The following is a 101,560-nucleotide window of genomic DNA, read 5'->3' on the forward strand; positions in this document are numbered from 1 at the left end:
ATTAGGTATTTTATCACCTGATATTGAACCTCGAGTTACATCTAATATAGAAGAAATTATTGAATTAATAACTATTCTTATTAAACGTGGTAATGCTTATATTGCAAAAAATGGAGATGTAATGTTTGATGTTTTAAGTGCTAAAAGTTATGGAGCACTATCACGTCAAAATCTTAATCAGTTACAAATAAATGAACGTGTTGCTATAAAATGGAAACGTCATCCTATGGATTTTGTATTATGGAAAATGTCTAAATTAAATGAACCGGTATGGAATTCACCTTGGGGTAATGGTCGTCCTGGGTGGCATATTGAGTGTTCAGCAATGAATTATAAACAATTTGGTAGTCATTTTGATATTCATGGCGGTGGTTCAGATCTAATTTTTCCTCATCATGAAAATGAAATAATACAATCTACTTGTGCATATGATAGTCCATATGTAAATTATTGGATGCATTCTGGTATGGTAATGGTTGAAAACCAAAAAATGTCAAAATCATCTAGCAATTTTTTTACTATACGTGATTTATTAAAACGCTATGATGAAGAAACTATACGATATTTTTTAATATCTGCTCATTATCGTAGTCCACTTATATATAACGAAAAGTCTCTTAGAGAGTCACGTACAGCTCTTAACCGTCTATATACAACGTTACGTTATAGCGACATTCATGCAACTGAAGTAACAAGTATTGGTATTACTGAAGAATTTGAAAAACGTTTTTACGCTGCTATGGATGATGATTTTAACACCCCAAAAGCTTGTTCAGTATTATTTGACATAGCAAAAAAAATAAATACTTTAAAAGTTAAAAACAAAATTATTGCTAATGCGCTAGTTGCTAATTTACGAAAATTAGCAAATATATTAGGTATTTTACAACAGGATCCTGAAATTTTTTTTAAAAAAAGTAGAGAAATAAATAATCATGATGATGAATCAAAAATTGAGGAATTAATGCAAATGCGTGACAATGCACGAAAGAATAAGAATTGGACACAAGCAGATATGATTCGTAATAAATTAAATAAATTAGGTATTCTAGTAGAAGATAAAGCAAATGGTACTATATGGCGACGTCAATAAATTGAACATTAAACTATTTTAAATTAATTTATATTAAAACAATTTTTAGTATTTATTTTCAAATATGATGTATTTCATATGCTAACAATGTATTTTGAATTAACGTAGCTACTGTCATTGGACCTACTCCACCTGGTACAGGAGTAATATAGGACGCTAATTCCAATGCTGTATTAAAATCAACATCACCAACTATTTTACCATTTTTTAAACGATTAATGCCAACGTCAATTACAATTGCACCTAATTTAATCCAATCTCCTGGTATAAAATTAGGTTGACCAACGGCAACTATTAGTAAATCAGCATTTTTTACATGATATTTTAAATTTTTAGTGAAACGATGAGTAACTGTAGTAGTACAACCAGCTAATAATAATTCCATACTCATAGGCCTGCCAACTATATTAGAAGCACCTACTACTACAGCATTTAGACCATAAGTATTAATTTTATATCGATTAAGTAATGTAATGATACCTTTTGGTGTACAAGGACGCATTTTAGGTATACGTTGACATAACAGACCAATATTGTAAGGATGAAAACCATCAATATCTTTATGAGGAAGAATACTACAAAGTATTCTAGATTTATTAAAATTACTTGGTAAAGGTAATTGCACTAAAATACCATCAATTAAGAGATCATTATTTAAATAATCAATTAATTTTAGCAATTCAATTTCATCGATATTAACGGGCAAATGATAAATTTTAAAAATAAATTGTACTTCCTCACAAGCTTGTTGTTTACTATTTACATAAATTCGTGAAGATGGATTATCACCGACTAAAATCACTGCTAGACCAGGAGCGCGCTTACCAGCCTTAAGTTTTTTTTGTACTTTTTGTGTAACTTCTAAGCGTACTTGTTGTGCAATTCTTTTGCCATCAATAATTTTTGCAATCATCAAGTATAAGATCCATTTATAAGAAAATACATTAGTGATGAAATCTATTGTGTCATAAATAGTATAACTATAAGAAAAATTTGTATTTTTAATACAAATCGCCTCATGTAAAGTTTCTAAGTTTTTTTAAAAAAAAAGTTGTTAAAGATCATTAATTTTATGTATTATAGCAATTTATACATGAGTATAAATTTAATTAAATTTATGTTAAGTTTATTAAACATCAATATTTAATTCTAGGCAATTTTTAGTATCTATTAGCAATTTTCAAAATATTTTAAAACTATTAGAAAATTCCAAATGCTCAATATCCTAGATCAATAGATAGTTTTTAGAACTATGGAGTATATAATATAAGCTATAGTGCATGTATATTAAATACTAACTGAAATTATGATAATTTAAATATTTAGTTATTTAACAATATCAATCCTTTTGATATTGTTAATTGGAATATAGTAAGGGTTTTATCAAAACGCGCTCTTAGCTCAGTTGGATAGAGCAACGGCCTTCTAAGCCGTAGGTCATAGGTTCGACTCCTATAGGGCGCATGTTATCATTTTTAATTTAAAATTATTATATATATTTTAAGTATATTGACTAATTATCTAATATTTTAATTGTTAAAATTATTAGATAACATTAAATAATTCATATTTTATAATATTAAATTTTTGAACATGCTTATCAACATTATATAATGTTTGTTTTAGATAAATTATGTAAATTTATTTTATTGCTATTAAAGTATGAATTTTATTAAAATCATAACTTTATAAGTATAATAATTATATAGTATTACTTTACAGATTTAATTTATCCTTAACAATAATAATATTGTGCTCTGTATCAGTAAAAATATATACGTTATCAGCTCTAATATTGTATGATTACCATGGTATATAAAATAAAAGTTAAATGTTTATAAATACAATATAATTTAAACTTGAATCAATTTATAATAAAATTCAAATTTTATACTATTAAAATTAATTATTATAATTATTTGGTTTATTCTGAGCATCATATTTAAAATTATTATCAAAGATTATTCGATAATAAGACGTAATGTCAATGCTGATTGGGAAAAGTAAAGACAATTAATTATTGCTATTACTTTATAGTATGACATTTAAGGAATAGTATCTTATTATATAAGATACTATATTAAATTATGGTAAAATATAAACTTAGGATTTTTTATTGATGAGATATTGAGAAACTTTACTTAAGGATAGGTGAGTTACAAACTTAAATAGTTTCGTTGAATTATGTTTAAATAATACTTTTAAAATTACATATATTCTAATTAATTATAATAAACGTAATGTTTAATTTAATTGTTTAAAACTTAAATGTATATTTTTAATTATCGCGATATGTATAAAGTGTATGTGAGATGATGGAAAAACTTAATATTTATCACGTCTTCATTAATTCTTACTGGACAAATGTCACAGCACTTGCTGTACTAGACATTGACACAGTTTAGTGTTTATTTTCTATGTAAAGGTAATAATAGATGTCCAAAATTAAAGGTAACGTTAAGTGGTTTAATGAATCTAAAGGATTCGGTTTTATTACTCCAGAAGATGGTAGCAAAGATGTTTTTGTACATTTTTCTGCTATACAAAGTAATGGCTTTAAAACTCTTGTTGAAGGTCAGCGTGTAGAGTTTGAAATAACTGATGGAGCAAAAGGACCATCTGCTGCTAACGTTACTACTTTGTAAGTTAACAGTTAATATTATAAAACCCGCTAATATAGCGGGTTTTATCTAGATAATGCAATAATGCTATCTATTATAGATAAGTAAACTTCTTAAACATTAATTTTTCTTATCAAACTAATTGATATTAATTATCATGTAATAGTTAATTGATAACTATAGTTCATTTAACTTCAAAACCCATAAATTGCATATCAGCGTAATATGAAGAACGAACAAGAGGACCACATGCAACATGTGAAAATCCTATTGATAATGCTTTGTTTTTCATTGAATTAAATTCACTTGGCGTTACATAGCGCTCTACAGGAAGATGATTAGAACTAGGTTGTAAATATTGTCCTAATGTTAACATACTTACACCACTTTTATGCAGATCATACATAACTTCAATTACCTCATCATTAGTTTCGCCTAAACCCATCATTAATCCTGATTTAGTCGGGACTAATGGATGAAGCTTTTTAAAACTTTGTAGTAATTCTAATGATAATGAATAATTTGCACCTGGACGAACCTTGTGATAGATACGAGGAACATTTTCTATATTATGATTAAATACATCGGGAGGTGTAAAATTAAAAATTTTTAAAGCTTGATTCATACATCCACGAAAATCAGGCACTAAAATTTCAATTTTAATTGATAAATTTTTTTTATGTATAGCATTTATGCAGTTAGCAAATTGTTGTGCTCCTCCATCATGTAGATCATCTCGAGTGACTGAAGTAATTACTACATAGTTTAGCTCCATATCTTCAATCGTTTGTGCTAATCTGGATGGTTCATTTATATCTGGAATGTATGGCCTTCCATTATCTATATCACAAAATGGACAACGTCGTGTACAAATTGATCCTAGTATCATAAAAGTAGCTATACCCCGATTAAAACAATGTACAAGATTAGGACACGCAGCTGCTTGACAAACTGTATTTAAATTATTTTTATGAACTTTAGCTTTAATTTTATTAATCTGACTAAAGTCTATAGGTATTTTATGTTTTAACCATTCTGGTTTATGTAAATATTTTTTTTGTTGTATTATCATGGTTTTAACTAACAGTAATATAATTTAAATATCATCTTCTTGATAAAGATTTAATTAAATAGAATTATGCATGTACAATGTAATCTTCATCTATAACATCTAATTTGTATTAGAATACAAATATGTCATAAATTTTTATTTAACCATCGAATCTCTGTAAAACCACTAAGTTGAGCAAAATGCTGTACTAAATATGGCTGAACATCAGCTGTTGTAATGTTTTGTTTAAATTGACTAATTTGTATCATCCGCATGCCTACATAACCACATGGATTGATATGTGAAAAAGGAGTTAATTCCATACATACATTAAGTGCTAAACCATGAAATGAGCATCCCTTACTGATGCGTAATCCTAACGAGCAAATTTTCCCTGTACCTACATACACACCAGGTGCACCAATATTCCTATGTGCAATAATATTATAATCAGCTAATGTTGCAATTACCGTCTCTTCCAATAACCAAATTAACTTTTGTATATGTATTTTACGACGCTTGACGTCAAGTAATATATACATTATTTGCTGTCCAGGTCCATGATAGGTAATTTGACCACCACGGTCACTTTTTACTATTGGAATGTGTGCTGGTACCAATGGCCATTTTTGTTTATTGATTTTTCCTAATGTAAAAATCGGATAATGTTCTACTAACCAGATTTCATCAAGGGTGGTGCTGTTACGCTGTTCGGTAAATTGATGCATAGCATCTGAAACAAATAACCAATTTTGTTGTCCTAATTGACGAATAATAAGAGTATTATAGTACAAGGTAAATATCACTCATTATAAAATTTTTATTATTAATTTTTGCAATTAACATAATTTAAATATTAAACGAGAATATATTATATAAATTTTAATAGCAATTTTAAATTTATTTACAATTACTAATAATTACTATGTTAATCATCAATTAATAATTTCTTTAATAAATATATAAGATTATGATATATTTATTATTTACATGATTAGTAGTAACTTATTTATTAAAATAACTTTATTGTAATAGTGATTAGTTGTTTAATTAATTTATTTACATATTATAACAATCATTGTATTGCATAACTGTAAATACAATGTTATTCCATAATTAAGTAAAATATATTCATCTATATCTATTTAAACCATTTAAATACTTTTAATTTGATTGAATCAATTATTCGATTTATAATTCCACCTTTTTGAACTTCATTTAGCACTAATAATGATCGTTGTTGAACAGTATAATTATCAAGTTGAAATTTTATAGTACCCACTATTTGATTTTTTTGAAGAGGTGCATATAAGTCAGAATTATTCAATACGTAATTTATCTTTAAATCATTCATACGTCCTCGAGGAATAGTAACATAAACGTCTTTATTTACGCCTAATTGAACATATGAGTTGTTACTAAACCAAACTGATTTAGAAACAACTTCCTTTTCAGCTTTTAAGGGAAGCACTGTTTCAAAAAAACGAAATCCCCACGTTAATAGTTTTTTACTTTCTTTTTCACGTTTTTTATAAGTATGAGCTCCTAATACTGCACATATCAAACGCATCTGATTTTTAGTTGCTGAAACAACAAGATTATAACCTGCTGTATCCGTATGACCAGTTTTAATTCCGTCAACGTTAAAATTTTTATCCCATAATAAGCCATTACGATTTATCTGACGTATATTATTAAAAGTAAATTCTTTTTCACGATAAACGGCATACTCTTCTGGTACATCACGAATTAATGCTTGACCAATTAGTGCCATATCTCTTGCTGAACTATATTGATCATCTGCATCTAATCCGTGTACTGTTTGGAAATGAGTATTTTTTAAACCTAACAAATGCACATATCTATTCATCATATCAACAAATACATTTTGACTACCAGCAATATAATCAGCCATGGCCACACAAGCATCATTACCAGACTGTAATACAATACCTCGCCTTAATTGATACACTGTCACTTGATCACCTGGTTTCAAAAACATTAATGATGAACCTTTAAATATTGGATTACCAGTTGCCCAAGCATCTTTATCCACAGTAACCATATCATTTTGATGAATCTTACCTTCTTTAAGCGCACTCCCAACAATATAGCTAGTCATCATTTTTGTTAAACTAGCTGGGCTGCGACGTATATCTGCATTTTTTTCTGCTAAGACCTTACCTGAATGATAATCTATTAATATGTAGGCAGCAGCATCAATATCTGGTTTACTAGGAATAAGATCATCAAGATTATTATTAGCTGCAATAGCAAAATGACTAAAAGTGAATACAATTGTTATCTCTAATAGTATGGATAATATAAAATGATATGATTTTAATTTACGCATATTAAAAACTACAAGTTCCATAGTGGTTAAGATTAAAAATTAAAATACAACAAATGTTGTATTTAACATAATTTTATTTATAAAAATTTTTTATTTTTCAATTTGAATTAATGGATGTTAAGTAAATCTTTGGTTTATCGTCTAATAAATTAATTTTCATATAGAAATTATTTTCTATATCTTTATAAGAATATTATATATATAATATTATGATTTAATGGGTGTAAATTGACATAATCATACCAAATCCAGCCATAAGCACAATTAATGCCGAACCACCGTAACTTATTAAGGGTAAAGGTACTCCAACCACAGGTAATATACCACTTACCATTCCAATATTGACGAAAATATAAACAAATAGCACTAAGGTTAAATTAGCAACCATAACGCGACCAAATTTATTAGGTATTTTTACTGCAATAATTAAACCGCGTATTATTAACAATAAATAAAGTATTAGTATTGAAATTACTCCCACAAGACCAAGTTCTTCTGCTAAAACTGAAAAAATAAAATCAGTACGGCGTTCCGGCAAAAATTCTAATTGCGATTGTGTTCCATGTAACCATCCTTTACCAAAAATTCCACCAGAACCGATAGCTATCTTAGATTGAATAATATGGTATCCTGCCCCTAAAGGATCCATTGTAGAATTAAAAAGCATCATTACACGATTACGCTGATAATTGCTCATTATAAAAAACCACATCATTGGAATAAAAGCAATAAACATTAATCCAAGAGCACCAATTAATTTCCAACTTATTCCTGAAAGAAATAATATGAATAATCCTGAAGTAATAATTAAAATTGCAGTTCCTAAATCCGGTTGAATAGCGACTAATAGTACTGGTACAAAGATCATCACAAAAGCAATAGTAATATTCTTAAACCTAGGAGGATAAACATCACGATTTATAAAAGTTGCTACCATAAGTGGAACGATAATTTTAGCAATTTCTGATGGTTGAAAATGAATTATACCAAATTCAAACCATCGACGTGCACCTTTACTGATATGACCATAAATATCAACTATTATCAAAGATATTATACATAAAATATATAAACAAGGAGCCAAATTTTCATATATGTATGGTGGAATTTGTGATATTACCATCATAATAGCTAGGCCTACAAAAATTTGAGTAATTTTATGTTCCATAATGTCTAAATCTTGACCACTTGCACTCCAAATAATAATTATACTATAAGCTAATAAGCTAAATATTATTAACATAAATAATGGATCTATATGGATACGAGCCCAAATAGATTTTTTTTGTAATCTAATATTCATAACCATCTCAATTCACTGTTTATCATTAGTAGATGCAATTGTCATTTTTTCTTTATCTTCGATATATGCTTATCACCTAATATGACATAATCAAGAATTTGACGTACAGTATTACCTACTATGTGACTATTATTAGCATTTTCTAAAATCATCGTAACGACAACTCGTGGTTTATCATAAGGTGCAAAAGCAGTCATTAATTTATTATCACGAAGTCGCAGAGCAATTTTACGCGCATTATATATTTCATTTTTTTTCAAACTAAAAATTTGTGCAGTACCAGATTTAGCAGCAATTTTATAGGGAGCATTAGAGAAATTTTTATATGCAGTGCCATTAGGTTTATTTGCTACTCGGTACATGGCATTTTTTACTATTTCCCAGTATTCTGAATTCATATTATCAATAGGTAATTTTGATAATACTCGATAAGGTATTATTTGTTTTCCTCCTTTTCTAATAGAACTAAGAATATAAGGTCTTTTTACTATACCATTATTAATTAAAATCATCATAGCATTATTCATTTGTAGGGGAGTTGCAGACCAATAACCTTGACCAATGCCCACAGCAACAGTGTCTCCATGATACCATGATTCTCCAATAGTATTCCTCTTCCATTTACGCGTTGGCATATTACCACTATTTTCTTCTGGTAAATCAATACCAGTTTTATAACCATATCCAAACTTATTCATCCATTCGGAAAGACGATCAATACCCATATGATACGCAATCTGATAAAAGAAAGTATCAGCTGACTCCGTTAAAGATTTAGTAACGTTTAAATATCCATGTCCTGACTTTTTCCAATCATGATAATATCTAGAAGAACCAGGAAGACGCCACCAACCTGGATCAAATAAGCTAGTATTTTTCTTAATGATGCCAGAGCTTAAAGCAGAAATAGCAATATAAGGTTTTACCGTAGAAGCAGGTGGATAAACAGCTTGAATTGCACGATTATAAAGTGGATTTTCTTTGTTATTTATTAATTCTTTATAAGCTTTATTGGATATACCCTTAACAAATAAGTTAGGATTATAATTAGGTGTAGATACTAATGCTAAAAGTTCTCCAGTACGAGGATCATTTACTACAACCGCAGCACGAGAATGAATATTATTATTAAGCAAGGTTGTAATATACTCTTGTAACTTGATATCAATAGTTAAATAGAGATTACTTCCAGCTACAGGAGATTGTTTTTGCCATTCTCTAATAATATGTCCTCGATTGTTTACTTCGATTTGTTTGTAACCAATTTTACCATGTAAAATATTTTCATAGTAACTTTCAATACCTAATTTTCCAATAGAATCATTAATTCTATAATTAGACCATTTACCTATTTGATTAAGATGACGTATATCTTGGGAATTAATTTTTGCAACATAGCCAATTACATGAGTTAATATGTTTCCATAAGGATAATATCGATATTGATAACCATTAATAGCTATATTGGGGAAACGATGTTGATTGACAGCAAAGCGGGCAATTTGTATATCATTTAATGAAGTTTTTATTGGAATTGGAGTAAAAATATGTGCATGTTTGATTTTTTCTTTAAACTTATTAATGTCTTCATCTGTTAAATCTAGTATTGAACGTAAATCTTGTAAAGAATTTTTTAAAGAATCAAGTTTTTCTAGTCTAATTTCAGCTTGATAATTAATTAAATTAAGCGCTATTGGCGTATTATTTCTATCAAAAATAATACCTCTCTTAGGAGATATTGGCATCAATTTAATATAGTTTTTATTAGATAGTGAACTATAACTTTCAAAGCATATAATTTGTAGATAATATAGATTAAATATTAATATTCCACAGAGTAATAAAACCAAGATAAAAGCTATTAAAATTCTATGAGTAAATAGTTTCTGATCTTCACTATAAATATGAAAAATATTTTTATGAAATTTCATTATATATTAATTAGTTATATTTATCAATTATTGATTCACTTCCAAATGAAACATTATCCATTAATAATCTTCAAAGTTAATTATTAGGTAACTTATTAGTTGCTCTATTAAAAATTTAATCATTAGTGATTAAATACTCAAATCTTCACTGGATATTTTAAATGATTTTATTTTAAAAACATTAAATTAATAATTTCACTGGAAATAAATTACATATTTTATGTATTAATTTACTTAACCTTAAGTATAATAAATAGCATTCTTAATCAGAATATAATCCAACTTGTTCAATATAATTAATTACTTTATCTGGAAGTAAACCTCTACAAGGCAATCCAAGATTATAACGTTGGCGAATTTGCATAGAAGAAATATTGAATAGGGGAGGAATATTACATAACCAAATAAAACCGTTAGGTTTATGATATAACTGATTTATATTACTTGTACAATGGTTATCTAACCATCCTTGCATTTTAGATGTATTCATTTGTAATGAATAATTAGGACGAGGACATACTAGCAAATGACAAAAAGATAGTATATCATCCCAGTGATGCCATGTCTGTATGGTTAACAACGAATCTTGTCCAATAATAAATGCTATAGGTTGCTTAGTACCACGTTCTGTACGTAATGTTTTTAATACTTTTATTGTCCAAGACAGATTTGGATATTCAAATTCACGTTTGTCAATTCTAAATAGTTGATTTTTAGTAATAGCAATTTGTAACATTTTAATTCGTTGCTGCGCATTTGCTATTGGTTGTGAACGATGTGGTGGTATATTATTAGGCAATAAGGTAATTTGATTTATTTTAAGTTGCCGTGCTAATAACATGGCTGAATAGAGATGTCCATAATGAATTGGATCAAAAGTTCCGCCAAAAATTACATATAATTTATTCATGGGTAAAACTCATAGGAAAGTTTTGATTACATAAAAGTAAAGAAATATTTTTTAGTTGTATCCATAGGTCTTGATTAATTTCATGCTTGAATATTAATACTAATTGTGCAAGTAAAATAATAGCATGTTCTAAACAACATTTATCTAAACGTTTTAGAGCATTAATAAATAAAAAACGACGATTTGGCCAAATACGTTTTTTGTTCATTAATTCGCATAAAGAATTTTTATTCTGATTTTGTTGTAAATATATTAATGATAATAAATCATGCTGTAAAAGTCGTATCAAAATAATAATTTCCATATTTTTTTTTTCTAAATTATCCAAAATATGTAACGCTCGTATGCTTTCACCAATAAGAAGAGCGTCTGTCCAATGCAAAGCTGTAAAACGTGTAGAATTATTTACCACTAATGTTGTACGAGATAATGTAATTATATCGTCTGGCCATAACAACGATAAGTGTTTTAATACTAGGACTAATTCTGATAAATTTCCTTCATAACAATAACAAAGTAATTGTATTGAAGCATCATCAATAGCAAGTTTCATTATTTTTGCACGATTAGCTACCCAATCTTGTATCTGATTTTGATGAGGAGTATGACATGGTACTAATACCGCTTGTTTATTTAATTGTTTAAACCAAGATGTATTTTCTGCTTTTATTAGAATTTTCATGCATATTATCAATACAATATCACTATGTAAGAAATAAGATAATTTTAATAATTGTGCTGCTATGGTAGTATTTACACCGTCTTCTGGAATTTGTAACGTTAGAGTTTGACGTTTAGTAAATAAATTTAAAGAATAACAGTTAGTAAATAATTCATCCCAATTTGTTTTTGTATCTATTATGATACTAATATGTTCCTTAAAACCATAGGTTATTGACGTTGTTTGAATAGCTTCTATACTTTCTTGCATTAACAAAGGTTCATTACCAATTAAAAAATAACAATTAGCACATCTTCCTTGAGAAAGGATGTTTTTTTGTAGATGTTCTGGATAAATTGTAATCATCTTAAATTAGTTATTAATAATATTTTATCGACTATTTGCTCAGAAATTCTTTGACGTAATGATTGAATAATCAAATTTTTTTCTGTATCATAAGCTAATATACTGTTAGAATTATTAAAAATAAAATTATGTAAAGTAATTTTAATGGGATAACTTTTATTCTCTATACCAGAAAATAAAAGTTGTGCATTAACTGTAATTGTGATTGCATATTCAGCATTAATACCACTAATAAACGTAGAAACGGCGTGAAATTCCTGAATTTCTTTACCTAGTAAAAATATTGGAAATGTTCTTCTTGCTAATTTGCTATCTGCAATTATATTTATACCACGAACTCGCAATTGTTGACGTATATTAAACATCAATGGTGAATATAAATCATAATTATTAATTATTAATGTTTTTATCGTACCAGATAATCTTCCATTATTATTTTTACATAGATGAAAACCGCAACCTGCGATAACAGTTGTAATAATTATAATAAATAATTTATTAATTATTTTTTGCACATATAATTCCAGATTATCATCTATACATAAAAGTATATGTATTAAAAGTATTAATTAAAATAATCTATTTAACTAAATAGAACTAACCACTAAATTGATCAATTTACCTGGTACATAAATTACTTTAAGAATAGTAGCACCTTTTAAATATTTTGAAACTTTAATATCTTGTAAAGCCATAGATTGAATTTGCTGTTGTGTAACATTATATGGAGCAACAATTTTACTACGTATTTTACCATTTACCTGAATCATAATTAAACATGAATCTTCAATTATTGCAAATTTATCGACAACAGGCCAACTAGCATCATCAATGCTACCTTTACCTCCTAACTGCTGCCATAAAATATAGCTAATATGAGGAGTAAATGGGTATAGTAGACGAATTACTATCATTAACGCCTCTTGCAATAATGCTCGGTCTTGTTTAGCATCTTGCGATATACGACACAACCTATTTATTAATTGCATAATTGCAGCAATAGCTGTGTTAAAAGTTTGTCGTTGTTCAATATCGTACGTTACTTTAATAAGAGTTTTATACACAAAATAACGTAATATTTTTTGATTTTTATTTAATATATTTATATTTAATGCTTCAGTTTGACCTTTAGATACATGTTCATAAACTAGTCTCCATACACGTTTTAAAAAGCGATTAGCACCTTGAATACCTAATTCTTTCCATTCTAAAGTCATTGTTGGAGGAGCTGCAAACATCATAAATAAACGTACAGTATCTGCTCCGTAGCGCTCTACCATCAATTGCGGATCAATGCCATTATTTCTTGATTTTGACATTTTAGTCATACCGGCATATATTAGCTTGTTACCTAATTTATCAGTAGCACTTATAATATGGTCTTTTTCATTACGTTTAACATTAACATCAGTTGATGAAACCCAATGACGTTCACCATTAATACCTATATAATAATACGTATCTGCTAAAACTATACCTTGACATAATAAACGTTTTGCTGGCTCATTCGAATTAACCAATCCTGCATCGCGTAATAATTTATGATAAAAACGAAAATACATTAAATGCATAATAGCATGCTCTATTCCGCCAACATATTGATCAACAGGAAGCCAATAATTAGCGATCGAAGGGTCAAGCATACCTTTGTTATAATTCACACATGTATAACGAGCATAGTACCAAGAAGATTCCATAAAAGTATCAAAAGTATCAGTTTCACGTAATGCAGACTCGCCATTTATAGTAATATTCGCCCAATTAGAATCAATTTGAAAAAAATTATTTTTTTTATTAAAAAAATAATTTTTCGGTAATATTACGGGTAATTGATCTTCTGGTGTTGGTATGATGCTACCATCATTCAAGGAGATCATTGGAATCGGTGTTCCCCAGTACCTTTGACGTGATATACTCCAATCTCGTAAACGATAATGTATCTTACGTACTCCTATACCTTTAGAAATTAAAATATCACCAATTTTATTGCAAGCTGTTTTAGAATCTAATCCATCATAACTACCTGAATTAAATAATATACCTCTTTTAGTCATTGCACCATTGCTAATGTTAGGTTCAATACCATCAAGAGTAAGAATAACAGGTCTAATATTTAGATTATATTTAATTGCAAATTCCCAATCACGTTGATCATGAGCTGGTACACCCATTACTGCTCCTGTTGCATATTCTATCATCACAAAATTAGTTATCCATATAGGAATGTTTTCTTTAGTCAATGGATGGATAGCATACAAGTCGGTTGCAATACCTTTTTTTTCTTTTGTTGCTATATTAGCTTCTGTTAAACTAGTGCTAGCTAATTGAGTAATTAATGATTTTAATACTAAATTTTTAGATGCAATATATATAGATAACGGATGATCCACTGCTATAGCTAAATAAGTTACACCCATTAAAGTATCTAGACGGGTGGTATAAACAATGATTTTTTCTTTATTTTTTAATATGTCAAATATTATTTCCATTCCTTCAGAACGTCCAATCCAATGACGTTGCATAGTTTTAACTTCTTCAGGCCAATCCTTAAGTTTATCAAGATCATTAAGCAACTCTTCTGCATAAAGAGTAATTTTTATAAACCACTGTGGTATTTTTTTCATTTGTATCTTAGTATCGCATCGCCAACAGCAACCATCAATTACCTGCTCATTAGCTAATACAGTGTGGTCCTTTGGACACCAGTTAACAGCAGATATTTTTTTATATACTAAACCTTTTTCATATAATTTAATGAAGAACCATTGTTCCCAACGATAATAATTAGATTTACAAGTAGTTATTTCTCTACTCCAATCATATGCAAAACCTAATGACTTTAATTGTTTTTTCATGTAATTAATATTGCTAAATGTCCAAGAAGCTGGTGTTATATTATTTTTAATTGCTGCATTTTCTGCAGGCAAACCAAATGCATCCCAACCAATTGGTTGCAATACGTTTTTACCGAGCATACGCTGGTATCTAGCAATGACATCACCAATGGTATAATTACGTACATGTCCCATATGTAACCTTCCAGAAGGATAAGGTAACATTGAAAGACAATAAAATTTTTCTTTATTTAAATTTTTAGTTGCTTTAAAAACTTTTTGTTTTTCCCAATGTTGCTGTACGTAAGGTTCTATCTTTTCCGGCAAATATTGTTCTTGCATGAATACTAAAGTCCTTATTAAATGAATATTTATGCCATATTCATATTTTGTTTGTCTTAACAATAAAATTCTTGTTAAAAACTATATATTTAAAATATATACCTTTATATACTTTAAAATGAAGATACATTAATTTATAACTTTAAAAGTTATATAAATTATTATCTTATACAAAAAAATAAGATATTTGTTATGCTTTGTTAATTTAAGTCAAATATAATATTTGGTGTAACTATATAAACATATTATATATAATATGTTTAGTGCATAAATAAAAAAATAAATATTACATGTTATAAAAATCAATATTGATCAAATATCATTTATATTTTATATCAAAAAAGATTATTTACTCCTTATGAAGCGAATTACTTCTTGATAGAATAAGACTCATTAATGTTAAAATCCACACTGGCCATATACCAAGTTTAGTATATGGAGTTTCTCCTGTAGTTATAGTTACTTTAGTATTCAATACTTGTCGTGTAAATGGTTTTAGTATTTTTTCGATATTTCCATCAGCATTTACTATCGCAGTAATTCCATTATTAGTTGACGATAATAATGGCCGTCCTAATTCTAAAGCTCGCATACGAGCCATTTGAAAATGTTGCCAAAGACCTATAGAATGACCGAACCAAGCATCATTAGAAACAGTCAATATAAAATTTGTATCAGAATGATAATTAGCACGTATTTGTTCACCAAATATAATTTCATAGCAAATAGCACTAATTAATTTATAATTACCTACTTTTAACTGTGGTTGTACATAAGCTCCTCGACTAAAAGAAGACATTGGTAAATTAAAAAAAGGTGATAGAGGACGTAATAGTTTTTCTAAAGGGACAAATTCACCAAATGGTACTAAATGATTTTTTTGATAACGATTAATACCCTGATAGTTATAAGGAATTTTATCTCCAAGTACAATTAAAGAATTATAATCATGTTGTTGGTTATTTTTTCCTAAACGTGAGTCAACTATTCCAGTAATTAGCGAACTATTATATTTACGTAATAGTTTATCTAAGTTACATAAAAAAAATTGTTGATTACTTTCTAAATCTGTAAGTGCTGCCTCAGGCCAAACAATTATGTTGACTTTTCCTATCCATGGTTGACTGTATGAAGTATAAATATGTAAGGTTTTATATAATTGTTGTGGATTCCATTTTATATATTGAGGAATATTGCCTTGTACTATCGTGACAGTAATATATTTTTTTTCTAATAAGTGATACCATTGAAACATATTAAGCGGATAAGGTGATAGCAAAATAATAGCTAATACTAGACTTTTAAAGTTATTAAAGTACACACAATGTACTAATAAACCTGCAATAATCATAAGTAAAAAAGTAATAATTTCAACTCCAGCTAATGGAGCTAAATTTTTTAGAGGTCCATTGATTTGAGTATATCCAAATTGTAACCAAGGAAAACCAGTAAATAACCAGCCACGTAAAAACTCGGTTATTTGCCATACAGCAGGTGCTGCAAAAATTAAACGTCCTATTGAAATATTTGGCCAGAATATATTAAGTAATACGGAAAAAATCATTGGATAGAGCGACAGATAAACGATTAATAATATCATAATACAGAGATTTATAATTTTTGGCATTCCACCAAAATCAGCTATACTTATATAAATCCAATGAATACCACTAATAAATAAACCAAATCCCCAAAAAAAACCAATAGCAATAGCTTGAACTAAGCTCTTTCGTAGTAATAATAACTGTAGAGCAAACAAAGAAATAAGAGCGAATGGCCAAATGTCATAAGGAGAAAAGGAAAGGGTACCTACTGCGCCAAATATTAAAGCAAAAAACAAATAAACATATTGAGATAAATAATAATTAAACTTCGCTAATACCATAAAACCATTTATTCCTCAACTTTTATAGTTGTAATTTTTAAAAATTTTTAAATTTTACTTAATGAACAAAATACTAAATTAATAACTATTAACATAATCATGTTGAGAAAATTTTTATAAGCAATATTTTTTAAAATAACTATTTAGATTTATATCTAATATTGTTTAATTAACTTAATAAGTAAATATCTTTATATCCGGCAAAGTTAAATAATTTGTATTAAAAAAATCTTGATTAGCTTAAATGACAATATGGATCTTTAAAACCAAGATTAAGCATGATTTTTGTTTCCAGAGATTCCATTTTTTTTGCTGTATTCATTGTTGAATGTTCATAACCTAATAAATGTAAAGTACCATGTATAACTATATGCGCCCAATGTGATAAAATATCTTTTTTTTGTTTTATAGCCTCTGATTCTATTAATTGGCTGCAAATGACTAAATCACCTAACAATAATAACTTGATTGCTGTCGGAACCTCAAAGCAAAAAGAAAGAACATTAGTTGGTTTATTATAACCACGATAATATAAATTTAATTGTTGGCTTTCTTTTTTATCGACTATGCGAATAGTTATTTCACCCATTGAACTTAATGGTAGAATTGTTGCTTCTAGCCAATATTGAAAATCATGTTTTTTAGGTAAATATCTTGTATTGGTGCATGCTAATTGCAAATCTAGAATAACCTTATTCATGCACATTCCTTAAAGAAATATCAAACAATTTTAAAATTATTAAAAATAAATATATATAAATTTTATTTTTTAATAATAGTCTTGTTAATTTTTATATTTTATAAAACTTGACATAACAATATATAAAAACTTTTAACAAATATTTATATATTGATTTAATTTTTATTAATTAATAATATTCCACGCAATGAATGAGTATAAACATTGGAGATTTTTACTGTAACAAATTTACCAATCATATCTTTAGTACCTTCAAAATGAACTACACGATTATTTTCGGTACGGCCACTTAGTTCCATTAAGTTTCGTTGTGATATTTTTTCTACCAAAATACGTTGAGTTGTACCCAGCATACGGCGACTCCATTGTATGGATTGTTGATAAATAAGATTTTGTAGAATATATAAGCGTTGTTTTTTCTCATATTCAGAAGATTTATCAGATAAATTAATCGCTGGTGTACCAGGACGCGGTGAGTAAATAAAGCTGAAGCTCATATCAAAATTTATATTTTTTACCAATTTTAAAGTTTGTTCAAAATCTTGTTGAGTTTCACTAGGAAAGCCAATTATAAAATCAGAACTAATTTGAATATTAGGGCGTACTATCTTTAGTTTATTTATAATTGTTGTATAATCGAGTATAGTATAACCTCTTTTCATCAATGCAAGAATACGATCAGAACCACTTTGTACAGGTAAATGTAAAAAACTTACCAATTTTGGTGTATCACGGTAAACATCAATAATATCATCAGTAAAATCAATAGGATGACTACTAATAAAACGAATACGTTCAATTTGAACAATGGATGCAACTAAACGCAATAATTCAGCGAAAGTACAAATATTACCATTACCATCGACACCATGATAAGCATTAACGTTTTGTCCTAATAAATTTACTTCGCGTACTCCTTGATAAGTAAGTTCTATTATTTCAGTAATAATACTATCGCAAGAACGACTTACTTCTTCACCTCTAGTATAAGGAACTATACAGAAAGCACAGTATTTATCACAACCCTCCATTATGGATACAGATGCTATTGGACTATTTGAATAAGGTGTTGGAAAATGATCAAACTTTTCAAGTTCTAGAAAACTAATATCAATTATAGGTTTTCCATCATTGTAAATCGTTTCTAGCATTGATGGTAAACGATGTATTGTTTGTGGTCCAAATATTATATCCACGTAATTTGCTCGTTGGAAAATATATTCTCCTTCTTGCGATGCAACACAACCACCAACACAAATGATTAAATTAGAATTAGATTCTTTTAATTTTTTCCAACGACCTAACTGATGAAAAAGTTTTTCTTGTGCTTTTTCACGTATAGAACAAGTATTAAGAATTAAAATATCTGCTTTATTAGGCTCATTTATTGTAATATAATTACCTGTGTGATTCAATACATCAGATATCTTTGACGAATCGTATTCATTCATCTGACATCCCCATGTTTTGATATACAGTTTTTTTCTCAAAATATTAACCATTGATTCAACATATATCAGTTTAAGATAGATAGCCTAGGACTATAATATAATTGTAATTATAACATTCAATATGTTATATTCTTTAATCATAATAATAAATAAAAACACTATACCTAATTATTAACTTGTAGATTTATTAGATACTAAAAATTTAATTTTTATATTTTTACTTAATTTAAACGTAAAAAATAGGTAACTAATATATTTAGTTTTATCATTAAAGCAGTTAAAGGATGAATTTTAGGAACTATATTTAAAAAAATAAATTGTTAGTATTTTGCTAATAAATTTTAATAAAATTTATTATTCAATAATTTTAAATAAATAATTACAGTTTTATTCCATTTATTGTGAATGAAAGGTAACGAAAATTAACAATCAATAAATTGAAAATTTATTTTAAATAAATAAGTTATATGTATTATATAGACAACATTTGACTTTATATAAAATAAAATTAATGAAAAACATATACATCTAATTAACTGGGGTGCAGGGATTCGAACCCCGGATACCGGAATCAGAATCCGGCGCCTTACCTCTTGGCAACACCCCATCCAATAATTAAAAACTAATAACTATATTTAAATTTATATTTAATCTGGGGTACCTGGATTCGAACCAGGGAATGCCGGTATCAAAAACCGGTGCCTTACCTCTTGGCTATACCCCATTTTATCCATTTAACAATATACTGGTGCGGGAGGCGAGATTTGAACTCGCAAACTTAAAAGTGCCAGAACCTAAATCTGGTGCGTCTACCATTTTCGCCACTCCCGCAAAAATTATAGCTACGACAGGATTTGAACCTGTGACCTCATCATTATGAGTGATACGCTCTAACCAACTGAGCTACGTAGCCTCATCTTACATCACTATTTTATAATGTATATTGTTGCTTATATGAATTATATAGTCAACAAATTTTATTTATTGAAATTTATCTATTATAGTTAATTTAATCATTAACTTAATAGAATATTTACTATTATTAAATTTATATTTTAATAAAAACTATATTTTTCATTATTTAGTATAAGTATAATTATGGACATTAACAGTACGTCCTGATGGATCATCCATATTTTTAAATGTATTATCCCAATTGATTACTTTATCAGAAGAACAAGCAATGGATTGACCACCTGGAATACATTTAACTGCATTCGGTATGGGAAATAATTCTTCAAAAATTTCACGATATAAATATGCTTCTTTTGAATGCGGAGTATTGTATGGAAAACGAAAACTACTATTAGTTAACTTTTGATCACTAATTAGTTTAGAAGCTATATCTTTTAAACCATTAATCCACTCGTATCCAACTCCATCTGAAAATTGTTCCTTTTGACGCCATGTTATATTATTTGGTAAATAAGAAGAAAAAGATTTACGTAAAAGATATTTTTCTATCTTGCCATTATTTCCACACATTTTATCTTTTGGATTAATGCGCATGGCTACATCTAAAAATTTTTTATCAAGGAAAGGTACACGTGCTTCTATTCCCCAAGCGGACATTGCTTTATTAACACGAGCACAATCATACATGTGTAACGATAATAGTTTACGGACATTTTCTTCATGAAATTCTCTAGCATTTGGTGCTTTATGAAAATAAAGATATCCACCAAATATTTCATCAGCACCTTCACCAGATAAAACCATTTTAATACCCGTTGTTTTTATTTTATGTGATATTAAGTACATGGGAATTGATGCACGGATTGTAGTGACATCATAGGTCTCTACGTGATAAATTACATCACGTATTATATTAATTCCTTCCTGTATAGTAAAATGTACCTCATGATGTAAAGTTTCTAGATGTTGGGCAACTAATTTAGCTGCTTTTAAATCTGGCGATTCTCTTAAACCTATTGCGAAAGAATGTAAGTAAGGATGGAATGTACTATGTTTATTTTTGTCTTTATTAATTCTTTGTATAAAAAATCTTTTAGTTATTGCTGCAATTATAGAAGAATCAAGACCGCCAGATAGCAAAACACCATAAGGAACATCAGACATAAGATGATTTTTTACTGATTCTTCTAAAGCAATCTTTAGTATACTGTAATCAGTAGAGTTGTCTTTTATCGCAGAATAATGCATCCAATCGCGTTGCCAGTAATTGTAAATTTTACCATACTTACTAAATAAGTAACTACCTGGAGGAAATTCTTTCACTGTATTGCAGACAGTTACTAATGCTTTCATCTCAGAAGCTACGTAAAGATTCCCGTGTATATCATTACCCATATAAAGAGGAATAATACCAATATGATCACGAGCGATCAAATATTGATGTTGTACATTATCCCATAAAATAAAAGCAAACATACCTTCTAAATCATCAAGGAAATTTATACCATTTTGTTGATAAAGTGCAAGTATGATTTCACAATCAGAAGCTGTTTGAAACATATAATTAATCTGCAATTTTTCACGTAATTTATGATGATTATAAATCTCACCATTTACGGCTAATACATTAGTGTGGTCAACATTATATAGTGGTTGAGCCCCGTTATCGATATCAATAATTGATAAGCGCTCATGTACTAAAATTATATAATTATCTGCATATATTCCAGACCAATCTGGACCTCGATGACGCATCATACGTGAACATTCTATTGCTTTACTACGTAGCTCAATAGGATTGGTTTTTAATTCTAGCACACCAAAAATTGAACACATACTAACTCCTAAAGTTACTTTATACTTATTAACTTACTGTAATGTTATATATCATAATATATAATACATAAAAGCTTATATTAACAATGAAGTAAGTGTCAAGATAGTAATATTATTTATTGATTTAATTGTATTGAACATAAATTTTCTTTATGTATTTCTTAATTAATATCTATTAAATCAATTATTTTATTTATTTAAAGTAATTTGCAAAGTGATAAAGTTTTTATATAATGTAAAAATAAACGAACATAATGTATTTTATGTTCAATTATGTATTATTAAATTATGTGTAATATATATAATTTAATTTTAATATATAATTATTTATTTTTTAAATTTATTAAAGTTTACTAAAACATATAATTAATCATATAATAAATTATTATATGATTAATTTAAGTCTATATAGTTATCATTATTTATATATATAAAATAGAATTAAATTATTTATTTTTTAGTAATTATGAATAAATATATAATAATTAATATTTTTAATTATTATATTGATAATTGAGATATAATATACTTTATTTTAAAGTATTTAAATATCATATTAAATAATGAATTTTGTTAAATTTAATAGACATTGTTTTGCTTTATAAAAACTAAATAAATTAAAATTTATATTTTATATAATTTAATAAATTAATCAGATTAAAACCTATCAATGCTTAATATATATAATCTTTTCAAGATGATTAAATTAATTTAAAATGAATAATATTAAAGAAATTTCATTTATTAAATAAAATTATTTATCATCATTAATTAAGACATGCTTGATATTATTTTAAGGATATTAAATGAACAAAATGGAATATTATACAAATAATTTTATCTATCAAATTATTGATAAAGATTTAATGAATGGTAGGATAAAAAATATACGTACTCGTTTTCCTCCAGAACCTAATGGTTATCTACATATTGGTCATGCAAAATCAATTTGCTTGAATTTTGGTATTGCAGCGAAATATCAAGGACAGTGTAATCTTCGTTTTGATGATACTGATCCTGTTAAGGAAAATAATGAATTTATTGATTCTATTAAATATGATGTACAATGGTTAGGTTTTAAATGGAGCGGTAACATTCGTTATTCCTCAGACTATTTTGAAAAGCTTTTTAATTATGCTGTTGAATTAATTTATAATAAATTAGCATATGTAGATGAACTATCAACAGAAAAAATTCGTGAATACCGTGGTACTCTTACTGAATTAGGTAAAAATAGTCCATATCGTGAACGCAGTGTAAAAGAGAATTTAATTCTTTTTCAAAAAATGCGTGATGGTGGTTTTGAACAAGGTAAAGCTTGTTTAAGGGCTAAAATTGATATGTCATCAAATTTTATAATAATGCGGGATCCAGTATTATATAGAATTAAATATATAGAGCATCATCAAACTGGTAATAAGTGGTGTATATATCCAATGTATGATTTTACCCATTGTATATCAGATGCGATTGAAAAAATTACACATTCATTATGTACACTAGAATTTCAAAATAATAGACCTTTATATGATTGGATTTTAAATAATATTTCTATTTCAGATAATCCTCGTCAATACGAGTTTTCTCGTTTAAATTTAGAATATTTTGTAATGTCTAAACGTAAATTAACAAAATTAGTAAATGAAAAAATTGTTGAAGGTTGGGATGATCCTCGGATGCTAACTATATCTGGTCTACGTCGGAGAGGTTACACTGCAACTTCTATTCGAGATTTCTGTTCTCGAATTGGTGTAACTAAACAAGATAATATTATTGAAATGTCTTTACTTGAGTCTTGTATTCGTGATGATCTTAATAAAAATGCACCACGAGCAATGGCTATATTAGATCCACTAACAGTAATTATTGAAAATTTACCAGAAAATTATGAAGAAATTTTAAAAGTTAAAAATCATCCAAATAAACCAGAGATGGGAATGCGTGAATTACCATTCAATCAAAAAATTTGGATTGATCGTAATGATTTTCGTGAACAAAGTGATAATCAATATAAACGTCTAGTATTAAAGCAAGAAGTTCGTCTACGTAATGCTTATATAATTCGTGCTGAACGTGTACTAAAAAATAACTTGGGCAAAATTATTTGTGTTTATTGCAGTTGTGATATGAATACATTGGGTAAAAATCCAAGTGATGGCCGTAAAGTTAGGGGTGTAATTCATTGGGTTTCAGCTTTCTACGCACTTTCTGCTGAATTTCGTTTATACGATCGTTTATTTAATGTACCTGATCCAAATAAGGCTAAAGACTTTCTTAGCACTATTAATTCAAATTCTTTATTAATAAAACAAGGTGTGGTAGAACAACAATTATCTCAAGCTAAAATAATGTCTACATATCAATTTGAGCGCATAGGTTATTTTTGTGTTGATCATATAGACTTAAAAAAAGCTAAAATAGTTCTAAATCGTACAGTAACTTTACGTGATAATTGGCAAAAATAATAAATAAATAATTTTATAATTAAATATTTTAATAAAAAAGACACTTATAAAATATCATGTTAAATTTAATTAATGCATGTTATTAAATAAAAGTAAAATTAATACTGATTAAATATAAAAATTATATAAATTTATTAATGTTATTCAACATATTTTATTGACATTTAAGTTCCAGTGAAATTTGTTTAATCCATTTGTCTATACGTTCATTAGTTAATTCAGGCTGACGATCTTCATCAATTGTCAAACCAAGGAAATGTTTATCATCTGCTAAACACCTAGATTTTTCAAAATTATATCCTTCTATTGGCCAATTGCCTATGCAATTGGCACCATTTTGTTTAATAACATTATGAATAATCCCCATTGCATCACAAAAATATTCAGCATAATCTTCTTGATCACCACATCCGAATAATGCTACACATTTTTCATTGAAATCTATATCTTTTAAACTTGGTAAAAAATCATCCCAATCACATTGTACTTCACCATAATACCAAGTTGGAACACCTAATAACAAAATATTAAAAGATTCCAAATCTGATTTAGTGCTTTGAGCAATATCATGTATTTTAGCTACTGATTTACCAATTTTTTTTTGAATTATTTTGGAAACCTTTTCAGTATTACCTGTATCACTGCCAAAGAAAATACCTATGTTTTCCATATTATTACTTACTCCCAATTTTCATAAATTCATAATATTATTTTTTTAAATTAATAATATATTATAATGTATAATGTTATATTTTTAACATATATAAAGATAACTAATAATATTTAATTTTGCATATAAAATTAAAATTAAATAATTTAGTACATCATTAATACTTTTAAATAAGTATAAGTCTTACACATAAGATTAATGTAATATATTTAATCTCAATAAACGATTATATATTAAAAATTAATAATTTTCTATAAGGAATTTTTGAAAATTTAATTTTAAAATATTAGAATCTTTATTATATATAAAAAATTTTATGTATAAACTTTATAAATATTTTAATAAAAAATGAATATGCCATAATCAAATATAAATTTGACCAAAATTTCATTAATTGATTAATAATCAATAATATTATCTTTAATAAAAAGATTTTAAAAAGATACAATGTTTATATTATATATATAATGCTTTTATTAGTTTAAAACATATGAGTAATAGTTATTAACTCAAATATTGATGAAATTTATGTGTCTTACTTCCATGACATAAAATATCTAACGTATATATTAATGATAGAATATTTTGTATATCATTTTTACAGTAATAACATAGATATTTTAATGGAGAAATTACAATGCCTAATCATCCTCGAGCAGGACAATTAGCTTTGCAGAACGAATTAATTAATGTTGCACAATTAATATCACAATATTATGTATTTAAACCTGATTTAATAAATCCAAATCATAACGTAAAGTTTGGTACTTCTGGTCATCGAGGTAGTGCTAAAACATATACTTTTAACGAAACACATATTTTAGCTATTACTCAATCCATTGTAGAAGAACGTAAAAAAAATGGGATAACTGGTCCTTGTTACGTCGGCAAAGATACTCATGCTCTTTCTGAACCTGCAATTTTATCAGTATTAGAAGTATTAGCAGCTAATAACGTTGATATAATTGTAGAACAAGATAGCGGTTATACACCTACTCCAGCAATTTCTAACGCTATTATTGAGCACAACAAATATAGTGATAAACAAGCTGATGGCATTATTATTACATCTTCTCATAATCCACCACAAGATGGGGGAATAAAATATAATTTACCTAATGGAGGTCCTGCTAACAAGAATATCACTAAATTTTTGGAAAAACGTGCTAATCAATTAATAAAAAATCAATTAAACGATGTAAAAACTACATCCATAAATCAAGCATGGGCTAGTGGACATATTATTGAAAGAGATCTTATGCAGCCATATATAGATGGATTAATACAAATAGTTGATCTATCTGCTGTTAAAAAAGCTGGTCTGAAAATTGCTGTTGATCCATTAGGAGGTTCTGGTATAGCTTATTGGCAACGTATCGCTGATTATTATCAATTAGATATCACTATAATTAATAATACTATTGATCAGACATTTAGATTTATTAATCTAGACGAAGATGGTATGATTCGCATGGATTGTTCTTCTAAATATACAATGTCTACTTTATTAAAGTACCGTAATAAATTTGATTTATTATTTGGAAATGATCCGGATCATGACCGTCATAGCATTGTAACACAAGCTGGATTAATGAAACCTAATGATTATTTAGTTGTAGCAATTAATTATCTTTTTAGACATCGTCCACAATGGGATAAAAAATTAGCTGTTGGGAAGACATTAGTATCAAGTTCCATGATTGATCGTATAGTTGATAATATAGGTCGTACATTAATAGAGGTACCTGTAGGTTTTAAATGGTTTGTAGATGGTTTATTTAATGGCATCTTTGGTTTTGGAGGTGAAGAAAGTGCAGGTGCTTCATTTCTACGTTTTGATGGTTCTCCATGGTCAACTGATAAAGATGGTATTATCTTATGTTTATTAGCTGCAGAGATTACTGCTGTAACGGGCAAAAATCCTCAAGAACATTATAATGAATTAACACAAAAATTTGGAAAATTTAGTTATTGTAAAATTCAAATTCCAGCGAATACTATACAAAAAACTATTCTTTCTAAACTTTCATCAGAAATGATTAATATTAGTATATTAGCTGGAGAACCAGTACTTTCATGTTTAACTCTTGAACCTAGCAATGGTGTATCAATTAATGGTTTCAAAGTAATTACAGAAAATGGATGGTTTGCTGTTCGACCTTCAGGTACAGAAAATTTTTACAAACTTTACTGTGAAAGTTTTCTGGGTCTTAACCATCGTAATAGAATTCAAAAAGAAGCTATAAAAATTATTAGTAATCTTTTTCAAAGAAATAAAAATAATACATTTTAATAAATCAATAATTTTTTATTTAAACTATATTAGTTATATATAGTATATAAAAATTAAGAAATACTTAACTAATTAAATTAGTTTATATATATATGTAAATATATATATAAAGAATAAAGCAAAAACTTTAATGATTATTATTGTTATTTAAAATGTAATTTTATACATATTAAATTATATGAATAATATTTCCATCCATAACAATATAAATCAATATTTTTTAAGTTTAATTATATTATATTTTATATATTGTATGAATCATGAATACTAATTTTAGTACTATTCATTTATGTAAATGATTAGTTTATTATTGATAGTGTATTATAGAATTAGATTGGAGATCATATGATGCGATGTTAGTAATTCATAAAATATACACATATAAAAATCATATATATAACACAATACATAAAGGTAAAAATCTTAATTATGTATAATTTAGAATTAGAAGATATCATTAATAAAAAGTTAAATATAAGTGTTTTTAATGATTGTGTCCCAAATGGTATGCAAGTAGAGGGACGTACTGAAGTGAAAAACATTTTAACCGGTGTTACTGCTTGTCAAGCATTATTAGACGAAGCAGTAAGACGCAAGGTTGATGCAGTAATTGTACATCATGGTTATTTTTGGAAAAATGAATCTCCTGTTATTAAAGGAATGAAATATAATCGATTAAAGACCTTATTAACTAATAACATTAATTTATATAGTTGGCATTTACCTCTTGATGCTCATCCTGACCTTGGTAACAATGCCCAATTAGCTCATCTTTTAAATATTAAAATTAAAGGAAATCTTTTGCCATTAGTACTTTGGGGTGAGTTAATCAAACCAACTACTGGAGAGGATTTTGTTAAACAAATTACATATCGTCTAAATCGATGTCCGGTATATTCTAGTGATAATGCACCGCATTTAATCAAAAATATTGCTTGGTGTAGTGGTAGTGGTCAAAATTTTATAGATAATGTTGCATCATTTAAAATAGATGCTTTTATTAGTGGTGAGATTTCAGAACAAACCATGCATAGTGCGCGTGAACAGGGATTACATTTTTTTGCAGCCGGACATCATGCTACTGAGCGTGGTGGTATTAAAGCATTAGGAGAATGGTTAGTTAATAACTATGATCTAAATGTCAGTTTTATTGATATAAATAATATTGCTTAAATTCTACTTTTTATGTATTTAAGAAAATTTATAGGTTTAAATTTATTTATTTCAGAAAAATATTATATGTATTTATACTTTATCCATTATGTATACATTATTTCATTGCGAACTTAAGGATAAATACATTTCAATTTGTCAGCTAACTAACCATTAAATGTAAATTATATTAGTTTAGTGTTAGTAAACTACTTTTATATTATAAAGTCTAAGCATTGTACTAATTTATTTATTGATTTATTTTTTAAGGAATGAATTAAATTTACGTTTAGTATAACCAGTATATAATTGTCTCGGACGTGCAATTTTCATCCCATCATCATGCATTTCTTTCCAATGTGCAATCCAACCAACTGTACGTGCCATAGCAAAAATTACTGTAAACATGGAAGATGGTATACCCATAGCTTTTAAAATAATACCGGAATAAAAATCAACATTTGGATATAATTTACGATCAATAAAATATGAATCATTTAGTGCAATATTTTCTAATTCCATTGCTACTTCTAGTAAATTATCTTTCATACCTAATTCATTTAAAACTTCATGACAAGTCTCTCGCATAACCGTAGCTCGCGGATCGTAGTTTTTATAAACACGATGGCCAAAACCCATCAATCTAAACGAATCATTTTTATCTTTAGCTCTACTCAAAAACGCTGGAATATGTTCAATACTACTAATTTCTTCTAGCATACGCAATGTAGCTTCATTTGCACCTCCATGAGCTGGTCCCCAAAGAGAAGCTATTCCAGCTGCAATACAAGCGAATGGATTAGCACCGGATGAACCAGCTGTACGTACAGTGGAAGTTGATGCATTTTGTTCATGATCAGCATGTAGTATTAAAATACGATCCATTGCACGTTCTAAAATCGGATTTAATTGGTATTCTTCGCAAGGAGTAGCAAACATCATGTGTAAAAAATTTCCTGCATAAGAAAGATCGTTACGAGGATATACAAAAGGTTGTCCAATTAAATATTTATAGCACATTGCAGCCATGGTGGGCATTTTTGATAATAATCGAAAAGCAGCCGTTTCTCGATGACTTTCAATATTTACATCTAAAGAATCATGATAAAATGCTGCTAGGGCTCCTGTAACTCCACACATTACTGCCATAGGATGCGAATCACGTCGAAAACCATGAAATAAACGTGTAATTTGCTCATGAATCATGGTATGGCGAGTAACTGTAGTACAAAATTCATTATACTGATCTTGCGTTGGCGCTTCACCATTTAATAAAATATAACATACTTCAAGATAGTTTGAGTGAATTGCTAATTGATCAATAGGGAAACCTCGATGTAACAAAATACCTTCATCTCCATCAATAAAAGTAATTTTTGATTCACATGATGCAGTACAGGTAAATCCAGGATCAAAGGTAAATAAACCATTAGAGCTAAGTTCACGTACATCAACAACGTCTTGACCTAATGTTCCTTTGATAATATTGAGTTCAATAGAACTGTTGTTTTGTAAAATTAATTTCACTTTTTTATTTGTCATTTAAATCTCCATATCAAATTAATAATTTAAAGCTTAAACACAATAAAATAATTTGGTTGTACATTATGCATAATATTATGTTTGATATCATTCATTATATTTATCTAATTACTAGATAAGTTCAATGAACTAACTATGTATTTAACTTACTGAAATAAAATATATAAGATTTTATAAATAAAATATTTCATAAGCTTATTTAAGAAAAATACTTATATCTTTATATTAGTAATATTACATCAGATATAGTTGTAAAAGTATATTTTCATATATTTACATCTCATGTAGAATTGTAGTAAATACTTTATAAGTAATATATTGATCTTTTAAAAAATCGATATATATTCAAAATTTAAAATTTATGAAATTCGTGAATATGATCACTTTAAATTGAAATGTAATGAATAGAAATTTCAGATGAATTGATAAATTATGATAAGAATATGGTAATCTTATATACTATTAAAACTGAAGTATAGATTAACAATAATCAATAGAAATTGATTTTTTCATTAATTATTTTAAAGAGAGTAGCAATTATTTTATTACCAAGAATAATAGTCAAATAATACATAAAGCTTATTTATAAATACACCAATTGAAATGAAAATTAAAAGTACAACAGAAGAGTAGCGTAGGCAAAAAATTGAAAACACACAGACCTGTTAACTTAAATCTTATTAAGTTCCATTTTCCTATAACGGCAATATCATCAATTTTTCATCGTATTTCAGGTATAATTATTTTTATCATGCTAGGCATTGCACTTTGGTTGCTTGATTTATCTTTATCTTCTGCAGAAGGCTTTATGCAAGTGGTGTCTATAATGGATAGTTTTTTTGCCAGGTTTGTTAAATGGATAATGTTAACTCTTTTAACATATCATGTTATAAGTGGTATTCGATATGTTTTAATGGATTTTGGCTATTTGGCAGAAAATTTAGCTGCAGGCATTCGCTCTACCAAGATTGTTTTTTTCATTACTATTGTAATTTCAATCTTAGTTGGGTTTGCTATATGGTAAATAATTTATCTATCTCTGGAGTATTAATATGCTAAGTAGTTCTTCCATGTTGGGACGTAATGGTATTTACGATTGGTTATTAGTTCGTATTTCTGCAATTTTACTTGCATTATATATTTTTTATCTTGTTGGTTTTTTTATATTAAAAGATACATTAACATATGATATTTGGCGTGGATTTTTTTCTTTTTTCTTCACTAAAATATTTACAATATTAGCATTATTTTCAGTATTGATTCATAGTTGGATTGGAATGTGGCAAGTACTAAGTGATTACGTAAAATCACTAACTATTAGATTTATTTTACATATAGTAATTATTGTTGCATTGTTAATTTATACAATTTATGGAGCTGTTGTAATATGGAGTGTCTAAATGAATCTATCTGTTAAAGAATTTGATGCCATAGTAATTGGAGCGGGAGGTGCAGGTATGCGAGCCGCTTTACAAATTTCTCAATCTGGACAGAGTTGTTGTCTGTTAACCAAAGTGTTTCCAACACGTTCCCACACAGTGTCAGCACAAGGTGGTATTACCGTTGCATTAGGTAATGCGCACAATGATAATTGGGAATGGCATATGTATGATACTATTAAAGGCTCTGATTATATTGGAGACCAAAATGCTATTGAATATATGTGCAAAACAGGACCAGAAGCAATTTTTGAACTAGAACATATGGGTCTACCTTTTTCGCGCTTTAACAATAGTCGAATATATCAACGGCCCTTTGGCGGACAGTCTAAAAATTTTGGAGGAGAGCAAGCAGCTAGAACTGCAGCAGCATCTGATCGCACCGGTCATGCTTTACTACATACTTTGTATCAACAGAATATAAAAAATAAAACTACCATTTTTTCAGAATGGTATGCATTAGATCTGGTAAAAAATATAGATAATGCAGTTGTAGGGTGTACTGCTCTTTGTATAGAAACTGGTGAGCTTTGTTATTTTAAAGCTAAAGCTACTATCTTAGCTACAGGTGGAGCTGGACGCATTTATGAATCCACCACAAATGCACATATTAATACCGGCGACGGAATTGGCATGGCATTACGTATTGGTGTCCCGGTACAAGATATGGAAATGTGGCAATTTCACCCAACTGGTATTGCTGGTATAGGCATTCTAATAACAGAAGCATGTCGAGGAGAAGGAGGATATTTATTAAATAAATATGGTGAACGTTTAATGGAACGTTATGCACCTAACGCTAAAGATTTAGCAGGTCGGGATGTAGTAGCACGTTCAATGATGATTGAGATTCGTGAAGGTCGAGGTTTTGACGGGCCGTGTGGACCACATATAAGATTAAAGTTAGATCATCTTGGTCACGAAGTATTAAAATCTCGTCTTCCAGGTATATTAGAATTATCTCGTACCTTTGCTCATGTTGATCCAGTGAAAGAATCTATCCCAGTTATTCCAACTTGCCATTACATGATGGGTGGTATTCCGACTAAAATTACTGGTCAAGTAATATATGTAGACACACAAGGTGAAGATCAAATAATTCCAGGATTATTTGCAGTAGGAGAAATAGCTTGTTTATCAGTACATGGAGCTAATAGATTAGGTGGTAATTCACTGCTTGATTTAGTGGTCTTTGGTCGAGCGGTAGGAAAATACCTTGTAGAATCACTTGAACAACAAGGAAAATTACGCGATGCTAACCAAGATGAGATTAATAGATCTCTAGCACGTTTAAATCGCTGGGAAAATACCATCACCGGTGAAGATCCCCTTGAAATTCGCAAAGAATTACAATCTTGTATGCAAAATAATTTTTCGGTATTTCGTGAAGGTGATACTATGAAAAAAGGACTTGAAGAACTAAAAAACATTCGTAATCGTCTCAAGTTTGCACGTTTAGATGATAGATCATCTAATTTTAATACTCATCGCATCGAATGTTTAGAATTAGATAACTTAATGGAAACAGCTTATGCAACAGCTGTTGCAGCTAATTTTCGCACTGAAAGTAGAGGTGCTCATAATCGTTTCGACTATCCAGAACGTGATGACGAAAACTGGTTATGTCATACTCTTTATCTTCCACAAACAGAAAGCATGACTCGTCGTAAGGTAAATATGCAACCAACCTCATGTGCCAGCTTTATTCCAAAAGTTCGTACTTATTGATTGCGGAGAACATAATGAGATTAAAATGTTCAATTTATCGCTATAATCCAGGAGTCAATAATAAGCCGTATATGCAATCTTATACTTTAGAGATAGAAAAAAATTGCAATATGATGGTATTAGATATTTTGATTCTTTTGAAAGAAAGAGATCCAACATTAGCTTTCCGTCGTTCCTGTCGTGAAGGAGTATGTGGTTCTGATGGTTTAAATATAAATGGGAAAAATGGATTAGCGTGTATTACACCAATGTCCACATTTCTAAATAAGCATAAGCCTAGAATCGTTATTCGTCCGTTACCTGGATTACCCATAGTACGAGATCTTGTTGTTGATATGGATCAATTTTATGCTCAATATAAAAAGATTAAGCCATATTTATTGAATAAAAATGAAAAGTTACAGGTGCGTGAGTATTTACAAAGTCCTATGGATCGTGCTCGTTTAGATGGTTTATATGAATGTATTTTATGTGCATGCTGCTCTACCGCTTGTCCATCATTCTGGTGGAATCCAGACAAGTTTATTGGTCCAGCAGGACTTCTATCTGCCTACAGATTTTTAATCGATAGTCGCGACACTGAAACTGATGCACGATTATCTAATTTAGATGATGCTTTTAGTGTATTTCGTTGTCATAGTATTATGAATTGTATTAGTGTATGTCCAAAAGGATTGAATCCAACGTATGCCATTAGTAAAATTAAGTCAATGTTATTACAACGTATACTATAGTTGAAAAAAATAATTTTTAAAAATTTTAATTTATTAGATTATGAAAATTGCTGTTACTACAGTATAATTTGATGCCATTCCAACTTTCTGATGAAATAAAATATCATTTATTAAAAATGTATATGGATCATATTACTGTTATGATTGCAGCAAATCATAAATAAAAGTAACAAAAATAAAACTTTAAAAAAGCAAAATAATGCTTAAAGGATCACAATGCAGAATAGCGCAATTAAATCCTGGCTGGAATCTTCCTGGCTAGCTGGCGCGAACCAATCTTATATAGAGCAACTTTATGAAGATTTCCTGAACGATCCTAACTCTGTTGACAACATATGGCGTAAGCTATTTCAACAATTATCTATCAGTGATACAGAGCCTGAACAGTTCCATTCTACCGTGCGTGAATATTTTCGAAGTATAGCTAAAAATACAAATCGTTATATTACTAACTTAACTGGTCCAACGACTCATTCAAAACAAATTAAAGTGTTGCAACTAATCGATGCGTTTAGGTTTTACGGTCATCAAAATGCTAATCTAGATCCTCTAGGTCTGTGGAAGCGAGAAATTGTATCAAATCTTAATCTCGCCTACCATGGTTTAACTAGTGATAATCTTAAAGAAATATTTAACGTAGGTTCTTTTAATATGGATAGAGAACCTATGAAATTAATAGATCTTTATACAGACTTGCAGCAAATTTATTGTGGCTCTATCGGTGCGGAATATATGCATATCAATAATGTTGAAGAAAAACACTGGATTCAGCAGCGTCTTGAATCAGGAATAGGGCGTTCTATAAATATTTTTAGTGTAGAAGAAAAAAAAATTTTCTTAAAAGAATTAATAGCAGCTGATGGTTTGGAAAAATATTTAGGTACAAAATTTCCAGGTGCAAAACGTTTTTCTTTAGAAGGTGGAGATTCGTTAATTCCGATGTTACGTGAAATAATTCGTTACGCTGGAAAAAATGATATACATGAAATAGTGTTAGGTATGGCACATCGTGGTCGTTTAAATGTGTTAGTTAATGTGTTAGGCAAAACTCCACAAGATTTATTTGATGAATTTTCAGGCAAATATAAAGAACAACTTGGTACAGGTGATGTTAAGTATCATATGGGGTTTTCATCGGATATTATAACTGATGAGGGTGGTTTGGTACATTTATCATTAGCATTCAACCCATCTCATCTTGAAATAGTTGCTCCAGTAGTTATGGGTTCAGTACGTGCTAGAATAGATCATTTATTTGACTCGAACACTAAAGATATATTACCTATCACTATTCATGGTGATGCTGCTGTAATAGGTCAAGGTGTAATTCAAGAAACTTTAAATATGTCTCAAACTCGTGGTTACGAGATTGGAGGTACTATACGTATAGTCATTAATAATCAAATCGGTTTTACAACATCTAATCTTAAAGATTCACGTTCAACTCCTTACTGCACAGATATTGGTAAAATGATTTGCGCACCTATATTTCATGTTAATGCAGATGATTTAGAAGCAGTAATTTTTGTTACTCGATTAGCATTGGAATACCGAAATAAATTTAAACGTGATATTTTTATTGACTTAGTATGTTATCGTCGTCAAGGACATAATGAAGCTGATGAACCTAGTGCAACTCAACCAATAATGTATCAAAAAATTAAAATGCATCCCATTCCCTATCAAATCTATGCTAAGCAGCTTGAAATTAAAAAGTTAATTACAACAGAGAATGTTATTGAAATGGTCAATATATATCGTAATGCTTTGGATAAAGGGAATTGTGTAGTATCAGAATGTCGTCCAATGAATGTTAATTGGTATAATTGGATACCGCATTTAAATCATCTTTGGGACAAAGATTATCCAGAAAAAATAGATATAAAATATTTACAAAAATTAGCATGTTATATTAGTAGTATACCAGACGAAATAAAAATGCAATTACAAGTTAGTAAAATTTATAAAGATCGTAAAAATATGGCACAAGGTAATAAAGCATTTGATTGGGGAAGTGCAGAAAATCTTGCATATGCTACATTGCTAGATAAAGGTATTTCTATACGTTTATCTGGAGAAGATTCTAGCCGAGGTACTTTTTTCCATCGTCATGCAGTAATTCATAATCAATACGACGGTTCTACTTATGTTCCTTTACAGCACATTCGTAATGGTCAAGGACGATTTGAGATATGGGATTCAGTACTTTCAGAAGAAGCAGTATTAGCATTTGAATATGGTTATTCTACATCAAAACCTTTTGTTCTAACTATTTGGGAAGCACAATTTGGTGATTTTGCTAATGGAGCACAGGTAGTAATAGATCAATTCATCAGTTCAGGTGCACAAAAATGGAGACAAATGTGTGGGCTAGTTATGTTATTACCTCACGGTTATGAAGGACAAGGACCTGAACATTCATCCGCACGTTTAGAACGATATTTGCAACTTTGTGCAGAGCAAAATATGATGGTTTGTATTCCATCTACACCATCTCAAATTTATCATTTATTACGTTTTCAGGCATTAAATAAAAATACACGCTGTCCTTTAATTATAATAACACCAAAATCACTATTACGTCATCCTTTGGCAATTTCTTCATTAGAAGAATTAGCTAGTGGATATTTTCATCCTGTAATTAATGAAATTGATAATTTAGAATCTAATAAGATAAAACGTATCATTTTCTGTTCTGGTAAAATTTACTATGAATTACTGGAGCAACGTCGCAAGAAGAAATTGTTCGAAATTGCTATAATTCGAATTGAACAACTTTATCCATTTCCAGATCAAGTGGTACGCGATATTTTACAAGATTATGCTCATGTAAAAGATTTTATTTGGTGTCAAGAAGAACCTTTAAATCAAGGAGCATGGTATTGCAGTCAACATCACTTTCGTGAAGTGATTCCATTTGGTGCATCACTACGTTATGCCGGTCGTCCACCTTCTGCTTCACCAGCTGTAGGATATATGTCTATACATCAAGAACAGCAGAAGACTTTAGTGAATGATGCGCTGAATTTTGATCAATAAAAGGAAAAAAAATGAATAGCGTAGAAATTCTAGTTCCTGATTTGCCTGAATCTGTATCCGATGCAACAGTTGCAACATGGTATAAAAAAGTTGGTGAATCTGTAAATCGTGATGAAATTTTGGTTGATATTGAAACTGATAAAGTAATATTGGAAGTACCGGCTTCTATTAAAGGTATTTTAGAAAAAATATTAGAACAGGAAGGTGCTACTGTAACTTCTCGTCAAGTTTTGGGATTTTTAAAGGAAGAAAATAGCAATTCTCAAAAAATAACTAAAGTAGAAAGTAATAAATTTAATTTAACATCACCTCAATCACCTAATGTAGCAGTAGAAAATGATAGTGCATCTAAACTAAGTCCTGCTATACGTCGCTTAATTTTGGAAAATAATGTTGATGTAAGCAAAATTAAAGGAACTGGTATAGGTGGACGTATTATTCGCGAAGATATTGATAATTACCTTATAAAAAAAATAGATGATAGCAAAAATACGCTAAAGACAACATCAATACCCGAAGTGGAACAGACAATAATTGTTCGTAATGAACAGCGTGTACCTATGACACGTCTGCGTAAACGTCTAGCAGAACGTTTATTAGATGTAAAAAATAGCACTGCTATGTTAACTACTTTTAATGAAGTAAACATGAAGTCAATTATAGATATTCGTAAACATTACGGTGATATTTTTGAGAAACGTCATGGAGTCAGATTAGGTTTTATGTCTTTTTATATTAAGGCAGTATTAGAAGGATTAAAACGTTTTCCAGAAATAAATGCTTCTATTGATGGTGATGATATAGTATATCACAATTATTTTGATATTAGCATTGCAGTATCTACTCCACGCGGATTAGTAACACCTGTTTTAAATGATGTTGATACATTTAGTATGGCTGATATTGAAAAAAAAGTTAAAGAATTAGCACTAAAGGGTAGGGATGGTAAGTTAACTGTAGAAGAATTAACTGGTGGTAATTTTACCATAACTAATGGTGGAGTATTTGGTTCATTAATGTCCACCCCTATTATTAATCCACCCCAAAGCGCTATTTTAGGTATACATGTTATTAAAGATCGACCGGTAGCTATAGATAAACAGATTGTTATAATGCCAATGATGTATTTAGCGCTTTCTTACGATCATCGTTTAATTGATGGTCGTGAATCAGTAGGATATTTAATGTTGGTAAAGGATATCTTAGAAGATCCAGCTCGTATAATTTTAGACATTTAAATTATTTAAAATGGGTATGTATTAAGATTACAGTCTTTAATTCTAACTGGATAAATATTATGAATTTACATGAATACCAAGCTAAACAGTTATTTATTCAATATAATATGTTAGTCCCCATTGGATATATCTGTACTACTCCTTATGAAGCGCAAATAGCTGCTTCTAAAATAGGAATAGGTCCATGGGTACTAAAATGTCAGGTACACGCTGGTGGAAGAGGTAAAGCCGGTGCAGTAAAAGTTATTCATGATAAAGCTGAAGTTTACAATTTCGCTCAAAATTGGCTAGGTAAACGTTTAAGAACTTATCAAACTGGTATCCATGGTCAACCAGTAACTAAAATTTTAATTGAAGCAGCAACCCATATTGATAAAGAACTATACTTAGGTGTTGTAGTAGATCATGACCTCTGTCGTGTAGTTTGCATGGTATCTACTCAAGGTGGTATTGATATTGAAAAGGTTGCAGAAAATAACCCACATCTTATCCATAAAGTACAACTAGATCCATTAACAGGACCACAACCATATCAAGCAAGAAAGTTAGCATTCGCACTTGGCTTGAATAAACAACAAATGCAGCAATTTACTAGTATTTTCATGGGATTAACTAATATGTTCCTAGAATGCGATTTATCTTTAGCAGAGATTAATCCGTTAGTGATTACAAAACAAGGAAACTTAATGTGTCTTGATGGTAAATTAAGTATAGATAGTAATGCATTATTTAGACAAACAAAAATATGTAAAATGTATGATCCAAGTCAAGAAGATCCACGTGAATCTTACTCTAAACAATGGAAATTAAATTATGTAGCATTAGATGGTAATATTGGTTGCATGGTCAATGGTGCTGGATTAGCTATGGGAACTATGGATATTGTAAAAAAGTATGGCGGAAAACCGGCTAATTTTCTTGATGTTGGTGGTAGTGTAACTCAAGAACGTGTGACCGAAGCTTTTAAAATAATTTTATCCGATAATGCTGTAAAAGTAATTTTTGTTAATATTTTTGGTGGTATTGTACGATGTGATCTAATCGCAGATGGTATTATTAATGCAGTTACTGAAGTTGGTTTTAACATTCCAGTAGTAGTACGTTTAGAAGGGAATAATGCTAAATTAGCTGCTGAAAAATTAATGCTTAGCAAATTAAATATCATTTCAGAAACTAGCTTAGCTAATGCAGCGAAACGTGTTGTTATTGCTGCTGGAGAATAAATAATGTCAATTATAGTCGATAAAAACACAAAAGTTATTTGTCAGGGTTTTACAGGAAATCAAGGTACTTTTCATTCTGCACAAGCGCTACTATATGGTACTAAATTAGTGGGAGGTATTACTCCGGGGAAGGGAGATACTATACATCTAGGACTACCAGTATTTAATACAGTATATGAAGCAGTAGCAACTACCGGTGCTACTGCTACTGTAATTTATGTTCCAGCACCTTTTTGTAAAGATAGTATATTAGAAGCAATAGATGCAAAAATTAAATTAATTATTACTATTACTGAAGGTATCCCCACGCTTGATATGTTAACCATAAAAACGAAGCTAGATGAAACAGGTGTATGTATGATCGGTCCTAATTGTCCGGGTATAATCACGCCCGGTGAATGTAAAATTGGCATTATGCCAGGAGATATACATCAACCAGGTTGTATTGGAATAGTATCACGTTCTGGTACTTTAACGTATGAAGCAGTAAAACAAACTACAGATCTTGGTTATGGTCAGTCTACTTGCGTAGGGATAGGTGGGGATCCTATCTTAGGAACTAATTTTATTGATATATTAAAAATGTTTCAAGAAGACGAACAGACTAAAGCAATTATTTTAATTGGTGAAATTGGTGGAAATGCGGAAGAAGAAGCTGCTAATTTTATTAAAAATCATATAACTAAACCTGTAGTAGGGTATATAGCTGGTGTAACAGCACCAAAAGGTAAACGTATGGGGCATGCCGGTGCTATTATTTCAGGTAGTAGAGGTACGGCAGATAAAAAATTTATTGCACTAGAGCAAGCTGGTGTAAAAACAGTCAATAGTTTAGATGATATTGGAAATATGGTAAAATTAATTTTACCATATAACTAAAATTATTATTACTTATATATCCAATATTTATTGGATATTTTAATTCATATTAAACAATAAAATACAAATTTTATCATAAATATTTTATCTTGGTTTAATCAAATATATTTTATGTGTTAATATATGCAATATAGTATTTGTTATTTTAGATTTTACTAAATTACTTAAATGTATTATGCATTAATTTTAATACTGTTTTTTTATTTAAGAGCCGACAAGACTAAAATAGTATTTTTTATAAAAGAATTTTTATTAAGCAGTTAGTAAAACTATAATATATATAGTATATTTTACTAACTATATAGTTAATAGCTATCTAAATATCATTAGTGATACTTAGTTTATATTCTTATGGAGTTTAAATATTGCTTGATATTAATATCATTGATTTATACATAAAATCTAGTAGTTTGGTTAAACTTGTTATATTTATTTTAATTGGTTTTTCCATTTTATCTTGGGCTATTATTATTCAAAGGGCACGTATTTTAAAGGCTGCTTCTCACGAAATAAAAATATTTGAAAATAAATTTTGGTCTGGCATTGAATTATCACAACTGTATCAGATAAGTTATGAACATCGTCATGAATTAAATGGTTTAGAACAAATTTTCTTTTCTGGACTTAAAGAATTTTCCTGTTTATATCATGGTAATACCAAGTTACCGAAGGTAGCTCTAAGTGGAGCTATACGTGCTATGCGTATTTCTATAAATCGTGAAATAGAAAGTTTAGAAAGTTATATGGATTGTTTAGGAACAATTGGCTCTATTAGCCCTTATATAGGTTTGTTTGGTACAGTTTTAGGAATAATGCATGCATTTATTAATATTTCTAGTATTAAACAAACTGCATTGTCGATTGTAGCTCCTGGTATTGCAGAATCTTTGTTCACTACTGCTATAGGCTTATTTACTGCTATTCCTGCAGTAATGGCTTATAATCGGTTTAATTATCTTATTAGAAAAATAGAGCAAGATTATACTAGTTTTACGGAAGAATTTATAGCATTATTGTATCGTCAATCATTTGTAAGTAAAAAAGATAATGTAGGTAAAAATTAATAATGCCTAGAATTCGTGGATATAATAGTTATCGCAATATACAATCGGGAATCAATATAGTACCATTATTAGATGTATTTCTTATATTATTAATTACTTTAATGATTAGTATTCCAAATACAAACCAAAGCATAGAAGTAAATTTACCAGATGCAGATATTTCACAAAGTGTATTTAATGAAAATAATTCAATAGTCATTATTGAAATTCTAGATATCAAACAATATCGGTTGCTAGTTAATAATATTCATATGAAGTTATCAGCAGAGGAAATGATCTATGAGATCAATAATAGAATTAAGTCTAATCCAAAAACAATTTTTTTAATAGGTGCGACAAAACTTATACCTTATGATGAAGTTATTAATATCCTAAATTTATTGCACAAATGTGGTGTTAAATCTGTTGGTTTAATGACTCATCCGATTTAAATTAATCAATTTTAGGAATTGAACGTGACCACAATAAGCGGTCAAAATAAAAAACTAAAAGAAGAAATAATAATTTCAGCAATGTTACATATAATTTTATTTACTCTACTAATTTACACGTCATTTCATGAATTTAATAAATTAAATTTGAGTAAAAAAAATATTGATGCAATAATGATTGATTCTAGTAAAATAATAGAACAATATAATTTAAATAGATATAATAAAAGTATTAATAAACAACGTGTTAAGATTCAAGATAAGTACATACAAAGCACAAATAATCAAATAAAATATACAGACTATCATAAATTAAAAAAAGGTGTTATACAAAAGGTTGAAACTAACAAAAAACAAATTAATCAAAAAAATCATGTATATAAAATACCTCAAGATGTATCTTTCCCGATTAAAGATAATGTTAAACAACCAGAAATTACTTTAAAATTAAAATCACTAAAGGTGTCGAAAATTAATCCCTATAACAAACAATTATCTACTAATAGTAAAGGTGATGAATCTACCGTTTCTAATTTAATAAAAAATTTGGCTTCAGAAGACAAAATTTTAAAAAATAATTCTAATAATATTATAAATACTCAAAATCAGAATAAAATATTAACTAATAAATTAAATACAGCTTTAACTACTTATTTAGAAAAAATTACTAATGCTATTCAAAATCATTTCTATAATGCGAATACATATCACGGTAAAAGTTGTTATTTACGTATGAGAATAGCATCAAATGGATTATTAATGAATATAAAAGCAGAAAGAGGTGATAAAATATTGTGTCAAGCTGCTATTTTAGCTGCTGAACAGGCACATATTCCAGCACCACCGTCGTTAGAAATATATAAGTTTTTTGAAAATATTATAATGATTTTTACACCAAAATAGATATATTAATTAGATTAATTTATCTATTTTAAAAAGTATATCAATAATTATGAACTTAAAGTGTAGTTAAAAGGAATAAAAGATGATACGTACATTTTATGTAACTTTAAGTTTTATTACATTGTTATGGACTGCAATACTTAATGCAGAAGTACGTATTGAAATTACTCAAGGTTTAAATACTGCACGTCCAATTGGTATATTACCGTTTCAATGGATAGGGAGGAGGGAAGTAATATCAGAAGATTTGGGAAAAATTATTTCAGCTGATTTACGTAATAGTGGTAAATTCATTCCTTTAGATCAGTCTAAATTATCACACTATCCAATGAGTCTGCGAGAAATAAAATCTTTTTTTTATAATACGTTAGGCATTGATACTATAGTAATAGGACAGTTAAAATCTAATGTTGATGGTAGTTATCAAGTGGAGTATCAATTATTAAATATTAATGATATTACAGTTGAAATATTGGAACAAGATTCAGTTAAAGTAAGTAAAATATTATGGCTTCGTTGTGCTGCACATACTGTTAGTGATGAAATTTTTGAGCAATTAACTGGCATCAAAGGAGCGTTTCGTACACGTATTGCTTATGTAGCTAAAAACGATAATAGTCCTTTTCCATATGAATTATGTATTACCGACTATGATGGTTATAATAAATTTGTGATACATCGTTCAACACAACCGTTAATGTCACCAGCTTGGTCACCTGATGGTAACAACATTGCATATGTTACATTTGAAAGTGGTAGGTCTGTATTAATTATACAAACATTAAATAATGCTGTTATTCAAACAATATCATCTTATGCATGTCATAATGGTGCCCCAGCATTTTCACCGGATGGTTCTAAGTTAGTTTTCGCTCTTTCTAAAACTGGTAGTCTTAATTTATATATAATAGATTTAAAATCAAAAAAAATACAACAAATAACTAATGGAAGCTATAATAATACTGAACCTACATGGTTTCCAGATAATCATACATTAGCATACACTTCTGATCAATCTGGAATGCCTCAAATTTATAAAATTGATATCAATATTAAAATACCAGAACGTCTAACTTGGCAAGGAGTATATAATCAGAATGCAAATATATCTTCAGATGGTAAAACGATGGTGATGATTAGCAGTGATAATAATGGTATTCAACATGTTGCTAAACAGGATTTAGAAACAGGAGATATTACAATATTAACCAGCACATTTCTTGATGAAACACCAAATTTTTCACCCAATAATGTAATGATAATTTATCGTTCTATCCAAGGTGACAAATCAGTAATACAATTAATTTCCACTGATGGATATTTTAAAGCTTATTTACCAACAGTGTACAAACAAATTACATTTCCTGTTTGGTCTCCTTATCTTTGATCTTTAATAAATAAAATTTACATTAAATATTTTCTGATAAATATATCAAATAAAAGGCATAAAAATGCAACTTAATAAAATATTAATGGGTCTTATATGGACTATATTATTAGTCAGTATAAATGGTTGTAGTTCTCAAAAAAATAAAAATTACCGAGAAAATAATAGTACCAATCCTGTTCAACAGAATAAAGTTAACAGCAATGAGCAAACTTTTACACAATTACAGCAACATAATATCGTTTATTTTGATTTAAATAAGTATAATTTAAAGTCTGATGCTATTGATTTATTAAATCAACATATAAATTTCATGATAAATAATCCATCTAATAAAATTATTATTGAAGGTCATACAGATGAACGTGGTACTCCAGAATATAACATTGCTTTAGGAGAAAAACGTGCAAATGCAGTAAAAATATATTTAGAGAGTAGAGGTATATCCACTAAGCAACTATCTATTGTATCTTACGGTAAAGAAAAACCTGCAGTTATAGGTCATGATGAAGTATCATATGCTAAAAATCGACGTGCCATAATAAATTATCAAAGAAAATTATAATATGATTAATAAATTAAAGTTTTATATTTTAATTATTTTGTTATTTTGTATATCACCATTTTTTAATATTTTTATAAAATCTTGGAACGTTAATGCTCAAATATTATTTGGTAATTTTGACTTTAAATCAATAAATAATCGTGTTAATATTCTTGAGCAAATATCTAAATCTCAAGCTCAGTTGTTACAAGAACAACAACAAGAAATTGATGATAATAAAAATGATATTAATTTATTACGAGGACAGATTCAACAAAATACTCATCAAATTAATCAATTAGTTCAAAATCAACAACAACTTAATAATTCTATTGATATCTTAAATACTAGAAATAACCGTATACAGCTAATCAACAATGATATTATTAGTTATAATGATGCTATTGAACTTATTTTAAATAAAAAAGAATATGATGATGCCATCAATAAGTTACAAGTCTGGGTAAAACAATATCCTAACTCTGTTTATCAGCCTAATGCCAATTATTGGCTTGGTCAATTATTTTATAACAAAGGTGATAAAAATCAAGCATCTCATTATTTCGCTACTATAATAAAACATTATCCTAAATCTTCTAAAACTTCAGAAGCATTATTAAAAATTGGTATTTTTATGCAAGAAAAGAATGATATAATAAGAGCTAAAGCAATATATCGGCAAATAATTAAACAGTTTCCGAATACTGATTCTTCTAAACAAGCACAAAAATATCTTTCTAAATTATAGTTTAGATTTATTAAATGAAATAGTTAAAATATTAGTTGCGTTATTTATTGAAGTTAGTAAGATATGTTATTTTAAAAGAATATTTTGAGACGGGTCGTTAGCTCAGTTGGTAGAGCAGTTGACTTTTAATCAATTGGTCGCAGGTTCGAATCCTGCACGACCTATTATATTATTGTTTTAATTAATTTATTTCTCTAAGAGAATGAATTATAATTTCAATAGTAGTTATTAGTTAATATTTTCTATAAGAAATTACTTATCAATATAATATAAAACATTTACATATAATCTTGTTAATAAGCAATAAATTTAGTTTATATAAGAAATAACTATTTATAGTTTTCAACTATTTTTTGGTAATTTTATAATGATATGTAATTAACTTAACACCATATGATTTTTTCATGTTTATGTATAAATAAATTTAATTAAATAAAAGTTTTATGAGTATAAAGTTTAATCCTGAAACCATTTATTCATCATTTACTTCTAAAAGAGAAATTCTTAATGAAGATGAAAAATTTTATTTATCTAATAAAATTAAAAAATTATTAAAAATAAGAAATGCAGTAATGGTAGCTCACTATTATACAGATCCAGAAATTCAATCCTTAGTTGAAGAGACAGGGGGTTATGTAGCAGATTCTTTAGAAATGGCACGTTTTTGTACTACACATTCAGCTTCTATTTTATTTGTAATTGGTGTGCGTTTTATGGGGGAAACTGCAAAAATCCTTAATCCAAAGAAAATAGTTTTAATGCCAACATTAGACGCAGAATGTTCGTTAGATTTAAGTTGTCCATTTGATGAATTTAATCGTTTTTGTAATAATCATCCGGATCGAACTGTAGTGGTATATGCTAATACATCTGTAGCTGTTAAAATTCGTGCAGATTGGATAGTTACATCAAGTATTGCTTTACATTTAGTTAATTATCTTGATAGTCTTGGTCAAAAAATCATTTGGGCACCAGATCGCCATCTTGGTAATTATATTGTACAACAAACAGGTGCTGATATTCTTTGCTGGGATGGAACATGTATTGTACATGATGAATTTAAAAGCAAGTCATTAGAACGTATGAAAATGTTTTATCCACATGCAGCGATCTTAGTACATCCAGAGTCTCCAAAGTCCATTGTTGAACTTGCTGATGTTGTTGGCTCAACCAGTCAATTAATATATGCAGCAAAATCTTTACCACACCCACAAATAATTGTTGCTACTGATCGCAGTATCTTTTATAAAATGCAAAAAATAGTTCCACATAAAGAGTTAATAATAGCACCAACTACTGGTGAAGGTGCTACTTGCCGTAGTTGTGCACATTGTCCATGGATGGCCATGAATAATCTAAGAGCAATTGCTGATGGATTAGAACATGGTGGTAATAAACACGAAATACATATTGATACAGCTTTATGTGAAGCTGCTTTATTACCTCTCAATCGAATGCTATCCTTTGCAGCAAAGCTTAAAATACAATCTAAAGTAAATAATTAGTGAATTAATCTTATGAAGATTATATCAATAATTTGCATATTGATAGCATATCTTTTGTATATCATATAAATTTAATAATTTTACATATTGATATTTACATATTTTATATAAATTTGTAAATATTTAATACATTGAAAATATATTTTTCACGAAGTAGCTTTGCTTATAATATTGTAGCTAAAAACTAATAAATTAATGTATTACTTAGTTAAGATAGTAATGTTTAATAGGAACAAAATTTTTATTAAAAAAATAAACTATTGGTATCCCAGTAGGAATATTTAATTCAGATATTTTATCTTCGTTGATATGATCGATATGTTTAATTAAAGCACGTAATGAGTTACCATGTGCAACAATAATTATTTGTTCATTATTTTTAATTCTAGGAAAAATATTTTTTTCCCAAAAAGGAATAACTCGATTCATAGTTAATGCTAAACTTTCAGTAGTTGGAAGTTGTTCATTGCTTATTGACTCATAGCGTTGATCGTAACCCGAATAATGTTGATTATTACTATTTAAAGCTGGAGGGAGATCCATAAAGCCACGTCGCCATTTTTGAACTTGTTTATCTCCATATTTTTCTATAGTTTCGGTTTTGTTTAATCCTTGGAGTGCTCCATAATGCCGCTCATTTAAACGCCAAGTTTTTTCAACTGGTAACCAAGCTAGATCCAATTCATCTAATATATACCATAAAGTATGAATGGCGCGTTTTAGCAATGAAGTATAAGCATAATTAAATATAAATTTATCTTTTAATAATTTTCCAGCTATTTTAGCTTCATTACGACCTTTGTCTGATAAATCTACATCATACCATCCAGTAAAGCGATTTTCCTTATTCCATTCGCTTTCACCATGTCGTATTAGAACGAGTTTAGTTGTATGCATAAAATTCTCTCTTTAATTTTTATTTACTGGTGATAACTTTATTAAATAAAATAAGATTTCTATAGATTTTTATACCGCTATATTTTATTTAATTAATTTACATATAATTAAACTACTATAAATGAATTTATTGATTCCGTGATTAGAGTATTACTAATTATTTAAATTTGTACTAAATATATATTTATATATGTAATACATATGAAATATGATTATAAACGATGTTTTAATAAAATTAAGTGATTTAATTGTGTTATTAGAATAATTTTAATAATTATATTTGCATGCATTATTATTATTATTGAATAAATAAATCTATTATATTAGTAAATAATCAAATACTATAAGATTTAATATTTAAAATTAGTATATGGTGTAATCACATACTTTATTGTAAGTATATGATTCCATAGTTAGGATCTTATATGACACAAATTGTATATATTGCTAGTCCTGAAAGTAAACAAATTTATAGTTGGCAATTACTAGCAAATGGCAGCTTAACATTATTACAAATCATCAATACAGATACTCAAGTACAACCAATGGTAATCAGTCCAAAAAAAGATTTTCTATATGCAGGTGGTCGTCCAAATTTTTGTGTATTATCATATCGTATTATGAAAAATGGTACTTTAATATTAGTTGATGAAACACCTTTACCCGGAAGTCCAACGTATATTTCTGTTGATCAATATAGAAGGTATTTATTTTGTAGTTCTTATAACAACGCCAGTATTAGTGTTAGTCCCATTAATAGCAATGGTATACCACAATTATGTAATCAAATAATCAATGGTATTGATGGATGCCATTCAGCAAATATTGCACTCAATAATCAATTATTATTTGTGCCTGCATTAAAACAAGATTGCATTTATTTATTTAAATTTAAATCTAATGGCTTATTATTTCCTTATAAACAAATACAATTAAAAACTATTAAAGGTTCTGGTCCCCGTCATATGTCATTTCATCCAAATGGTAGATATGCTTATTCTTTAAATGAACTAAACAGTAGTGTTGATGTTTGGTCTATTAATGAATTAAACGGATTAATTAAATGCATACAAAATATTGATATGATGCCTAAAAATTTTTTAAATACAATACGTTGGGCTTCAGACATCCATATTACTCCAAATGGAAAATTTTTATATACTTGTGATCGCACAAGTAGCATATTGACTATGTTTAGTATTAATGAAGATGGTGCGTCATTAACTATGAAAGATTTTCAATTTACTGAAAAACAGCCACGTAGTTTTAATATTGATCACAATGGAGAATATCTATTATTAGCTGGACAAAAATCTCATCGTGTTAAAGTATACAAAATTCAAGAACACGGTGTTTTAATGGAATTAACGAGCTACCACACAGGACAAGGACCTATATGGGTAGTCATACATCAGTTAGATTAAAAATAATCTAGTTGTTATTATAATATTTAATACTGGTAATACTATTTATTATAAATAAATAGCTGTGATTGATGCACTTGTAATCAAATGATAATGCATTTTAAATCCAACCATTGCACCACTGTCATTTTCATCAACATTAAGCTTGTTTATATTTAAAGCATGTACATTAAAGATGTATCTGTGAGACTTGTTTGGGGGTGGTGCTGCTCCGCCATATCCAATTTTACCAAAATCAGTACGTGTTTGAATAGCTCCCTTTGGTAATTTATTTATATCAGTGCCAGCACCTTGTTCGAGCATATTAACTGTAATAGGAATATTTACTACTATCCAATGCCACCATCCTGAACCAGTTGGTGCGTCAGGATCATAGCAAGTTATAATAAAACTTTTTGTATTAGATGGTATTTCATCCCATGATAAATGAGGTGATATATTACCTCCGGTATATCCCATTCCATTAAAAACATGTAATTCAGGCATTTTATCCCCGTCATAAAAATCTTTGCTAAATATACGCATGATATTCACCTTATAATTTAATTTAATAAAATATAAAATATACATTTGTATCTAGAGTAGAAATATGGATTGTAGCTATAACAATGAAAATATTTTCTTCATATTCTAGAATACCATGTATGATAATGGTTAATTACTTTAGTTTAATGAATTAAATTTAATATAGTGGTATTTAATAAATTAATTTATTTGAATCTTAATCAATCCATATATTTTATTAATAAGAATTTAATATAACTTTATTTTCAAGTTTAAATGCTTTTATAGCACCAATTTACAAATATGTTAATATTATTAATATTAAAGTTAATGCAAAATCAATAATCCGTTATATAAATAATTTGTAATCTATATAACTTAAGTTACGTAGTTTCTTTCATTTATTAAAAATAAATTGTCTATTAATATAAATAATATATTGAATACGCAATAAAATAGGTAACACATTCATATATAAAATATAACGTTGTTGAATACGACTAATTATCGTATCCATTGTATGTTTATTTACCAAGAACTCAAATCATAAAATATCATCAGTTAATGTTTTGCTAAAATGTACAATATTAAGCATAATTCAGCATATTAACAATTTAAAATCGCTCAGTGCTAACAAAATTAGCATCAATTATTTCTTCAATTAATAATATTAATGCACTGTAATATTAACGAAGTAAATTTACTTGTTGTAAAGAACATGGATATTAAAAATAATATACTCTTTTAGCTCCTTTTAAAATTAGCATAATTTTTCTAATTCTAAAAATCATTAAAAATACAATAAAATACTTTTGCGAAAAAATAACTAGTTAGATAACTACGCTAAATATTATTTATAGAATTTTTGGATCTCATATCAATATTATTAAATGTCATTAACATGATAATCATGTATTAAAATAAATAATTTAATATACTGATTAGGTATTAAACAATATTATAATATAATATATATTTATAGTTATTTTGCTATATAACCTGAATTTACAAATAATATTCACTATCATGCTGTAGATATAATTCCAATCAATATGGAATTAAGTTATATTTTTATAGTTATATAATGCTATTGAACATTATATATTACATCTAATTAATTTTTTATTTTATTCTTTCATACAATTATGAATGATAATAATCATGAATTACTGCCTACCATGAATACATACTTTAAACTAAATTAATTACATTAGATAAATATGATTGATAATTAGCTATAAAAACTAATAAATAATACAATAACGAATAAAAACTATTGACATATAAAATTTTGCTAAACATGTTATCTTGATAAAATAAATTATTTGTGCTGAACATACCGCTTATAAATAAAATTTAAATTAATTCATATCAATGTTAAATATTAGTCAATATTCTTAATATAATAGTAAATTATAATTAATAGTTGGATATTTATAAAAACATCAAAAACTATTTAAATATTCTTTGTTTAAATTAATAATCAGAACACAAATAATATACATGAAGAGTTTTAATGCTTGTTTAATATAATCAAGTAAATTATAATTAATTAAAGCAAGACCTTAACTATATGGTTATATGTAAATGTTATTCTCAAGTATGATATTATAAAACCGGTATTTAATCTTAGAACATAATAAATTTTAAAATAATATGAATATCTACAAAAAACTAAAATTAATTGTGCAACCAGTTTTTGCATGAGAGTTAAATATAAAAATTACTATGAACACAATATATTACAAGTACAAGATATGATGATATAAAATTAAAAATATATGTATCTTGCATGACGTTAAGTACATTTAATCATATTTAAGTTACGTGCCTTAATCAAGCATGGCAGTATTAGATTTTTATAACTATAATTTTGATATGTTCTTAATTTAACTTAGTGTTATTACTACATATAGTTATTAACTACATTTAATACTTTAATAAACGTTACTTTATTTATTGATAGCACTTGATTAACAGAAAAATATAGTAGAAATTGATCATGTTGATGATAGTATCTCTTTTATACATATTACAGGTTGTAGATATTAACATTCATAACTTGAAAAGCAATTAATCGATTGATTAGATTTTCCTGAATTATTATTTATTTTAGATTTATTAATAATTCAGTAATTGTTCATTTAATATTAGCATTAAAAAAATACAATAATATTATAATTGATAAGATAGTATCTGCATCTTTATTAAAGTATATATTTCACATTCTAGTAAAACTAAGCAAATTTGCTGAGAATAGCACTGAACCTTTAATAAAATTAATAATACTCTATTATAAAACTTTAACATTAATGATAACAAAAAGTATATTTAATATGAAAAGTGATGATAGTAATGCACTCAGACCGTTAAAAAAATAAAAAAGTCTAATGTTTAGTTGTTTATCATGGTTGTGATATCCATTAATGTTATTGAAATATTAGATAAAAACCGATGATAACAATAATATATTTAAAATTATTAGTTATAATATTGAAAAAATTTGATATCAGTAATGCAATATTTTTACCTCATACAATAGATATTAATTATTTATAATAATATTCTCATCATTTTATACATACAATAATCATACCACCAGCCTAGTTTTAGGCTATTTTAGAAAAATTTAAAATAAATATAGCAAGTAAATAATCTTAAAAAACTATTAAATAATAGTATTTAATATTCTTCAGATGAGATTAATTTGCGATGAAAATCATTAAACTATAATAATAATATAATTTAAGTAGTTATTATCAAGTTACTTATTATACTGCTTATTGTATTAATAATATTATCTTATTACTTAGATAATATTGGTTTTAAGGAAACTGTTCAATATTTCCTTCGACTGTACTGTAATCTACCTAGTACAAATTAATTATGTATTAGGTCATTTTTGTTTTCATTTCTAATTATATTAATTATTTATTATAGGTATTTTATGAATGTACTGAAATAACAAGTAACAATTACTTATTATTTTGATTAAGAATTACAAAATTAAAAGGAATATGCTTTATTATAAAGATTAAATTTATAATATGCTGCTATTGCATTGCTAGCATTTTTAAAATATTAATTTTAACCTATTGATATATTATAAATTATTTACAAAATAATATCTATATATAATCATTATAGATTAATAATTTGATAGCATTATTACAATAATTTTTGCTCTTAATGCTGTATTTTAGTAAGGATAACAATGTTATATTTATCTATATATAGATATTATTATATTGTGTTTTATTAATATATCTAGTGCAGTACTTTTCTTTAAAAGATATTGGTAATACTTATTTACATAACAAACGTAAAGTAGACCTATTGGTGGGATTTAAACTACTAACATATCTAAATAACTATTAATCAATAGATGCCATAAAAGAATATAATTCTAATTATCATTTGATGTACTAACTATTAACTAAATAAAAGCAATATAATAGCTATTATGAATAATGGCTTCAGTTGTCAAAATATTTATAACCAAACTAATATTACAAATATTTTCGTTTAAAACTATTAAAAATAGCGAGCTATAAGACCATTGTTATTGGTTATAATATCAATAATTAATCTAATACTATTGTTCATAACAATGATATGTTAATTTTAACTAAATAGTACATTTAAATTAATTAAGTTATAAGAAAATTAACCTAATATTTTATTCTATTTATAGATTGACACATACCTACTGTATATAAAGTAAATCAATTAACTTTAAAAACTAGTTGAATTATATATATGATTATAGCAAATAAAATGAATTTTGTTTTATTGTATTAGTGTTATTTGCTTTTTTATCAAAAAATAAAGTACTACTAATAATTAATTAATTTTATAAAAGTTACCAATAATTGTAGTAGTAAAAGTTAAATTCAATTGTATTAATCCTGATATATTATATATGAATGTTATTCAGATAAACATCTTATACAGTTGAATATATTATGTATTATATTTCTGTAGTAGACAAATAATAATAAATTTATTTAACTAGATCAATTTAAAATATTAATTTTCATTTTTTGCAATACATCTTCTATTTGTCTGACAAAAATAAAATATACAGAATAAAAATAACATCTTACTTATATTAAGTAAAATTTAATATTTATTTGTTTTCATAATTATATATATATTGACTTAATACATTTTAATAATTGTTTTTAATTTAGTACAAAATCTATTTTATAGCATATTTATATATGTTATACAATTATCAAATATAATTTGATATCATATAACATACAAATTATATGATATAAACATACTTAAATTTATTTTTAAGTAAGACTATTAATCAACTAATATATAATTATAATTAATAATTTAATTCTTTTACAATAGATATTGTATTATCTGTTTGATAATAATCTATAAAATAATAGAATTTAAAAATATAATAAAATTTACATTATTATTCTACTCCTACATAGGATGTAGCATCAAAACAATAATGAATTTTTAATAATCTTATTATTAAGATTATTACTTAATCAACTAAGTACTTTTAAAATTTGTTATAATAACATTACTTAAATTAATAAATGTTTTAAATATTAAATTTAATAAATTAATATTCATTAAATATGAAATCAATTTTTATTATATTTAAATAAATTTTATTTATTTTAAAGATAAACATTGTTAAATTACAAATAATATTATTATATACTTAAGTAAAGTTATTAAATATAGCTACTAATTTTTTTAAAAGTTAGTAACTATATGATTAAGTATCAATATGTAACGTTATAATTAATGTTTTCTAGATATATTGATATCGATAATATAAATCGAATGATTATATATCTATAAATGTGTGTAGATTAGGGCGAAAATTTAAAGAATAAAATCGTATATTTAGCAATTAAATATTTTTGATTGACAATCATCTCTCATAAAGGAATTATATGTCTATATTACATAACCGTATTTGTAACAAAGAACTTAAACAAAATGTATTGAAATCAGTAGATATTAAAGAACGTATTACAATTTCTTTTTATAAATATTTTCATATTACAGATCCTAGTTTATTTAGAGATGAACTCTATGTAATTTTAACCAAACTTAAAGTATTTGGTCGAATTTATATAGCGCATGAAGGTATCAATGCACAAATCAGTATATTACCGATTTTATATGAAAAATTTAAACAAATCTTATATTCTTTTCATCCAGAATTAAATAAAATAAGAATGAATATTGCTTTAAATGAAAATGGTATATCTTTTTGGGTATTACGTATGAAAGTACGTAAGCGTATTGTTGCTGATGGTATTAAAGACCATAATTTTAATGCAAGTAATGTAGGTATGTATCTTAATGCTAAAGAAGTTAACAGTATGCTAGATGATCCAGAAGTAATGTTTATTGATATGCGTAACCATTACGAATATGAAGTTGGGCATTTTGAAAATGCTATAAAAATTCCCAGCAATACATTTCGTGATCAATTACCTAAAGTTGTTAGCATGTTAAAAAAGCAAAAAGATAGAAAAATAGTAATGTATTGTACTGGAGGTATACGTTGTGAAAAAGCAAGTGCTTGGATGAAGCATAATGGTTTTAATAATGTTTACCATATTGAAGGTGGTATTATTGAATATACACGTCAAGCAATAAAACAGGGTTTATGTATCCGCTTTAAAGGTAAAAATTTTGTTTTTGATGGACGTATGGGAGAACGAGTTTCTAATGAAATTATCTCTAATTGTCATCAGTGTAATCTACCGTGTGATGATCACACTAATTGTATTAATGATCAATGTCATTCACTATTTATTCAATGTTCTAATTGCGCAAAACAATATCATAAATGCTGCTCTTTAACTTGTATGACAACAATAGGTTTATCTAATAAAAATATCATTTAATTTAAAAACATAGAAAGATGCATGAACATATTAAATAAATTTTGTGGTTATTAAATAGCCGTATTTAATATATTTAATTTATCAATAAATTCTTCAATCTAAATATTAAACATAACTAATATCAATACAGAGATATGCAATTTATATACATATAGGTATAAAATAATTAACGTTATTAAATATTAATCATTAATATTCAAAGAGTATCAAGAATAAGATACTCTTTATTGTAAGGCTCATAATCTTGCATTGTTAATACATTGTATAATTATAACTTTAAATTTTATGATAAATTATTTATAAATTTAAAAATATATATTTATATTACAATAAATAAATTTACATAATTAATGTAATTATATTCGTCAAATATAATTTTTTTTAAGATTTTTAATAATTTTAAGAATTAATTATGTGTCGAAACACCATTCAAGAATTTTACCTGCAAGAAACGGAACTAAGGTATTATTAGCTAGAGTATTTTTTACTTGATACGATCTACGTACTATAGTTAATGTTCCTTGATTTAAAGGTAAACCATAAAAATTTGGACCATTTTCTGAACAAAATTTTTCAAAATGCTGTAATGCATTTAATTCATTAAATACTGTTATATATGCTAAAAGTGAAATAGGTGCACTAAATATGCCAGGCTGACCACAGCTTGTTTCTTTCAAATGCCTTGGATGTGGTGCTGTATCTGTACCCAGAAAAATACGATTATTACCACTAGCTATTAACTTATGTAAAGCTTTTTGATGAATATTGCTTTTTAAAACAGGAGAACAATATAGATGAGGATGTAAACCATTTACTAGCATATCATTACGATTAAACATTAAATGATGAGGAGTAATAGTAGCACCTAAAAATTCATTACCTGAAGTTATATATTCCGCAGCTTCTTTAGTACTAATATGTTCCATAACAATTTTTAGTTCAGAAAATTGCCTTCTTAACGGTTCTAAAACAGTATCAATAAAACGTGCTTCACGATCAAAAATATCAACGTATGAATCAGTTACCTCAGAATGAATCAAAATTGGCATACCTATTTTTTGCATGCGTTCTAGTATATTAAAAATTAGATTAATATTTGTAACTCCATTATTAGAGTTTGTTGTAACATTAGCTGGATAAAGCTTAGCGGCAGTAAAAATATTATTATGGTAACCGGATTCAATTTCATTAGGATTTAGCGTGTCAGTTAAATAGCAAGTCATAAGTGGTGTAAACACATGATTAATTGGTAGTACAGATAAAATTCGATCACGATAAGCTATAGCTGCATTAATATTGGTAATTGGAGAAGATAAATTAGGCATAACCATGGCACGTGAATTTATTGAGCTAGTGTAAGGTAATACTTTTCTAAGTAAGGATCCATCACGGAGATGAACGTGCCAATCATCAGGACAACGAATAATAATGCGCTGAGGTTCTATTGACATTTTAAATAGCTCTAATTAACTTTTTAACATAAAAATTGTTATATGATATATAACATTAATTATTAATTAGGAAAATAATCTTTTTAAATATTTGTTCAATTCACTATTGAACTTAATATTAATTAATACTGATGTTTTAGTCATTGACTATTTTAATTATTTATAAAATTTCAATTATTGAACTAAAATATATTTTTATATTACTATTCAAATAGTTTTTATCTAATTTAAATAAATAACAAAATATATCAGATATATTTATTTTGCCTAAATTTTATTTACTAAAATTAGCTAGATAAACTTAGTAACAAAGAATTAAATTCTACTATAAAAAACTTACATGCAGATTTATATTTATATATAGATAATCTCTAAATTTTTATAAAAATTTATTTTATTTTATTAATATCTTTATAAAATTATTAATTGACTAATTAATAAAAAATTAATAATTTTAGAATTCTACTATTATTTACTTGTTATGTTCAATGATAAGTAACAATGTATTTATATACATCTATTTTTTTAAAAACATTCAATTTTCAAATAATTTACAATTATATAAATTATTGTAATGTAAGTACACATACTATGAAATAGTATTTGAAATACTATAGTAAAATATAGATTATTATACTGTGAAAATTTAGTTAAGAATATTATTATTAATAAAATATATAAAAAACTAAAATTTATATTTTGTTAAAAATCACTTCTGTAAGGTTTGCTAGATATTATGAATTTATTAAAATCGCTATTCGCGATTAGTACTATGACTTTATTATCTAGAATACTAGGTTTTACTCGTGATACAGTCGTAGCATATATCTTTGGTGCTGGAATAATGACAGATGCTTTCTTTATCGCTTTTAAATTACCTAATCTATTACGACGTATATTTGCTGAAGGTGCCTTAACTCAAGCTTTTATACCCATTCTTATTGAATATAAAAATAAGAAAGACAATGAAGCAACTCGTTTATTTATTGCTTACATTTCTGGTTTACTAACTTTAATACTTACTTTAATTACATTATTAGGAATAATTATTGCTCCTTGGATCATTATTATAACAGCTCCAGGTTTTATTAATAATCCAGATAAATTAGCAATAACTAGTAAATTATTACGTATTACTTGTCCTTATATATTACTTATCTCATTATCCTCACTTTCAGGAGCAATTCTTAATACTTGGAATCGCTTTTCAGTACCGGCATTTACTCCAGCATTCTTAAATATTAGCATAATTAATTTTGCATTATTTTTTACTTCATATTTTCATCCACCAATAATAGCACTAGCTTGGGCTGTTATAGTTGGTGGTATTTTACAACTTATCTATCAATTACCATATTTAAAAAGTATTGGAATGTTAGTATTACCACGTATTAATTTATATAATTCTAATGTGCGTAAAGTGATACATAATATGATTCCAGCTATTTTAGGAGTTTCTATTAATCAAGTTTCTTTAATAATAAATACGATTTTTGCTTCGTTTCTTATTTCAGGATCAATTTCTTGGTTATATTATGCAGATCGCTTGATAGAATTACCTTGTGGTGTTTTAGGTGCAGCAATTAGCACTATTTTACTTCCTTCGTTAGCTAAAAGCTTTTCTGATGGTAACTATAAGGAATATTCATATTTAATAGATTGGGGAATACGTCTTTGTTTTTTATTTGTTTTACCCAGTATGGTTGCTCTTGCTATTTTAGCAAAACCACTTACTGTTGTACTTTTTCAATATGGTAACTTTACCTCTTTAGATAGTTCAATGACTGAGAAAGCATTAATTGCTTATTCTATCGGTCTAATAGGATTAATTATGGTAAAAGTACTTGTTCCAGCATTTTATTCACAGCAAAACATTAAAACACCTGTAAAAATTGCTCTAATAACGTTTATATTAACTCAACTCATGAATTTTGTTTTCATTGGTCCATTTAAACATATTGGATTATCATTATCGATTAGTTTAGGAGCTTACTTCAATGCAGGTTTACTTTATTGGCAATTGCGCAAAAAAGGCATTTTAAAACTTCAATCAGGATGGAGTTTTTTTCTAATACAATTATTCATAGCAATAGTTGTGATGATAGCTATACTATTAATTATTTTACATATTATGCCATCATGGGAATTAGGAAATATGGGATCGAGACTATTGCGATTATTTATGGTATGTATTATAGGTGCTATCAGTTATTTTCTCACCTTAAATTTACTTGGTTTGCGTCTCAAAGATTTTTCCAATACAAATAAATATAGTTCATAACTAAATGTAAAGTAATTATCTTCCACTGTGAATTAAAACAGTGGAAGATTTAAAAAAAACTTTTTTAAAAAATATAAAAATAATATTAAATATCTACTAATACACTTTTAGTTTTAGTGACTGGAGCACTAGCTTGATTACTGGCACAGTGAGCTCCTGCAGGTCCTTTGTTTTTAAAATTCAATGTTTTTCTTATCCAAGTATTACTATGATTCAAGATTGATTTTGATTGATCAATCATAATTTCAGCCTTAGTCACTGGTGCAAAAGCATGACAATTTAAATACGTACCAATCTTATGGTTTGTAATGGTATTAAAATTCGACATAGGAAAATATACACTACATTTAGTACTGTTATCTTGATTGAACTTTACATTTTCAATTAATTTATTTCTTGGAAAAAAAATTCGAGTAGATTTCTGAATAATTTTTGTCAAATTATCATTGAATAATATTTGATTATCTTTATAAAAAGTATATTTAAAATTAATTAAAGACATTATTCTTTTTAGATCATATTGATCTAACGTAGAAAATATTACTGATTTTGGAGTAAATTCACTGTTAACTAAATTTGAATTATTATCATCTTTCATATTAGAATAAATTTGTCTAGATGTTTTTAATTGATTTAAATAATTAAATTTATTTTGTAAAATAATTGATGATTTATTTTTTGTAGAAAAAGTTATTTTTTTATTATTTTTTTTCTTTTGATAACATTTATTTAATTGACTTAAATATAATTTATTTTGTATTAGTGTTTCTTTTTGTTTTTTAAAAGATGGCCAAGTAATCCATATTTTTTCTGAAAGTACCTTTATTAATTCTGAATCGGATCTTAATGACATGATAAAATCTTTTAGATATTCTTTCTTTATTTTTTTTCTATGGATACGTAGATATATAGATAATTGTCGTGTTTGACAAGTGTTATAGATAAAATCCAAATTTTTTATCTTATTTTGATCTTCAATTGTTATTAAAGAACTTTTGTTGGATAGTAGTAAGTTAATATCGTTATTATATATTTGATAAATAAATAACCTATAATTTTTAATTATAGCATCGTTATTGTTAATATATACTCGATGTATTAATTCATCTTTTTTACAATATGTAAATATTGTTTTATATTCCATTTTTTTTGAAAAATAATGTTTATTCTTATTATTTTGTATGGTCTTGTTAATTATTTTCTCTTGTTGCTGAATATATGTTCTTTCTTTACGTTGGTAGATATGCTTAGTACATTGTATATATTGTAGGTATTGATGTTCTTTAGAGTGATGATATGTACTTTTTATTAAAACATTTGAATTTATTTGTCGCAATTTAATTTGATAATTGTATAATTTATTATTATTTTTTAATAAAATTAATTTAGATATTTCAAAGTTTTTTTTATTAAAAACGTATTTGTGATAAATATTACAATAATGCATTATATTTTTTTTTAACTTCTTATTTTCAATACATTTTACATCATTTTCAAATTTTATAGGTTTTTTTATATAAGAAACTTCATCAATAAAAAATTTTTTTAAATTATCTAATAATTTAGTTAAAAAATTAGTACTAATATTATTTGAGTTATCTAAATAAATTGATCTAGTATTATTTGGTGTTTGTTGAGCTAATTCTTTTTCGTTAGATATTTTCAATATCCTTGATTTAATATCTGAAGGTGAACATGTAGATGAAATAGATGATTCTGAATAACGACATGCTGCATATTTTTCTTCTAAAGAAGGTTCTATTTCTGTTTTATATAACTTTGGTAAATTATAGCTAAGAACAGTTTTATCTTCTCCTTTACGTACTCTAAATATAGAATAATGAGGTGTTTCCATTTGAATATTCGGCACTATAATAGCACGAACACCACCTTGGCGCTTTTCAATTGCATTAACTGCTTCTCGTTTTTCATTTAATAAATAGGAAGCAACTGACACTGGAACAATAGCGTGTACTTCTTTAGTATTATACTTTAGCGCTTCTTCTTCAATTAGACGTAAAATAGATAATGATAACGATGCATTATCACGGATAGTTCCAGTACCACCACATCGAGTGCATACATGGTATGTAGATTCACTTAAAGAAGGACTTAAACGTTGTCTTGACATTTCGAGTAGACCAAAACGTGAAATATGACTAATTTGAATACGAGCACGATCTTGATGTACAGCTTCACGAAGTCGATGTTCTATCGTACGTTGATTACGTATATATGTCATATCAATAAAATCAATTACAATTAAACCTCCAAGATCACGTAAACGTAATTGCCGAGCAATTTCTTCAGTTGCTTCTAAATTGATATTTAGAGCTGTTTCTTCGAGATCTCCACCACGAGTAGCACGTGCTGAATTAATATCAATTGCTGTAAGTGCTTCAGTACTATCAATAACAATTGAACCTCCAGATGGCAATTTTACTTCACGCTGAAAAGCAGATTCTATCTGCGATTCAATTTGAAAATAACTAAACAAAGGCACTTCCCCAGTATAAATTTTAATTTTTTTAATAAAATCTGGACGACCCAGTGCTGTAATATGTTCAAGAGCCATCTCAAATACCTTTGGATTATCAATAACAATTTCACCAATATCTTGACGTAAGTAATCTCTGAATGCACGGACTATAACGTTACTTTCTTGATAAATCAAAAATGGTGCTGGACGGTTTTCTGCAGCTTTTTTAATTGATTCCCAATGCTTTAAACGCAAGCTTAAATCCCATTGTAAAGACTCAGCTGACTTACCAATACCAGCAGTACGTACAATTAACCCCATACCATCTGGAAGCGTTAACACTGAAAGTATCTCTTTTATTTCATTACGATCTTCTCCTTCAATACGACGAGAAATACCTCCTGCACGTGGGTTATTAGGCATAAGTACTAAATAGCTACCAGCTAATGAAATAAAAGTAGTTAATGCTGCGCCTTTATTACCACGTTCTTCTTTATCAATTTGAACAATGAACTCTTGATTTTCATGTAAAATATCTTTAATACTAAAACGATTTTGTGCCTGATATGTATCAGGAAAATATTCTCTGGAAATTTCTTTTAGAGGAAGAAAACCATGACGTTCAGCACCATAATCAACAAATGCAGCTTCAAGACTTGGTTCAATACGTATAACTTTGCCTTTGTAAATATTAGATTTTTTTTGTTTATATCCAGATCTTTCGATATCCAGATCATATAAACGTTGTCCATCAACCAAGGCAACACGTAACTCTTCCTGCTGAGTTGCGTTAATTAACATTCTTTTCATGGTGACTTACTCGTTATTCTCACATAAGTGCTGATGCTGCGAGTGCCGTTACCCTAGACTATAATTAATCTATAGTGTTATGTCTGAGAAACTTTACAATCGACGGCAGATAAAATGGCATAAATCTTGTTGGTGGCTTATTTGCATATTATAAAATCTAATTTCTGATTTGAAGGTGAAAAGTTTTAAGAATATTTAGAAATCTAAATTTTCCAATCTATCTTCTCGCCGCAATTTGCAAGTTTGCTAATTAGCTAATTTTAATATTCTTTTATATATTTATATTTTTAACGAATTAACTTACTTTACCTACATAATGCTTTAAACTTCTTTATTTGAAAGATAAGTATTATTTTTTTTTGATAAATAATATAAAACATTAACTCTAATGAATTAAATTTATTTATTTTTGATTTATTAGCTATAAAATAATTATTTTTATTTTAAATAAAACCTAATGTAATAAGTAATCTACTAGATGTAGTAGAAATGAAAAAATGTTATTGTTTAACAACATCTTAGAACGAATTAATATGAAAATAATAAATTCTAATATACAATTTATTACTATCGAAAATAATAATAATGGTCAGCGAATTGATAATTTTTTATTATCATATCTAAAAGGTGTACCTAAAAGTATGATTTACCGTATAGTGAGAAAAGGAGCTGTACGAGTAAATAAAAAACGTATAAAACCACGATATAAATTAGAAAATGGAGATGTAATACGTATTCCTCCAATACGGATTGTTGAAAATTTAGTACATAAATATTTACCTAAACCTAATAAATTATCTGCTATAGCTAATCATATTTTATATGAAGATGATTATTTAATAATACTAAATAAGTATTCAGGTATAGCAGTACATGGTGGTAGTGGTGTTAGTTTTGGTGTGATTGAGAGTTTACGAATACTACGTTCAAAGTTGAACTTCCTTGAATTAATTCACCGTTTAGATCGTGATACTTCAGGTATTTTACTAATCGCAAAAAAAAGATCAGCACTACATTCATTAAATGAACAGTTACGTAACCAAACTGTACGTAAAGATTATTTAACGTTAGTAAGAGGTTTGTGGCCATCACATCTTACGTCAGTTCAAACATATTTATCACAAAACATTATAAAAAATTGCAAACAGAAAGTACAAGTTAGTAAGTTAGGTAAATTTTCAAAAACATATTTTAAAATAAAAGAAATTTTTGATTTTGCAACTTTGCTCAAAGTTACTCCAATTACTGGTCGTACACATCAAATTCGTGTACATGCATTACATACTGGACATCCTATTGCTTTTGACAATCGATACGGTGATCGTAATTTTGATCAAAAATTAATGCCAACTGGATTATCTAGATTATTTTTACATGCTGAGAATATTACTTTTGTACATCCAAGTAATGGAAAAACTATTTCAATACATGCCCCTTTAGATGAAGAATTGAAGCAATGTCTTTTACATTTAGCTAAAAAAAACTAATAGAATTTCTATTATAAAATATTTAATATAAAATAAAAATTTTATTTTGAACATATTATTGAAGTTGTTATCAATTAAATCAAAGATTTTCAATCTTTTAACATAAAGTAAAATGTATCATTATAACAATTTATTATTTTTTATAAATATAGATTAAAGTAATTGATTATTAATTTTATGAATTATTATATTTTTATTTTAAATAACAATATAAATTTAAATTAGATAGAAATCATTTATAGTCTTTAGAAGATAATAGTAATCTGCTAAATGCAATATTAAAACTAGATATATCTTTAATTTTACATTATAGAATTATAATATAATTTATTTAGATATATAAATTTTCAAGATTAAATATCTTGTATTGTATTATTGCAAATAATCCAAAATAAATATAATTTATGTTATATATTATTAATCTATTATGTTTAATAACATTAATTGAATAAATAATTAAATATAAATCGCCAGATGACAGTATAGTGAAAAAAATCATTTTTTTAGCTTTTACCTAATAAAAGGAGAGATATAGTCTTATGGCTGTACAAAAAAATAAAGTTACACGTTCTAAAAGAGGCATGCGTCGCTCGCATCATGCCTTGACTAATATAAATTTATCTTTAGATAAATTTTCAGGTGAAATACATTTACGTCATCATATTACTACAGATGGTTATTACCGAGGACATAAGATTTTTGTTAAATAGATTATATAATTAATTAGTAGTTTATTGTATTTTATTATCTTAATAAGTAAGACTAGCATTGTATTGTACATAAAAAGTTTATTGAATAAATAATTTTTTTGAAAACGTGATAATGTTTATTCATTGATATTTTGATTATAAAATAATTATCAATATTAATAGTTAATAATTAAACTATTGAATATAAAGAAAAACTATATCAATAGTAATAATAAAGTTTTTTACAACAAAGAATTGATTCAAATAAAAGTAAAACAACTAATTTAATTAGAGCAGTAAATTATAAAAGCATCATTTATTTATTTCTTAATAATATTTCAATATAAATTTATTGAATTTATATGAAGAAATAATTAAAAATTATACTGTATTGAATTAATATGTAATTATTATACTAATGAATCACTTAAATTAGGCACTAATATCTTAAATCATTATAAAGGTTGCTACGCGTCTGCTGTATTATCCAGGAGTAAAATAGCGTAGATGTTTACGAAAATTATTGCTACAGGTAGCTATTTGCCTGAAACAACTCTCTCAAATACTGACTTAGAAAAAATGGTGGATACTTCTAACGAATGGATTATTACTCGGACAGGAATTAGTGAACGACGGATTGCTGCGCCAGATGAAACAGTAGCTAGCATGGGGTTTATAGCTGCTAAACAAGCATTAGAAATGGCACATATAAATGCTAACAAGATAGATCTTATTATAGTAGCAACTAGTTCTTCCAGTCATGCATTTCCTAGTTCTGCATGCATAATTCAAAAAATGTTAAAAATTAATAATAGTATTGCTTTTGATTTAGCAGCAGCTTGTGCTGGGTTTATTTACGCCCTTAGCGTAGCTGATCAATATATTAAAAATGGTGCAGCAAAATATGTATTAGTAATAGGTTCTGACGTTTTAACACGTACGTTAAAACCCAATGATCGCAATACAATTATTTTGTTTGGCGATGGTGCTGGAGCAGTAGTACTTGCAGCAAGTAAAAAACCTGGTATTTTTTCTACCCATCTGCATGCTGATGGTCGTTATGGTAATCTACTTACATTACCCTATCAAGATAGAATTCATCGAGATAAACCTACATATCTTACTATGATTGGTAATGAAGTTTTTAAAATAGCTATCTCTGAGTTAGTACATATTGTTGATGAAGCTTTACAAGCCAATAATCTTCAACGAGAAATGTTAGATTGGTTAGTTCCGCATCAAGCGAATTTACGTATTATTATTGCTACTGCTAAAAAACTCGGCCTTAATATGAATAAAGTAGTAGTAACGCTCAATCGTCATGGCAACACTTCTGCAGCATCTGTCCCAAGTGCTTTAGATGAAGCAGTTCGTGACGGTCGCATCAAAAAAGGACAGTTAATCTTATTAGAAGCCTTTGGTGGCGGTTTTACTTGGGGGTCTGCATTAATTAGATTTTAATCAATAGGAATGTGAAAGATGGTGCAATTTGCTTTTATTTTTCCAGGACAAGGGTCACAGACGATAGGTATGTTATCTGAACTTGCTGTAGAAGAACCTGAAGTGAAAAATATTTTCTCCGAAGCGTCTAATGTTTTAGGATATGATCTATGGAATCTTACTCAACAAGGTCCACCTGAAATATTGAATAAAACTTTGTATACTCAACCAGCCTTATTAACCGCATCAGTAGCAATATACCGTATTTGGCAAAATAAAAATGGAGGTCTTCCATTACTAATGGCAGGCCATAGTTTAGGTGAGTATTCTGCTTTAGTATGTTCAGGTGTATTAAAGTTTGTTGATGCTATTAAACTAGTGGCGTTACGTGGTAAATTAATGCAAGAAGCAGTGCCTGAAGGCACTGCTTCTATGCAAGCTATTATAGGACTTAATTGTAATACTGTTCAAAAAGCTTGTGAACAGAGTTCGCAAGATCAATTAGTATCTTTGGTGAGCTTTAACTCTCCAGATCAGGTAATTATTGCAGGTCATAATGAAGCAGTAAAACGTGCAATTTTACGATGCAAAATTGCTGGCGCAAAACACATAATACCATTGAAGGTTAGTATTCCTTCGCATTGTCAATTGATGCGCAATGCATCTAATAAATTGATGAAAATTTTAGAATCTATAAAATTTAATAAACCAATAGTCCCTGTAATAAATAATGTAGATGTAAAATGTGAAAATGATGTTGAAAAAATACGTCATGCATTAGTACGACAACTTTATAATCCTGTGCGCTGGAATGAAACAATAGAATTCATCGCTACACAAGGTATTAAGCAATTATTTGAAATTGGGCCAAGTAATATTTTGGCTACTTTAGCTAAACGTATTGTAGATAATATAACTGCAATGGCAGTGAATGATCCTATTTCATTAAATAATGCGCTTATGCATGGAGTAAAAGAAAATCATGAATTTTGCAGGTAAAATAGCATTGATAACTGGTGCAAGTCGAGGAGTTGGTCGAGCAATTTTAGAAACTTTAATCTTACACGATGCCATAGTAATAGGTACAGCTACAAGTAAAAGTAGTGTAGACGCTATTAGTTCTTATTTAGGTAATAAAGGAAAAGGTTTTCTGTTAAATTTAGCAGATGTTGATTCTATCGATAGTATGTTAGAAACAGTGCGTTTCGAATTCGGTGAAGTAGACATTTTAGTTAATAATGCAGGTATTACACGTGATAATTTATTAATACGTATGGATAATGATCAATGGATGGATATTCTTAATGTTAATCTTACATCTGTTTTTCGCTTATCTAAAGCTGTAATAAAATCTATGATAAAAAAACGTAAAGGACGTATTATTAATATAGGTTCTGTAGTAGGTGCTATGGGGAATGTAGGACAAACAAATTATGCTGCAGCAAAAGCGGGTTTAATTGGATTTACTAAATCTTTAGCTCGTGAAGTAGCATCACGCGGTATTACAGTTAATGCAGTAGCACCAGGCTTTATTGATACAGATATGATAGATACACTAAATGAAAATCAACTTTCATATATTTTGGATACAATACCTGTAAAACGTTTAGGTAATCCACAAGAAGTGGCAAATGTTGTTGCGTTCTTAGCTTCTGATGAAGCTTCTTATATTATAGGTGAAACACTACATGTCAATGGTGGAATGTATATGATCTAATAAATCACAAAAATATTTACATATTCTATGATAGAATTTGTAGAATTATAAAAAATCATAGTTTGATAGTCCGTAGTTTGTTGTATGTAAACATATTGTATACTACGAAAATCATCGCATAAGCGATTTTTGATAGGAAATTAAATAGTATGAGCGATATTGAACAACGTATTAAGAAAATTGTAGCTGAGCAACTAGGTGTTAAAGAGGATGAAGTAGTAAGTACTGCATCTTTTGTGGAAGACTTGGGTGCTGATTCTCTTGATACTGTTGAGCTGGTAATGGCTTTGGAAGAAGAGTTTAATACTGAAATTCCAGATGAAGAAGCTGAAAAAATTACTACCGTTCAGGCAGCTGTTGATTATATTTATAATCATCAAAATTAATAATAAATTGCATCAAATTATTAATTTTAATAAGTATTCTTTTTAGGCGGACAAATAAATATCCGCCTAAATTTTAATAGTAAAAATATTTAAATCTTATTATTTAATAATAGATATTCTTTTAGTGTTGACTAATATATTGATAATGAAAGATTATAACAAATCATTTAAATATATTATAAATATAATTTTTTTAGATCTTATATTAAGATGCTGATTAAAAATTTATTTACTAGAAAATTAAAAATAAAATCATGATATTTATCATAATCTTGCTTAATAAAAATTTATGTTAATAATATTATTATGTAAATACTTAAAACATTTAGTAAATATAGTGATAGAACGAATTTAATAGCATTGAAACATTAATCTATATTTTTCTAGTAAAAATTTTTTATATATGAAGTTTTAAGTATTTTATTTATGCATATCATTAACTTTATCAGAAATGAATATATAAAAACATGAGTAAATCATGATTATAATAAAAAATATTTTTTTTATATTTACAGTAATCATATGTATTGTAATTACATTTGTTTATTGGCAAGTTAAACATATTGCTAACACCCCTTTAACTCTACAAGTAAAAACTATTTATACTATTCCAGTTGGAATAAATTGCATTAAACTAATAAAACAGCTAGAAACTAAACATATTATTCCTCATAATATTTGGTTTTATCAATTTTTAAAATTAAAACTTCAATGGTCTAAAATTAAGGCAGGAACTTATTGCCTAAACTCTTCTATGAACATAAATCAATTATTAAATTTATTTATCAATGGTCAAGAAGCACAATTTTCAATACGATTTGTTAATGGTTCTTGCTTAAAAGAATGGTTAAAGGAATTACGCTTTGCTCCTTACATTAAACATACATTAACAAATGATCCATTATCTACTATATCACTAATGTTCAAGATCAATGAAAATCAGTTAGAAGGAGCTTTTTATCCAGATACTTATTTTTATACAGCTAATACTAGCGATATAGTATTATTAAAACATGCACATATACGTATGAAGAAAATAAGTGATACAATCTGGCATAACCGTATGAAAACATTACCTTATACAAAAAAGGAGGATATGATAACTATAGCATCAATTATTGAAAAAGAAACTAGTATAAATAAAGAACGAAGAATTGTATCATCAGTATTTGTTAATCGTTTATATGCTGGAATGAAATTACAAGCTGATTCAACAGTTATTTATGGTATGGGAAATAATTATAATGGTTTTTTAACACATAAAGATTTACAAAAAACTAATAATTATAATACTTATAAGATAAGAGGACTACCTATAGGTCCAATTGCTATGCCTAGTAAAGAATCGTTGGAAGCAGCAGCACATCCTGAAACAACTAATTATTTTTATTTTGTAGCAAATGGAAAAGGTGGACATACTTTTAGTAAAAATTTAACTGATCATAAGAAAGCTATTCATTTATATCAATTAGTAATTAAAAAAAATAAATGAAAAATAAATTTATTGTTATTGAAGGTTTAGAGGGTGCTGGTAAAACTACCGCACATACAGTAGTAGTTTCCGTATTGCAAGAATATAATATTAATAATATTGTACTAACTAGAGAACCAGGTGGTACTCCATTAGCTGAACGTTTAAGAATATTAATTAAACAAAGCGTAGATGGAGAAAAAATTTGTGATAAAGCTGAGTTATTAATGATATATGCTGCGCGTATACAATTAATTGAAAATGTTATTAAGCCAGCTTTAGCACGAGGAGCGTGGGTGATAGGAGATCGTCATGATTTTTCTTCACAAGCTTATCAAGCTGGAGGACGAGGTTTAGATATGCAATTAATAAATACATTAAGACATATTATTTTAGGTGACTTCAGTCCTGATTTAACTCTATACCTTGATATAACTCCTGAAATTAGTTTACATCGAATTTATCAACGTGGTCAATTGGACCGTATTGAACAAGAGTCATTAAACTTTTTTCAGCGAGTACGTGAACATTATCTTAAAGTTTCTGCAGTTGATTCAAAAGTAATAATTATTGATGCGACTCAAAATTTAAAAACTGTTAAATTATCACTTCAAAAAGTTTTGTATAATTGGTTAGAAAATCTAAATTTATGAATTGGTATCCTTGGTTAAATCAAATTTATCGTCAAATTATTGAATGCCACCAAAATAATCGAGCACATCATTCAATATTAATTCAAGCTATTTACGGCATGGGAGATGATCTATTAGTATGGGCTATTAGTCGCTGGTTAATGTGTCTACAACAAAGAGGTATAAAAAGTTGTAATTATTGTCATGGATGTCAGTTAATGACAGCACATAATCATCCTGATTGGTATTGTTTAAAAGCAGAAGAGGGTAAAGTAACTATTGGTATCGATGCTATTCGTGATGTAGTTGAACAATGTTATCATTGTGCACAACAAGGTGGTGCAAAAGTTATATGGGTTCAAAATACATTGCAGCTCACTGAAGAAGCTCATAATGCTTTACTAAAAGTAATAGAGGAACCTCCTAACAATTGTTGGTTTTTTTTAAGTTGTAATGATTATTCAAACTTGCCTTTGACATTACGTAGTAGATGTATTTTATTTCATATTTTTCCACCAGAAGAATCATATAGTTTACAATGGTTACAACAAAAATGTTCTTCTTCAAAAGAAATACTGCATATTGCACTAAAATTGAGTAATGGTGCACCTGCGGCAGCATTTAAATTCATCGAATCTAATCTTTTTGAACAACGCAAAATTCTTTATGAAACATTACTGAATGCTTTAGATAAGAATTTACTACTATTAGTTCCAGTATTAAATAAAAAAAATGTATTTGATCTTTTAGATTGGTTAATATCGCTACTTGTAGATGTTATAAAAGTTCAACAAGGTGCCATCAAATGGATAAATAATAGTGATTATTTAGATATAATAATAAAACTTTCAAAAGAATTTAATAATCTTTCACTTCATAAAAGTATAAATCATTGGATAATTGGTCGAAAACAAATTAGATTAATATCTACATTTGAACGTGAAATTATTCTTACTGAACGTGTATTAGTATGGAAACAATTACTAATTCGCGTTTAATTTAACTAAATTGCAAGAGTTAACATAAATATGTTTATAGTAGATTCACATTGTCATCTAAATAATTTAAATTATCATAAATACCATCTTAATTTAGATGACGTTATCACTAAAGCTTTATCATATAATGTTAAATTTATATTAGCCATTGCTACTAATTTAGCAGATTATCGTAATCTTAAACAATTAGTAGGTGATCGGAAAAATATTGCATTATCTTGCGGAATACATCCACTAAATCAACAAATTCCATATCATATAAACGAATTACGTACCTTAGTTTTAGAAGAATCTGTTGTAGCGTTAGGAGAAACTGGACTAGACTATTTTTATAGTCAAGAAAATAAATTTCAGCAACAAGCTTTATTTAGGCAACATATCCGTATTGCTATTTCTTTAAATAAACCTATTATAGTGCATATGCGTAATGCATGTGATGATACAATAGCCATTTTACGTCAAGAAGCAGCTGAACGATGTAAAGGAGTATTGCATTGTTTTACTGAAAATAAAGAGACTGCGAAGATTCTACTGAATTTAGGTTTTTATATTTCTTTTTCAGGAATAATAACTTTTCGTAATACTGAGAACATAAGAGATGTAGCACGATATGTACCAATTGATCGTATATTATTAGAAACTGATTCGCCTTATTTAGCGCCAGTACCTCATCGTGGGAAAGAAAATCAACCAGCTTTTACGCGTTATATAGCCGAATATGTAGCAATATTAAAAAAGGTAGATATTGAAACATTAGCTGCTATAACTACAGAAAATTTCTGTAAATTGTTTCATATTCCAACAGAATATCTAATAGATTAATTTAATGAATTATTAATTGTATAATATGTAAATATAAGTTAATTAACTTTATAGAAAATTTAATAAGTTAAACTTTATATATAATAAATAACTTATATAAGTTATACTTTATATATTATAATTATACTTTACTATAAAAGAAGATATTTATTATCTCATTATCTTTGATAATTCAACATAAATCTTAATTAGAGTAATTTTAAGATGGGCAATTCAGTTAATATGATACTTCAATCTTAAAATAATATATATATATATATTATTAGTATTAAGGAATATATACTATGTTTAAAGAAACAATTTTTAGTAAGATTATTCGACGTGAAATTCTTGCTGATATAGTATATCAAGATGAATTAATTACCGGATTTCGTGATATTTCACCTAAAGCACCAATACATATTTTAATTGTTCCTAATATTCTTATCCCAACTCTTAATGATGTAACAATTGTACATCAACAAATATTAGGACATATGCTAATAATAGCATCAAAAATTGCATATAAAGAAAAAATATCTAAAAATGGTTATCGTTTGATAATAAATTGTAATGAGCATGGTGCTCAAGAAATTTATCATCTACACATACATTTATTAGGAGGTCAAAGGTTAGGTCCTATGTTAACTACTTTAAAAAATAAATAAAATAAATTTTCGATATTTTAATGAATAAGTTATATGAAACATAATGATATTAATCATTAATATTATTTAAATAGTTAAAACATAAAATAAAATTAATCATAATTAAATATCGTCTAATAAATATTAATTAATAATTAAGGTTTTTATTTAATTAATATTAATTTAAATTTTATTTAAAGGAAATATTTGTGATACGTAGCATATTGCAACATTTTATTATTGTCTTATTAACAATTATGCTTATTGGTTGCATATCTCAATATCAAAAACGTACTCCACAGGTAATACCTATTAAATCAGATAATTCTATAATATATCCACGAACTCTTCCACCATTCGAAGGTCCATTATCAGAAAAAGTGCCAAAAATGCCAGATTTAAGAAATATTAGTTGGCATCAAAATATAAAAAAACTTGTTTTAAATATGATAAGATCTGTAGATGTAACACCGGGAGATAATATATTATTAGTAAATTCTATTAAGAATAGTACTAACGGTATATTACAACTAGATAAAATAACAATGGTAATTCGAAAGAGCTTAGCTAATAATGGCAAATTTACTTTAATCCCTATCTCCAAGATTAATGAAGCTAAATATATGCTTGGTTTATCAATGAAAGATGAGTTAAACTCATTAAATAAAGCTATCGGATTAGCACGTATTGTCAATGCAAAATATATGCTTTATAGTAATGCTTTAGGAAAGTTTAATTCTCCAACATTAAAAATGCAATTAATTTTAGTAAAAACTGGTGAAATTATTTGGTCAGGTGATAATATAACATCTATATAAATATATAGTTTTTATAATATATAATGTTAAACGCAATTGTTTGATATTTTAGAAATAAAATCACGCAACCATTGTATGCGTGACTTATCATCTGTTAGATTAATGGTAAATTTCAATCTTAATGGATTTTGTAATTTCCAACGTTTTGGATCATTCTTAATAAGGTTAATTAACCAATTTAGATTTACTTGATTTTCATGTAAAAATTCAAAAAAGCCACCTTTGCCATTAATTTCTATTTTGCTTATTCCTATAAAATGAGCTATTAAGCGCATTTCACTAATATCAAATAAATTTTTTACTGGTATTGGTAGATCACCAAAACGATTAATTATTTCAATTTTAATGTCATTAAGTTCCAACTGATTTTTAGCACTAGCTATACGTTTGTAGAATGAAAGACGAACATTTACATCAGAAACAAATTCTTTAGGCAATAATGTAGGTATATGTAATTCTATTTCAGTTTTATTGCTTATAAGATCTTTTAATGAAGGTTCTTTTCCTATTTTTAATGCATTAATGGCATTTTTTAACAATTGCATATATAATGCATATCCAATTGTTTCTATCTGTCCACTTTGATCTTCACCAAGTAATTCGCCAGCTCCACGAATTTCGAGATCATGTGTTGCTAAAGCAAAACCAGCACCTAAGTCTTCATAAGAAGCAATTGCTTGTAATCTTCTTTGTGCATCAGTAGTCATTTTTTTAGGATGAGGAGTAAGCAATAAAGCATATGCTTGTTGGTGTGAACGTCCAACACGTCCTCGTAATTGGTGTAATTGTGCTAAACCAAATTGATTAGAGTTCTCAATAATAATTGTATTAACATTTGGTATATCGATACCAGTTTCAATGATTGTAGTACATACTAATACATTAAAACGATGATGTTGAAAATCGCTTATAACTTTTTCTAAATCATGTTCGCGCATCTGGCCATGTCCAATTGCAACACGAGCTTCAGGTACTAATCTTGCAAGTTGATATGCAATTTTTTCTATATGTTTTACATTATTATACAAATAATAAATTTGTCCACCACGAAGTATTTCCTTTAAAATCGCATCACGTATAACTGATTTATCATATCTTCGTACAAAAGTTTTTACCGCTAAACGATTAACAGGTGGAGTAGCAATAATTGATAAATCTCGTATACCACTCATTGCCATATTAAGTGTACGTGGAATTGGAGTTGCAGTAAGAGTTAGAATATCAACATTCGTATAAGTTCCTTTAATAAGTTCTTTATGACGTACTCCAAAACGATGTTCTTCATCCACAATTAATAAACCTAGATCATGCCATTTAAGATTATTCATTAGAAGCTTATGAGTACTAATCAAAATATCAATCTTACCTTCGGTAGCTTGTTTTAAAACTTGATGCTGTTCTTTAATATTAAGAAATCTAGATAGCACTCCAATTCGTATTTGATAATTGGCAAAACGCTTACAAAAATTATCATAATGTTGTTGTGCTAATAAAGTAGTGGGCACTAATACAGCTACTTGTTTATTATTTTTAACTGCAATAAAAGCAGCACGCATTGCAATCTCAGTCTTTCCAAAACCTACATCACCACATATTAAACGATCCATCGTTACTGGTTTATACATATCATTCAATACAGCATCAATAGCGTGTTTTTGATCTGGAGTAGTATTAAACTGGAATTCTGCACAAAATTTAAGATATTGCTCATAATTATTTTTAAATGCAAAACCAGTTTTAGTAGCACGTTGAGAATAAATATCTAATAATTCAGCAACGGCATCACGTATTTTTTTTGCTGCATTTTTACGTGCTCTTAACCAATTATCAGTACCTAATTTATGTAAGGGTATATTTTCACAGCGATCTACAGAATAACGGCTGATTAGATGTATTGATGTTATTGGCACATAAAGTTTATCATCATCAGCATATGAAAGTATTAAGTATTCAGCTTCGATATTGTTTATTGTAAGAGATATTAAGCCAATGTATCTACCTACACCATGTTCTAGATGTACTATAGGTTGACCAGGATATAATGTGGATAAATTATCCAATAGCATAGATGAATTAAAATAGTAAAAGTAATTTTTATTATTAAAATAAATATATTATCCAAATAAATTATTTTCGTAAATCAAAGTAATTGGATTATTAGCATAAATAAATCCATAATTAATATTACTGATTATTAATATTTAATAATAATTTAAAGTTTGATTGAAAGATATAATTAATTAAGAATAATTTTGATATATAATAGCAAATTTTTGAGCTCTATAGGTGTATGTTGTATCTAATTTTTGCGTTTTTATTATAGGTAATAAGGGTTAATATTTAAGTTAAGATTTATATGAGATTTTTTTGATAAAAGTTTATTAGTATAAATATATTTATGTTTAAGATTTAATTTTATTTATTAATATATTTAGATATAAAAATATTATTTTGGTTATTAAATTTTGATGTATCTAGTACATGGTTAAGTTATAAAACATTTATTAAAATTATTCCATAAATGTTCAGTTCTGAACTATGAATAATTATTCATAAAAATAATATTAGATGGTAATTAATTTAAAATTACTGATAATTTATTTTTTAAAAACAATAATTGCTAATATTTAATATCTATAGTTAGCAAAAAATTTAATTATTTATTAATAAGCATGTTTAGTTTATATCTTACAATCAAGATGTTATTCATTCCATTAATAATAAAATAATTTAATTGCTGTCTTATATATAAGAAATTTATGTAATGAAAACAGATTAATTAGATTAATAGTGCTTAATGGATGTTGATGTTACAAATCATACATATATGAATTATTAATTGTTTTATTGCAAGGATAAATTCGATAAAAATTTTTGGTTTGGAATAGATATAGATCTATATATATTCACTATAATTTATAATATCATCTATAGATTTTTATCTATTTCAAAATTTATATAATATATTATACGATACTTTTATATACTGTGTATATAATTAAAAAGAATTAATTCGTAAAACTATGTAGACATACACGATGATCTATTAATGTATTAACTAGTATAATACAATTACTTTTATTCATAAAAAGATAATTGCAGTAATGTATCAATACGACTGAAAACGGTGTTTAGATTTGTGGTACAAAATTCATAATATAATTTTTGCTAATTAATTAACTTTATAAATGAAAAATTATAAGTTGATGTTTAATTTGAAGATTTAAGATAGATTGTATATCTATAGTAATAATTAACATTAGACGTTAATAACATTAAATTTATTATTATCTTTTAAAATATATGTAGAATAACCAATTAGTTGTCCAATTTTGCAATAATCATTGCTTTTAATAGTTAATGGTTAGGATTATTCTTCCAAAATACATCCGAATATTTTATCTTTCATTATAATACTATATATTATTATATATATCTAATAATTATATTAAACTTAAAAATTTATGTTGGGTCATGAGTATATATATTATTTTTAATATGAATACATAAGTCAAAACTATTTAGAATAGTACTAATATTACTAGTGTTTAATATAGTTAATAATTTACTATATCTTTTAATTCTAAATACATATATATAATATGTATTTAGAATTATTGAATGTAGTAATTATTTTAAAAAACTATATTTAATCATCATATATTTATATATGATGATTAAATATAGTTTTTTATTTTTTTTATAATACTCTTCTCTTATAATATCAATGATAATAAATTCGATATATTCAAATTTATTTAATGAATACAAAATTTAATTTATGTTCTTGTTTCAAAAATAAAGTACATAATAATAACACAATACTTATTTTATATTGAAATTAATATATTTTATTTGTTTATACAACAATATATCTTCGTTTATTTTTTATTAACGTTAATCTAAATTGTAAAAACTTAATTTTTATAATTAAATTATTTTAAAAAAAGATCTATGTTTGATGTTTAATTAACTTAACTTAACTTAACTGACAAGATGATGTTTATGTATTTGCCACTCACTATATTTATAGCTTTACGTTATATGCATGGACGTGCTTTAGATTACTTTAATCGTTTTGTTTCTTGGTTTTCTGTAATAGGTATTATGATTGGAGTATCATCTTTAATCACTATATTATCAGCTATGAATGGTTTTGAACATGAGTTAAGAGTTAATAATCTTGATTTAATACCACATGCAATAATCACAAACAAAAAAGAAAATTTTAATCCTAAGCAACTACCTATACAAACACTTAAACTTCAAGGTATAAAACGTATATCAGCATTAACTACTGCAGATGTAGTACTACAGAGTATTCATAATATTACAGTCGGTGTAATGTTAGGAATTAATTTGAAAGAACAAAATTCGCTAACATCTTTTTTAACTAACAATGAACAAAAATTACTTCAACCAGATCAATATAAAATCATTATCAGCGAACAACAAGCGATTCAATTAAAAGTTAAAAGAGGAGATCAATTACGCTTAATTATTCCATCAGTTATTCAAGTAACTCCAATAGGTCCTATAATAAGCCAACGTATTTTTACTGTTATTGATACTTATTTAGAAAATAATGAAATAGATAATTATCAAGTATTAGTCAATCAGCAAGATGCATCAAATATGATGCATTATTCAATGGGAAATATTACTGGTTGGCGTTTATGGTTAGAAGATCCTTTTCAAATAGGTAAAATTAGTAAACAATCATTACCACATGGTTTTATTTGGAAAGATTGGCGTGAAAAAAAAGGTGATTTATTTTTAGCTATGCACATGGAAAAAAACATGATGAGTTTATTGCTAATTTTAATAATTACTGTAGCAGCTTTTAATATTCTAACTTCTCTTAGTTTATTAGTCATGGAAAAACAGTCTGAAATAGCAATTTTACAAATTCAAGGTTTAAGTCCTTATAAGATTATTATTATTTTTATAGTTCAAGGAGTTAGTACTAGTATTATTGGAACATTACTCGGTGTATTATTAGGTATAATATTTACAAGCCAATTAAATAAATTTCCGAAAATTATTGATTTTGTGCTTCATGTAACATCAATACCAATTATTATTAATATTTGGCAAATATTTTATATTACTATATTTTCAATAATTACAGCATTTTTATCAACTTTATATCCAGCATGGCATGCTACTAGCATCCAACCTACTGAGGCTTTACGTTATGAATAAACAACCTTTATTACAATGTAAAAACTTATGTAAATCATATTTAGAAGGAAAAATACAGAATAATGTATTACGTGATATCAATTTTAGTTTACAAACAGGAGAAATGATTTCAATAGTAGGAAGTTCTGGATCTGGAAAAAGTACTTTACTGCACTTATTAGCAGGTTTAGATACACCTACATCTGGCGATGTAATATTTGATGGAAAGTTGCTAAATGAAATGTCAGCATCAATGAAAGCAAATTTACGAAACAGTGAACTTGGTTTCATATATCAATTTCATCATTTGTTAAAAGATTTTAATGCACTGGAAAATGTAGCAATGCCATTATTAATTGGTAAAATACCTAGAAAAAGAGCTAAATTACGTGCCATAGACATGTTAATTACAGTAGGATTAGCAAAACAAATACGATATTATCCATCAGAACTGTCTGGAGGTGAGCGACAACGTGTAGCCATTGCTCGTGCGTTGGTTAATCATCCACGTTTAGTCATGGCTGATGAACCTACTGGAAATCTTGATTCTTATAACGCTAATGCTATTTTTAATTTAATTAAAGAATTTAATATTAAATATGGTACGACTTTTTTAGTCGTTACACATAATTTGCAATTAGCAAAGCAATTAAATTGGCAAATGGAAATGCGTAACGGAAAATTACATATCCATTAAATACTAAAAAGACCGTTCTAATGTATTATATAGTATCTATATTATTGCAATTACGTTTTAATTATATATATAAACGTAGTAATAGCATGGTTTCGTTAATTGCTATAATTTCTACTCTTGGAATTGCACTAGGTGTATCAGTATTGATTGTTGGTCTAAGTGCAATGAATGGATTTAAACGAGAACTCAATAATCGTATTTTAGCAGTAATACCACATGGTGAAATTGAACTAGTTGATAAGAATTTTTATGATTGGAAAAAAATAATTTCCAAAGTTCAATATATGTCTGGAATATTAGATAGCATGCCATACATTAATTTTAATGCAGTTATTAAGAGTGGAACAAAATTTAAGGCATTACAAATAAGGGGAATTGATTCAAAACAGAAATTACACTTTAGAACATTACCTTTTTTAACTAAAGCTAAAGGATGGGAAAAATTTAAAGCAGGTAAACAACAAATTATTCTTGGTGAAGGAATTGCTAAATTCCTTCACATAAAACGTGGTGATTGGATTACTCTTATGATCCCAAATAATAATAATAAAGAAAAATATTTACTTCAAGTAGATACATTGCAATTACAAGTCAGTAGCATATTGCAGCTAAATGGTATGTTAGATTATACGTTAGCATTAATACCAATAGCTGATGCACAAAAATATTTAAAGATTGGAAATAGTGTTAGTGGCATTGAATTAAGAATGTCTAATCCTCTACAAGCACAAAAATTACTTCTTAAAGTTGCTAATTCTATTGATTATAATATTCATATCAATAATTGGATGAATAGCTACGGTTATATATATCATGATATTCAAATGATTCGTGCTATTATGTACTTATCAATGTTATTAGTTATTGGTGTCGCTTGTTTCAATATTATTTCGACTCTAATTATAGCTATAAAAAATAAAAGTATCGATATAGCTATACTTAAAACTTTAGGTGCAAAAAATCAATTAATTTATGTAATATTTATCTATTACGGATTAATTATTGGTTTATTAGGTAGTATTAGTGGTATTGCTCTTGGTGTATTAATAGCCCTAAAATTAACTGTCATTTCACATGGATTAGAATATATTATTGGTCATCAATTACTTATAAGAGATGTATATTTTATTGATTTTTTACCTTCAGAATTACATTGGATAGATGTGTTATTTATTTTAATTACTGTGCTGATATTAAGCTTATTAGCTAGCTGGTATCCTGCATACCGAGCTAGTCGCGTCAATCCAGTTAATGTACTTAATAGATAGTTATTGATATAAATAAATGCATAAACTAACTATATTACTAATATAATTAGTAATTAATTATTATTTTGTATAAGTATAATAATCTTTGCTTTCTAAAAAACTACTTTGAATAATAAGCAAAGCATTAGTAATCTTATTACTGGAGTGTTTTTAGTTTCTGGAATAACGTTTCGTACTGTATGCTAGCATCTCCTACGTCATTTTGCCATTCTCCATTTTTTATTATTTCAGGAGATGGATAAAGTAAAGGATTTTCTGCAACTTTCTTAGGTAATAATTTTTTGGCAGCTAAATTAGGAGTAGGATATCCTGTCATTGCTGCTACTTTAGCTGCAATATCTGGACGCAATAAAAAGTTAATCATTTTCATTGCACCTTCTTTATTCTTTGATTTAACCGGAATAGATAAGTTATCCATCCAAAATATACCACCTTCTTTAGGCCAAATAATTTGTATTGGCATTCCGGCTTGACGTATTACATAGGCTGAACCGTTCCAAATCATTCCAATATTTACTTCACCCTCCATGAAAGGATTACCTGGATTATCTGAATCAAATGCTCGTACATTTGGCATTAATTTTTGAAGTTCTTTATAAGCAGATAAAATCTCTTTAGAATTTCTTGTATTACCTGAATAACCTAATTTACGTAGAGCTATCTGAAATACTTCACGTGCATCATTAAGCAATAATAAACTTTGCTTATACTTTGGTTTCCAAAAATCTGCCCAACTAGTAACTTCTTTTGCATTCAATATATTGGTATTGATACCAATAGAGGTAGCACCCCAGATATAAGGAATTGAATAATCATTATTCGGGTCAAAAGGTTTATTTAGTAGATTAGGATCAAGGTTATGAAAATTACTCAAACGAGATTTATCAATTTTCTGTAACATCCCTTCATTTCGCATTTTAGCTATAAAATAAGTAGAAGGTACTACTAAATCGTAGACGCTATTTCCCCATGTTTTAAGCTTAGCATACATTGCTTCATTAGAATCATAAGTGGAATAAACTACTTTTATACCCGTCTCTTTAGTAAATTGTTCTAATATTTCTGGTGGAACATATTCTGTCCAATTATAGAAGTAAAGAATATTATTGTTAGCTTGTACAATTTGTACACTGAATAGTGATAATATCACTATAATCTCAATTAAGAACTTTTTCATAAATTTCTTCATTTAGTTTTATCACGAAATAAAATTTGACTACCTATCACCAGGATTAATGACATTAATATTAAAATAGTTGATAACGCATTTATCTCCGGTGATACACCCACTTTAACCATAGAGTAAATTTTTAGTGGCAAGATTTCGAAGCTAGGTCCGGTAACAAATGATGAAACTACAACATCGTCCATGGATAGTGTAAAACTAAGCATCCAACCTGTAGCTACAGCTGGCATAATCAAAGGAAAAAGAATTTTTGCTAAAATAGTCATTTCTTTTGCTCCTAAATCCTTTGCCGCTTCTAGCATTCTTATATCAAAGCCTTTTAAACGAGAATATACTGAAATTACAACAAAAGGTAAACAAAAAGTTATATGAGAAAATAATAATGACCAAAAATTAAGAGAAATGCCTATTATTATAAATAGCACTAATAATGATATTGCCATTACAATATCTGGAGACATTATTATTATAAATAGCATAGCACTAATAAATTGCTTACCTACAAAATTATAACGATATAGAACAATAGCAGTTAATGAACCTAATAGTGTAGCACAATTTGCTGACATTATTCCCATAATTAATGAATGCTGAGCTGCTTGAATTAGAGAATAATTTTTTGATAACGCTTTATACCATTGAATGCTGAACCCTTCCCAATTCATGCCAAATCGTGAAGAGTTAAAAGAATTTAAAACTAGTATAATGATAGGTATATAAAACCAAGAATAAACAAAGCTCATAAAAGTTCCATATAACCAACGAGTCATTATTGTAACTCCATTTTAGCATCCCATATATGTACTACACGCCAGTAAATAATAATTAATAACCACATAAACAAAATCATTACAATACTTGTAGCTGATCCGAATGGCCAATCTCGAATATTTAAAAATTGATTTTTAATTATATTACCAATCATTAAATCTTTTGCACCTCCCATTAAATCGGCAACATAAAATAGTCCCATAGAAGGAATAAAAATTAGTAAACAACCAGCGATAATACCAGGCATAGTAAGTGGTAAAACAATTCTAATAAAAGTTTTAATTCTATTTGCCCCCAGATCACGTGCAGCTTCAAGATAGCATTGATCTAGCTTATCTAAGCTAGAATAAAGGGGAAGTACCATGAAGGGTAATAAAATATAAATTAATCCTAAGATAACTGCAATCGATGTATACATAATACGAAATGGCTTATCTATTAGGCCTATCCAAAGCAAGAAATTATTCAACCATCCACGTGTACTCAAAAACATTTTTAATCCATAAATACGAATAAGAGAATTAGTCCAAAATGGCACCATTAATAAAAATAACATCAATGGACGGATATGTTTTGGTAATCTTATTAAACACCAGGCGAAGGGATATCCTATTGATAAACAACATATTGTAGTAATAAAAGCCATATGAAGAGAATGTAAAAAAACATGAGTATAAAGTGGATCTTTTAGCTGAATGTAGTTATTTAAAGTAAATATTACACTTATAAAATGCTCATTATTACGTGTTAAAAAACTAGTGGTAAAAATCATAATGTTCGGTACAAGAACAAATAATATTAACCAACCAATAATTATAATTATAATTGATTTTTGTAAGCGATTACTTATTAACTTCATATGGTAGTATTACCTCCCAGGTAGGCACCCAACTTATAGCCATTTTCTGGTTCAAAGAGTGGTCAAAATCTGGATCATCTTCATTAAAAAATTCACTTACTGTTACGAATTTTCCATTTTCTAATTCAACGGTAGATTCAAGCATCATACCTTTATAATTACGCTCTCGTACATATCCTACTAAATTTTCAATACAACTATCAGAATCTATTTCTTTGACTCGTAAATCTTCCGGACGTAATAAGACATGTAATTTATCACCTGTTTTTACTGAAAAATTACAATATAAATCACATTCATAACCTTCAACATATGCTCGTATATTTGGCACATTATCACTATTTAATACTTCTGCATCAAATATATTAATTTCTCCAATAAAACGAGCTACAAATAAATTAGCTGGTTCCTCATAGATTTCTCTAGGAGTACCATCTTGTTCAATATTACCATTATTTATTACTACAATTCGATCCGACATGGTTAGAGCCTCTTCCTGATCATGAGTAACTAATATGAAAGTAATACCTAATTTACGTTGTAAAGCTTTTAGCTCGTTTTGCATTTGACGTCTTAATTTATAATCTAAGGCTGATAATGGTTCATCAAGTAACAGTACTTTTGGACGATTAACTACTGCACGAGCAATGGCTACACGTTGTTGTTGACCGCCTGAAAGTTGATGTGGTCGACGATTAGAAAAGTTTTCTAATTGCACCATTGATAATACTTCATTTACACGTTGAGTTATTTCTGCAGCTAATGTTTTTTGCATACGTAACCCAAAGGCAACATTCTCAAAAACTGACATATGAGGGAATAATGCATAACTCTGAAATACAGTATTAATATGACGATGTTCTGCAGGTGTATCAGTAATATCCTGTTCATCAAGAATAATACGTCCATCATTTACATGTTCCAACCCAGCAATTAAACGTAAAATCGTGGTTTTTCCGCAACCGGAAGGCCCTAAAAGAGTAACAAATTCTCCATGATGGATGATTAAGTCAAAAGAAGAAATAATATCTTTGCCATCAAAAGCTTTTCTAATATTAGAAAGCGTAACCAGCTTTTGTTGCACGCTTATTTGCGTCATTATTTTAGTCACTCAATCTAAACAACAAAATATAAATGTTCACTAAGGACATAGGTATATAAAATGATAGTACAATACATATTAATTAAATTAATCATATTTTTGATAAAAATAATCCCACAATATTTTGATAATTGTAAATCTTCTCCATATTATCTAATAGCTCTAGAAGCCAGAAAATTAAATTTAAATTAATTAAATATTAAATCATTAAATAATAATTTAATATTGTATCTAATTAATTTAATTAGATATTTACTATTTTTAATAGATGATCTTTATCAATTTATATGTATCCTACATTAATAATAGATTTTTGTATAATGTAGAATTTATATCACTATACGAATAGTATTAAATTATATAAATTAGTAAATTTAGTAATCTATAAAATAATTTTTACTATTATTATTTTTATGAATAAATCATATTAATAGTATTTAGATAAATGATACAATTAATTTAATATGTTTATTACAGTTATTGCTTAAATCATCAAAATAATTTACTTTATATACGTATTACTTTCTTAGTAAAATAAATCTATCTTTAAATTATTCTAAATCATCAACCATTTGTATAGATCTACCAAGATAATTAACGGGTGTCATTTGTTTTAAACGATATTTTTCTTTTTCTGGTAATTCCAGATTATCAATAAAATTGTGTATATCAATTGAATTAATATCTTTTTTACCCCGTGTTAAAAATTTTAATTTTTCATATGGATTTTTAATGCCGTAACGTCGCATAATAATTTGAATCGGTTCGGCTAAAATTTCCCAATTTTGATTTAATTCACTGAGTAAAAATTCAGTATTTACTTCTATCTTAGATATACCTTTTAATGTTGCTTGATAAGCAATGAATGCATAACTAATGCCTACTCCAAGATTACGTAGTACAGTTGAGTCTGTTAAATCTCGTTGCCAACGAGAAATAGGTAGCTTATTAGATAAATGCTGCATCATTGCATTTGCTAAACCTAAATTACCTTCAGAATTTTCAAAATCAATTGGATTTACCTTATATGGCATTGTAGAGGAACCAACTTCTTCGGAAATTACTTTCTGTTTAAAATATTTCAATGAAATATAACCCCAAATATCTCGATTAAAATCGATGAGTATAGTATTAAATCTTATGATACAATGAAACAATTCAGCAATATAATCATGTGGTTCAATCTGTGTAGTGTAAGGATTCCATTTAATACCTAATGATGTAACAAACTGCTCACTTACTTGATGCCAGTTTACTTCTGGATAAGCAGCAATATGAGCATTATAGTTTCCTACAGCACCATTTATTTTTCCTAATATTTCTATATTATTTAATTGATATAATTGACGTTTCATACGATATACTACATTTGCCATCTCTTTACCTACTGTAGATGGTGTAGCGGGTTGACCATGTGTGCGCGACAATAACGGAATATTTTTATATTCTTTAGCTAAATTTTTTATAGAATTAATTATTCTACTCCATGTTGGAATAATCACTTTATGGCGTGTAGTTTTTAACATCAGGGCATAAGATAAATTATTAATATCTTCTGAAGTGCAAGCAAAATGAATAAATTCAGAGTTCTTGCCTAAAATAGGATCATTAGCTATTTTTTCTTTTAAAAAATATTCAATCGCTTTTACATCATGGTTAATATTCAATTCAATTTTTTTAATATATTTAGCATCTTCTTCACTAAAATTATCAATAATAGAATTAAGAAGCAAATTTGTATTATTATCAAATGCAGAAATTTCTTTAATTTCTTCTGTTGCTGCTAACTTTTGTAACCAGCAAATTTCAACTTTTACACGCAACTTTAATAAACTATATTCACTAAAAATTTCACGAAGCATGTTAACTTTATGTGCATATCTTCCATCAATGGGTGAAATAGCAGTAAGATAAGATAGTTCCTGTTCCACGTGACTAATCTCCTCCTCCTCCTTCTAAATAATTTAAAACTATGGTGAAAATATCTATTATTTCGATAATAAACTAACTAACATAGTGTTAGTTTTACTAACTAAACATTGATATGTAAGATTAATTACATAGATTTACTATCTATTTATTTCCATAACACTATAAAAATACATCAGATGACAGTATAGCACGCAGTTTATTTTGAAACTGAGGATTTTCCGATTAATTTAACAAATTAATTGATTGGATTAATACCAAAAGATTAATATTGATTAAATCTATAATTTAATTAAGTGCATAAGATTTTTATATATAATATATAAGCTAATAATTAAAATTAATTGATTAATTCTACAAATGATAATTTGTATATTTATACTACTTGCTATAGTTTTTATTATCCAAAGAATTAATATGTGACTTATTTATACTGTAGTTAATAGAATATAAGTATTATTATTAAGTAAAGTCAAAATGTATTTAAATGTAACTTAAAATAAAATTATTATTAATCTATCACATGATTATATCATTTATATTTTATAATATAACCTATCTAATATTAAATTTAAATTATTATAACTTTTATACTTAAGGTAGTACTTTTATTTTAATAATGTTAATTTAATTTATTACTAAAGGTAACCGTTGTTTAATTATACCACCACCAAGACAAATATCATTTATGTAAAACACAACTGATTGACCTGGTGCTATAGCTGACATAGGTTGATGAAAGTGTACCTCAATATTATTATTATTTATTATAATTTTGCATGGAGCATCTATTTGACGATATCGAGTTTTAACTGTACAATAAAAGGGAAAGATTTTAGGTTCATGATTAATCCAATGTAATTGTTGAATAACCACACCAGTTGACATAAGACTTGGATGATTTGAGCCTTGAGCTACAATTAATCTATTGTTTGTTATATCTTTATCAACAACATACCAAGGATTACCGTTGCTGTTTTTGCGCCCGCCAATTTTTAAACCTTTACGTTGACCTAAAGTATAATATATAGCTCCTTGGTGTTCACCAATTACTTCACCTAACATATTTTCTATATAACCTGATTGAGCAGATATATAATTAGCTATAAAATCACGAAAGTTACGTTTACCAATAAAACATATACCATTGGAATCTTTTTTTTTGGCTGTACTTAAATTAAGTATTTGTGCGATATATCTCACTTCTAATTTTGTGAAATAACCAATAGGAAATAAGCTTTGTTTAATTTGTTTTTGATTTAAAGTGTAAAGAAAATAGCTTTGATCTTTATTATTATCAAGACCGCGTAATAAGAAACTTTTATCTTCTATATTTTTGCGACGTACATGATGTCCAGTAGCAATAAAATTTGCACCTAAATTTTTGATAGCAAAATCGCTAAATTCTTTAAATTTAATTTCTTTATTACATAAAATATCAGGATTAGGTGTAAGTCCTAACTCATAATCTTTAAGAAAAACCATAAATACTTTATCCCAATATTCAGCAGAAAAGTTAATTTTATGTAATTTAATGTTTAATTTATTGCATACAGATTGTGCATCAGATAGGTCTCTAGCAGCATGACAATAATCATCATTATCGTCTTCTTCCCAGTTTTTCATAAACAGACCTTCAACTTTATATCCTGCTTTCTTAAGCAACCAAGCAGCAACAGAAGAGTCAACACCTCCAGACATTCCGACAATTATTTTTTTCTGATTTTTATCAGTCATAACATACTCGTATCTTGGAATTCAAACAAATATGATATTTTATCATTTAAAGTAATAAAATATCATATTATAAAAAATCTAAATAGAACTTTTATCAAAAATTTTATAAATGAAAATAAAAGTTTTATGAATTTATTTTTAATCTATAAGTTTATTTTTATTATTCAATTTATTGAATTAGATTGAATTTAATAATGAAAATATATGTAAATTTTAAATTATAATGTTAATTATTGTAATATTTGAATTTATATTATTTATTAACTTTTAATATTTATTTAATTTAATAAATATTAAATTTATTTTTTATTTTAAATAACGTAAGATTATTATCTTATAATTTTATTATTAATAAATAAGATAAATTTATTACCATGATACAGTATGTTACTATGTAACTAGATTATATTATTTAAAATATTAATTATATTTTTAATGCTTCAATTAAAATTAAATGAGTAATAGTTACTAACTGTTTATTAGTTAATAGCTATAAAATTTAGTATTTTTTAAAATTTTAATTAACTAATTAATTAGATTACTTAATTTGAATATTAATGAATAATATTCAGAAGTATATTCAATGAATGTTTATATTTTTAATATTAATTACTTTAATATATATATTACTAATAATTAGTAATTATATTATTAATAATTTAATGAAATACTCTGTATTTTATATTTATTTTTTAAATTATACAAAGGAAAAATAATGTTAAGCCAAGTACATATTCCAGCTGAAGGTAAAAAAATTACCTTTGATCAAGGAAAATTTTATATTCCAGATAATCCAATTATTCCGTATATTGAAGGTGATGGTATAGGTATTGATATTTCTCCGGTTATGATAAAGGTAGTTAATGCCGCTGTAAAAAAAGCATACAAAGGAAAAAGAAAAATTTATTGGATGGAAATTTTCGCTGGTGAAAAATCATTAAAAATTTATGGTAATCATATCCATCTTTCTCAAGAAACAATTGATTGTATTAAAAATTATCATTTTGCTATTAAAGGTCCATTAACTACTCCAGTAGGAGAAGGTATCCGTTCTTTAAATGTTAGATTAAGACAAGAACTAGACTTATACATTTGTATGCGTCCAATTCGTTACTATAACGGTACACCAAGTCCAATGAAACATCCAGAAAATATTAATATGATAATCTTTCGTGAAAATTCTGAAGATCTTTATGCTGGTATTGAGTGGAAAGCTGGTTCAACTGCATCAAATAAAATTATTAAATTTTTACGCGAAGATATGAATGTCACAAACATCCGTTTTCCTTATCAATGTGGTATTGGTATAAAACCTTGTTCTGAAGAAGGAAGTAAACGTTTAATTCGTGCAGCAATTAATTATGTTATTAAACATAATCGTAACTCATTAACTTTGGTACATAAAGGTAATATAATGAAATTTACCGAAGGTTCTTTTAAATATTGGGGGTATGAGTTAGTAAAAGATGAATTTGGTGGAAAAACAATAAATGGTGGTCCGTGGATGCAATTTAAAAATCCGAATAATAATAAAGAAATTCTTGTTAAGGATGTAATTGCTGATGCTTTTTTACAACAGATTCTTTTACATCCTATAGAATATGATGTTATTGCATGTATGAATTTAAATGGAGATTATATTTCTGATGCGTTAGCAGCACAAGTAGGTGGTATTGGAATTGCGCCTGGTGCAAACATAGGTAATGAATGTGCATTATTTGAAGCTACTCATGGCACCGCGCCTAAATATGCGGGTCAAGATAAAGTAAATCCTAGTTCTATGATTTTATCAGCTGCAATGATGCTTCGTCATATGAGTTGGTTTAAAGCAGCAGACTTAATTGTAAATGGCATAGAGACTACTATAGCTAACAAAACTATAACCTATGATTTTGGATGTTTTATGAAAAATGCTGTTATAGTAAAATGTTCGGAATTTGGTAATGCAATTATTGAAAATATGTAATTTTAAAGCAAATTTTTTATAACGGGAACACTTTATGATTCCCGTTAATTATTACAATGAATAAATAATTGTTAAATTTATTATATTCAAAATGTTAAGAAAAATTAAATTTTTATAAAAAACATAAAGATATTGAAAATAATTATTTATTAATCAACAATCGAATTATTCATATTAATATTTAAAATATGAAATATTATTCATTATAATTTAATAATAACATTATTATTTTTTTTGACAGTACTGGTTATTATCATTTAATTTTAAATATTTGAATATTTATTTAAAATTATGTTTGTATAATAATTAAGTTAATTATTTTATATATAATCAAATATAGTAATAGGTAATCGACGTTTATGTTCTGTTTTTAAGTACAAATCCTCAAGAATTTTAGATGTTAATTCATTAATCTTTTTACCTTCTAAATAATCATCTATATCATTATAAGTAATCCCTAATACCGATTCATCTGGTAAAGCTGGATGAATATCTTCTAAATCAGCAGTAGGTTGTTTTAAATATAGATGTTCCGGACATTTTAGTGTTTTTAACATTTGTTTACCTTGTCTTTTATTTAAACGAAAAAGTGGATTAATATCACTTCCTCCATCTCCAAATTTAGTATAAAATCCAGTTACTGCCTCTGCAGCATGGCCTGTGCCAACAACTAAACCTTTGTACATATTAGCAATAGTATATTGTACTTTCATGCGTTCTCTTGCTTTTTCATTACCACGTATAATATCTGATAAAATAATTCCGGCATTTTTAAATGAGTATTCACTAGCTAATACAGCAGGTTTAATATTTACTACTAATACACAATCAGGTTTAATAAATTCAATTGCATTTTCACAATCTTTTTCATCTATTTGAATACCATATGGTAAACGTACAGCGATAAAAGTATAATCTTTATCATTAGTCTCTTTACGTAATTCACACATTGCTATTTGAGATAATTTACCAGCTAAAGTGGAATCTTGACCACCACTAATTCCTAATACTAATGTTTTTAACATTAGATTATTTCTTAAATAGTTTTTTAAGAAATCTATGCTACGACGAATTTCTTTTTGAGCATTGATAATAGATTGTACTCCTAATTTATGAATAATTTCTTGTTGCAATGACATCTAAATTCCTTTTAATATTATCTATATTAATATAATAATATTTATATTTATAAATAAACTCTAAGATATATCTATTAATTTATCTAAATTAGTATATATTACTATATTAAATAAAATATATTATTTAATATAGTAATTATTTTTCTATTTTTTAAACATATAACAATTAATAAATATAACTAAATATATTTAGTTTGAATGCTTTATAAAAGCATTAATAATTAATATAATATTAACTGTTTTATGTATTAAATATATAAAATTAAGATTTTAGCTAAAAGCTAAGCGGTAACACAATTCTCTGAATAAATTACTTAATTTCTATATAAATAAATTTAATATATAAATAATAAAAATATTAATTTTAAAAGATAAAGATAACTAATAAATAATATTACATTACTATTTAAGTATAAATTTAATATTTATCTGTAATCTATTATATTACTTAATATCCTTTCTTATAAAGGATATGATGATTATCAATATTTATAATGTTTTGAATTCTCCTATACTAAAGAAATATTCTGACTAAACGTGCATTGTTTGGTAAAGTTTAATTATTTATATACTCTATATGCATAAAATATTTTTTATAGTTCTAGACTGAAATTGAGGATAAAATGCCGGTAATTACTTTAAATAGTGGCAGTTGTTACAGTTTTGATCGTCCTGTCAGTATAATGGATATTGCCGCACATATCAGTTTAGATTTAGCAAAATCGTGTATTGCAGGACGTATACAAAATCAAATAATCGATGCTAAAGATTTGATTAGTGAAAATGTACAAGTTGATATTATTACTTTGAAAGATGATGATTGTTTAGCTATTATCCGCAATTCTTGTATCCATTTATTAGGTCATGCAATCAAACAGTTATGGCCTACAGCTAAAATTGCAGGTGGTAAAGTAATCGATAATAATTTTTATTATGATATAGATTTAGACCACATGTTAATTCAAAAAGATCTTCAAGAATTAGAAAAGCAAATGCATCAATTAGTAATGACTAATTATGAAATTATTAAAAAAAAGGTAAGTATACAAGAAGCTTATAATATATTTGCATTACGAAATGAAAGTTATATAATTAATATAATTAATAGAATTGTCAATCAATCTACGTATATTGAATTATATTTTCAAGAACAATACGTTGATATTTCTTATGGTCCACAGGTTCCCAATATAGGTTTTTGTCGATATTTTAAGTTACAAAGTATTGGTGGAGCCTATTGGTGTAATAAAAATAATAATAAAATGTTACAACGGATTTATGGTACAGCCTGGCAGTCTAAAAAACAATTAAATAATTATTTACAATCTTTAGAAGAGTCAGCAAAACGAGACCATCGTAAACTTGCTAAGGAGCTTGATTTATACCATATTCAAGAAGAATCTCCTGGCATGGTATTTTGGCATAATAACGGTTGGATTATATTTCGTGAGCTAGAATTATTTGTTCGTAAAAAATTAAGAGAATACGATTATCAAGAGGTAAAAACTCCATTGATGATGGATCGTCTTCTATGGGAAAAAACAGGTCATTGGGAACATTATAAAGAAGCAATGTTCATGACATTTTCAGAAAATCGTGAATATTGCATTAAACCTATGAATTGTCCTGCTCATGTTCAAATTTTTAATAAGCATATGAAATCTTATCGTGATTTACCTTTACGTATAGCAGAGTTCGGAAGTTGTCATCGTAATGAACCCTCAGGCTCTTTGCATGGTTTAATGCGTGTACGAGGATTTACTCAAGATGATGCGCATATTTTTTGTACTGAAGAACAAGTTCAAGAAGAAGTCAGTTCTTGTATTCATATGGCTTACGACATATATGGTACTTTTGGTTTTAAAAAAATTGCAGTTAAACTTTCAACACGTCCAGAAAAACGTATTGGAAATGATGAAATATGGAATCAAGCTGAAATAGATTTAGCTAACGCTTTAAAAGCAAATGCTATTTTTTTTGAGTACCAATTAGGAGAAGGAGCATTTTATGGACCTAAAATTGAATTTATTTTATATGATTGTCTAAATAGAGCTTGGCAATGTGGGACAATTCAGTTAGATTTTTCATTATCAAAAAATTTAAATGTTAGTTATATAAACAAAAATAACGAACGTCAAACTCCGGTGATAATTCACCGTGCTATTTTAGGTTCCATGGAACGTTTTATTGGCATTTTAATAGAAGAATTTACTGGTTTTTTGCCTACCTGGATAGCACCTATACAGGTTGTTATAATAAATATTACTTCTGCTCAAGTAGAATATGTGAATAATTTAACAAAAAAATTGCAAAATTTAGATGTTCGTGTTAAAGCAGACTTGAGAAATGAAAAAATAGGATTTAAAATTCGTGAGCATACATTATATCGTGTACCTTATATGCTGATATGCGGTGATGAAGAGGTAAGAACAAGTAAAGTTAGTGTGCGCACACACCATGGTAAAGAATTTAAAAATATGGACCTAAATGTGTTTATTAATAAATTGCAAGAAGAAATTCGCAGTCGACAATTATATCAAATGGAGGGATAAAATATTAAAGCCGGAAAACGAATACCATTGATACGTCCTAATCGTATCAATAGCGAAATTCGTGCTACTGAAGTGCGTTTAACTGGCATTAGAGGAGAACAAATTGGAATTGTTTCATTGCGTGAGGCTATTGAAAAAGCTAAAGAAGCAGAGGTAGATTTAGTTGAAATTAGCCCAAATGCAGAACCTCCGGTATGTCGTATTATGGATTACGGAAAATTTCTTTATGAAAAAAGTAAAACTTCTAAAGAACAAAAGAAAAAACAAAAAATAATTCAAATCAAGGAAATAAAATTTCGTCCTAGTACTGACGAAGGTGATTATCAGGTTAAGTTACGCAGTTTGATTCGTTTTTTAGAAGAAGGTGATAAAACTAAGATTACTTTACGCTTCCGTGGTCGTGAATTAGTTCATCAACAAATTGGAATAGAGGTACTAAATCGTGTAAAAAATGATTTAAATGAATTAGCTATAGTTGAATCTTTTCCAACAAAAATTGAAGGTAGACAAATGACTATGGTACTTGCTCCTAAAAAAAAATAGTATTTACACGGTAAACTTTAAATTGTGATTTTTTCTATGGTTATAGAAATGCTAAAAATAAAAAATATAAAAAGCGTAACTAAACGTTTTAAAAAAACTTCTTCTGGAAACTTAAAATTTAAACATGCAAATCTACGTCATATTTTAACTAAAAAATCAAGCAAACATAAACGTTTTTTACGTAAAAAAAGCATGTTATCTAAAGGAGATTTACATCTAATGATGACATGTATTCCTTACATGTAGAATTTAAAAATACTAATGTATATTGTAATTATATATTGATTGATGTAATCAATAAAAAGGATACTTAATAATGGTTCGCATCAAACGAGGTGTTATTGCTCGTGCACATCATAAAAAAATTTTAAAACGTGCTAAAGGTTATTATGGTGCCCGTTCTCGTGTATATCGCGTAGCTTTTCAAGCTATTATAAAAGCTGGTCAATATGCTTATCGTGACCGTCGAGTACGTAAACGTCAATTCCGACAATTATGGATTGCACGTATTAACGCAGCTGCACGACAAAATGGTATATCGTATAGTACGTTTATTAACGGCTTGAAAAAAAGTTGTATTAGCATTGACCGTAAAATATTAGCTGATATTGCTGTATTTGATGAAATTGCATTTACTGCTCTTGCTGAAAAAGCAAAAACAATTTGTGTATAAAACCTTATAAAATTTATGTTTATATTTAAAATGTATTAGTTTTCAATAAAGAAAAATAAATAAATAAACTATTGTACATTTAAATTATAGTTATTTTATTAAATTTAAACTTAAATAAATATTTGTTTTTGCCTATCGCTATCTTTGTAATTCAAAGTTTACTTATCGGAAGTGTTATATACATATAATTTTAAATGTCAAGACAGCCAAAATTATATTTAAATTTTATAAAGATTTTTGTTTATAGCAACTAATATTTAGTTTCACTAGCACAAAAGAGGAGAGGAAACTATGTCTCAACTAGTAGGCTTAGTATCTGATGCTAAGGCTGCTATTGATGAGGCAAAAGATATCAACTCACTGGAAGCTTTACGCATTAAATTTTTAGGTAAAAAAGGACATTTAACATTACAAATGAAAATGGTACATAAATTACCTTCTGAAGAACGTCCTAAAATTGGTGCAATAATTAATACAGCTAAACAACAAATACAAAATTATATTAATTCTCGTAAATATGAATTAGAGAATACTGAACTAAATGCAAGATTATCTAAAGAAACTATTGATATTTCATTACCTGGGCGTCGTATCGAGAATGGTTGTCTGCACCCAATTACTCGTACTATTGATCGCATTGAAACATTTTTTATCGAATTAGGGTTTAATATAGTTTGTGGTCCAGAAATTGAAGATAATTATCATAATTTTGATGCATTAAATATTCCAAAATATCATCCAGCACGAACTAAACATGACACGTTTTGGTTTGACACTAATCGTTTGTTACGTACACAAATGTCTAGTGTACAAATTCGTACGATGAAACATCAATCTCCACCTATTCGTATTATTGCATCAGGTCGTGTATATAGAAATGACTATGATCAAACTCACTCTCCTATGTTTCATCAAATGGAGGGGTTATTTATTGATAAATATATCAATTTTTCTAATCTTAAATGGATATTATATGATTTATTAAATACTTTTTTTGAGAAAAATGTGCAAATTCGTTTTCGTTCATCTTATTTTCCTTTTACTGAACCTTCCGCTGAAGTTGATATTTTAGATCAAAATGAACAATGGTTAGAAGTGCTTGGATGTGGCATGGTTCATCCAACAGTATTACATAATGTTGGAATAGATTCGGAGATATATTCTGGTTTTGCCTTTGGAATAGGCATAGAGCGTCTTACAATGTTGCGTTATAGTATAAATGATCTACGTGTTCTTTTTGAAAATGATCTACGTTTCTTAAGACAATTTAAATAAATAAACAACAGGACCATTCCATGAAGTTTAGTGAATACTGGTTGCGTGAATGGGTTAATCCAGCATTTTTGGATAGAAATGAGTTATTAAATCAAATCACTATGGCTGGATTAGAGGTTGTTGATGTTAAACCAGTTGCTGACATGTTTCATGGTGTTGTGGTTGGTCAAATTATTCAATGTTCACCACATTCAAAGATTGATAAAGTATACTCTAATATCATTAATATTGGCAATGAACGTCTTTTAAAAATTAATTGTAGTGCTCCAAATTGTAAAAAAGGTTTAAAAGTTGTAGTAGCTCCTTTAGATACGGTATTTTTCAAAAAATTTAATATTAAATTACATAATGAAATATCTGAAGGTATGCTTTGCTCATTTTCTGAATTAGGCATTTTAAACTATCATATTTCTAATATTATTGAGTTACCAGATGATGCTCCGATTGGAGCAAATATACGAAACTATTTAAATCTAGACGATAACAGTATTGAAATTAGTATTCCATATAATCGTCCTGATTGTCTGAGTATTATTGGGATAGCACGTGATGTGGCAGTATTAAATAATTTATCACTAAAAACATCATTAGTTGAATTAGTAAAAGCTACAATTCATGATACTATTTCAATTCATGTTAATGATACTAATGCTTGTCCACGCTATTTAGGTCGTATAATAAAACATATTAATGTTAACACTAAAACGCCATTATGGATTTGTGAAAAGCTACGTCGATGTGGTGATCTTTCTACTAATCCAATATTGAATATTATTAATTATGTTTTGTTAGAATTTGGTCAGCCAATTCATGTTTTTGATCTTGATCAAATTAACGGCGGTATTACAGTACGTATGGCAAAAGAAACTGAGAAGATTACGTTAGTTGATAATACAGAAATCGCACTTAATAGTGATACATTAATAGTAGCCGATCGTAATAAAGTGTTATCAATAGGAGGTATTCTTGTTGGAAAAGATTCATATATAAGCCATACCACGCAGAATATACTATTAGAATCTGCTTTTTTTAATCCATTATCGATTATAGGTTGTTCACGTTGTTATGGATTATATACCAATTCATCACAACGTTATGAACGTGGTGTAGATAGTGAACTGCAATATAAAGCAATGGAGCGCGTCACTAATTTATTACTAAATATTTGTGGAGGGAAAGCTGGTCCAATAATAGATAAAACAGATATACAGAGTTTACCACAACGTATTGTAATTACATTACGTCGTGAAAAATTAAATAACCTAATTGGTTGCAATATTACAGACAAGATAATAATGACTATTTTGGTTGGCCTTGGGTGTGATATAAATGTAGGTATTGATCAATGGAAAGTTACAGTACCAAGTTGGCGCTTCGATTTAAAAATTGAAGAAGATTTAATTGAAGAAATTATTCGTATTTATGGATACGATAAGATTCCTGCTACTCCAATTAAAGCTAATTTGATAATGACACAACATCTTGAAACTAATTTATCATTAAAAAGGGTAAAAAATTTATTGGTAGATAAAGGATATCAAGAGGCTATTACTTATAGTTTTGTTGATCCTAAAATACAAAAATTATTGCATTTTAACGCAAAAGCATTGATTCTACCAAATCCAATTTCTAATAATATGTCTGTAATGCGTTTATCGTTATGGACTGGTTTATTAAATGCTGTAGTGTATAACTATAAACGCCAACAAGGTTGTATACGTTTATTTGAAACTGGATTGCGTTTTACACCTAATGTGCAAGCAGAATTTGGTATTAGTCAAGATTTTGTAATATCTGGTATAATGAGTGGTAATTGCTATGAAGAACATTGGGATTTAACATTTAGACCTGTTGATTTCTATGATTTAAAAGGTGACTTAGAATCATTGTTGAGTTTAACTGGTCAATTAGAAAGTTTTGTCTTCCGTGCAAAGCAACATCCAGCTTTACATCCAGGACAGAGTGCTGCTATTTATTTGTACGACGAATGTATTGGGTTCATAGGCACAATTCATCCAAGACTAGCACATGAATTAAATATTAACAGACATACAATAATGTTTGAATTACTTTGGAATAAGATATCAAACCGGATTTTACCCAGAGCATGTGAGGTTTCACGATTTCCATCGAATCGGCGTGATATTGCTGTAGTTGTTGATGAAAATGTAGCTGCAGCTGATATTATTTTAGAATGCAAAAAAATTGCGAAAGATCAGTTAGTTGATATAAAATTATTTGATATATATCGCGGTAAGAGTATATGTAAAGGTAATAAAAGTTTTGCAATTAGCTTGATATTACAAGATAACAAACGGACACTTGAAGAAAAGGAAATTGTCGCAATAGTTAATAATTGTATTGTGGCATTGAAAGAGCGATTCCAGGCAACCTTGAGGAATTGAACCTATGGCGCTTACAAAAGCTGAACTGTCAGAATATATATTTGAAAAACTCAAATTAAGCAAACGTGACGCTAAAGAGTTAGTAGAGCTTTTTTTTGAGGAAGTACGTCGTGCATTGGAAAATGGAGAACAAGTAAAACTTTCTGGATTTGGTAATTTTGATTTAAGAGATAAAAATCAACGCCCAGGTCGTAATCCAAAAACAGGAGAAGATATTCCAATTACTGCTCGACGTGTGGTAACATTTAGACCAGGACAAAAGTTAAAAAGTCGTGTAGAGCATATATCGCTTAACCAACAAGATCATTGATAGTTTATAATAGTATGCAGCTCTTGTATTATTAATTTATGTATTATATTATTACTAATTTTATTAATGTTTTAAGAATGTATTGAATATAATCAAGGTTATCAATAACTAGGTTGTAACAAATATATTATTGTGAATTTTACTATGCAATAATATTAAGGATATATGCTAATGTTTTATTAATTACGAAGTTAGTATCTGTGTCTATTTGTATTTTGACATGAATGATAGATGATGATATATATTACATCTATTTTTTATATATTCTTATATTTGATATTTTTGCTTTATTTAACGACAATAAATAAGTAGTACTTAATACAATCCTTCCTCGGGAAGGATTGTATCTCCTAGTATTTATACATTAACTTATTCTAATAAATATATTCTTAAAATATAAAATTCAAATATCTATTCATGATGTTTAATTAATTCTTTAATAACTGTTTCTATATTATTCTCAGGAATGGGTACTTCATGTATCCATACAGATATTAGACGATAAGATAATGCTAATACTACTGGGCCGATAAATAAACCAATCATACCAAATGCAATTAATCCCCCAATGACACCAGAAAGAATTAACATACTTGGTAAATCAGCTCCTATTTTAATTAGCATAGGACGTAATATGTTATCTAATGTGCCTACTATACAGCTCCAAATGAGTAGCACAGTACCCCAAGTTGTACTACCAGTCCAATATAGCCAAATTACTATCGGTATTAATACTACTAATGGTCCTAATTGTATTAAGCAAGTTAAAATTATTAACATGGTAAGTAATGGGACATATGGTATACCTGAGATAGCTAACCCAACACCACTAAGTATTCCTTCAATTAAGGCAGTAACTACAACACCAAGTGCTATAGCACGAATTGCTTGACCAGCTAATAATACTGTTGCATCAGCGCATCGTCCTCCTATGCGAAACGCAAAATGACGAATAATATATCCAACATTCTCACCTCGCCAATAAAGAAGTACACTAAATAATAACATAAGAATAAGATGAACCATAAATCGACCAAAATGTCCAGCTTGTGCAACAAAAAATCCTGTGGTACGACCTATATAAGGCTGTAATTGTTGCACTATTGGGGCTCCACCGCCATTTATTAATTTTTTATAACTAAAATATAATTTTTTTCCTAGTATTGGTATATCATTTAGCCAATTTAATTGTGGAAATACAAGATGACCTTGATTTAGCCAAACAAGTGCAGGGCCAGTATTATCAATTAAACTACTTACTAACAATGCAACGGGAATAATAAATAATAACAGTATTAGTATAGTCATAGTTACTATAGCTAGAATCCGTTTACCCCATAAGATATTTTGTAATCGCATTATAATAGGCCAAGTAGCAATGACTACTATACTTGCCCATGTAAAACTTAGTATAAATGGTTGAATTACCCATAAACAGGCAATTATCATTATTAAAATAAATATTAGTGAAAATAGCAGCTGTGGTAAATCTATACTACATTGCAAATTTTTCATAATAATTATATTTAACCTCGATATGATTTTTATCGTTTTATGATTAATCATAATTAATATACAGATATTTGTTAATACTTGAATTAAAATTAAAATATTTATTTTTTAATAAAAAGTTAAAGCACAATAGTTAAATTATAGTATTAAGTAAAAATTACTATATAGATATTTAAATGTTTTATAATAAGATAAATCTAATATATTTATTTTATTATTTATGTATTGGTCTTAGTTTAATTTAGTATCTATTATGATCAGTGTATTACATCTATAACTAAGAATAAAAATAATATTTTAATAGTTAAAAACTTTCATCAATAAAACAGAAATAAAATTTAATAAATTAATTATAATTAATTTATTAAATTTAAATTTAAATGAATT

General features: G+C 27.3%; 73 protein-coding genes, 6 tRNA genes and 2 pseudogenes (1 of these 81 running past the window's edge). 48 read left to right on the forward strand and 33 right to left on the reverse strand.

Annotation, left to right across the window (positions count from 1 at the left end; genetic code table 11):
• On the forward strand, positions 1–1,093 hold the 3' portion of the coding sequence (gene cysS, locus FD727_RS01080; RefSeq protein WP_159938322.1) for a cysteine--tRNA ligase. The gene continues 305 nt to the left of window position 1, outside the view; only the last 1,093 of its 1,398 coding nucleotides appear in the window; the start codon falls outside the window, past its left edge; the stop codon is at positions 1,091–1,093.
• Between the two features lie 58 nt (positions 1,094–1,151).
• On the opposite strand, the gene folD is transcribed toward cysS, so the two are convergent.
• A complete protein-coding gene (gene folD, locus FD727_RS01085) occupies positions 1,152–2,006 on the reverse strand; it encodes a bifunctional methylenetetrahydrofolate dehydrogenase/methenyltetrahydrofolate cyclohydrolase FolD (protein WP_159938400.1) in 855 nt (284 codons plus the stop codon).
• A gap of 477 nt (positions 2,007–2,483) precedes the next feature.
• On the opposite strand from folD, the gene FD727_RS01090 reads away from it, so the two are divergent.
• Both FD727_RS01090 and cspE read left to right on the forward strand, forming a co-directional pair.
• A tRNA-Arg gene (locus FD727_RS01090) sits at positions 2,484–2,557 on the forward strand.
• Between the two features lie 971 nt (positions 2,558–3,528).
• A complete protein-coding gene (gene cspE / locus FD727_RS01095) occupies positions 3,529–3,738 on the forward strand; it encodes a transcription antiterminator/RNA stability regulator CspE (RefSeq protein ID WP_159938323.1) in 210 nt (69 codons plus the stop codon).
• A 160-nt stretch (positions 3,739–3,898) separates the two neighbouring features.
• Here the strand turns inward: cspE and lipA are convergent, their stop codons facing one another.
• From lipA to asnB, 17 genes and pseudogenes are all read right to left on the reverse strand, one after another.
• Positions 3,899–4,786, reverse strand: a complete 888-nt coding sequence (lipA, locus tag FD727_RS01100; protein WP_159938324.1) for a lipoyl synthase — start codon at positions 4,784–4,786, stop codon at positions 3,899–3,901.
• A gap of 125 nt (positions 4,787–4,911) precedes the next feature.
• Entirely contained in the window at positions 4,912–5,559 is a 648-nt protein-coding gene (gene lipB / locus FD727_RS01105; protein WP_159938325.1) for a lipoyl(octanoyl) transferase LipB, read from the reverse strand.
• A 347-nt stretch (positions 5,560–5,906) separates the two neighbouring features.
• Positions 5,907–7,118, reverse strand: coding sequence for a D-alanyl-D-alanine carboxypeptidase DacA (gene dacA, locus FD727_RS01110; RefSeq protein ID WP_159938326.1), 1,212 nt, complete (start codon positions 7,116–7,118; stop codon positions 5,907–5,909).
• A gap of 214 nt (positions 7,119–7,332) precedes the next feature.
• The gene (gene mrdB / locus FD727_RS01115; RefSeq protein WP_159938327.1) at positions 7,333–8,421 is read right to left on the reverse strand and encodes a peptidoglycan glycosyltransferase MrdB; all 1,089 of its coding nucleotides are present in this window, start codon (positions 8,419–8,421) and stop codon (positions 7,333–7,335) included.
• A gap of 41 nt (positions 8,422–8,462) precedes the next feature.
• Positions 8,463–10,352 carry a penicillin-binding protein 2 gene (gene mrdA / locus FD727_RS01120; protein ID WP_159938328.1) on the reverse strand — a complete coding sequence of 630 codons (1,890 nt, stop codon included), beginning with the start codon at positions 10,350–10,352 and terminating at the stop codon, positions 8,463–8,465.
• 262 nt (positions 10,353–10,614) lie between these two features.
• Positions 10,615–11,262 (reverse strand): nicotinate-nucleotide adenylyltransferase, encoded by a 648-nt coding sequence (nadD, locus tag FD727_RS01125; RefSeq protein WP_159938329.1) that lies wholly within the window; start codon positions 11,260–11,262, stop codon positions 10,615–10,617.
• The gene (gene holA, locus FD727_RS01130; RefSeq protein ID WP_159938330.1) at positions 11,255–12,289 is read right to left on the reverse strand and encodes a DNA polymerase III subunit delta; all 1,035 of its coding nucleotides are present in this window, start codon (positions 12,287–12,289) and stop codon (positions 11,255–11,257) included. The genes nadD and holA overlap by 8 nt, the downstream gene beginning before the upstream one ends.
• Positions 12,286–12,804 (reverse strand): LPS assembly lipoprotein LptE, encoded by a 519-nt coding sequence (gene lptE / locus FD727_RS01135; protein ID WP_159938331.1) that lies wholly within the window; start codon positions 12,802–12,804, stop codon positions 12,286–12,288. Before lptE ends, holA begins: the two co-directional genes overlap by 4 nt.
• Positions 12,805–12,876: 72 nt before the next feature.
• Positions 12,877–15,465, reverse strand: a complete 2,589-nt coding sequence (leuS, locus tag FD727_RS01140) for a leucine--tRNA ligase (RefSeq protein ID WP_159938332.1) — start codon at positions 15,463–15,465, stop codon at positions 12,877–12,879.
• Between the two features lie 349 nt (positions 15,466–15,814).
• On the reverse strand, positions 15,815–17,350 hold the full coding sequence (gene lnt, locus FD727_RS01145; protein ID WP_159938333.1) for an apolipoprotein N-acyltransferase: 1,536 nt from the start codon (positions 17,348–17,350) through the stop codon (positions 15,815–15,817).
• A gap of 235 nt (positions 17,351–17,585) precedes the next feature.
• Entirely contained in the window at positions 17,586–18,050 is a 465-nt protein-coding gene (gene ybeY, locus FD727_RS01150) for an rRNA maturation RNase YbeY (RefSeq protein ID WP_159938334.1), read from the reverse strand.
• Between the two features lie 170 nt (positions 18,051–18,220).
• Positions 18,221–19,540: pseudogene (gene miaB / locus FD727_RS01155) on the reverse strand (tRNA (N6-isopentenyl adenosine(37)-C2)-methylthiotransferase MiaB); the annotation flags it as partial.
• Positions 19,541–20,037: 497 nt separating this feature from the next.
• Positions 20,038–20,108, reverse strand: a tRNA-Gln gene (locus tag FD727_RS01160).
• 45 nt (positions 20,109–20,153) lie between these two features.
• Positions 20,154–20,225: transfer RNA gene (locus tag FD727_RS01165), tRNA-Gln, on the reverse strand.
• Positions 20,226–20,247: 22 nt separating this feature from the next.
• A tRNA-Leu gene (locus FD727_RS01170) sits at positions 20,248–20,332 on the reverse strand.
• A gap of 8 nt (positions 20,333–20,340) precedes the next feature.
• A tRNA-Met gene (locus FD727_RS01175) sits at positions 20,341–20,414 on the reverse strand.
• A gap of 164 nt (positions 20,415–20,578) precedes the next feature.
• Positions 20,579–22,252 carry an asparagine synthase B gene (gene asnB / locus FD727_RS01180; RefSeq protein WP_159938335.1) on the reverse strand — a complete coding sequence of 558 codons (1,674 nt, stop codon included), beginning with the start codon at positions 22,250–22,252 and terminating at the stop codon, positions 20,579–20,581.
• An 806-nt stretch (positions 22,253–23,058) separates the two neighbouring features.
• On the opposite strand from asnB, the gene glnS reads away from it, so the two are divergent.
• Positions 23,059–24,717 (forward strand): glutamine--tRNA ligase, encoded by a 1,659-nt coding sequence (gene glnS, locus FD727_RS01185; RefSeq protein ID WP_159938336.1) that lies wholly within the window; start codon positions 23,059–23,061, stop codon positions 24,715–24,717.
• Between the two features lie 154 nt (positions 24,718–24,871).
• Here glnS and fldA read toward each other — a convergent pair whose 3' ends face one another.
• Positions 24,872–25,387: a flavodoxin FldA gene (gene fldA, locus FD727_RS01190; protein ID WP_159938337.1), complete on the reverse strand. Its 516-nt coding sequence runs from the start codon at positions 25,385–25,387 to the stop codon at positions 24,872–24,874.
• A gap of 637 nt (positions 25,388–26,024) precedes the next feature.
• Between fldA and pgm the strand changes: the two genes are divergently transcribed.
• Together pgm and FD727_RS01200 are read left to right on the forward strand one after the other, a co-directional pair.
• Entirely contained in the window at positions 26,025–27,680 is a 1,656-nt protein-coding gene (gene pgm, locus FD727_RS01195) for a phosphoglucomutase (alpha-D-glucose-1,6-bisphosphate-dependent) (RefSeq protein WP_159938338.1), read from the forward strand.
• A 429-nt stretch (positions 27,681–28,109) separates the two neighbouring features.
• Positions 28,110–28,853, forward strand: coding sequence for a Nif3-like dinuclear metal center hexameric protein (locus FD727_RS01200; RefSeq protein ID WP_159938339.1), 744 nt, complete (start codon positions 28,110–28,112; stop codon positions 28,851–28,853).
• Between the two features lie 237 nt (positions 28,854–29,090).
• On the opposite strand, the gene FD727_RS01205 is transcribed toward FD727_RS01200, so the two are convergent.
• Positions 29,091–30,374 (reverse strand): citrate synthase, encoded by a 1,284-nt coding sequence (locus FD727_RS01205; RefSeq protein WP_159938340.1) that lies wholly within the window; start codon positions 30,372–30,374, stop codon positions 29,091–29,093.
• A gap of 646 nt (positions 30,375–31,020) precedes the next feature.
• Between FD727_RS01205 and sdhC the strand changes: the two genes are divergently transcribed.
• The 16 genes from sdhC to nadA all read left to right on the forward strand — a co-directional run bounded on the left by sdhC (position 31,021) and on the right by nadA (position 47,236).
• Entirely contained in the window at positions 31,021–31,398 is a 378-nt protein-coding gene (gene sdhC, locus FD727_RS01210; RefSeq protein ID WP_159938341.1) for a succinate dehydrogenase, cytochrome b556 subunit, read from the forward strand.
• 28 nt (positions 31,399–31,426) lie between these two features.
• On the forward strand, positions 31,427–31,774 hold the full coding sequence (gene sdhD / locus FD727_RS01215) for a succinate dehydrogenase, hydrophobic membrane anchor protein (RefSeq protein WP_159938342.1): 348 nt from the start codon (positions 31,427–31,429) through the stop codon (positions 31,772–31,774).
• Positions 31,775–33,541: a succinate dehydrogenase flavoprotein subunit gene (sdhA, locus tag FD727_RS01220; RefSeq protein WP_159938343.1), complete on the forward strand. Its 1,767-nt coding sequence runs from the start codon at positions 31,775–31,777 to the stop codon at positions 33,539–33,541.
• Positions 33,542–33,555: 14 nt separating this feature from the next.
• Positions 33,556–34,275: a succinate dehydrogenase iron-sulfur subunit gene (locus FD727_RS01225; RefSeq protein ID WP_159938344.1), complete on the forward strand. Its 720-nt coding sequence runs from the start codon at positions 33,556–33,558 to the stop codon at positions 34,273–34,275.
• Between the two features lie 216 nt (positions 34,276–34,491).
• Positions 34,492–37,314 (forward strand): 2-oxoglutarate dehydrogenase E1 component, encoded by a 2,823-nt coding sequence (gene sucA, locus FD727_RS01230; protein ID WP_159938345.1) that lies wholly within the window; start codon positions 34,492–34,494, stop codon positions 37,312–37,314.
• 11 nt (positions 37,315–37,325) lie between these two features.
• Complete coding sequence (gene odhB / locus FD727_RS01235) at positions 37,326–38,552, forward strand: 2-oxoglutarate dehydrogenase complex dihydrolipoyllysine-residue succinyltransferase (RefSeq protein ID WP_159938346.1); 1,227 nt, start codon at positions 37,326–37,328, stop codon at positions 38,550–38,552.
• Between the two features lie 59 nt (positions 38,553–38,611).
• On the forward strand, positions 38,612–39,775 hold the full coding sequence (gene sucC / locus FD727_RS01240) for an ADP-forming succinate--CoA ligase subunit beta (RefSeq protein WP_159938347.1): 1,164 nt from the start codon (positions 38,612–38,614) through the stop codon (positions 39,773–39,775).
• 3 nt (positions 39,776–39,778) lie between these two features.
• A complete protein-coding gene (gene sucD / locus FD727_RS01245; RefSeq protein WP_159938348.1) occupies positions 39,779–40,654 on the forward strand; it encodes a succinate--CoA ligase subunit alpha in 876 nt (291 codons plus the stop codon).
• Between the two features lie 365 nt (positions 40,655–41,019).
• The gene (tolQ, locus tag FD727_RS01250) at positions 41,020–41,718 is read left to right on the forward strand and encodes a protein TolQ (protein ID WP_159938349.1); all 699 of its coding nucleotides are present in this window, start codon (positions 41,020–41,022) and stop codon (positions 41,716–41,718) included.
• Positions 41,719–41,720: 2 nt separating this feature from the next.
• On the forward strand, positions 41,721–42,149 hold the full coding sequence (locus FD727_RS01255; RefSeq protein ID WP_159938350.1) for a biopolymer transporter ExbD: 429 nt from the start codon (positions 41,721–41,723) through the stop codon (positions 42,147–42,149).
• A 24-nt stretch (positions 42,150–42,173) separates the two neighbouring features.
• A complete protein-coding gene (tolA, locus tag FD727_RS01260) occupies positions 42,174–43,052 on the forward strand; it encodes a cell envelope integrity protein TolA (protein WP_159938351.1) in 879 nt (292 codons plus the stop codon).
• 82 nt (positions 43,053–43,134) lie between these two features.
• Positions 43,135–44,439 carry a Tol-Pal system beta propeller repeat protein TolB gene (tolB, locus tag FD727_RS01265; protein WP_159938352.1) on the forward strand — a complete coding sequence of 435 codons (1,305 nt, stop codon included), beginning with the start codon at positions 43,135–43,137 and terminating at the stop codon, positions 44,437–44,439.
• Between the two features lie 64 nt (positions 44,440–44,503).
• A complete protein-coding gene (gene pal / locus FD727_RS01270; protein WP_159938353.1) occupies positions 44,504–45,004 on the forward strand; it encodes a peptidoglycan-associated lipoprotein Pal in 501 nt (166 codons plus the stop codon).
• A 1-nt stretch (position 45,005) separates the two neighbouring features.
• Positions 45,006–45,731, forward strand: a complete 726-nt coding sequence (ybgF, locus tag FD727_RS01275) for a tol-pal system protein YbgF (RefSeq protein ID WP_159938354.1) — start codon at positions 45,006–45,008, stop codon at positions 45,729–45,731.
• A 91-nt stretch (positions 45,732–45,822) separates the two neighbouring features.
• Positions 45,823–45,895 (forward strand) — tRNA-Lys (locus tag FD727_RS01280).
• 279 nt (positions 45,896–46,174) lie between these two features.
• On the forward strand, positions 46,175–47,236 hold the full coding sequence (gene nadA / locus FD727_RS01285; protein WP_159938355.1) for a quinolinate synthase NadA: 1,062 nt from the start codon (positions 46,175–46,177) through the stop codon (positions 47,234–47,236).
• 204 nt (positions 47,237–47,440) lie between these two features.
• On the opposite strand, the gene gpmA is transcribed toward nadA, so the two are convergent.
• Positions 47,441–48,133 carry a 2,3-diphosphoglycerate-dependent phosphoglycerate mutase gene (gene gpmA / locus FD727_RS01290; protein ID WP_159938356.1) on the reverse strand — a complete coding sequence of 231 codons (693 nt, stop codon included), beginning with the start codon at positions 48,131–48,133 and terminating at the stop codon, positions 47,441–47,443.
• 425 nt (positions 48,134–48,558) lie between these two features.
• Between gpmA and pgl the strand changes: the two genes are divergently transcribed.
• Positions 48,559–49,557 carry a 6-phosphogluconolactonase gene (gene pgl / locus FD727_RS01295; protein WP_159938357.1) on the forward strand — a complete coding sequence of 333 codons (999 nt, stop codon included), beginning with the start codon at positions 48,559–48,561 and terminating at the stop codon, positions 49,555–49,557.
• A gap of 48 nt (positions 49,558–49,605) precedes the next feature.
• On the opposite strand, the gene FD727_RS01300 is transcribed toward pgl, so the two are convergent.
• Positions 49,606–50,082, reverse strand: coding sequence for a kinase inhibitor (locus tag FD727_RS01300; protein WP_159938358.1), 477 nt, complete (start codon positions 50,080–50,082; stop codon positions 49,606–49,608).
• A gap of 4,910 nt (positions 50,083–54,992) precedes the next feature.
• Between FD727_RS01300 and FD727_RS01305 the strand changes: the two genes are divergently transcribed.
• A complete protein-coding gene (locus FD727_RS01305) occupies positions 54,993–55,958 on the forward strand; it encodes a rhodanese-related sulfurtransferase (RefSeq protein WP_159938359.1) in 966 nt (321 codons plus the stop codon).
• Positions 55,959–56,368: 410 nt separating this feature from the next.
• Here FD727_RS01305 and pyrC read toward each other — a convergent pair whose 3' ends face one another.
• On the reverse strand, positions 56,369–57,409 hold the full coding sequence (pyrC, locus tag FD727_RS01310) for a dihydroorotase (protein WP_159938360.1): 1,041 nt from the start codon (positions 57,407–57,409) through the stop codon (positions 56,369–56,371).
• A gap of 736 nt (positions 57,410–58,145) precedes the next feature.
• Between pyrC and murJ the strand changes: the two genes are divergently transcribed.
• Positions 58,146–59,690 (forward strand): murein biosynthesis integral membrane protein MurJ, encoded by a 1,545-nt coding sequence (gene murJ / locus FD727_RS01315; protein ID WP_159938361.1) that lies wholly within the window; start codon positions 58,146–58,148, stop codon positions 59,688–59,690.
• 85 nt (positions 59,691–59,775) lie between these two features.
• Here murJ and rne read toward each other — a convergent pair whose 3' ends face one another.
• Positions 59,776–62,979, reverse strand: coding sequence for a ribonuclease E (gene rne, locus FD727_RS01320; RefSeq protein ID WP_159938362.1), 3,204 nt, complete (start codon positions 62,977–62,979; stop codon positions 59,776–59,778).
• A gap of 533 nt (positions 62,980–63,512) precedes the next feature.
• On the opposite strand from rne, the gene rluC reads away from it, so the two are divergent.
• The 12 genes from rluC to lpoB all read left to right on the forward strand — a co-directional run bounded on the left by rluC (position 63,513) and on the right by lpoB (position 74,065).
• Positions 63,513–64,466: a 23S rRNA pseudouridine(955/2504/2580) synthase RluC gene (gene rluC, locus FD727_RS01325; protein WP_159938363.1), complete on the forward strand. Its 954-nt coding sequence runs from the start codon at positions 63,513–63,515 to the stop codon at positions 64,464–64,466.
• A gap of 539 nt (positions 64,467–65,005) precedes the next feature.
• Complete coding sequence (gene rpmF, locus FD727_RS01330) at positions 65,006–65,176, forward strand: 50S ribosomal protein L32 (protein WP_159938364.1); 171 nt, start codon at positions 65,006–65,008, stop codon at positions 65,174–65,176.
• A 486-nt stretch (positions 65,177–65,662) separates the two neighbouring features.
• On the forward strand, positions 65,663–66,616 hold the full coding sequence (locus FD727_RS01335) for a beta-ketoacyl-ACP synthase III (protein WP_159938365.1): 954 nt from the start codon (positions 65,663–65,665) through the stop codon (positions 66,614–66,616).
• A gap of 18 nt (positions 66,617–66,634) precedes the next feature.
• Positions 66,635–67,594 carry an ACP S-malonyltransferase gene (gene fabD, locus FD727_RS01340; RefSeq protein ID WP_159938366.1) on the forward strand — a complete coding sequence of 320 codons (960 nt, stop codon included), beginning with the start codon at positions 66,635–66,637 and terminating at the stop codon, positions 67,592–67,594.
• A complete protein-coding gene (gene fabG, locus FD727_RS01345; protein ID WP_159938367.1) occupies positions 67,578–68,312 on the forward strand; it encodes a 3-oxoacyl-ACP reductase FabG in 735 nt (244 codons plus the stop codon). The genes fabD and fabG overlap by 17 nt, the downstream gene beginning before the upstream one ends.
• Positions 68,313–68,461: 149 nt before the next feature.
• On the forward strand, positions 68,462–68,698 hold the full coding sequence (gene acpP / locus FD727_RS01350) for an acyl carrier protein (protein ID WP_159938368.1): 237 nt from the start codon (positions 68,462–68,464) through the stop codon (positions 68,696–68,698).
• 478 nt (positions 68,699–69,176) lie between these two features.
• Complete coding sequence (mltG, locus tag FD727_RS01355; RefSeq protein WP_159938369.1) at positions 69,177–70,190, forward strand: endolytic transglycosylase MltG; 1,014 nt, start codon at positions 69,177–69,179, stop codon at positions 70,188–70,190.
• The gene (tmk, locus tag FD727_RS01360; protein WP_159938370.1) at positions 70,187–70,822 is read left to right on the forward strand and encodes a dTMP kinase; all 636 of its coding nucleotides are present in this window, start codon (positions 70,187–70,189) and stop codon (positions 70,820–70,822) included. Before mltG ends, tmk begins: the two co-directional genes overlap by 4 nt.
• Positions 70,819–71,799: a DNA polymerase III subunit delta' C-terminal domain-containing protein gene (locus FD727_RS01365; RefSeq protein ID WP_159938371.1), complete on the forward strand. Its 981-nt coding sequence runs from the start codon at positions 70,819–70,821 to the stop codon at positions 71,797–71,799. The genes tmk and FD727_RS01365 overlap by 4 nt, the downstream gene beginning before the upstream one ends.
• 30 nt (positions 71,800–71,829) lie before the next feature.
• On the forward strand, positions 71,830–72,621 hold the full coding sequence (locus FD727_RS01370; protein WP_159938372.1) for a YchF/TatD family DNA exonuclease: 792 nt from the start codon (positions 71,830–71,832) through the stop codon (positions 72,619–72,621).
• Between the two features lie 284 nt (positions 72,622–72,905).
• Positions 72,906–73,268, forward strand: a complete 363-nt coding sequence (locus FD727_RS01375) for an HIT domain-containing protein (protein ID WP_159938373.1) — start codon at positions 72,906–72,908, stop codon at positions 73,266–73,268.
• A gap of 188 nt (positions 73,269–73,456) precedes the next feature.
• Entirely contained in the window at positions 73,457–74,065 is a 609-nt protein-coding gene (lpoB, locus tag FD727_RS01380) for a penicillin-binding protein activator LpoB (protein WP_159938374.1), read from the forward strand.
• A gap of 26 nt (positions 74,066–74,091) precedes the next feature.
• On the opposite strand, the pseudogene mfd reads toward lpoB, so the two are convergent.
• Positions 74,092–76,140 (reverse strand): annotated as a pseudogene (gene mfd / locus FD727_RS01385) (transcription-repair coupling factor); the annotation flags it as partial.
• 1,930 nt (positions 76,141–78,070) lie between these two features.
• Between mfd and lolC the strand changes: the two are divergent.
• Genes lolC through lolE form a run of 3 tightly spaced genes read left to right on the forward strand, consistent with a single transcriptional unit; the run spans position 78,071 to position 81,214 of the window.
• A complete protein-coding gene (lolC, locus tag FD727_RS01390) occupies positions 78,071–79,270 on the forward strand; it encodes a lipoprotein-releasing ABC transporter permease subunit LolC (RefSeq protein ID WP_159938376.1) in 1,200 nt (399 codons plus the stop codon).
• On the forward strand, positions 79,263–79,946 hold the full coding sequence (lolD, locus tag FD727_RS01395) for a lipoprotein-releasing ABC transporter ATP-binding protein LolD (RefSeq protein WP_159938377.1): 684 nt from the start codon (positions 79,263–79,265) through the stop codon (positions 79,944–79,946). Before lolC ends, lolD begins: the two co-directional genes overlap by 8 nt.
• 20 nt (positions 79,947–79,966) lie before the next feature.
• A complete protein-coding gene (gene lolE / locus FD727_RS01400; protein ID WP_159938378.1) occupies positions 79,967–81,214 on the forward strand; it encodes a lipoprotein-releasing ABC transporter permease subunit LolE in 1,248 nt (415 codons plus the stop codon).
• A 136-nt stretch (positions 81,215–81,350) separates the two neighbouring features.
• On the opposite strand, the gene potD is transcribed toward lolE, so the two are convergent.
• From potD to mnmA, 6 genes are all read right to left on the reverse strand, one after another.
• Positions 81,351–82,391 (reverse strand): spermidine/putrescine ABC transporter substrate-binding protein PotD, encoded by a 1,041-nt coding sequence (gene potD, locus FD727_RS01405; RefSeq protein WP_236393555.1) that lies wholly within the window; start codon positions 82,389–82,391, stop codon positions 81,351–81,353.
• A gap of 8 nt (positions 82,392–82,399) precedes the next feature.
• Entirely contained in the window at positions 82,400–83,173 is a 774-nt protein-coding gene (potC, locus tag FD727_RS01410) for a spermidine/putrescine ABC transporter permease PotC (protein WP_159938402.1), read from the reverse strand.
• On the reverse strand, positions 83,170–84,030 hold the full coding sequence (gene potB, locus FD727_RS01415; protein WP_159938380.1) for a spermidine/putrescine ABC transporter permease PotB: 861 nt from the start codon (positions 84,028–84,030) through the stop codon (positions 83,170–83,172). Before potB ends, potC begins: the two co-directional genes overlap by 4 nt.
• Entirely contained in the window at positions 84,014–85,129 is a 1,116-nt protein-coding gene (gene potA, locus FD727_RS01420) for a spermidine/putrescine ABC transporter ATP-binding protein PotA (protein ID WP_159938381.1), read from the reverse strand. Before potA ends, potB begins: the two co-directional genes overlap by 17 nt.
• A gap of 554 nt (positions 85,130–85,683) precedes the next feature.
• Positions 85,684–87,063, reverse strand: a complete 1,380-nt coding sequence (gene purB / locus FD727_RS01425; RefSeq protein WP_159938382.1) for an adenylosuccinate lyase — start codon at positions 87,061–87,063, stop codon at positions 85,684–85,686.
• A gap of 625 nt (positions 87,064–87,688) precedes the next feature.
• A complete protein-coding gene (mnmA, locus tag FD727_RS01430) occupies positions 87,689–88,798 on the reverse strand; it encodes a tRNA 2-thiouridine(34) synthase MnmA (RefSeq protein WP_159938383.1) in 1,110 nt (369 codons plus the stop codon).
• Between the two features lie 715 nt (positions 88,799–89,513).
• Here mnmA and icd point away from each other — a divergent pair.
• Positions 89,514–90,764: an NADP-dependent isocitrate dehydrogenase gene (gene icd, locus FD727_RS01435; RefSeq protein WP_159938384.1), complete on the forward strand. Its 1,251-nt coding sequence runs from the start codon at positions 89,514–89,516 to the stop codon at positions 90,762–90,764.
• Between the two features lie 320 nt (positions 90,765–91,084).
• Here icd and nadE read toward each other — a convergent pair whose 3' ends face one another.
• Positions 91,085–91,903, reverse strand: a complete 819-nt coding sequence (nadE, locus tag FD727_RS01440) for an ammonia-dependent NAD(+) synthetase (RefSeq protein ID WP_159938385.1) — start codon at positions 91,901–91,903, stop codon at positions 91,085–91,087.
• A 623-nt stretch (positions 91,904–92,526) separates the two neighbouring features.
• Between nadE and thrS the strand changes: the two genes are divergently transcribed.
• The 7 genes from thrS (at position 92,527) to ihfA (ending at position 99,661) form a co-directional block, all read left to right on the forward strand.
• Positions 92,527–94,455, forward strand: a complete 1,929-nt coding sequence (thrS, locus tag FD727_RS01445; RefSeq protein WP_159938386.1) for a threonine--tRNA ligase — start codon at positions 92,527–92,529, stop codon at positions 94,453–94,455.
• 3 nt (positions 94,456–94,458) lie between these two features.
• The gene (infC, locus tag FD727_RS01450) at positions 94,459–94,998 is read left to right on the forward strand and encodes a translation initiation factor IF-3 (RefSeq protein WP_159938403.1); all 540 of its coding nucleotides are present in this window, start codon (positions 94,459–94,461) and stop codon (positions 94,996–94,998) included.
• Positions 94,999–95,046: 48 nt separating this feature from the next.
• A complete protein-coding gene (gene rpmI, locus FD727_RS01455; RefSeq protein ID WP_159938387.1) occupies positions 95,047–95,244 on the forward strand; it encodes a 50S ribosomal protein L35 in 198 nt (65 codons plus the stop codon).
• Positions 95,245–95,314: 70 nt separating this feature from the next.
• Complete coding sequence (gene rplT / locus FD727_RS01460; protein WP_159938388.1) at positions 95,315–95,671, forward strand: 50S ribosomal protein L20; 357 nt, start codon at positions 95,315–95,317, stop codon at positions 95,669–95,671.
• Between the two features lie 291 nt (positions 95,672–95,962).
• The gene (gene pheS / locus FD727_RS01465) at positions 95,963–96,946 is read left to right on the forward strand and encodes a phenylalanine--tRNA ligase subunit alpha (RefSeq protein ID WP_159938389.1); all 984 of its coding nucleotides are present in this window, start codon (positions 95,963–95,965) and stop codon (positions 96,944–96,946) included.
• 20 nt (positions 96,947–96,966) lie between these two features.
• Positions 96,967–99,351 (forward strand): phenylalanine--tRNA ligase subunit beta, encoded by a 2,385-nt coding sequence (gene pheT / locus FD727_RS01470; protein ID WP_159938390.1) that lies wholly within the window; start codon positions 96,967–96,969, stop codon positions 99,349–99,351.
• 4 nt (positions 99,352–99,355) lie between these two features.
• Positions 99,356–99,661, forward strand: coding sequence for an integration host factor subunit alpha (gene ihfA, locus FD727_RS01475; RefSeq protein WP_159938391.1), 306 nt, complete (start codon positions 99,356–99,358; stop codon positions 99,659–99,661).
• A gap of 411 nt (positions 99,662–100,072) precedes the next feature.
• On the opposite strand, the gene ydiK is transcribed toward ihfA, so the two are convergent.
• Complete coding sequence (gene ydiK / locus FD727_RS01480; RefSeq protein WP_159938392.1) at positions 100,073–101,176, reverse strand: AI-2E family transporter YdiK; 1,104 nt, start codon at positions 101,174–101,176, stop codon at positions 100,073–100,075.
• Positions 101,177–101,560 lie beyond the last annotated feature (384 nt).

This window comes from Pantoea sp. Mhis (assembly GCF_009830015.1).

What these genes read in the sequence shown, in the direction of transcription:
- rluC (WP_159938363.1), top strand. Translation starts at nt 63,513, where the DNA reads ATGAAAATAATAAATTCTAATATACAATTTATTACTATCGAAAATAAT.
- mrdB (WP_159938327.1), bottom strand. Translation starts at nt 8,421, where the DNA reads ATGAATATTAGATTACAAAAAAAATCTATTTGGGCTCGTATCCATATA.
- pheT (WP_159938390.1), top strand. Translation starts at nt 96,967, where the DNA reads ATGAAGTTTAGTGAATACTGGTTGCGTGAATGGGTTAATCCAGCATTT.
- rpmF (WP_159938364.1), top strand. Translation starts at nt 65,006, where the DNA reads ATGGCTGTACAAAAAAATAAAGTTACACGTTCTAAAAGAGGCATGCGT.
- sdhA (WP_159938343.1), top strand. Translation starts at nt 31,775, where the DNA reads ATGAATCTATCTGTTAAAGAATTTGATGCCATAGTAATTGGAGCGGGA.
- tmk (WP_159938370.1), top strand. Translation starts at nt 70,187, where the DNA reads ATGAAAAATAAATTTATTGTTATTGAAGGTTTAGAGGGTGCTGGTAAA.
- ihfA (WP_159938391.1), top strand. Translation starts at nt 99,356, where the DNA reads ATGGCGCTTACAAAAGCTGAACTGTCAGAATATATATTTGAAAAACTC.
- FD727_RS01225 (WP_159938344.1), top strand. Translation starts at nt 33,556, where the DNA reads ATGAGATTAAAATGTTCAATTTATCGCTATAATCCAGGAGTCAATAAT.
- lolE (WP_159938378.1), top strand. Translation starts at nt 79,967, where the DNA reads ATGTATTATATAGTATCTATATTATTGCAATTACGTTTTAATTATATA.
- sdhD (WP_159938342.1), top strand. Translation starts at nt 31,427, where the DNA reads ATGCTAAGTAGTTCTTCCATGTTGGGACGTAATGGTATTTACGATTGG.
- FD727_RS01365 (WP_159938371.1), top strand. Translation starts at nt 70,819, where the DNA reads ATGAATTGGTATCCTTGGTTAAATCAAATTTATCGTCAAATTATTGAA.
- lipA (WP_159938324.1), bottom strand. Translation starts at nt 4,786, where the DNA reads ATGATAATACAACAAAAAAAATATTTACATAAACCAGAATGGTTAAAA.
- pheS (WP_159938389.1), top strand. Translation starts at nt 95,963, where the DNA reads ATGTCTCAACTAGTAGGCTTAGTATCTGATGCTAAGGCTGCTATTGAT.
- dacA (WP_159938326.1), bottom strand. Translation starts at nt 7,118, where the DNA reads ATGCGTAAATTAAAATCATATCATTTTATATTATCCATACTATTAGAG.
- nadA (WP_159938355.1), top strand. Translation starts at nt 46,175, where the DNA reads ATGAGTATAAAGTTTAATCCTGAAACCATTTATTCATCATTTACTTCT.
- fldA (WP_159938337.1), bottom strand. Translation starts at nt 25,387, where the DNA reads ATGGAAAACATAGGTATTTTCTTTGGCAGTGATACAGGTAATACTGAA.
- potA (WP_159938381.1), bottom strand. Translation starts at nt 85,129, where the DNA reads ATGACGCAAATAAGCGTGCAACAAAAGCTGGTTACGCTTTCTAATATT.
- ybeY (WP_159938334.1), bottom strand. Translation starts at nt 18,050, where the DNA reads ATGAATAAGGTTATTCTAGATTTGCAATTAGCATGCACCAATACAAGA.
- FD727_RS01205 (WP_159938340.1), bottom strand. Translation starts at nt 30,374, where the DNA reads ATGACAAATAAAAAAGTGAAATTAATTTTACAAAACAACAGTTCTATT.
- potD (WP_236393555.1), bottom strand. Translation starts at nt 82,391, where the DNA reads ATGAAAAAGTTCTTAATTGAGATTATAGTGATATTATCACTATTCAGT.
- pgl (WP_159938357.1), top strand. Translation starts at nt 48,559, where the DNA reads ATGACACAAATTGTATATATTGCTAGTCCTGAAAGTAAACAAATTTAT.
- glnS (WP_159938336.1), top strand. Translation starts at nt 23,059, where the DNA reads ATGAACAAAATGGAATATTATACAAATAATTTTATCTATCAAATTATT.
- rpmI (WP_159938387.1), top strand. Translation starts at nt 95,047, where the DNA reads ATGCTAAAAATAAAAAATATAAAAAGCGTAACTAAACGTTTTAAAAAA.
- nadD (WP_159938329.1), bottom strand. Translation starts at nt 11,262, where the DNA reads ATGAATAAATTATATGTAATTTTTGGCGGAACTTTTGATCCAATTCAT.
- rplT (WP_159938388.1), top strand. Translation starts at nt 95,315, where the DNA reads ATGGTTCGCATCAAACGAGGTGTTATTGCTCGTGCACATCATAAAAAA.
- murJ (WP_159938361.1), top strand. Translation starts at nt 58,146, where the DNA reads ATGAATTTATTAAAATCGCTATTCGCGATTAGTACTATGACTTTATTA.
- lolC (WP_159938376.1), top strand. Translation starts at nt 78,071, where the DNA reads ATGTATTTGCCACTCACTATATTTATAGCTTTACGTTATATGCATGGA.
- pyrC (WP_159938360.1), bottom strand. Translation starts at nt 57,409, where the DNA reads ATGTCAATAGAACCTCAGCGCATTATTATTCGTTGTCCTGATGATTGG.
- fabD (WP_159938366.1), top strand. Translation starts at nt 66,635, where the DNA reads ATGGTGCAATTTGCTTTTATTTTTCCAGGACAAGGGTCACAGACGATA.
- folD (WP_159938400.1), bottom strand. Translation starts at nt 2,006, where the DNA reads ATGATTGCAAAAATTATTGATGGCAAAAGAATTGCACAACAAGTACGC.
- pgm (WP_159938338.1), top strand. Translation starts at nt 26,025, where the DNA reads ATGCCTAATCATCCTCGAGCAGGACAATTAGCTTTGCAGAACGAATTA.
- FD727_RS01300 (WP_159938358.1), bottom strand. Translation starts at nt 50,082, where the DNA reads ATGCGTATATTTAGCAAAGATTTTTATGACGGGGATAAAATGCCTGAA.
- mnmA (WP_159938383.1), bottom strand. Translation starts at nt 88,798, where the DNA reads ATGACTGATAAAAATCAGAAAAAAATAATTGTCGGAATGTCTGGAGGT.
- FD727_RS01370 (WP_159938372.1), top strand. Translation starts at nt 71,830, where the DNA reads ATGTTTATAGTAGATTCACATTGTCATCTAAATAATTTAAATTATCAT.
- odhB (WP_159938346.1), top strand. Translation starts at nt 37,326, where the DNA reads ATGAATAGCGTAGAAATTCTAGTTCCTGATTTGCCTGAATCTGTATCC.
- pal (WP_159938353.1), top strand. Translation starts at nt 44,504, where the DNA reads ATGCAACTTAATAAAATATTAATGGGTCTTATATGGACTATATTATTA.
- lnt (WP_159938333.1), bottom strand. Translation starts at nt 17,350, where the DNA reads ATGGTATTAGCGAAGTTTAATTATTATTTATCTCAATATGTTTATTTG.
- rne (WP_159938362.1), bottom strand. Translation starts at nt 62,979, where the DNA reads ATGAAAAGAATGTTAATTAACGCAACTCAGCAGGAAGAGTTACGTGTT.
- mltG (WP_159938369.1), top strand. Translation starts at nt 69,177, where the DNA reads ATGATTATAATAAAAAATATTTTTTTTATATTTACAGTAATCATATGT.
- holA (WP_159938330.1), bottom strand. Translation starts at nt 12,289, where the DNA reads ATGATTACAATTTATCCAGAACATCTACAAAAAAACATCCTTTCTCAA.
- FD727_RS01255 (WP_159938350.1), top strand. Translation starts at nt 41,721, where the DNA reads ATGCCTAGAATTCGTGGATATAATAGTTATCGCAATATACAATCGGGA.
- fabG (WP_159938367.1), top strand. Translation starts at nt 67,578, where the DNA reads ATGAATTTTGCAGGTAAAATAGCATTGATAACTGGTGCAAGTCGAGGA.
- potB (WP_159938380.1), bottom strand. Translation starts at nt 84,030, where the DNA reads ATGAAGTTAATAAGTAATCGCTTACAAAAATCAATTATAATTATAATT.
- asnB (WP_159938335.1), bottom strand. Translation starts at nt 22,252, where the DNA reads ATGTGTTCAATTTTTGGTGTGCTAGAATTAAAAACCAATCCTATTGAG.
- leuS (WP_159938332.1), bottom strand. Translation starts at nt 15,465, where the DNA reads ATGCAAGAACAATATTTGCCGGAAAAGATAGAACCTTACGTACAGCAA.
- ybgF (WP_159938354.1), top strand. Translation starts at nt 45,006, where the DNA reads ATGATTAATAAATTAAAGTTTTATATTTTAATTATTTTGTTATTTTGT.
- acpP (WP_159938368.1), top strand. Translation starts at nt 68,462, where the DNA reads ATGAGCGATATTGAACAACGTATTAAGAAAATTGTAGCTGAGCAACTA.
- ydiK (WP_159938392.1), bottom strand. Translation starts at nt 101,176, where the DNA reads ATGAAAAATTTGCAATGTAGTATAGATTTACCACAGCTGCTATTTTCA.
- tolB (WP_159938352.1), top strand. Translation starts at nt 43,135, where the DNA reads ATGATACGTACATTTTATGTAACTTTAAGTTTTATTACATTGTTATGG.
- FD727_RS01335 (WP_159938365.1), top strand. Translation starts at nt 65,663, where the DNA reads ATGTTTACGAAAATTATTGCTACAGGTAGCTATTTGCCTGAAACAACT.
- gpmA (WP_159938356.1), bottom strand. Translation starts at nt 48,133, where the DNA reads ATGCATACAACTAAACTCGTTCTAATACGACATGGTGAAAGCGAATGG.
- thrS (WP_159938386.1), top strand. Translation starts at nt 92,527, where the DNA reads ATGCCGGTAATTACTTTAAATAGTGGCAGTTGTTACAGTTTTGATCGT.
- lolD (WP_159938377.1), top strand. Translation starts at nt 79,263, where the DNA reads ATGAATAAACAACCTTTATTACAATGTAAAAACTTATGTAAATCATAT.
- FD727_RS01200 (WP_159938339.1), top strand. Translation starts at nt 28,110, where the DNA reads ATGTATAATTTAGAATTAGAAGATATCATTAATAAAAAGTTAAATATA.
- sucC (WP_159938347.1), top strand. Translation starts at nt 38,612, where the DNA reads ATGAATTTACATGAATACCAAGCTAAACAGTTATTTATTCAATATAAT.
- FD727_RS01305 (WP_159938359.1), top strand. Translation starts at nt 54,993, where the DNA reads ATGTCTATATTACATAACCGTATTTGTAACAAAGAACTTAAACAAAAT.
- sucA (WP_159938345.1), top strand. Translation starts at nt 34,492, where the DNA reads ATGCAGAATAGCGCAATTAAATCCTGGCTGGAATCTTCCTGGCTAGCT.
- nadE (WP_159938385.1), bottom strand. Translation starts at nt 91,903, where the DNA reads ATGTCATTGCAACAAGAAATTATTCATAAATTAGGAGTACAATCTATT.
- cspE (WP_159938323.1), top strand. Translation starts at nt 3,529, where the DNA reads ATGTCCAAAATTAAAGGTAACGTTAAGTGGTTTAATGAATCTAAAGGA.
- icd (WP_159938384.1), top strand. Translation starts at nt 89,514, where the DNA reads ATGTTAAGCCAAGTACATATTCCAGCTGAAGGTAAAAAAATTACCTTT.
- sucD (WP_159938348.1), top strand. Translation starts at nt 39,779, where the DNA reads ATGTCAATTATAGTCGATAAAAACACAAAAGTTATTTGTCAGGGTTTT.
- mrdA (WP_159938328.1), bottom strand. Translation starts at nt 10,352, where the DNA reads ATGAAATTTCATAAAAATATTTTTCATATTTATAGTGAAGATCAGAAA.
- FD727_RS01375 (WP_159938373.1), top strand. Translation starts at nt 72,906, where the DNA reads ATGTTTAAAGAAACAATTTTTAGTAAGATTATTCGACGTGAAATTCTT.